The organism is Bradyrhizobium embrapense (assembly GCF_001189235.2).
Classification (GTDB): domain Bacteria; phylum Pseudomonadota; class Alphaproteobacteria; order Rhizobiales; family Xanthobacteraceae; genus Bradyrhizobium; species Bradyrhizobium embrapense.
On the sequence record NZ_LFIP02000001.1, the window covers coordinates 1,467,746 to 1,556,835 of the forward strand.

At 64.9% G+C, this 89,090-nt stretch carries 84 protein-coding genes (1 of these 84 cut by a window edge); 29 read left to right on the plus strand and 55 right to left on the minus strand.

The features are described 5' to 3' along the window. The 8 genes from AKN83_RS06995 to AKN83_RS07030 all read right to left on the minus strand — a co-directional run. Positions 1 to 613, minus strand: partial view of a 2OG-Fe(II) oxygenase gene (locus AKN83_RS06995; protein ID WP_050406745.1) — the 5' portion only. The gene continues 131 nt to the left of window position 1, outside the view; 613 of the gene's 744 nt are visible here — the first part of the coding sequence; its start codon is at positions 611 to 613; its stop codon lies beyond the left edge, outside the window. Between the two features lie 157 nt (positions 614 to 770). Next, positions 771 to 1,457, minus strand: coding sequence for a DUF2848 domain-containing protein (locus AKN83_RS07000; RefSeq protein ID WP_050406746.1), 687 nt, complete (start codon positions 1,455 to 1,457; stop codon positions 771 to 773). Beyond that, positions 1,450 to 2,799: an amidase gene (locus AKN83_RS07005; protein ID WP_050406747.1), complete on the minus strand. Its 1,350-nt coding sequence runs from the start codon at positions 2,797 to 2,799 to the stop codon at positions 1,450 to 1,452. The genes AKN83_RS07000 and AKN83_RS07005 overlap by 8 nt, the downstream gene beginning before the upstream one ends. Positions 2,800 to 2,961: 162 nt before the next feature. Next, positions 2,962 to 3,681, minus strand: a complete 720-nt coding sequence (locus AKN83_RS07010; RefSeq protein WP_050406748.1) for an ABC transporter ATP-binding protein — start codon at positions 3,679 to 3,681, stop codon at positions 2,962 to 2,964. Continuing rightward, positions 3,671 to 4,402 carry an ABC transporter ATP-binding protein gene (locus tag AKN83_RS07015; protein WP_050406749.1) on the minus strand — a complete coding sequence of 244 codons (732 nt, stop codon included), beginning with the start codon at positions 4,400 to 4,402 and terminating at the stop codon, positions 3,671 to 3,673. Before AKN83_RS07015 ends, AKN83_RS07010 begins: the two co-directional genes overlap by 11 nt. After that, positions 4,392 to 5,312 carry a branched-chain amino acid ABC transporter permease gene (locus tag AKN83_RS07020; protein WP_050406750.1) on the minus strand — a complete coding sequence of 307 codons (921 nt, stop codon included), beginning with the start codon at positions 5,310 to 5,312 and terminating at the stop codon, positions 4,392 to 4,394. Before AKN83_RS07020 ends, AKN83_RS07015 begins: the two co-directional genes overlap by 11 nt. Further along, positions 5,305 to 6,228, minus strand: a complete 924-nt coding sequence (locus AKN83_RS07025; RefSeq protein ID WP_050406751.1) for a branched-chain amino acid ABC transporter permease — start codon at positions 6,226 to 6,228, stop codon at positions 5,305 to 5,307. Before AKN83_RS07025 ends, AKN83_RS07020 begins: the two co-directional genes overlap by 8 nt. Before the next feature lie 45 nt (positions 6,229 to 6,273). Then, positions 6,274 to 7,521, minus strand: coding sequence for an amino acid ABC transporter substrate-binding protein (locus AKN83_RS07030; protein WP_050406752.1), 1,248 nt, complete (start codon positions 7,519 to 7,521; stop codon positions 6,274 to 6,276). 222 nt (positions 7,522 to 7,743) lie between these two features. Between AKN83_RS07030 and AKN83_RS07035 the strand changes: the two genes are divergently transcribed. The 4 genes from AKN83_RS07035 (at position 7,744) to AKN83_RS07050 (ending at position 11,591) form a co-directional block, all read left to right on the plus strand. Next, positions 7,744 to 8,157, plus strand: a complete 414-nt coding sequence (locus tag AKN83_RS07035; protein WP_021079894.1) for a Zn-ribbon domain-containing OB-fold protein — start codon at positions 7,744 to 7,746, stop codon at positions 8,155 to 8,157. Between the two features lie 4 nt (positions 8,158 to 8,161). Continuing rightward, positions 8,162 to 9,301 carry a thiolase C-terminal domain-containing protein gene (locus AKN83_RS07040; protein ID WP_050406753.1) on the plus strand — a complete coding sequence of 380 codons (1,140 nt, stop codon included), beginning with the start codon at positions 8,162 to 8,164 and terminating at the stop codon, positions 9,299 to 9,301. 107 nt (positions 9,302 to 9,408) lie between these two features. Next, entirely contained in the window at positions 9,409 to 10,323 is a 915-nt protein-coding gene (locus AKN83_RS07045) for an SDR family oxidoreductase (protein WP_050406754.1), read from the plus strand. A gap of 98 nt (positions 10,324 to 10,421) precedes the next feature. After that, complete coding sequence (locus AKN83_RS07050) at positions 10,422 to 11,591, plus strand: SMP-30/gluconolactonase/LRE family protein (RefSeq protein ID WP_430641497.1); 1,170 nt, start codon at positions 10,422 to 10,424, stop codon at positions 11,589 to 11,591. 44 nt (positions 11,592 to 11,635) lie between these two features. Here the strand turns inward: AKN83_RS07050 and ppc are convergent, their stop codons facing one another. From ppc to AKN83_RS07065, 3 genes are all read right to left on the minus strand, one after another. After that, on the minus strand, positions 11,636 to 14,428 hold the full coding sequence (gene ppc / locus AKN83_RS07055) for a phosphoenolpyruvate carboxylase (RefSeq protein ID WP_050406755.1): 2,793 nt from the start codon (positions 14,426 to 14,428) through the stop codon (positions 11,636 to 11,638). Between the two features lie 150 nt (positions 14,429 to 14,578). Beyond that, positions 14,579 to 16,126, minus strand: a complete 1,548-nt coding sequence (locus AKN83_RS07060) for an acyl-CoA synthetase (protein WP_050406756.1) — start codon at positions 16,124 to 16,126, stop codon at positions 14,579 to 14,581. Positions 16,127 to 16,236: 110 nt separating this feature from the next. Then, positions 16,237 to 17,049: a crotonase/enoyl-CoA hydratase family protein gene (locus AKN83_RS07065; protein WP_050406757.1), complete on the minus strand. Its 813-nt coding sequence runs from the start codon at positions 17,047 to 17,049 to the stop codon at positions 16,237 to 16,239. A 100-nt stretch (positions 17,050 to 17,149) separates the two neighbouring features. Between AKN83_RS07065 and AKN83_RS07070 the strand changes: the two genes are divergently transcribed. Together AKN83_RS07070 and AKN83_RS07075 are read left to right on the plus strand one after the other, a co-directional pair. After that, on the plus strand, positions 17,150 to 18,025 hold the full coding sequence (locus AKN83_RS07070) for an SDR family oxidoreductase (protein WP_050406795.1): 876 nt from the start codon (positions 17,150 to 17,152) through the stop codon (positions 18,023 to 18,025). A 146-nt stretch (positions 18,026 to 18,171) separates the two neighbouring features. Then, complete coding sequence (locus AKN83_RS07075) at positions 18,172 to 19,752, plus strand: fatty acid--CoA ligase (RefSeq protein ID WP_050406758.1); 1,581 nt, start codon at positions 18,172 to 18,174, stop codon at positions 19,750 to 19,752. 102 nt (positions 19,753 to 19,854) lie between these two features. Here AKN83_RS07075 and AKN83_RS07080 read toward each other — a convergent pair whose 3' ends face one another. Both AKN83_RS07080 and AKN83_RS07085 read right to left on the minus strand, forming a co-directional pair. Further along, the gene (locus AKN83_RS07080; protein ID WP_050406759.1) at positions 19,855 to 20,325 is read right to left on the minus strand and encodes a GFA family protein; all 471 of its coding nucleotides are present in this window, start codon (positions 20,323 to 20,325) and stop codon (positions 19,855 to 19,857) included. Between the two features lie 26 nt (positions 20,326 to 20,351). Further along, positions 20,352 to 21,626 (minus strand): acyl-CoA dehydrogenase family protein, encoded by a 1,275-nt coding sequence (locus tag AKN83_RS07085; RefSeq protein WP_063695243.1) that lies wholly within the window; start codon positions 21,624 to 21,626, stop codon positions 20,352 to 20,354. A gap of 220 nt (positions 21,627 to 21,846) precedes the next feature. Between AKN83_RS07085 and AKN83_RS07090 the strand changes: the two genes are divergently transcribed. Next, entirely contained in the window at positions 21,847 to 22,626 is a 780-nt protein-coding gene (locus tag AKN83_RS07090; protein ID WP_050406760.1) for an enoyl-CoA hydratase-related protein, read from the plus strand. A 100-nt stretch (positions 22,627 to 22,726) separates the two neighbouring features. Here AKN83_RS07090 and AKN83_RS07095 read toward each other — a convergent pair whose 3' ends face one another. From AKN83_RS07095 to AKN83_RS07105, 3 genes are read right to left on the minus strand one after another with little or no spacing between them, the layout of a single operon-like run. Next, on the minus strand, positions 22,727 to 23,101 hold the full coding sequence (locus tag AKN83_RS07095) for a DUF6285 domain-containing protein (RefSeq protein WP_050406761.1): 375 nt from the start codon (positions 23,099 to 23,101) through the stop codon (positions 22,727 to 22,729). Between the two features lies 1 nt (position 23,102). Continuing rightward, positions 23,103 to 24,089, minus strand: coding sequence for a phosphotransferase family protein (locus tag AKN83_RS07100; RefSeq protein ID WP_050406762.1), 987 nt, complete (start codon positions 24,087 to 24,089; stop codon positions 23,103 to 23,105). Continuing rightward, positions 24,086 to 24,880, minus strand: coding sequence for an enoyl-CoA hydratase/isomerase (locus AKN83_RS07105; protein ID WP_050406763.1), 795 nt, complete (start codon positions 24,878 to 24,880; stop codon positions 24,086 to 24,088). The genes AKN83_RS07100 and AKN83_RS07105 overlap by 4 nt, the downstream gene beginning before the upstream one ends. 163 nt (positions 24,881 to 25,043) lie before the next feature. On the opposite strand from AKN83_RS07105, the gene AKN83_RS07110 reads away from it, so the two are divergent. The 5 genes from AKN83_RS07110 to AKN83_RS07130 all read left to right on the plus strand — a co-directional run bounded on the left by AKN83_RS07110 (position 25,044) and on the right by AKN83_RS07130 (position 29,000). Next, positions 25,044 to 25,826 (plus strand): SDR family NAD(P)-dependent oxidoreductase, encoded by a 783-nt coding sequence (locus AKN83_RS07110; protein WP_050406764.1) that lies wholly within the window; start codon positions 25,044 to 25,046, stop codon positions 25,824 to 25,826. Positions 25,827 to 25,996: 170 nt separating this feature from the next. Beyond that, positions 25,997 to 26,374, plus strand: a complete 378-nt coding sequence (locus tag AKN83_RS07115; RefSeq protein WP_050406765.1) for a VOC family protein — start codon at positions 25,997 to 25,999, stop codon at positions 26,372 to 26,374. Between the two features lie 174 nt (positions 26,375 to 26,548). Further along, positions 26,549 to 27,823 (plus strand): acyl-CoA dehydrogenase family protein, encoded by a 1,275-nt coding sequence (locus AKN83_RS07120; protein WP_018270539.1) that lies wholly within the window; start codon positions 26,549 to 26,551, stop codon positions 27,821 to 27,823. A gap of 274 nt (positions 27,824 to 28,097) precedes the next feature. Continuing rightward, positions 28,098 to 28,715, plus strand: coding sequence for a flavin reductase family protein (locus tag AKN83_RS07125; RefSeq protein WP_050406767.1), 618 nt, complete (start codon positions 28,098 to 28,100; stop codon positions 28,713 to 28,715). Positions 28,716 to 28,724: 9 nt separating this feature from the next. Continuing rightward, on the plus strand, positions 28,725 to 29,000 hold the full coding sequence (locus AKN83_RS07130) for a GNAT family N-acetyltransferase (protein ID WP_050406768.1): 276 nt from the start codon (positions 28,725 to 28,727) through the stop codon (positions 28,998 to 29,000). 124 nt (positions 29,001 to 29,124) lie between these two features. On the opposite strand, the gene yghU is transcribed toward AKN83_RS07130, so the two are convergent. Beyond that, entirely contained in the window at positions 29,125 to 30,003 is an 879-nt protein-coding gene (gene yghU / locus AKN83_RS07135; protein ID WP_050406797.1) for a glutathione-dependent disulfide-bond oxidoreductase, read from the minus strand. A 278-nt stretch (positions 30,004 to 30,281) separates the two neighbouring features. On the opposite strand from yghU, the gene AKN83_RS07140 reads away from it, so the two are divergent. Both AKN83_RS07140 and AKN83_RS07145 read left to right on the plus strand, forming a co-directional pair. Further along, on the plus strand, positions 30,282 to 31,415 hold the full coding sequence (locus tag AKN83_RS07140; protein WP_050406769.1) for a nitronate monooxygenase: 1,134 nt from the start codon (positions 30,282 to 30,284) through the stop codon (positions 31,413 to 31,415). Between the two features lie 149 nt (positions 31,416 to 31,564). Further along, positions 31,565 to 33,076 carry an acetyl-CoA acetyltransferase gene (locus AKN83_RS07145; protein ID WP_172803498.1) on the plus strand — a complete coding sequence of 504 codons (1,512 nt, stop codon included), beginning with the start codon at positions 31,565 to 31,567 and terminating at the stop codon, positions 33,074 to 33,076. Positions 33,077 to 33,329: 253 nt separating this feature from the next. Here the strand turns inward: AKN83_RS07145 and AKN83_RS07150 are convergent, their stop codons facing one another. From AKN83_RS07150 to ltnD, 6 genes are all read right to left on the minus strand, one after another. Then, positions 33,330 to 34,532 (minus strand): efflux RND transporter periplasmic adaptor subunit, encoded by a 1,203-nt coding sequence (locus tag AKN83_RS07150; RefSeq protein ID WP_050406771.1) that lies wholly within the window; start codon positions 34,530 to 34,532, stop codon positions 33,330 to 33,332. Continuing rightward, positions 34,519 to 37,698, minus strand: a complete 3,180-nt coding sequence (locus tag AKN83_RS07155) for an efflux RND transporter permease subunit (protein ID WP_050406772.1) — start codon at positions 37,696 to 37,698, stop codon at positions 34,519 to 34,521. Before AKN83_RS07155 ends, AKN83_RS07150 begins: the two co-directional genes overlap by 14 nt. A 386-nt stretch (positions 37,699 to 38,084) precedes the next feature. After that, positions 38,085 to 39,776, minus strand: a complete 1,692-nt coding sequence (locus AKN83_RS07160) for a methyl-accepting chemotaxis protein (protein ID WP_050406773.1) — start codon at positions 39,774 to 39,776, stop codon at positions 38,085 to 38,087. 178 nt (positions 39,777 to 39,954) lie between these two features. Further along, positions 39,955 to 41,241, minus strand: a complete 1,287-nt coding sequence (gene otnK, locus AKN83_RS07165; protein ID WP_050406774.1) for a 3-oxo-tetronate kinase — start codon at positions 41,239 to 41,241, stop codon at positions 39,955 to 39,957. Next, positions 41,238 to 42,020: a 2-oxo-tetronate isomerase gene (gene otnI / locus AKN83_RS07170; protein WP_050406775.1), complete on the minus strand. Its 783-nt coding sequence runs from the start codon at positions 42,018 to 42,020 to the stop codon at positions 41,238 to 41,240. The genes otnK and otnI overlap by 4 nt, the downstream gene beginning before the upstream one ends. A gap of 12 nt (positions 42,021 to 42,032) precedes the next feature. Beyond that, the gene (gene ltnD / locus AKN83_RS07175; RefSeq protein ID WP_283807355.1) at positions 42,033 to 43,016 is read right to left on the minus strand and encodes an L-threonate dehydrogenase; all 984 of its coding nucleotides are present in this window, start codon (positions 43,014 to 43,016) and stop codon (positions 42,033 to 42,035) included. Between the two features lie 41 nt (positions 43,017 to 43,057). Here ltnD and otnC point away from each other — a divergent pair, with 41 nt between their 5' ends. Then, the gene (gene otnC, locus AKN83_RS07180) at positions 43,058 to 43,714 is read left to right on the plus strand and encodes a 3-oxo-tetronate 4-phosphate decarboxylase (RefSeq protein WP_050406777.1); all 657 of its coding nucleotides are present in this window, start codon (positions 43,058 to 43,060) and stop codon (positions 43,712 to 43,714) included. 192 nt (positions 43,715 to 43,906) lie between these two features. Here otnC and AKN83_RS07185 read toward each other — a convergent pair whose 3' ends face one another. The 6 genes from AKN83_RS07185 to AKN83_RS07210 all read right to left on the minus strand — a co-directional run bounded on the left by AKN83_RS07185 (position 43,907) and on the right by AKN83_RS07210 (position 49,372). Next, entirely contained in the window at positions 43,907 to 44,611 is a 705-nt protein-coding gene (locus AKN83_RS07185) for an ABC transporter ATP-binding protein (RefSeq protein ID WP_063695218.1), read from the minus strand. Next, positions 44,595 to 45,326 (minus strand): ABC transporter ATP-binding protein, encoded by a 732-nt coding sequence (locus AKN83_RS07190; protein WP_050406779.1) that lies wholly within the window; start codon positions 45,324 to 45,326, stop codon positions 44,595 to 44,597. Before AKN83_RS07190 ends, AKN83_RS07185 begins: the two co-directional genes overlap by 17 nt. After that, the gene (locus AKN83_RS07195) at positions 45,323 to 46,309 is read right to left on the minus strand and encodes a branched-chain amino acid ABC transporter permease (protein WP_063695219.1); all 987 of its coding nucleotides are present in this window, start codon (positions 46,307 to 46,309) and stop codon (positions 45,323 to 45,325) included. Before AKN83_RS07195 ends, AKN83_RS07190 begins: the two co-directional genes overlap by 4 nt. Next, the gene (locus AKN83_RS07200; RefSeq protein WP_050406780.1) at positions 46,309 to 47,187 is read right to left on the minus strand and encodes a branched-chain amino acid ABC transporter permease; all 879 of its coding nucleotides are present in this window, start codon (positions 47,185 to 47,187) and stop codon (positions 46,309 to 46,311) included. The genes AKN83_RS07195 and AKN83_RS07200 overlap by 1 nt, the downstream gene beginning before the upstream one ends. A 31-nt stretch (positions 47,188 to 47,218) precedes the next feature. Beyond that, the gene (locus AKN83_RS07205; protein ID WP_050406781.1) at positions 47,219 to 48,466 is read right to left on the minus strand and encodes an ABC transporter substrate-binding protein; all 1,248 of its coding nucleotides are present in this window, start codon (positions 48,464 to 48,466) and stop codon (positions 47,219 to 47,221) included. Positions 48,467 to 48,553: 87 nt separating this feature from the next. Then, the gene (locus AKN83_RS07210) at positions 48,554 to 49,372 is read right to left on the minus strand and encodes a putative hydro-lyase (protein WP_050406782.1); all 819 of its coding nucleotides are present in this window, start codon (positions 49,370 to 49,372) and stop codon (positions 48,554 to 48,556) included. A gap of 120 nt (positions 49,373 to 49,492) precedes the next feature. Between AKN83_RS07210 and AKN83_RS07215 the strand changes: the two genes are divergently transcribed. The 3 genes from AKN83_RS07215 to AKN83_RS07225 are packed head-to-tail and all read left to right on the plus strand — an operon-like array spanning position 49,493 to position 52,633. Continuing rightward, entirely contained in the window at positions 49,493 to 50,425 is a 933-nt protein-coding gene (locus AKN83_RS07215; protein ID WP_050406783.1) for a LysR family transcriptional regulator, read from the plus strand. Positions 50,426 to 50,439: 14 nt separating this feature from the next. Next, entirely contained in the window at positions 50,440 to 51,690 is a 1,251-nt protein-coding gene (locus AKN83_RS07220; protein ID WP_050406784.1) for a Zn-dependent hydrolase, read from the plus strand. A 31-nt stretch (positions 51,691 to 51,721) separates the two neighbouring features. Further along, positions 51,722 to 52,633, plus strand: a complete 912-nt coding sequence (locus tag AKN83_RS07225) for an NAD(P)-dependent oxidoreductase (protein ID WP_063695244.1) — start codon at positions 51,722 to 51,724, stop codon at positions 52,631 to 52,633. Between the two features lie 152 nt (positions 52,634 to 52,785). On the opposite strand, the gene AKN83_RS07230 is transcribed toward AKN83_RS07225, so the two are convergent. After that, positions 52,786 to 53,862: a tartrate dehydrogenase gene (locus AKN83_RS07230; protein ID WP_050406785.1), complete on the minus strand. Its 1,077-nt coding sequence runs from the start codon at positions 53,860 to 53,862 to the stop codon at positions 52,786 to 52,788. A gap of 168 nt (positions 53,863 to 54,030) precedes the next feature. Here AKN83_RS07230 and AKN83_RS07235 point away from each other — a divergent pair, with 168 nt between their 5' ends. Continuing rightward, positions 54,031 to 54,807, plus strand: a complete 777-nt coding sequence (locus AKN83_RS07235; RefSeq protein WP_050406786.1) for an SDR family oxidoreductase — start codon at positions 54,031 to 54,033, stop codon at positions 54,805 to 54,807. Positions 54,808 to 54,920: 113 nt separating this feature from the next. Here the strand turns inward: AKN83_RS07235 and AKN83_RS07240 are convergent, their stop codons facing one another. Continuing rightward, positions 54,921 to 55,772 carry an alpha/beta hydrolase gene (locus AKN83_RS07240; RefSeq protein ID WP_050406787.1) on the minus strand — a complete coding sequence of 284 codons (852 nt, stop codon included), beginning with the start codon at positions 55,770 to 55,772 and terminating at the stop codon, positions 54,921 to 54,923. 88 nt (positions 55,773 to 55,860) lie between these two features. Between AKN83_RS07240 and AKN83_RS07245 the strand changes: the two genes are divergently transcribed. Beyond that, entirely contained in the window at positions 55,861 to 57,285 is a 1,425-nt protein-coding gene (locus AKN83_RS07245) for an amidase (RefSeq protein ID WP_063695220.1), read from the plus strand. 61 nt (positions 57,286 to 57,346) lie between these two features. On the opposite strand, the gene AKN83_RS07250 is transcribed toward AKN83_RS07245, so the two are convergent. After that, positions 57,347 to 57,979 (minus strand): TetR/AcrR family transcriptional regulator, encoded by a 633-nt coding sequence (locus tag AKN83_RS07250; protein WP_050404008.1) that lies wholly within the window; start codon positions 57,977 to 57,979, stop codon positions 57,347 to 57,349. A 232-nt stretch (positions 57,980 to 58,211) separates the two neighbouring features. After that, positions 58,212 to 58,958, minus strand: a complete 747-nt coding sequence (locus AKN83_RS07255) for an SDR family NAD(P)-dependent oxidoreductase (protein ID WP_050404009.1) — start codon at positions 58,956 to 58,958, stop codon at positions 58,212 to 58,214. Between the two features lie 115 nt (positions 58,959 to 59,073). Here AKN83_RS07255 and AKN83_RS07260 point away from each other — a divergent pair, with 115 nt between their 5' ends. The 6 genes from AKN83_RS07260 to AKN83_RS07285 all read left to right on the plus strand — a co-directional run bounded on the left by AKN83_RS07260 (position 59,074) and on the right by AKN83_RS07285 (position 64,759). Next, positions 59,074 to 59,694 carry a TetR/AcrR family transcriptional regulator gene (locus tag AKN83_RS07260; RefSeq protein WP_050404010.1) on the plus strand — a complete coding sequence of 207 codons (621 nt, stop codon included), beginning with the start codon at positions 59,074 to 59,076 and terminating at the stop codon, positions 59,692 to 59,694. Between the two features lie 228 nt (positions 59,695 to 59,922). Further along, positions 59,923 to 60,129 carry a ferredoxin gene (locus AKN83_RS07265; protein WP_016842874.1) on the plus strand — a complete coding sequence of 69 codons (207 nt, stop codon included), beginning with the start codon at positions 59,923 to 59,925 and terminating at the stop codon, positions 60,127 to 60,129. A 74-nt stretch (positions 60,130 to 60,203) separates the two neighbouring features. Continuing rightward, a complete protein-coding gene (locus AKN83_RS07270) occupies positions 60,204 to 61,430 on the plus strand; it encodes a cytochrome P450 (RefSeq protein WP_050404011.1) in 1,227 nt (408 codons plus the stop codon). Positions 61,431 to 61,515: 85 nt separating this feature from the next. Beyond that, on the plus strand, positions 61,516 to 62,838 hold the full coding sequence (locus AKN83_RS07275; protein ID WP_050404012.1) for an MFS transporter: 1,323 nt from the start codon (positions 61,516 to 61,518) through the stop codon (positions 62,836 to 62,838). Between the two features lie 12 nt (positions 62,839 to 62,850). After that, entirely contained in the window at positions 62,851 to 63,513 is a 663-nt protein-coding gene (locus tag AKN83_RS07280) for a sulfite oxidase-like oxidoreductase (protein WP_050404013.1), read from the plus strand. A 25-nt stretch (positions 63,514 to 63,538) separates the two neighbouring features. Further along, on the plus strand, positions 63,539 to 64,759 hold the full coding sequence (locus AKN83_RS07285) for a bifunctional alpha/beta hydrolase/OsmC family protein (RefSeq protein WP_050404036.1): 1,221 nt from the start codon (positions 63,539 to 63,541) through the stop codon (positions 64,757 to 64,759). 352 nt (positions 64,760 to 65,111) lie between these two features. Here AKN83_RS07285 and pdxR read toward each other — a convergent pair whose 3' ends face one another. Continuing rightward, a complete protein-coding gene (pdxR, locus tag AKN83_RS07290) occupies positions 65,112 to 66,569 on the minus strand; it encodes a MocR-like pyridoxine biosynthesis transcription factor PdxR (protein WP_083991953.1) in 1,458 nt (485 codons plus the stop codon). An 89-nt stretch (positions 66,570 to 66,658) separates the two neighbouring features. On the opposite strand from pdxR, the gene AKN83_RS07295 reads away from it, so the two are divergent. Next, positions 66,659 to 67,558, plus strand: coding sequence for a DMT family transporter (locus AKN83_RS07295; RefSeq protein ID WP_050404014.1), 900 nt, complete (start codon positions 66,659 to 66,661; stop codon positions 67,556 to 67,558). A gap of 178 nt (positions 67,559 to 67,736) precedes the next feature. Here AKN83_RS07295 and AKN83_RS07300 read toward each other — a convergent pair whose 3' ends face one another. The 19 genes from AKN83_RS07300 to AKN83_RS07395 all read right to left on the minus strand — a co-directional run bounded on the left by AKN83_RS07300 (position 67,737) and on the right by AKN83_RS07395 (position 86,280). Next, positions 67,737 to 68,843, minus strand: a complete 1,107-nt coding sequence (locus AKN83_RS07300) for an HWE histidine kinase domain-containing protein (protein ID WP_083991979.1) — start codon at positions 68,841 to 68,843, stop codon at positions 67,737 to 67,739. 1,055 nt (positions 68,844 to 69,898) lie between these two features. After that, on the minus strand, positions 69,899 to 71,224 hold the full coding sequence (locus AKN83_RS07310; RefSeq protein ID WP_050404017.1) for an adenylate/guanylate cyclase domain-containing protein: 1,326 nt from the start codon (positions 71,222 to 71,224) through the stop codon (positions 69,899 to 69,901). Positions 71,225 to 71,421: 197 nt separating this feature from the next. Beyond that, on the minus strand, positions 71,422 to 72,477 hold the full coding sequence (locus tag AKN83_RS07315) for a YeeE/YedE family protein (RefSeq protein WP_050404018.1): 1,056 nt from the start codon (positions 72,475 to 72,477) through the stop codon (positions 71,422 to 71,424). Positions 72,478 to 72,619: 142 nt separating this feature from the next. After that, positions 72,620 to 73,630 (minus strand): quinone oxidoreductase family protein, encoded by a 1,011-nt coding sequence (locus tag AKN83_RS07320; RefSeq protein WP_050404019.1) that lies wholly within the window; start codon positions 73,628 to 73,630, stop codon positions 72,620 to 72,622. Between the two features lie 111 nt (positions 73,631 to 73,741). After that, positions 73,742 to 74,065: a GIY-YIG nuclease family protein gene (locus AKN83_RS07325; RefSeq protein ID WP_050404020.1), complete on the minus strand. Its 324-nt coding sequence runs from the start codon at positions 74,063 to 74,065 to the stop codon at positions 73,742 to 73,744. A gap of 132 nt (positions 74,066 to 74,197) precedes the next feature. After that, complete coding sequence (gene paaK / locus AKN83_RS07330; protein ID WP_050404021.1) at positions 74,198 to 75,526, minus strand: phenylacetate--CoA ligase PaaK; 1,329 nt, start codon at positions 75,524 to 75,526, stop codon at positions 74,198 to 74,200. Positions 75,527 to 75,545: 19 nt separating this feature from the next. Then, a complete protein-coding gene (gene paaI, locus AKN83_RS07335; RefSeq protein ID WP_050404022.1) occupies positions 75,546 to 76,001 on the minus strand; it encodes a hydroxyphenylacetyl-CoA thioesterase PaaI in 456 nt (151 codons plus the stop codon). Positions 76,002 to 76,096: 95 nt separating this feature from the next. Then, on the minus strand, positions 76,097 to 77,173 hold the full coding sequence (gene paaE / locus AKN83_RS07340; protein ID WP_050404023.1) for a 1,2-phenylacetyl-CoA epoxidase subunit PaaE: 1,077 nt from the start codon (positions 77,171 to 77,173) through the stop codon (positions 76,097 to 76,099). 2 nt (positions 77,174 to 77,175) lie between these two features. Next, entirely contained in the window at positions 77,176 to 77,679 is a 504-nt protein-coding gene (gene paaD, locus AKN83_RS07345; protein WP_050404024.1) for a 1,2-phenylacetyl-CoA epoxidase subunit PaaD, read from the minus strand. Beyond that, positions 77,673 to 78,449, minus strand: coding sequence for a 1,2-phenylacetyl-CoA epoxidase subunit PaaC (paaC, locus tag AKN83_RS07350; protein ID WP_050404025.1), 777 nt, complete (start codon positions 78,447 to 78,449; stop codon positions 77,673 to 77,675). Before paaC ends, paaD begins: the two co-directional genes overlap by 7 nt. A gap of 117 nt (positions 78,450 to 78,566) precedes the next feature. Further along, complete coding sequence (paaB, locus tag AKN83_RS07355) at positions 78,567 to 78,854, minus strand: 1,2-phenylacetyl-CoA epoxidase subunit PaaB (protein WP_050404026.1); 288 nt, start codon at positions 78,852 to 78,854, stop codon at positions 78,567 to 78,569. Positions 78,855 to 78,866: 12 nt separating this feature from the next. Beyond that, complete coding sequence (gene paaA / locus AKN83_RS07360) at positions 78,867 to 79,859, minus strand: 1,2-phenylacetyl-CoA epoxidase subunit PaaA (protein WP_050404027.1); 993 nt, start codon at positions 79,857 to 79,859, stop codon at positions 78,867 to 78,869. Positions 79,860 to 79,935: 76 nt separating this feature from the next. Further along, positions 79,936 to 80,805, minus strand: a complete 870-nt coding sequence (gene paaX / locus AKN83_RS07365) for a phenylacetic acid degradation operon negative regulatory protein PaaX (RefSeq protein ID WP_050404038.1) — start codon at positions 80,803 to 80,805, stop codon at positions 79,936 to 79,938. 92 nt (positions 80,806 to 80,897) lie between these two features. Beyond that, positions 80,898 to 81,668, minus strand: coding sequence for an esterase/lipase family protein (locus AKN83_RS07370; protein ID WP_050404028.1), 771 nt, complete (start codon positions 81,666 to 81,668; stop codon positions 80,898 to 80,900). A 197-nt stretch (positions 81,669 to 81,865) separates the two neighbouring features. Then, the gene (locus AKN83_RS07375; protein ID WP_050404029.1) at positions 81,866 to 83,149 is read right to left on the minus strand and encodes a DUF445 domain-containing protein; all 1,284 of its coding nucleotides are present in this window, start codon (positions 83,147 to 83,149) and stop codon (positions 81,866 to 81,868) included. 220 nt (positions 83,150 to 83,369) lie between these two features. Beyond that, positions 83,370 to 83,846: a phasin gene (locus AKN83_RS07380; protein ID WP_050404030.1), complete on the minus strand. Its 477-nt coding sequence runs from the start codon at positions 83,844 to 83,846 to the stop codon at positions 83,370 to 83,372. Positions 83,847 to 84,027: 181 nt separating this feature from the next. Further along, positions 84,028 to 84,624, minus strand: a complete 597-nt coding sequence (locus AKN83_RS07385; RefSeq protein WP_050404031.1) for a GNAT family N-acetyltransferase — start codon at positions 84,622 to 84,624, stop codon at positions 84,028 to 84,030. 187 nt (positions 84,625 to 84,811) lie between these two features. Continuing rightward, positions 84,812 to 85,900: a PHA/PHB synthase family protein gene (locus AKN83_RS07390; RefSeq protein WP_050404032.1), complete on the minus strand. Its 1,089-nt coding sequence runs from the start codon at positions 85,898 to 85,900 to the stop codon at positions 84,812 to 84,814. Next, positions 85,897 to 86,280: a hypothetical protein gene (locus AKN83_RS07395; RefSeq protein ID WP_050404033.1), complete on the minus strand. Its 384-nt coding sequence runs from the start codon at positions 86,278 to 86,280 to the stop codon at positions 85,897 to 85,899. Before AKN83_RS07395 ends, AKN83_RS07390 begins: the two co-directional genes overlap by 4 nt. A gap of 175 nt (positions 86,281 to 86,455) precedes the next feature. Between AKN83_RS07395 and AKN83_RS07400 the strand changes: the two genes are divergently transcribed. Continuing rightward, positions 86,456 to 87,382: an alpha/beta fold hydrolase gene (locus AKN83_RS07400; protein WP_157113237.1), complete on the plus strand. Its 927-nt coding sequence runs from the start codon at positions 86,456 to 86,458 to the stop codon at positions 87,380 to 87,382. A 189-nt stretch (positions 87,383 to 87,571) separates the two neighbouring features. Next, positions 87,572 to 87,967 carry a nuclear transport factor 2 family protein gene (locus AKN83_RS07405; RefSeq protein ID WP_430641505.1) on the plus strand — a complete coding sequence of 132 codons (396 nt, stop codon included), beginning with the start codon at positions 87,572 to 87,574 and terminating at the stop codon, positions 87,965 to 87,967. Positions 87,968 to 88,044: 77 nt separating this feature from the next. On the opposite strand, the gene AKN83_RS07410 is transcribed toward AKN83_RS07405, so the two are convergent. Together AKN83_RS07410 and AKN83_RS07415 are read right to left on the minus strand one after the other, a co-directional pair. Continuing rightward, positions 88,045 to 88,719, minus strand: a complete 675-nt coding sequence (locus AKN83_RS07410; protein ID WP_050404035.1) for a spermidine synthase — start codon at positions 88,717 to 88,719, stop codon at positions 88,045 to 88,047. A gap of 105 nt (positions 88,720 to 88,824) precedes the next feature. Continuing rightward, positions 88,825 to 89,090: integrase core domain-containing protein (locus tag AKN83_RS07415; protein ID WP_157113238.1), on the minus strand; the 266-nt coding region annotated here is incomplete at its 5' end.

Consider the following 89,090-nt stretch of genomic DNA (forward strand, 5'->3'; position numbering starts at 1 on the left):
CTACCGCATCGCCCTTGGTCAGCGGCACCACCTCGGGCCGCGACTGCATCCGCGGCCGCTGCTCGGTCAGCACGAATTCGCCGCCGGTGAAATCGCTGCCCGGCTGCGACAGAAGGATCGCGACCTGGATCGGGAACACGTGCTCGCCATAGAGATCCTGATGCAGGCAATTATAGTCGCCCTCGCCATATTGCAGCAGCAGCGGCGTCGGCCGTGTCTGCCCGGCGTCATGGCAGCGCTTCAGGAACGCCGCATGCGACGGCGGGTAGTTGATCTCGATCCCCATCGTCTGGTTCCAGCGATTGGCGGTGGCGGTCAGCCGCGCATAGAGCGCCGGCCGCAGCTCGCCGATCAGGTCCGGCAGCGGGTATGAGAAATACTTGTACTCGCCGCGGCCAAAACCGTGGCGGCCCATCACGACCTTGCTGCGGAACCGGCCGTCATCGGGATAGAGCGCGGCGATCGCATCGCATTCCTCCGGCGTCAGCAGGCCGCCCAGGACGGCGCATCCCTGCCCGTCGAGGTCGGTTGTGATCTGTTCCCAGGCGAGCCCGTCGACGCGGGCGGGAATGCTGGTGGCTGGGCGGGTGAGGGTTTTGGCTGCTGCTGTCATAGGGCAGAATCTGGCCCCTGATCGCGGTCGGCGCCACCCGATTTCCGGTGGGAAATGCCGGAGAACTGCGCCCCATCACCGCCGTCGCCCCGGCGAAAGCAGGAACGACGGGTGGAGAGAGTCTGGTCACCTCTGCGCGACGACGCGCGGAAAGAGCTCAACCCCTGACCGGCAGCGTGACCACGTCATATCCGTGGCTAATCTTGCGCTTCATCACCGGGTCTTCCAGCTCGAACTCGAAGCGGCTCGCGGGGCGGATGCCGCCCTTGGCCGCGAACGTGCCGCCGAACATGGCGCAGCCGTCGGGCAACGCGCCCTCGTCGAAGCCGCGCGCGATCAGGTCCTTGACCGGGAGCATGTGATCGAGCGTGCCCTCCTGGTAGAGCACGCGCTGTCCGCCGATCGTGGCCCAGGAGCGCAGGATAAGCTGGTCCCAGTGATCGATGACGTCCTCGAGCTCCCACAATTCAGACGCGACAGGCTTGTCGCACATCTGCTTCGACACCGTGACGCTGTAGCTCTCGACCTTGCGATCGGTATGGTCGGAGCCGCAGCCAACGAAGGTGCGCCCCTGCCAGCCGATCAGCACGAACTCGGCCTCGCCGCTGGAGTCCTCGCCGCAGACCTCGATCGTATCGGCGAAAGTGAGCCGGCGTGCCGAGCAACGATAATAGATCGGCGTGGTCGCGGGCCGCGCGATACCGAGCGCCTCGAGCTCGGCGATGTGCTTGTCGCGCGCCACCGGATCGCGGCCGGTCCAGCCGGCGATCACGGCCTGTTTGATTTCCAGCGTGAGCGGCGTCGCGACGCCCTTGTCGTCGATAGTGAAGGTGAGATCAAACACGGATGACGGTCTCCATTCCGGCCGCAAGCTCGAAGATGCGGCGATCCGAGCCGCCGGCGGCGGCGAGCATCAGGCCTACCGGTGCCTCGCCCTCGCGATGCGCGGGCAGCGAGATGGCGCAGCCGTCGAGCACGTTGATCAGCGAGGGATTGCGCAGCGCGCGTAGATTCTCGGTGGCGAATGCCTTGTCGTCGGCAAGGCTCGCAATGGTCGGCGGCAGATTCGCCGTGGTCGGCAGCACCATCGCATCATAGGGCGCGATGCGCGCCTCGGTGCGGGCGATGAACGACCGCCGCGCGTTGACGATGTCGATATAGTCGGCGGCCAGGAAGCCCTCGCCGCGCTGGATCCGCACCGCGACGCGCGGATCGTAGATGTCGCCCTTGCTCGCCAGCAGGAAGCGGTGCCAGGCATAGCTCTCGGCCGCGGAAAACCCGCCCTTGGCGTTCATCACGCCGACATCGAGCAGTTCCGGCATTTCGATCCGCTCGATCAGAGCGCCGGCACGCGACAGCGAGGCCAGCGCGCGCTCGAAGGTCTTTGCGACGCCATCGTCGAGATCGTCGAGCACGACCGTGGTCGGCACCGCGAGCCGCATGCCCTTGACCGGGCGCGGCGCGAGCGGCGTCACCGGCTCGTCGGCCAGCACCGCGTCGAGCGCGGCGCAGCAGGCGACTGAATTGGCCAGGGGGCCGTAGCTATCCAGCGTGAACGACAGCGGCACGCCGCCATCGAGCGGAATCCGGCGCTGGGTCGGCTTGTAGCCGACGATGCCGTTGAAGGCGGCCGGAATGCGGCACGAGCCGCCGGTGTCGGTGCCGAGCGCGCCGAACGCCATGCCGTCGGCGATCGAGACCGCCGCGCCCGAGGATGAGCCGCCGGGCACATGGCCGACGCTCCGATTCCAGGCGCTCTTCGGCGTCCCGTAATGCGGATTGATGCCGATACCCGAATAGGCGAACTCGGTCATGTTGGTGCGGCCGATCACGATGAAGCCGGCGCGCCTGAGCCGCGCCACCACGGGTGCATCGGCATCCGCCGGCGCGGAATCATCCAGCGCGCGGGAGCCGGCGCGCGTCACTTGCCCCTTGATGTCGAACAGGTCCTTGATCGAGACCGGAATGCCGGCAAAGGGCGACGGCGCGGCGTTGGCCTTGCGCAGGTGGTCCATGGCATCGGCGGCTTCCAGCGCCGCGTCGCGGTCGACCAGGGTGAAGGTGCGCTGGCCCTCGCCCGACGGATCGGCGATCCTGGCGATGCATTGCTCGACGAGCTTGCGGGCAGAGGTCGCGCCGCTGGCGAGGTCGGCGGCAAGGGAGGCGAGCGTCGGATTTTTCGGCATGGCTTTCACTTCACGGCTTGCTGGCTGGCAATTCAAACGGTCTTGCAGCTGATTGTGGCGCGAACCGGCGCTGATTGCCAGATCGGCGCTAGCGCTTCTTTTTTGACGCGTTTTCTTCACGCGAACCGGTGTCCACTTCGCTCGAAAACGCTTCCGCCAGCGTCACTTCAGCCCGAAATAGGCCCGGTGCAGCTCCTCATTGCCGCTCATCTCGGCAACCGTGCCGGAGAACCGGATCCGCCCGCCTTCCAGCACGAATACGCGGGTGGCAATCTCGAGAAAACCGATATTTTGCTCGGCGATCAGGAGCGCCAGTCCGCGGCCCTGCAGGCTCGACAGGGCGCGGAGCACCTCCTTGACGAACAGCGGCGACAGCCCGGCCGAGGGCTCATCCATCACAAGCAGCTTCGGCTCGGCCGACAGCGCCTTGGCGATGCCGAGCATCTTGCGCTGGCCGCCGGACAGGCTGGAGGCCGGGTCGCGGCGCTTGTCGCGCAGCACCGGGAACAGGCCGTATAGTTCGTCGACCCGCGCACCTGGATTGGTGTGGCCGAGCGCCTGTGCCCCGACGCGGATATTCTCCTCAATCGACAGATCGGGAAACACCGCAAGCTCCGACATGTAGGTCATGCCGCGCTTCATCCGATCCGAGGATCGCATCTTCGTGATGTCCTCGCCGCCGAGCTTGATGTGGCCGCTGCGGGCCTCGATCAGGCCGACCAGCGATTTCAGGAAGGTGGTCTTGCCCGCGCCATTGGCACCGAGCAAAAGGACGGTCTCGCCGGGGCGGACGTCGAGATCGACACCCCACAACACCTGCATGGTGCCGTAGCCGGCATCGACGCCCTTGGCGTCCAGAAGCGACACCGCATCAGTGGGCATGCTCGCCTCCCAGAAACACCTCGATCACCTGCGGCTCGCGCACCGCGGTGGCGAGCGTGCCTTCGAATATCTCCTTGCCCGCATTGAGCACGATGACACGGTCGGTGATCTGCTCGATGAAGCCCATCAGATGCTCGACCACGATGATCGCCATGCCGGTCGCGGCCAGCGCCTTGATGCGGCCGGCAATCCAGTCGAGCTCGGCCGGGTTGAGACCGGCGGCGAGCTCGTCGAGCAGCAATAGCCGCGGCCGTGTCGCCAGCGCACGGGTCAGATCGAGCATCTTCTGCTGCGCGCTGTTGAGATCGGCGGCAGGACGGTCCGCGACCTCCTTCAGTCGGTATTCCTCAAGCAACTCGGCAATCGACGGCGGCGTGCCAGTCGCGCCGCCATAGGCCAGCGCCACCTGGATGTTCTCGCGCACCGTGAGCGACAGGAACGGCTTCGGCACCTGGAAGGTGCGGTTGATGCCGCGGTGAACGAGCTTGTGCGAAGCGACGCCGCCGGAGGACGCGCCGTCGAACACGACCTCGCCGCCATCGGGCGCATAGAGACCCGAGATCACGTTGATCGCCGTGGTCTTGCCGGAGCCGTTCGGGCCGACGAGGCCAAGGATCTCGCCGGGCACGACGTGGAAGCTCAGGCCGTCGAGCGCATGGAAGCCGCCGAAGCGCTTGACCAGCTTGGAGACCTTGAGGATGGAGTTCTGCTCAGGGGACATGCCACCCCCTGCGCGTTGCCAGCGACACCAGGCCTGCCGGCAGGAACAGCACCAGTCCCATGATCAAGAGGCCATAGATCAGCTGGAAATATTGCGGCGTAGTGAAGCCGATCAGATTGTAGATGCCGTAGAGGATCAGCACGCCGACGATCGGTCCGGTAATGGTGGCAACCCCGCCGAACAGCGCGAACACGATCGCGAAGATCGAGAACTCGCCGGAGAACACGTTATCGGGATAGAACACCGAGACGTACCAGGCATAGATGCCTCCGGCGAGGCCCGCGACCAGCGCCGAGGCGAGCCAGGCGATCACCCGCATCTTCACGATATTGACGCCGGCCATCGAGGCCGACACCGCATCCTCGCGCACCGCCTGCAGTGCCAGCCCGAACGGCGAGTTCTTGAGATAGATCACCGCGCCAACCGTCAGCGCCATCACGATGACGGCAGCGTAATAGGCATGGGTCGGGTTGAACGTGCCGGTCAGCGACACGCCGTAGGGGCCCTTGGTGATCCCCTCCAGCGCCGGGTTGGCGACGAAATGCAGCACTGCGAGCGAGGCCGCAAGGTTGGCGATCGCGAAATACGCCCCCGACAACCGCAGCAGCGGCGTCAGCAACAGGCCGAGCGCCACCGCGACGAGGCCGCCGACCAGCACGGCCAGCGGCGCGGGCGTCTGCAGATGCATCACCATGATGGCGAAGCCATAGGCGCCGGCCCCGAAGAAGCCGACATAGCCGAACGGCAGATAGCCGGTGAAGCCATAGATGATGTTCACGCCTTGCGCGAGGATCAGGAAGATCACGAAGTTGAACAGCAACAGATGGTTTTGATAGACGCCGGGCAGCAGTGCGAACACCACCACCAGCGGCGCCAGGATAAACAGCAGATGCTTCGATGCATTATGCAACGCGCACCCGCCTTCCGAGCAGACCGCTCGGGCGCAACAACAGGATCACGATCAACAACACATAGGGCAACAGGTCGGCCCAGGAACTGAGATAGGTCTGCACAAGCATGTAGCAGAGGCCATAGACGACGCCGCCGAGCGCGGTGCCCAGCGGATTGCCGAGCGAGCCGAGCACGACGATCGCAAACGAGGTCACCGTCGCATCGGCGCCGAAGGCCGGCGTCACCGAGCCAAACATGAAGGGCGCGAACACGCCGGCGACCGCCGCGATGCCGAGCCCGATGCCGAACGCCGCCGCCGAGACGCGATCGACATCGATGCCGGTCGCCAAGGCCTCGTCACGGCGTGACATCACCGCGCGGGTCAGGGTGCCGAGCCGCGTGTGGTAGAGATAGAGATAGACAAATCCAATCGCGATCAGGCTGGTGATGGCCGCGATCACCCAGGGTGCAGGAAAGCCCTGGCCGAAGATCTGGATCGGCCCTGCCCCGCCGGCCTTGCCGCCGAACCACTTGACCTTGATGGTCGTGAACACGGTGCCGAGCAGCCGGCTCTGGATCGAGCGCTCGCTGGTGCCGGCGAAGATCGTGGTGACGGCTTCGATCACCTGCGACAGGCCGAAGAACAGGATGATCGACAGCATTTCCGGATTGGCCGAGCCCTGCAGCCGCGGCACCAGCACCCAGTACAGCAGCACGCCCGCCAGCACGAAGACCACGAACGCCAGCGGCACCGCGAACAGCGGGTCGATGCCGGCAATGCCGACCACGCCGAGCGCGATGAAGGCGCCCAGCATCAGGATGTCGCCATGCGCAAGATTGACGATGCGCATGACGCCGAACACGAGATTGAGACCGATGCCGACCAGGCTGAAATACAGCCCGAACAGCACGCCGGCAACGAGCGCATAGGTCATGCTATCGCTCGCCGCCGGAGATTGCGCCTGCCGCCCGAGACTGCATCACGGCGCCGGATAGATCGGCTTGCCGGTGGCGGTCTCGTGCGGATAGATCGAGACGAACTTGATGTGATCGTGCTCGTCGACCGTGAGCTGGCCGAGCGGCGTCAATTCGCCGATCTGCCCGCCCGTTTCATCCAGCGCGAAGGTGCCGTCCAGCGTCTTGAGCTGGCCTGAGAGCGAGAACACCGCGCGGCGCAGCTCCATCTGGTCGAGGCTGGTCGCAACCGACAGCGTCTTCTCGATCACCAGCGCCGTGGTGTAACCGGCCACCGCGTTGAAGCCGAACTCCATCTTGCCGTCATTGTACTTCTTCAGCCAGGCGGCGCGGAAATCCTTCATGGTCATCCCGAAATTGACGGGATAATCCAGCTCGGACGGCGGCACATAGGTCCAGATGTGCTCCAGCCCCTTGGCGCCGACGTTCTTCTCGAGCAGCTCGGTCTCGAGGCCGGCATAGATCGCGAACAGCATCTTGAACTTGGTGCCGACGTCCTGGACGTTGCGCAGGAAGGCGATGTCGTTGGGTGCGTAGCCGAAATGGATCACCGCGTCGGGATTGGCGTTGCTGATGTTGTTGATGATGACGTTGTAGTTGGTGGTCTCGGTCGGCACGCCCTGATCGTAGACGATCTCGATCGGCGCGCCGGACTCCTTGACGAACTTGCGGAACGCGTTGGCCTGGGTGCCGGTGAACTCGTTGGTCGCGTAGAGGATGGCGACCTTCTTGATGCCGAGGCCCGGACCATCATGGCTGATGAAATCAGCGACCGGCTTCGGCCAGACCGTCGACACCGGGTCGGCCATCAGCGCGATGTAGGGATTGTCCTTGGAGAAGAAGCTCGCGCCGGTGCCGGTCTGGTCGAACAGGAACATCTTGTGGTCGCGCGCGATCGCAACGGCCGGCGCGGTCAGCACCGACCCGGAATCGGCGACCAGGAGGTCGACCTTATCCTGGGTGACGAGCTGGTTATAAAGCGTCGAGGCCGTCGCGGTGTTGCTCTGGTCGTCGTAGGAGACGAGCTTGATCGGGATCTTCTTGTCGAACGCCTTCACGAAGACGCCACCCTCGGCGTTCTTCTGCTCGACCCACAATTTGAGCGAGCTGTAGACCGGCATCGAGATCGAGGCATAGCGCCCCGAGGACGCGTAGAGCGTGCCGATCTTGATCTCCGACGGTGCGTCGGCGGCGACCGCCTGCGTGGCAAATGCGAGGCTGGCAGCGAGTGCCGCGCCGATGATCCTCAGCATGATATGATTCCTCCCGGGTATCTTGGACGTCTCTTGGACCGCGGCCCTTCTACGCGCCGGACCGGAGCGACACAAGCATCGCGGCCTTAGCAATTGTGCGAGGGGCGGAATATGCGGCATGCGCGGGACACAGGCCGCTGCGCGGGGCGTGGATGGACCGTTGACGGCCCTCGGTCCGATGGCGCATCAAGACCGTAACGATTTCGGGAGGAAGTATCAGACATGGCCGAGCCCGCGCGCGCGAAACCAAAGCCGACACCTGAGACCCAGCATTTCTGGGACGGCACCAAGGCCGGCGAGTTGCGCCTGCAGCGCTGTGACGCCTGCGCCAATGTCTACTTCCCGCCGCGGCCGTTCTGCCCCTCCTGCGCCTCGCGCAAGGTCTCGGTCTTCAAGGCCAGCGGCAAGGGCAAGCTCTACAGCTACGTCATCAACCACCGTCCCGCCGCCCCCGGCTTCACGCCGCCTTACGCGATCGCCATCGTCGAGCTCGACGAAGGCCCGCGCATGATGAGCAACATCATCGATTGTCCGCAGACGCCGGAAGCGCTCGAGCTCGACATGCCGCTCGAGGTCGCCTTCGAGGCGCTCGATGACAAGATCACCCTTCCTTTGTTCCGCCCGGCAAAGGGGTAATGTGATGCGCAGGAACCAGGTTGCCGTCGTCGGTGCGGCCGAAACCACCGAACTCGGGGTCATCCCGAACATGTCGCAGATTCAGCTGCACGCGGACGCGGCGCTGAATGCGATCGCGGACGCCGGCCTGAAGCTGTCCGACATCGACGGCTTCGCCACCGCGGTCGAGACCCCGCAGCAGATGGCGCACTATCTCGGCATCACGCCGACCTGGGTCGACGGCACCTCGGTCGGCGGCTGCTCCTTCATGCTGCATGTCCGCCACGCCGCCGCCGCGATCGAGGCCGGCCTCTGCAACACCGTGCTGATCACCCATGCCGAGAGCGGCAAGTCGATGATCGGCAAGCAGCCCCGCTTCACCGCACCCGACAGCCTCAACGGCCAGTTTGAGTCGCCGTTCGGCGTCTACGGGCCGCCGAGCATGTTCCCGATTCCCGTGCTGCGTTTCATGAAGACGCACGGCATCACGCATGAGCAGCTGGCGATGGTCGCCGTCGTGCAGCGCGAATGGGCGGCGAAGAACCCGCGCGCGACCATGAAGGACCCGATCACGGTCGCCGACGTCCTGAACTCGCGGATGATCGCCTACCCGTTCCGGCTGTTGCAGTGCTGCCTCGTCACCGATGGCGGCGGCGCGCTGATCCTGACCTCGGCCGAGCGCGCCAAGGACTTCCCGCAAAAGCCGGTCTACATCCTCGGCACCGGCGAGAGCGTCGAAACGCCGATGGTCAGCCAGATGAAGACGTTCGACTCGTCGCGCGCCTTCAAGGTGGCAGGCCCGCTCGCCTTCAAGGAGGCCGGCATCACCCACAAGGACGTCGATCATCTGATGATCTACGACGCCTTCGCGCATCTGCCGCTCTACGGCCTCGGCGACCTCGGCTTCATGCCCCATGAGGAAACCGGCAAGTTCATCGCCGACGGCAACACCCGCCCCGGCGGCAAGCTGCCGCTCAACACCAATGGCGGCGGCCTGAGCTACATGCACTCGGGGATGTACGGCATGTATGCGCTGCAGGAGAGCGTGCGGCAGATGCGCGGCATCGCGCCGGCGCAGGTGCCGAATGCGAAGATCTCGGTCTGCCACGGCGTCGGCGGCATGTTCGCCGCGTCGGGCACGATCATCTTTACGAACGAGAAGTAACACCCGTCGTTCCGGGGCGTGCGAAGCGCGAACCCGGAACCTCGAGATTCCGGGTTCGATGCTGACGCATCGCCCCGGAATGACGGACAGCAACAAGGAGAATCGACATGGCAAAATCACTGCAGGACAAAGTCATTATCGTCACCGGCGCGGGCCGCGGCATCGGCCGCGAGATAGCGCTGCTCTGCGCGGCGGAAGGCGCCAAGGTCGTGGTCAACGATCCCGGTGGCGCGGCCGACGGTGGCGGCTCGAGCGCGGCGCCCGCCGAGGAGGTGGTCGAGGAGATCAAGAAGCGCGGCGGCACGGCGGTCGCCAATTTCGAGTCGGTGGCGGAAGCCATTCCCGCCAGCAAGATCGTGAAGACCGCGACCGATCATTTCGGCAGGCTCGACGGCGTCGTCAACAATGCCGGCATCCTGCGCGACATGATCTTCCACAAGATGAGCGTGGAAGCCTTCGAGGCCGTCATCAAGGTGCATCTGATGGGCTCGTTCTATGTCTCGCACGCCGCCGCGCGCATCTACCGCGAGCAGGAGTCGGGCTCGTTCGTGCACTTCACCTCGACCTCCGGCCTGATCGGCAATTACGGCCAGGCCAACTACGCCGCCGCCAAGCTTGGCATCGTCGGCCTGTCGAAGTCGATCGCGCTCGACATGGGCCGCTTCAATGTGCGCTCGAACTGCGTGTCGCCGTTCGCCTGGACCCGCATGATCGGCACCATTCCGACCGAGACCGATGCCGAGAAGGCGCGCGTCGAGAAGATCAAGCAGATGGGCCCGGAGAAGATCGCGCCGGTCTGCGCCTATCTGCTCTCGGATGCCGCCAAGGACGTCACCGGGCAGATCTTCGGCGTGCGCATGAACGAGATCTTCCTGTTCGGCCAGCATCGTCCGGTGCGCTCGGTGCATCGCGGCGAAGGCTGGACGCCGCAGACCATTGCCGAGCACGGCATGCCGGCGCTGAAGGGATCGTTCGCCAAGCTCGACCGCTCGGCCGATGTCTTCACCTGGGATCCGATCTGACAGTTTTATGAAAAAGTCGCCTCCGCGAAACCGCGGGGGCGACACACTCTTTGGTTGTTTTTCATTGCGCGCCCGCTTTGTGCCAGAATTGCGCGGGTATGATCGTCCTCCCCGATAACAAGAAACCTGGGAGGACTTTCGTGACAAATCCAAGCAACGCAGCTCCAAGCAACACAGCAAAACACGAGAACGACGGCGCAAAGGCGTTCGATCGTCGAGCCATCTTGCGCGGTGCAACCGCGCTTGTTGCAACTGCGATGGCTGCATCCGATGCCGCCGCGCGCGATTACGGCCGCAACGCGGAGCCGCAGCGTTATCCCGATCCGGACATCGTCGTGATCGACGACAAGCGCTTCAAGGCCAAGGTCGGCAACACCGCGATCAAGCGGCTGTACACCGGCTGCCTGTGGGCTGAAGGCCCGGCCTGGAACGCGCAGGGCCAGTATCTGGTGTGGAGCGACATCCCGGCCAACCGGCAGTTGCGCTATCTCGACGATGACGGCCACATCTCCGAGCAGTTCCACAAGCCGTCGAACGAGGCCAACGGCTCGACCTTCGATTTCGAGGGCCGCCAGATCACGGCCGAGCGCACGCGGCTGGTGCGGTACGAGCACGACGGAACCGTCACGTCGCTGGCCGAGCAGGCCAATGGCAAGCAGCTCAACGGACCGAACGACATGGTCGTCCATCCCAACGACAAGTCGATCTGGTTCACCGATCCCGGCTACGGCGCAGTCTCGATCTACGAGGGCCAGCGCGCCAACACCGGCTCGGTTCAGCCCTACCAGAAGGAAGCCGTCTACCGCATCGACGCTGCGACCGGCCAGATCACCAAGGTCGCCGACGAGCCATTCAAGCCGAACGGGATCGCCTTCAGCCACGACTACAAGAAGGTCTATGTCTGCGACACCGGCACCACGCACTATCCGAACGCCAAGAACATCGTGTGGCAGTACGACCTCAACGGCGACAAGCTCTCGAACCCTCGCACGCTGATCGACATGACGCTGGACGGCAAGTCGGGTTTCCCCGACGGCCTGCGCGTCGACATCGACGGCAACATCTGGGTCGGCGCCGGCTGGGTCGGACCGGGCTATGACGGCGTGCAGGTGTTCGCGCCCGACGGCGCGCGTATCGGCCAGATCCTGCTGCCGGAAACCTGCGCCAACCTCACCTTCGGCGGCAAGAAGCGCAACCGGCTGTTCATGACTGCGAGCCAGTCACTCTACGCGGTCTATGTGGAGACGAAGGGCGCGCACAACTGCTAAGCACTCGTCGTCCCGGCGCAGGTCGGCTTTCGCCGGGGCGACAATCAGCCGCTATTCCTTAACCCCGCCGAGATTCCGTTGATCGTGATCTGGATCCCGCGCAGCACCTGCTCGTCCGGGTTCTGCGCGCGATGCTCCTTCAGCAACTCCACCTGCACGTGGTTGAGCGGATCGAGATAGGGAAAGCGGTTGCGGATTCCGCGCTCCAGCAGCGGGTTGCCCTGCAGCAGGCGGTCGTGGCCCATGATGTCGAGCAGCGTCTCGATCGACAGATGCCACTCGCGGCGGATCTGACCGAAAATCTTCTCGCGTAACGCGACGTCAGGCACCAGCTCGGCGTAGCGCGAGGCGATCGCGATCGAGCTCTTCGCCAGCACCATGTCCATGTTGGAGAGCAGCGTGCGGAAGAACGGCCATTCCCTGTAGAACTCCTGCAGGAACGGCATGCCCTGCTCGGGGTGCTCGGCAATCCAGGATTCGACCGCGCTGCCGAAGCCATACCAGCCCGGCAGCATCAGCCGGCATTGCGCCCAGGAGAACACCCAGGGAATCGCGCGCAGGTCCTCGATCTCGCGGGTCTTCTTGCGCGAGGCCGGACGGCTGCCGATGTTCAAGGTCGCGATCTCGTTGATCACGGTCGAGCCCCAGAAATAGTCGGCGAAGCCTTCGGTTTCATAGACGAGACCGCGATAGGCCTTGAAGGCGAGCGCGGAAATTTCCTCCATCGCCTTGAGATATTCGGGGCGTGGCGCGCTCTGCCGCGGTTGCAGCAGGCTGGTTTCCAGCGTGGCGGCGGCGAGGATTTCGAGGTTGCTGCGGCCGACCTCGGCATTGGAATATTTCGACGAGATGATCTCGCCCTGCTCGGTGATGCGGATCTGGCCGTTCACCGCGCCGCCGGGCTGCGCGATGATCGCGTCATAGCTCGGACCGCCGCCGCGGCCGACCGAGCCGCCGCGGCCATGGAACAGGCGCAGCCGCACGCCGTGCCGCTCGAACACCTCGACGAGGCCGATCTCGGCCTTGTAGAGTTCCCAGCCCGAGGTGACGAAGCCGCCGTCCTTGTTGCTGTCGGAATAGCCGAGCATCACCTCCTGCACGCTGCCGAGGCTGTCGACCAGCTTGCGATAGTCGTGCAGCACCAGCATGCGGTCCATGATGCCACTGGAGGCCTGCAGGTCCTCGATGGTCTCGAACAGCGGCACGATGTTGATGGCGCTGCGGCCGGACGGATTGACCAGCCCAACTTCCTTCAGCAGCACCGCGACCTCGAGCATGTCGGACATCCCCTTGCACATCGAGATGATGCATTGAGGGATCACCTCGTGGCCGAACCTGGCGTGCGCCTCGGCCGCGGCCCGGAACACATCGAGCTCGCTCTGGGTCTCCTCGGAATATTTGACGAAGGGCGAAGCCAGTGGCCGCGCGTTGCGCAATTCGCCAAGCAGCAGGCTGACGCGCGCATCCTCGCCGAGCGCCAGATAGGACATGCCGGGATTTGCGGTATCGAGCAGCTCGGCGATTGTGCGCTCATGCACCGCCGAGTTCTGGCGGATGTCGAGCCGCGCCAAATGGAAGCCGAAGCAATCCACCGCCCGCCGCAACTGCCGCAGCCGGCCGCGCGCGATCACGCCGGAATTGTTCGCGATCAGCGAGCGATTGAGCACGTCGAGATCAGCCTGGAACTCGCTGACGCTCGCATAGGGCTCGGCCTTGCCGACCGGCGGACGCGTAGTCTCGACTTCGAGCCGCATCGCGGTCGCCGCGAGCCGCGCATAGATGCCGGATACCGCCAGACGATAAGGCTCGCCGCTGCGATGCGGCGAGGTGTCGGGCGAGCGCTCGGCAAGGATCCGCAATTCGTCCGAGACGTCGGCGAGATGCGCCGCCAGCGACAGCTCGGCGCCAAGCGCGTGCAGCTCCTCGAGGTAGAAGCTGAGCACCCGGCTCGACTGCAGCCGCAGCGTGCCGCGCATCACCTCCGCGGTAACGAACGGATTGCCGTCGCGGTCGCCACCGATCCAGCTTCCCATCCGGAGGAACGAGGCGAGTTCGCCAGCCTCGCCGCCCTCCTTGTTCAGGCGGTCCTCCAGCGCGCAGTGCACGCGCGGGACTTCCTGCAGGAAGGTGTAATCGTAGAACGACAGGCCGTTGGCGACCTCGTCGAGCACGGTCAGCTTGGTCCGGCGCAGCAGGTTGGTCTGCCATAGCGTCACCACCGCGCGGCGCAGCTGCTCGTCGCTGGCTTCGCTCTCCTCAGGCGTCATCTGCAGCCGCTCGCGGCGGTCGAGCAGCTCCGCGATCTCCATCTCGCGGTCCATCGTGCTCTTGCGGCGGACCTCGGTCGGATGCGCGGTCAGAACCGGGCTGACCAGCGCACTTTTGAAGAAGCTGCGCAGGTCGGCCGGGCTGATGCCGGCCTGGCGGGCATGCACCAGCGTCTGCTCCAGCGTGCTCGGCCGCGGCGCCCCGCTGGGGCCGCGGCTGCGCATCTGGCGGATGTTGTTCTGGTCCTCGGCAATGTTGGCGAGGTGGGAGAAATAGCTGAAGGCGCGGACGATCCGCAGCGTCTCGGCGATCGACATGCTGTCGAGGATGCCTTCCAGCTCCCGCCGCGCCAGCTTGTCCTCGTCGCGATGGAACCGGACCGAGGTCTGGCGGATGCGCTCGACCAGGTCGAACACGTCGGCCCCCTCCTGGTCGCGCACGGTGTCGCCCAGCACGCGCCCCAGCAGCCGGATATCGTTCCGGAGCCGTGCATCCTCCTCTTGCGCTGCCTTCTCTGCGGCACTCCTGGCACCGAGGTCGGTCTCGGAAAGCATGGTCTGGGGTGACATGGCGGGCTACTCCAGAGGCTGCCGGGTTCCTCCGGAGTGTGCGCTTTTTTTGCCGCAGCGCAAGATGAACTTGGAAGCGGTGCACACTCGGCCGTCGTCCCGGCCTGGCGCGCGATTGCGTGCAGGGGCCGGGACGTCAGTGGGTGCGGCCTAAATCCTCCGTCCCGCCCGCTCCCAATATGGATCGCGCAGCCGACGCTTGAAGATTTTCCCGGAATCCTCGCGCGGCAGGTTGGACTGGATCTCGATGTGCTTGGGCACCTTGTAGTCGGCCAGTGCGGTCTTGAGCTGGGCGCGGACTGAGGCGATGTCGAGCGTGACGCCGGGCTGCGGTTCGACTACCGCCATCAGCGCCTCACCGAACTCGGCGTCGGGAATGCCGAACACCGCACAATCGTGCACGCCGGGCACCGCATGCAGCACCGCCTCGATCTCGGCCGGATAGATGTTGACGCCGCCTGATATCACCATGTCGCGCTTGCGGTCGCAAATGAAGACGTAGCCGTCGGCGTCGATATAGCCGACGTCGCCCGAGGTGATGAATCCCTGCCGGTCGATCTCGGCGCGCTTCTCGGACTTGTTGTGATAGGTGAAATCGGGATTGCCCGCGATCCGCGAATAGATCTCGCCGATCTGGCCCGGCGCCACCTCCTTGCCGTCGTCGCCGATGAAGCGAAGCTCGGCGCCGGGCGCGATCTTGCCGACCGTGCCGGGCTTCTTCAGCGCGTCCTCGGAATTGGCGAACGTCACCGCACCTGACTCGGTCGAGCCGTAGAATTCGTAGATCACCGGCCCCCACCATTCGATCATGGCGCGCTTGACGTCGGGCGGACACGGCGCAGCGGCATGGATGATGTGGCGCAGCGACGACATGTCGTATTTCCGGCGAACCTCCTCCGGCAGCTTCATCAGGCGGATGAACATCGTCGGCACCATGAAGATGGTGTCGATCCTCTCCCGCTCGATCAGCGCCAGGAATTCCTCCGCGTCGAAGCGGGGCATCAGTACCAGCGCGCCGCCGAGCCTGCCCGAGCGCAGCCCGAAGGAATTCGGCGCCGAATGGTAGAGCGGCCCCGGCAGGATCGCGCGCGCCCCCGGCTTCAAGCCATAGATCATCTGGCGCATCGCTTCCGCATTGGCGGTCTGCTCCGGCGTCGGCGCGAAGCGGCGTACGCCCTTCGGATGGCCCGTGGTGCCTGAGGTGTAGATCATGTTCTGCGGCTGCGGCACCACAGGGCCGTCATAGCGCGGGAACTGCGCCAGCCAGGATTCGAAATCGATCGCGAAGTCGGGCGCCGCGAGATGATCAGGATTGATCTTGTAGTGGCTAAGGATTTCCGGCGGCGTCGGCACGCTGAGCACGGTGACATCATCAGGGATCGCGCCGCGCAGCGCATGCAGCATGTCGGCATGGCCGATCAGCACGCGCGTGCCGGAATCCGTCAGCACGTAGTTGATCTCCTCCGGCTTGAAGTGCCAGTTGATCGGCACGCCGTAGGCGCCGAGCCGCATCGCCGCGTAGGCCGCCTCGATGAACGCGATGTCGTTGCGCATCAGCATGCAGACGCTGTCGCCCGGCTTGACGCCGAGCTGGTTCAGGCCGCTGGCGATACGCTCGGTGCGCTCGGCGACCGCTGCGTGATCGCGGCGGCGATCGCCAGAGATGATGCCGAGGAACGGTTGGGTCGTTTCGCTCATTTTTTTCTTGTTCTTCGCTTGTCGGTTAGCAACGTTGATTGACTCCGTCATGACCGGAACATTCGCGCACGCGGTTCGCGCGCTTGCCCCGGCCATGACAGTGACGGCGGCTACCCCACGTCCGCAAACCTTGGCGCGCGCTTCTCCAGATTGGCGCGCACGGATTCGGTCTGGTTCGGGCTGCCGAGCAACTTCTGCTGCTCAACGGACTCCGCAAGCAGCGCAGGGCCCGGATCGACCGACAGATTGTTCAGCATGCGCTTGGCGGCACGGATCGCATCCGGGCTCTTGCCGGCGATCTCGCGCGCGAGTTCGAGCGCCGCCGCGCGCGGATCGTCACAGACGCGAGTGGCGAGGCCATAGCTTTGGGCCTCCTGCGCCGAGAAGATGCGGCCGGTATAGGTCAGCTCGCGCAGGATATCGTCGCGCACCAGGCTTGCCAGGATCGGCGTACCGGCCATGTCAGGGACCAGGCCCCATTTGATCTCCATGATCGACATCCGCGCGTCCGGCGACAGGAAGCGCATGTCGGCGCCGAGCGCGAGCTGGAAGCCGCCGCCGAACGCAACGCCATGGACCGCGGCGATCACGGGCACCGGAAGCTGCCGCCAGCCCCAGACCGCCTGTTGCGGGAAATTGGCCTTGCCATGGGTGCGGATCGTGAGATCGCGCTTCTCGCCGCCCGGCACCCCGTTACCGCCGTCCTTCATCGCGGCGAAACGGCCCATGTCGAGGCCGGCGCAGAAAGCACGGCCCTCGCCGGAGAGCACAACCACCCGCACACCTTTTTCCTTGGAAAGACGGTCGGTTGCGGCCACCAGCGCCTCGAACATCGCGGCATCGAGCGCGTTCATCTTGTCCGCCCGCACCAGGCGGACATCGGCGATACCGTCCGAAATCGATATCGAAACGCGATCTTCCATTGAAATCTCCTCCGCTTTTCCTCGTTGGCGCTTTACACAAAGGCCGTTGTCCGCTTTTAGTCAATCGACCAATTAACTGACAACCCCCGTGGAGGAAACGATGTTCACCAATCAGCTTCTCGCCGGGCGGCGCATTCTGGTCACCGGAGGCGGCACCGGCCTCGGCAAGTCGATGGCCGCGCGGTTCCTGCAGCTCGGCGCCGAGGTCCATATCTGCGGCCGCCGCAAGAGCGTCTGCGACGAGACCGCCACCGAGCTGATGGCCGAGCATGGCGGACGCGTCGTCAGCCACGGTGTCGATATCCGCAACGCGATGGCGGTCGACGAGATGATCGAGTCGATCTGGACCACCAGCGGTCCCCTCACCGATCTCATCAACAACGCCGCCGGCAACTTCATCTCGCGCTCCGAAGAGCTGTCGCCACGCGGCTTCGACGCGGTCGCCAACATCGTGATGCACGGCACCTTCTACGTGACGCATGCGGTGGGCCGGCGCTGGATCGCCGGCGGCCATCGCGGCAATGTGGTGTCGATCACCGTAACCTGGGTGCGCAACGGCTCGCCCTACGTGGTGCCGTCGGCGATGAGCAAGTCGGCGATCCATGCCATGACGATGTCGCTCGCGATCGAATGGGGCCGCCACGGCATCCGCCTCAACACCATCGCGCCGGGCGAGATCCCGACCGAGGGCATGAGCAAGCGCATCAAGCCCGGCGACGAGGCTGGCGCCCGGACCAAGGCGATGAACCCGATGGGCCGCGTCGGCACCATGGAGGAGTTGCAGAACCTCGCGGTGTTCCTGATCTCCGGCGGCTGTGACTGGATCAACGGCGAAACCATCGCCATGGACGGCGCCCAAGCGCTGGCGATGGGCGGCAATTTCTACCAGCTGCGCGACTGGAGCGACGACGACTGGACCAAGGCGCGCGAGTCGATCAAGGCGCAGAACGAGAAAGATCGCGCGGCGCGGGGCTGAGGAACGCGCGCCTGCCGCAATCACCGCCGTCGTCCTAAGCCAGGACGACGATATTGAAGTGATGTGCGCACTTCCCCCATATTGTTTTTCCCGCGCGATGCCGCCACACTCCGCGCAACCAAAACAAGACATCACGGGGGGAAGCAATGTCCGACACGCCGAAACTGAGCAACCTTGCCGACATGGTGCGCGACCGCGCCAAGGGCCGCGGCGCTGCGCTGGCCTATGAGTTCGAGGGCCGGCAGACCTCCTTCGCCGAATTCGACACCAACACCAACCGCGTCGCCAACGCGCTGATCGCGATGGGCATCAGGAAGGGCGAGCGCATCGCCTATCTCGGCAAGAACAGCGACTTCTATTTCGAATTGCTGATGGGCGCGATGAAGGCCGGCGTGGTGATGGCGCCAGTGAACTGGCGCCTCGCAGGCCCCGAGGTCGCCTTCATCGTCGACGACTGCAAGGCGCCCGTGCTGTTCGTGGGCCCCGAATTCATCACGCAGGCGCGCAACATCCGCGACAAGCTGCCCAGCGTTCGCACCATCATCACCACCGAGGGCGGCGTGCCGGAATGGCCGGACTATCTCGCCTGGCGCGACGCGCAGAGCGGCGACGACCCGCGCGTTGCGATCGAGCCGAAGGACATCGCGATCCAGCTCTACACCTCGGGCACCACCGGCAAGCCGAAGGGCGCGATGCTCTCGCACGCCAATTTCCTCAACTTGGTGCAGAGCGGCAACGAAGCCGAGAAACCGGAATGGAACCGGTGGACCACCGACGACGTCTCGCTGGTCGCGATGCCGATCTTCCACATCGGCGGCTCCGGCTGGGGCGTGATGGGGCTCTATCACGGCGCCCGCGGCGTCATCGCGCGCGAGTTCGATCCGACCAAGGTGCTCGACTTCTTCGAGCAGTCCGGCATCACAAAACTGTTCATGGTGCCGGCGGCGATGCAGTTCGTGGTGCGGCAGCCGCGCGCGCGGCAGGTCGACTTCTCCCGCCTGAAGTACATGCTGTACGGCGCCTCCCCGATCCCGGCCGCGCTGCTGAAGGAGTGCATCGAGGTCTTCAAATGCGGCTTCGTGCAGATGTACGGCATGACCGAGACCACCGGCACCATCGTCGCGCTGCCGCCGGAGGATCACATCGAGGGCCTCGACCGCATGCGCTCCGCCGGCAAGGCATTGCCCGGCATCGAGCTTGCGATCCTCGATCCGGACGGCAAGCCGCTGCCACCAGGCGAGGTCGGCGAGATCGCCACCCGCTCCGGCTCCAACATGGCCGGCTACTGGAACCTGCCCGAAGCCACCGCACGCACCATCGATAGCGACGGCTGGCTGCGCACCGGCGATGCCGGCTACATGGACCGCGACGGCTACCTCTACATCCACGACCGCATCAAGGACATGATCATCTCCGGCGGCGAGAACATCTACCCGGCCGAAGTCGAGAGCGCGCTGTGCGATCACCCCGACGTGGCGGAAGCCGCAGTGATCGGCATCCCCGACGACAAATGGGGTGAGGCTGTCAAGGCCGTGGTGGTGATGAAGCCGGGCAAGAGCGCGACCGCGACCGACATCATCAACTTCACCCGTGAGCGGATCGCCGGCTACAAGACGCCGAAATCGGTCGACTTCATTCCCGCACTGCCGCGCAATCCCTCGGGCAAGATTCTGCGGCGGACCTTGCGTGAGCCGTATTGGGCGGGCAAGGACCGGCAGGTGAACTAATCCGTCATTGCGAGGAGCGAAGCGACGAAGCAATCCATCACTCCGCAAGCGGCAGCAAGGATTGCTTCGCTTCGCTCGCAATGACGGAACGACAGTCCGCACCTATTGCTTCATCTTCTCCCGCAGCACTCGCCAGCGCGCCTGCGCCTCCTCCGGCCAGACCTCGTTCCGATCGTAATACTCGACGAACGCTTTTGCGCCCGGCGGCAACGTTACCCAGGGCTGCTTCGTCGACGTGAAGATGTGGACGTCGGGCGGACACCGGCCCGGATCATCCAGCGTGCCGACGCGGACGAAGCGCACCGCCGCGCCCGAACCCGGATAATTGCTCCAGACCGCGACCTTGCAGCGCGGGCAGCGGGCGATCTTCTGGCCCTTGCCGCTCGCCGAGGGCGTGTCAACAATCTCCGGCTCGGCCGCGATGTGCTCGACCCGCTCGGCCTCGTACATCGCGTTGAGCGCGTGCACGGTGCCGGTCTCGCGCTGGCACCAGGTGCAGTGGCAGGCATGCACGATCAGCGGCCCGCCGGTGAGGCGATAACGGACGTTTCTGCAAGTGCATCCACCTTCCATGTCGTACCGCCTCCTTCACTCACGCTTTAGTGCTTCCCCGCTCCCATGTAGCCGAACAGGAAGCCGGCTACCTTGCGCTTCTGGATCTCCTCGCTGCCTTCGGTGATGCGATAGCGGCGGTGGTGGCGGTAGATGTGCTCGAACGGCTTGTGGCGCGAATAGCCCATGCCGCCATGCACCTGCATCGCGCGGTCGGCGGCCTCGCAGCACAGCCGGTTTGCCCAGAAATTGCACATCGAGACCCGGTCCGACAGCGTGTGCTCGACCTGCGCCTGGGTCAGCTGATCCATCTCCCACGCAGTCTTGCGGATCAGCAGCCGCAGCATCTCGGCCTGGGTCGCGAGCTCGACCAGCGGCCACTGGATCGCCTGGTTCTCGGCCAGCGCCTTGCCGAACGGTTTTCGCTCGCGCGCGTATTTCACGCTCTCATTGATGCAATAGACCGCAGCGCCGAGCGAGCTCGCCGCCTGGCGGATGCGGTTCTCGTGGACAAAGCATTGCGCCAGCGACAGGCCGCGACCGACCTCGCCGAACTGCGCATCCTCGGGCACGAACACGTCGGTGAAGCTGACCCGCGGATGATCGGTCGGCATGTTGAAGGTCCACATGTATTCCTCGACCTTCACGCCCGCCGAGTTCGCCGGCACCAGGAAGCAGCTGATGCCCCGGGCGTCGCCGTCATTGCCTGACGTGCGGGCAAACAGCGCGCAGTGGGTTGCGACATGCATGCCTGTGGTCCACATCTTCTCGCCGTTGATGATCCAGCCCTTGACGTTGTCGCGCGTGGCTGGCACCGCCCTGGTTTCCATATGCGTGGCGTCGGAACCATGCTCGGGTTCGGTAAGGCCGAACGTGATGCGGTACTTGCCGGTGATCGAGCCGTCGATCATCGCCTTCTGCTCGTCGGTACCATAGCGGTCGAGCATGGTCACGATCGGCAAATTGCCGACGATCGAGTGCTCATTCTGCAGATCGTTGTGCAGGCCGAGACCCTTTGAGGCAAAATGTTCGCGGATCACGGCCATCCAGAGATTGGAGCCGTCCTTGCCGCCATAACGCTTTGGGATCGCGAAACGCAGATGGCCTGCGGCGTCGGCGAGGTTCTTGACCTTGCGCAGCAGGAGCTCCCACTCACGGCGCGGCAGGCCGCCTTTGTCGAAATCGGTGCGCGCCCATTCGCGGCGATGATCGAAGAAGCGGATGTTGTCGTCAGCCTCTTCAAGCGGCTTGATCTCGCGTTCGATGAATTGGTCGAGCTCGGCGAGATAGGCTGTCAGGTCAGCCGGCAGATTGAAATCCAAGGCGGTCACTCCCGAAGAACTTGTTGATTCTGGTTTTGCGTTTAGGCGCTATCGCGCAGCCGCGTTCGGATCGATTAAGGTGAGAAGCAGGCCGCCAAGTCAAGCAGGGCGGTGAGGCTTGCGCGCGCGGTGGCGTTGCGTAATTGGATGGCGCGGAACGAAGCGCTGGCGCTAGGATAGTGGCCATATTCTTCGCTGCAGAAAATCGACGGGAGCAAACATGGATCTGAAATTCTCCAAGGTGACGCGCAAGGGTCCCATCACCATCGTGACGCTGTCGCGGCCCGAGGTTTATAACGCGCTGCATATCGACGCGCATTTCGAGCTCAACAAGGTGTTCGACGACTTCTCGGCCGATCCCGAGCAGTGGGTCGCGATCGTCACCGGCGCCGGCGACAAGGCGTTCTGCGCCGGCAACGACCTGAAATGGCAGGCCGCGGGCGGCAAGCGCGGCTGGGACAAGGGCGGCTTCGCCGGGCTGACCACCCGCTTCGACTGCGACAAGCCGATCATCGCCGCCGTCAACGGCGTCGCGATGGGCGGCGGCTTCGAGGTCGCGCTGGCCTGCGACCTGATCATCGCCTCGGAGAATGCGACCTTCGCTTTGCCCGAACCGCGCGTCGGCCTCGCCGCGCTCGCCGGCGGCCTGCAGCGGCTGCCGCGCCAGATCGGGCTGAAACGCGCCATGGGCATGATCCTGACCGCGCGCCATGTCAGCGCCAAGGAAGGCCTCGAGCTCGGCTTCGTCAACGAGGTGGTGCCGCAGGGCGAGGCGCTGGCTGCCGCCGAGCGCTGGGCCGAAACCATCGCCAAGAACTCGCCGATGTCGATCCGCGCTTCGAAGCAGGCGATCCAGAAAGGCCTCGAAGTCTCGCTCGAGCAGGCGCTGGCCGAGCAGCGCGAGTATCCGGCGGTGAAGGCGATGGCCGCCTCGCAGGATTACATCGAGGGCCCGAAGGCATTTTCGGAGAAGCGCCCGCCGAAATGGCTGGGGCGGTAGCGCCTTCGCCATTGCGAGCGAAACGAAGCAATCCATCGCACAGCTTGCGGAGATATGGATTGCTTCGTCGCTTCGCTCCTCGCAACGACGACGGCACACCCTACTTCGTCCCCAACTCCCTCTTGTAGGACGCGTAGTTCGGCTGATCGACCGCGAGCTTGTCCATCGTGGTCTGCCAGAGATGCTCCGGCAGACCCGGCGTTGTCAGATCGACCTCGCCGCTCGCGATCTTTTCCGACAGCGCGCGGTTGAGCTCCATCAGCGTGCCATCGGCACCGAGCAGCGCCTTGAGCCGCGCGGCCTCGGTCGTGTCACCGGCTTGGGCAAGCGCGAGTTGCCGCGTCACCAGATCGAGCGCGTTGATGCCGACGCGCAGCTTGAAGCCGTTGTGCCCCTTGATCGCGGGTGCGATCTCGTTGCGCAGGAAATCGGCGACGGCCTTGATCAGTTCGGTGGGTGTCGGTTCGTCCTGCATCTTACTTGCCTCGCGGCGCTAACAATCTGAGCAGATCGATCTCGGTCTCCGAGGCGCGCCGCCCGATCATCGCGCGCTCCATCGAATGATCCGGCCCGAGGCGGAAGCGCTGCATCATCCCGCAGCACATCACGCCCCAGCGTAGCGTTCCCATCACTTCCCAGAACATCACGCGGTCGGGGTCGACCTTGCGGCCGGCCTCCGCGTAGCCCGCGAACAAATCCTCGCGCGTGCCGAAGCCACCGACCGGCTTGTCGATCTCGCCGAAGCGCCACGAATTGACGCAGATCCAGCCGATATCCTCCATCGGATCGCCGGTATGCGCGAGCTCCCAGTCGAGCACTGCGCGCACCCCGTCGGGACCGATAATCAGATTGCCGTGGCGGAAATCGCCATGCACCAGCGTCACCTCCGAGGACGGACCGGGATCGTGATCGCGCAGCCAGCGCAGCGCCAATTCGAACACCGGGCGCGGCCAGTTGAAGCTCTGATACTCGCGGGCAAGATCCTCGATCTCCTTGGTCGCCGTCAGGCTGCGCAGTTGCGGCAGTTTTGCCTGCGGCAGGCCATGAATGCCGGCGATGACGCGGCCGAGCTGGCGCGCCAGCATCGGCCGCGCCTTGGCAAATTCCTCGTCACGCAAAATTTTCCGCGCGATAGTCTCGCCTTCGACCCGCGCCATGATGAAGCCGCGGCCAAGGCCGTCTTCCGGCGTCAAGACATGCATCACCTTCGGCGACGGCAGGCCCGCGTCATGCGCGAGCTGCATCAACGTGGCCTCGGCATCGAGGCCGGCGGCGCGGCCTGGCGCCGCACCGTAGCCCGGCGGCGCCCGGCGCAGGATCGCACCGACATTGCCGCTCGGGTGCACGATGTCGAACGTCCAGGTCTCCTGGCTGGCGCCGCCGGAGAGCTTGGCGGCGCCGGTGACGCCGGTCGCGCCAGGATGAAACGAGGCGACGCAGCGGGTGAGTTCGGGCTCGATCATTTGCCCGTGAACTTCGCCGGCCGCTTCTCGAGGAACGCGGTGACGCCTTCCTTGAAATCCTCGGCACGGCCCGCGATCCGCTGCGACTCGAATTCCAGATTGAGCTGATCCTCGAGGGTGTTTTCCGGGCTGTCCCAATAGAGCTTGCGGATCAGCGACAGTGCCACCGTCGGGCCGTTGGCCAGATCATGCGCGAGCTTCATGGTTTCATCCATCAGCGCGCCGTCGTCATAAACGCGGTTGACGAGACCCCATTCCAGCGCCTTCTCGGCCGGCAGCCGCTCGCCGAGCAGCGATAGCTCGACCGAACGCGCCTTGCCGATCAGCCGCGGCAGCAGCCAGGTCGAGCCGCAATCCGGCACCAGGCCGATGCGGCGGAACGCCTGCAGGAAATACGACGAGCGCGCGCACAGGATGAGGTCGCCCATCAATGCGAAGCTCATGCCGGCGCCGGCGGCCGGACCGTTCACCGCCGTCACGATCGGACAGTGCAGCTTACGCAATCGGCGCAGGAACGGGTGGAATGCGGTCTCCAGTGCCGCACCGGCGTTGCTCTTGCCAGGCTTCTGCTGCTGGTTGCGACCCTGCAGATTGGCGCCGGTGCAGAAGGCGCGGCCCGCGCCCGTGATCACCAGGCAGCGCACCTCGTCGCGCTTGTCGTCGATCGCATCGAGCGCCTCGGCAAGGCCGCCCAGCATGTCGATCGAGACCGCGTTCATGACTTCCTGATGGTCGAGCTTGAGGATCGCGACCGATCCGTCGAAGTCGAGCGTGACGTGCTTGAACTGCATGATTTCCTCTTTGCGTTGCCTCGGCGGTTGGTACCGCGGTAGGTCGATGGGTCCACCCATGTTTGGACCCATATTTGATTTTTGTGCCTGGCTTGTCCATGGTCGGCGTCAAGCCCATCCGTGAACGCGTGATTAGCGCGCAGCAAACCAAATGGAAACCCCAATGAGTGGCATCTTCGATCTCACCGGCCGCGTCGCTGTCATCACCGGCGGCAATGGCGGCATCGGCCTCGGCATCGCGCAGGCGCTCAACGCCGCCGGCTGCAACGTCGCGATCTGGGGCCGCAACGCGGAAAAAAACGCCAACGCCGCGGCCTCGATGAAGGCCGGACCCGGCAAGGTCGCAACCCAATTCTGCGACGTCAGCGATCCCGGCTCGGTCAAAACCGCGATGAAGGCGACGCTCGACACCTTCGGCCGCGTCGACGGCTGCTTTGCCAATGCCGGCATCGGCGGTGGCGGACGCCGCTCCTTCATCGACCGCACCGAGGAGGAATGGCGCAAGATGTTCGCGACCAATCTCGACGGCGTGTTTCACGTATTCCAGGCTGCGGCACGCCACATGACCGAGCGCTCCGAAGCCGGCGACAAGTTCGGCCGGCTGGTCGCGACCTCGAGCCTCGCCTCGCTGTTCGGCACGGCGCGCAACGAGCACTATGCCGGCACCAAGGCCGCGCTGAATGCGCTGTGCCGCGCGCTCGGCGTCGAGCTCGCCCGCCACGGCGTCACCGCGAACGCGATCCTGCCCGGCTGGATCAAGAGCGACATGACAGCAGGCATCATGGCCAACGACAAGTTCGTCGCCAACGTGATGCCCCGCATCCCGGTGCGGCGCTTCGGCGAGCCGAGCGACTTCGGCGGCATCGCGGTGTATCTGATGAGCAAGGCGTCGTCCTATCATACGGCGGACTGCTTCGTGATCGACGGCGGGTACACAGCGTTCTGAGGCGCAGCGACCGCTACACTCCCTGCCGTCGTCCGGCGAGTGTGTTGCGTGGTCTGTGCGTCATACATCCACGCGACGCCGCGTCGCTTCCGTCGCGACAGAACTGCTGCTAGCGTTCGCGCTGTAAGGACGCACAAAGCGGCTTTCAACAAGCAGGGAGGATATTTCAGATGTTTTCACACGTGATGGTTGGCACCAACGATCTGGACAAGGCCAAGGCGTTCTATGACGCGCTGCTTGGCACGCTCGATGTCCGGCCGGCCCGGGTCGACGGTCACCGCATCATGTATTTGACCAAGGCCGGCATTTTCATGGTTTCCAAGCCGATCAACGGCGAGCCGGCAACGCACGCCAATGGCGGCACGATCGGCTTTGCCTGCTCGTCGCCGGAGCAGGTCGAGGCCTGGCACGCGGCCGGCGTCGCCAATGGCGGCAAGCCCTGCGAGGACCCGCCGGGCGTGCGCGAGGGAGGCGGCATCAAGCTCTACCTCGCCTATTTGCGCGACCTCGACGGCAACAAGATCTGCGCGATGCATCGGATGACATGACCGGTATCGGCCGGGACCTGTCACACTGTCGGCGGCGGCGTTCAAACAACGTTTGAAACGCCGTCGCCAAATTCCGCGATGCGGTAGAGATGTCGGGAAAATCGGTGCTCGCGCTTCGCGCCGCACGCGTCTATTGTCCGCCGCGAAACGCGCCTTCGCGAGGGAGAAAAGTCAATGAAGCATGCCTATGTGCCGCGCACCACGAACTACACGCTCAATCCGGGCGACGAGCTCAATGACCTCCGGATGTCGGACAAGGTCCGCCCGCTCTACGATCATGTGAAGCAGTTCATCCGCGACACCGTCGACCCGATGTCGGTCGAGTTCTATCGCGCCGGCGAAAAGAAGACCAACCGCTGGAGCTTCACGGACGAGCAGCTCGCGATCCTGCAGAAGGCCAAGGACAAGGCGAAGGAAGTCGGCCTCTGGAACTTCTTCCTGCCCGACGCCGAAACCGGCGAAGGCCTCAACAACCTCGACTACGCCTACATCGCCGCCGAGCTCGGCAAGAGCCCGCTGGCTTCCGAGACGATGAATTGCTCGGCGCCGGACACCGGCAACATGGAAGTGCTGGAGCGCGTCGGCACCAAGGCGCAGAAGGAAAAGTGGCTCAAGCCGCTGCTCAACGGCGAGATCCGCTCGGCCTATGCGATGACCGAGCCGAACGTCGCCTCCTCCGACGCCAAGAACATCTCGACCACGGCAAAGCTGGTCGGCGACGAGTGGGTGATCAACGGCGAGAAGTATTACATCTCCGGTGCCGGCGATCCGCGCTGCAAGATCATGATCGTGATGGTGAAGACCAATCCCGACGCGGCGCCGAGCAAGCAGCAGTCGCAGATCCTGGTGCCGATCGACACCCCCGGTGTCGAGATCCTCGGCCCGATGCACGTGTTCGGCCACGACCATGCGCCGCGCGGCCACATGCATCTGCGCTTCAACAATTGCAAGGTGCCGAAGGAGAACATGCTGCTCGGCGAAGGCCGCGGCTTCGAGATCTCGCAGGTCCGCCTCGGACCGGGCCGCATCCATCACTGCATGCGCACCATCGGCAAGGCCGAGAAGGCGCTCGACATGATGGTGCAGCGTGGCCTGACCCGCGAAGCGTTCGGCAAGAAGATCGCCCATCTCGGCGGCAACATGCAGATCATCGCCCAGGCGCGCTGTGAGATCGAGGCGATGCGGCTGATGGTGCTGAAGGCCGCCAAGGCGATGGACGTGCTCGGCAACAAGGAAGCCCGGGTCTGGGTCTCGATGGTCAAGGCCATGGTTCCCGAGCGCGCCTGCAAGGTGATCGACCAGGCGATCCAGATGCACGGCGCCACCGGCATCTCGCAGTGGTCCCCGCTTGGCGAAATGTACCAGGACGTCCGCCATCTGCGCTTCGCCGACGGTCCGGACGAGGTGCACTGGATGGTGGTCGGCCGCCACGAGCTGAGCATGCCGTAGTTTCAACTCCTCCCTCTCCCCGCTTTTTGCGGGGAGAGGGCTAAGGTGACGGGCGCACGGCCAAAATATCGAAAACAACCCCATGCACAGTAGCCGGCGGCGCGCCGGCATTCGACATGGCAGCTTGACTCGTCGGGCAAATCAGCGGCATAATTCTATTATTCGGAAGTTATCGTAAGGCGGGTTGGCGCAGGCGTAACCCGCCTTTTACTTTGCGGCCCGTTAGCTGCGGGTTACGCTTCGCTACCCACCCACCAGAATTCCGGACAACCGCATGGAATACGCACCAAGCGACCTCACCCAGCGCGAATGCTACAAGGTGCTGACCTCCTTCGTGCTGCCGCGGCCGATCGCCTGGGTGACGAGCCTCGGCGCGGATGGCGTGGTCAATGCGGCGCCGTTCTCGTTCTTCAACGTGTTCTGCGAGGACCCACCGCTCTGCATGTTCGCGGTCAACCGCAGGCCCGACGGCCGCGAGAAGGACACGCTGGTCAATATCCAGCGCTTGGGCGAGTTCGTTGTCAATCTGACCGACGAGCCATTGGCGCGCGCGATGCACGAGACCTCGGGCGACTTCCCGCCCGAGATCGGCGAGCCCGACTATCTCGGCCTCAAGCTCGCGCCCGCGCGCAAGATCGCGGTGCCCCGGCTCGCCGACGCGCCGTTCGCGATGGAATGCAAGACCTGGAAGCTGATCGACGTCAATGGCGACCGCCAGCTGGTCATGGGCGAAGGCATTCACTTCCACATCCGCGACGAATTGTGGGACCGTGATGCGATGCGCGTCCACATGGAGCGTTACCATCCGATCGGCCGCATGTTTGCGGATCGCTACTGCCGCACCGACGACCGCGTGGTGTTTCCCGCGGCCGAGGGCGCAAAGAGGAAATAGGACAAGACAATGAGCGAAGCATTCCGCGACAACCCGGCACAGAGCCGGTTCGAACTCTCGGTCGATGGCGCAACCGCCTTCGTGGTCTACCGCAAGACGCCGGATACCATCACGCTGGTTCACACCGAGGTGCCGCCGGAGCTCGGCGGGCGCGGCATCGGCTCCAAGCTCGCCCGCGCCACGCTGGATGCGGTGCGCGGGCAGAACATCAAGCTCGTCGTGAAGTGCGAGTTCATCCAGGGCTTCATGAAGAAGCATCCGGAGTACAACGATCTGCTGGGATAGGCGTGGGGCGGGTTAGCGAAGCGTAACCCGCCGATCTTTGTGAGGGCACACGCTGGCGGATTACGCCTTCCGCCTTCGCTCGTTGAGCTACGGCGGACGTGGTCGGCTAATCCGCCCTACGCAGCTACGACGCCGCCTGCTCGCCGATCTTGTCCTGCGTCCTGGTCTCGAAATCGCTGGCGTCATGGCGCTCGTGCAACTGGCTCGACGGCTCGCCCCAGGTGCGATTGACCATGCGGCCGCGCTTCACCGCGGGTCGTGCCGCGATCGCATCGGTCCAGCGCTGCACGTTCTTGTAGTCCTGCACCGAGAGGAATTCGCCGCCGCCGTAGAGCAGGCCCTTGGCGAGGCTGCCGTACCACGGCCACACCGCCATGTCGGCGATGGTGTAGACGTCGCCGGCGAGATATTCGTTGTCGGCGAGCCTGCGGTCGAGCACGTCGAGCTGGCGCTTGACCTCCATTGCGAAGCGATCGATGGCATATTCGATCTTGGTCGGCGCATAGGCATAGAAATGTCCGAAGCCGCCGCCGAGATAGGGCGCTGAGCCCATTTGCCAGAACAGCCAGGAGAAGGTTTCGGCGCGGGTCTTGACGTCGGTCGGCAGGAACGCGCCGAACTTTTCCGCGAGGTACACCAGGATCGAACCCGATTCGAACACCCGGATCGGCTCCTTCCCGCTGCGGTCCATCAGCGCCGGAATCTTGGAATTCGGATTGACCGCGACGAAGCCGCTGCCGAACTGGTTGCCGTCGATCTTGATCAGCCAGGCATCGTACTCCGCGCCCTTGTGGCCCGCCGCCAGCAGCTCTTCCAGCATCACGGTGACCTTGACGCCGTTCGGCGTCGCCAGCGAGTAGAGTTGCAGCGGATGACGGCCGACCGGCAGCTCCTTGTCATGGGTCGGACCGGCAATCGGCCGGTTGATGCTGGCGAAGCGCCCGCCGCTCTCCTTGTTCCAGGTCCAGACTTTCGGCGGCTCGTAGGCAGGGGTGTCAGTCACGTCGTTGGCTCCCGGTTCATGTTCTTCCAAGGTGGCGCGGCGGCCGCCGGGCCCATCCCCATGTCCGCACTAGATGGTGCGCACGCTCGGCTTTGCCCACCCCGCCGGATCGCATTTTCTACCTTGCGGAATGCACTGAGAGCGATGCAGCCAGGCAGCGCCTGCACGCAAGATCGCCGTTGCCGAAACCCGCTTGGCTTCGCTGACCGCGATGCGCTAGCGTTGCAGGGGCTGATGCCAACAAGCACAAGAAGCAGCCGCCGGGAGAAAACCAGTCCATGAAATCACCGATCTGCGACATGCTGGGAATTGAATTCCCCCTGCTCGCTTTCAGCCATTGCCGCGACGTGGTGGCGGCGGTCAGCCGCGCCGGCGGCTTCGGCGTATTCGGCGCGACCCGGTATCTGCCGGAGACGCTGGAGCAGGAACTGAAATGGATCGACGATCACGTCGACGGCAAGCCCTACGGCATCGACGTGCTGATCCCCGAGAACATCTCGACCGCGGGTGAAAAGAACGTCACCTGGAAGAGCCTGGAGAAGCGCGTCTCCCAGGAGCATCGCGATTTCACCCGCAATCTCCTGAAGAAATACAACATCGAGCTCACGACGCAGAGCGTCGCCGACAACCAGCCGCAGCCGTTCGATGCCGAGACCGCGCTGCAATTGCTCGAGGTCTCCTTCCGCCATCCGATCCGGCTGATCGCCAACGCGCTCGGCGTGCCGCCGAAGGCGATGATCGAGATGGGTCGCAAGCACGGCGTGCCGGTGGCGGCGCTGGTCGGCTCCAAGGAACACGCGTTGCGCCAGGTCGCGGCCGGTGTCGACATCCTCGTCGCGCAAGGCACCGAGGCCGGCGGCCATTGCGGCGAAGTCTCGACCATGGTGCTGGTGCCCGAGGTGATCAAGGCGGTCAAAAAGATCCGCGACGTACCGGTGCTCGCCGCCGGCGGCATCATGACCGGCAGCCAGATGGCAGCCTGCATGGCGATGGGCGCGGCCGGCGCCTGGACCGGCTCGGTGTGGCTTGCGACCGTGGAGTCGGAGACCTCGGAGATATTCCGCGAGAAGATGATCGCGGCCTCCTCGCGCGACGCGATCCGCTCGAAGGGCCGCACCGGCAAGCCGGCGCGGCAGCTCCGCTCGGTCTGGACCGACGCCTGGGACCGGTCGCCGGACAGCCCCGGCGCGCTGCCGATGCCGCTGCAAAGCATCATCAGCCGCGATGCCTTCAACGCCATCGACCGCGCCGCTGAGGCCGGCAACGAGAAGGCGCGCGACCTAGTCAGCTATTTCGTCGGCCAGGGTGTCGGCCTGGTCGACAGCGTCAAATCGGCAGGCGCCGTGGTGCAGGAATTCAAGGAAGATTTCGTCGAGGCCGTCGAGCACATGAACGCGCTGGTGGCGGAGTGATCGAATACGTGGACCTCCCCGTCCTTGCGAGGAGCAAAGCGACGAAGCAATCCGCCTATGCCCGTGTGGAGATGTGGATTGCTTCGCTTCGCTCGCAATGACGCCTAGAACAACCATCGAGTCCAATACCGCAGAGTGAAATAACAAGAATGTCGAACAGCATCCCCGAAGACCGCATTCCCGTCATCATCGGTGTCGGCGAGGTCGTCGATCGTCCGAAGGACATCGCCGCCGGCCTCGAGCCGCTCACCTTGCTGGAAGAGGCGCTGAAGCGCGCCGAGGCCGACAGCGGCGCAAAATTGCTCTCCGATGTGCAGTCGCTCGACGTCGTCAACTTCCTGAGCTGGCGCTACCGCGATCCGGAGAAGCAGCTCGCGCAGCGGCTCGGCATCGCGCCCGCGCATCTCTATTACGGCCCGGTCGGCGGCGAGAGCCCGATCCGCTATTTGCACGAGGCGGCGCAGCGCATCGCGCGCGGCGAATGCAGTGTTGCCGCGGTGTGCGGCGCGGAGGCGCAATCGACCGCGACCAAGGCTCAGCGCGCCGGCGTCGAGTTGCCGTGGACGCCGTTCGCCCATGACGTGGAGGAGCCGAAGCGCGGCGCCGCGTTCCAGAAGCCGCTTGCGGTTGCGCTCGGCGTGTTCCGGCCGATCACGGTCTACCCGCTCTATGAGTCCGCAACCTCGGCGCATTGGGGCCAGACGCCGCGCGAGGCGCTGAAAGAGTCGGGCGAGTTGTGGTCGACCTATGCACGCGTTGCCGCCGACAATCCGAACTCCTGGCTGAAGAAGCGCTTCACCGGCGACGAGATCACCACCGCGACCCCGGACAACCGGATGATCGCCTGGCCCTACACCAAGTTGATGGTGGCGAACCCGACGGTGAACATGGGCGGCGCGCTGATCCTGACGAGCCTTGCGAAAGCCCGCGCCGCCGGCGTGCCCGAGGACAAGCTGATCTATCCGCTCGGCGGCGCTTCGGCGGAAGAGCCGCGCGACTATCTGATCCGCGACCAGTTCGTCGAGAGCCACGCGCAGAATGCGGTGCTGAAGGCGGTGATGGACCTCGTCGGCGGCGACGGCAGGAAGTTCGACGCGATCGAGCTCTATAGCTGCTTCCCCTGCGTGCCGAAGATGGCGCGCCGGACGCTCGGCCTCGGCGCCGACGTGCAGCCGACCGTGACCGGCGGTCTGACGTTCTTCGGCGCGCCGCTCAACACCTACATGACGCATTCGGCCTGCGCGATGGTGCGCAAGCTGCGCGGCGGCGGCACGCTCGGCCTGCTCTACGGCCAGGGCGGCTTCGTCACCAAACACCATGGCCTCGTGCTGTCACGCGCGGCGCCGACCGCGGCACTCGAGCAGGACACGAGCGTGCAGGCGGAGGCCGATCGCAACCGCCGCAACGTGCCCGACTTTACCGCCGATGCAGCGGGAAAAGGCAAGGTCGAGGCCTTCACCGTGATCTATCGCGCCACTGGCGAGGTCGAGCACGGCGTCACCGTGCTGCGCGCCGAAGACGGCCGCCGCACGCTCGGCCGCATCCCCGCGAGCGACACGGCGACATTGGGATATCTGCAGGACCTCGACCGCACGCCGGTCGGCAGCACTGGCGACATCGTCACTGCGAGTGACGGCGTGCTGGAATGGCGGGTGGGTTAAAGCATGATCCGGAAAAGTGCGAAGCGGTTTTCCGAAAAGATCATGCTCAAACAAGGAGCTAAAGCGCGAAGGTGATTCGACCGAATCTCATCGCGCTTTAGCAGTTCTCCCTCGCCCCGCTCTTGCGCGGAGAGGGGCTGCTTCGGCGAGTTCTGAACATGGTTAGACCTGTACCACCTCACCCGGATCGCATCTGACGATGCGATCCGACCTCTCCCCGCAAGCGGGGCGAGGTAAGAGGGCGCCTTGCGCCCTACCCCTTCACGTCCTGCTTCTCGGACGCCGTCGTCGGCTTGCCCTTGGCGCCGGCGCCGGTGACGCGGACGTGGTCGCCGTCGGCGAGCCCGTCCGGCGGGGCGGTGATGATGCGGTCGTCGGGCGCGAGACCCGAGGCGACCTCGATCTCCTTGCCGAGGTCTCGACCGATCTTGACGGTCTTGAACAGCACTTTGTCATCAGGGCTGACGGTCGCGACCCGCAGGCCGTTGCTGTTGAAGATCAGAGCGCTGGCGGGAATGCTGAGCGGCGAGGACTCGCGCTGCAAATTGAGCTTCACGCTCGCATAGCTGCCCGGCATCAGCTCGCCGGACGAATTGTCGAGCCCGAGCTGCATCCGCGTGGTGCCGGAGGCAACATCGACGGCCTGCGAGGAGGCCTCCACCGTCGCCTGGAAGCTGCGGTTCGGGTAATCCGGCAATGCCAGCGTGGCCTTGGCGCCGATCTTGATCGCCGGCACGTAGTTCTGCGGCACGTTGACATAGACGCGCAGCTTGGTGATGTCGGAAATCGTGAACATCGCGGGGCCCGAGCCGCCGCCGGCGTTGATCAGCGCGCCGACGTCGGTGTCGCGCGAGGTCACCACGCCATCGAACGGCGCCGTGATCTTCTTGTATCCGGCAAGCGCTTCCAGCCGCTCGACATTGGCCTGGCCGGCCTTGACCGCACCGTTCTTGTTGGAGAGGTCGGCGGTGCGCTCGTCGATCTCCTGGGCGGAGACGAAGTTCGAGGCGACCAGCGTCTTGCGCCGGTTCAGCGTGGCCTCGGAGAGCTTGGCCGAGGCCTGAGCGCTGGCGAGATCGGCGCGCGCCTGCAGCAGTTGCTGGTCGAGGTCAGGCGCCTCGATCTCGGCGATCACCTGGCCGGCCTTGACGCGGGCGCCGATGTCGGCGTCCCAGTTCTTCAGATAGCCGGACACCCGGGCATAGATCGGCGCGCGGGAATAGGCCTCGAGCCGGCCCGGGAGATCGATCGTGGGGCTCAACGCCTTGGCGTTGGGTAGCGCCACCGCGACCGTCGGAATGGCTTGGTCATCGGTCCATTGCTTCAGCCGGTTGTCCTGCTCCTCACGGGCACGGATGCCGGTGCCGACGATCAGCCCCGCACCGACCAGTGCAACCACGCCGAAAATGCCCAATCTCCGGTGAGACACCGGTGGGCGCTGTTCAGTGGGCTGCATGCGGAATCTCCGATGAGGCGGCGGCTTTGACGCCTTGCTTCTTGTGTACCATACTGAATACCACGGGAACAAACATCAGCGTCGCGAAGGTTGCAAAGATCAGGCCGCCGATCACGGCGCGGCCCAGCGGAGCGTTCTGCTCGCCGCCCTCGCCGAGTCCCAGCGCCATCGGCGCCATGCCGATGATCATGGCGAGCGCGGTCATCAGCACCGGGCGGAACCGGACGAATCCGGCCTCCAGCGCCGCCGCGACGGGATCGCCGAGCTCCTCGTAGCGCTCGCGGGCGAAACTGATCACCAGCACGCTGTTGGCGGTCGCAACGCCCATGCACATGATGGCGCCGGTGAGCGCCGGAACCGACAGCGTGGTCTCGGTCGTGAAAAGCATCCAGACGATGCCGGCGAGTGCGGCGGGCAACGCCGTGATGATCACGAACGGATCCGACCACGACTGGAAGTTCACCACGATCAGGAAGTAGATCAAGACGACCGCGCCGAGCAGCCCGAACAGCAGGCCTGTGAAGGCCGAGTTCATGGTCTGCACCTGACCGAGCAGCACCACGGACGAGCCCTTCGGCACCTCCTTGGCGGTGTCCGCGATCAGCTGACGCACGTCGGTGGCGACGCCGCCGAGATCGCGGCCCTGCGTCGTGGCGTAGATCTGCACCAGCGACTGGATGTCGTATTGCGAGACGACCGCGCTCGAGGTCGCGCGCTTGATGTCGGCGATGCCGCCGAGGATCGGCGCCTGGGTGTTGCCGGACGCGGTGATCGGCAGCGTCTGCAGCGCGCTCAGCGAATCGATCTGGTACTGCGGCGTCTGCATCACGATCGAATAGGACACGCCGTTATCGGGATTGAGATAATAGGTCGGCGCGACCTGCGAGGAGCCGGCGAGGTTGACGACCAGCGCGTTGGTGACGTCGCGCTCGGTCAGACCGACATATTGCGCGCGGGTGCGGTCGACATCGATGTTGAAGGTCGGGTTGTTCGGTGACTGCTGGATCCGCGCGTCGGCGATGCCGGGAATCCGCTTGATCTTCGCCAGCAGCTTGTTGGCATAGGCGTAGTTGGCCTCGAGATTGGCGCCGCGGATCTGCAGGTCGATCGGCGCCGGCGCGCCGAAGTTCAGGATCTGGCTGACGATGTCGGCCGGCAGGAAGGAGAAACTGGTGCCCGGGAACAGCCGCGGCAACTGCTCACGCAGCGTGCGCACATGCTGCTCGGTCGGCCTGTGACCTTCTTTCAGCTTGATCTGGATGTCGGCATCCTGCGGGCCGATCACGCCGGTGTTGTTGTAGGTCAGGTTGATGCTGGAGATCGGCATGCCGATGTTGTCGGTCATGGTCTCGATCTCGCCCGGGATCAGCTTGCGGATCGCCTTCTGGACATCCGCCATCTGGTTGGCGGTCTCCTCGACGCGGGTGCCGACCTGGGTGCGCACATGCATCAGGATGTTGCCGGCGTCGACCGCCGGGAAGAAGTTGCGCCCCAGGAACGGCACCAGCAGGAACGACGCCGCGACGATCGCGAGGAAGCCGCCGACGAACACCTTGCGATGGCCGAGCGCCATATCAAGCAGCCCGCGGTAGCCGGCGCGAATGCGCTCGAACCGCGCCTCGAAGCCACGCTGGAACCAGACGAAGGGATTGCGCGACTTCGGCGGCGGCCCGTCGTGATGCACATGCGCCTGCAGCAGGTAGTTCGCCATGGTCGGCACCAGGGTGCGCGACAGGATGAACGACCAGATCATCGCAAACATCACGGCTTCGGCCATCGGCACGAACAGGAAGCGCGCGACGCCGGTCAGGAAGAACATCGGCACGAACACGATGCAGATGCAGAGCAGCGAGACGAAGGCCGGCGTCACGATCTGGTTGGCGCCGTCGAGGATCGATTGCTCGACCGGCTTGCCCTGCTCCAGATGGTAATTGATGTTCTCGATCGTCACCGTGGCGTCGTCGACCAGGATGCCGACCGCGAGCGCGAGGCCGCCGAGCGTCATGATGTTGAGCGTCTCGCCGATCGCCGACAGCATGATGATGGCACCGAGCACCGACAGCGGGATCGAGACCGCGATGATGACGGTGGAGCGCCAGCTGCCGAGGAACAGCAGGATCATGACGCTGGTCAGCAGCGCGGCGATCACGCCTTCGAAGGCGACGCCGGTGATCGCGCCGCGGACGAACACCGACTGGTCGCCGACGAAGCCGATCTTCAGCGCGTCGGGCAGCTGGTCCTTGACGTCGATCACCTTCTGCTTGATGCCGGCAATGATATCGAGCGTCGAAACCGCGCCGGCCTTCAGCACCATCATCAGCACCGAACGATTGCCGTCGACGTGAACGATGTTGGTCTGCGGCGGGTTGCCGTCGCGGACGGTGGCGACGTCGCGCACATAGACCATGGCACCGTTGACGGTCTTGATCGGCAGGTCGCCGAGCTCCTCGATGCGGAGCGGCGAGTTGTTCAGGTTGATGGTATATTCGAAACTGCCGATCTTCTGGGTGCCGACCGGCGTGATCAGGTTCTGCGCAGCGAGCGCATTGGCGACATCCTGGCCCGACAGGCCGCGCGCCTGCAGGGCGGTCGAATTGAGGTCGATCTGGATCTGGCGCTGCTTGCCGCCATAGGGATAGGGGATCGCGGCTCCGGGCACCGTGACCAGCGGCGTGCGCAACTGGTTGATGCCGATGTCGGCGAGGTTCTGCTCCGTGAGGCCGTCACCCGACAGCGCGACCTGAATGATCGGAACCGTCGAGGCGCTATAGTTGAGGATCAGCGGCGGGGTCGCGCCCGGCGGCAGCTGCTTGAGCAGGGTCTGGGCGATCGCGGTGACCTGCGCGTTGGCGGTGCGGATATCGACATTGGGCTGGAAGAAGATCTTGACGATGCCGATGCCGTTATAGGAGTTCGCAACGATGTGCTCGATGTCGTTGACCGTCGTGGTCAACGTACGCTCGAAGGGCGTGGTAATGCGTCCGGACATCTGGTCCGGCGGCAAGCCGGTGTACTGCCAGGCCACGCCGATCACGGGAATGCGGATCTCGGGAAAGATGTCGGTCGGCGTGCGCAGTGCTGCCAGCGGTCCGATGATCAAAAGCAGGATCGCGAGCACGACGAAAGTATATGGCCGGCTCAGCGCGATACGAACCAGTGCGATCATAAAACCAGCATTCCCGAAATGAAGCCCGCCCAGGCAGAGGAATCGGCACTGCAAAAGCCGTTCCGCAGCGGCCGATTTACCCGATGCCGGGCAAAACGCCAACCTGTGGAGCCGCGACGGCCTTCACTTCCTTGGCATAGTACGTGAAGTCGTGCGCTCCGATCGGGTACGCCGCGCACCGTGCCGCCGATCGCGCTCTGATCATCGTCAGAAAAGGGACGGCTCTGCTGCGAACAGGCGCTGGCCGAGCACGCCGTTGCGGCTGTCAGGAGGCTAACGCATCGCTGCCCTGCAAAAATGCAAAACGTGGTGAGCCGGTCGGCTCACCACGCCTGGATCGGTTGCCCCGACGACGATGTCTGTATGGCCCGACCGGCGACGCCGGATCAGGCCGCGCGGACGGCCTCAAGGAACCTGCCGACTTCGAGCTTGAGGCGGTTGCTGTCACCCGAGAGCGACTGTGCCGCCGACAGCACCTGGGTCGAAGCCGAGCCGGTTTCGTTGGCGCCGTGTTGCACGTCGGTGATGTTGGCCGAGACCTGCTGGGTGCCCTGCGCCGCCTGCTGCACGTTGCGGGAAATCTCCTGCGTCGCCGCGCCCTGCTCTTCGACCGCGGCGGCGATGGTGGACGAGATCTCCGACAGCCGCTCGATGGTCGACGAGATCTCCTTGATGGCGCCGACCGACTCCTGAGTTGCGGTCTGGATGCCGGCGATCTGCTGACCGATCTCGCCGGTCGCCTTCGCGGTCTGCTCAGCCAGCGCCTTGACCTCGGACGCCACGACCGCGAAGCCGCGGCCCGCCTCGCCGGCGCGCGCCGCCTCGATGGTGGCGTTCAGCGCCAGCAGGTTGGTCTGGCCGGCAATCGTGTTGATCAGTTCGACGACGTCGCCGATGCGCGCGGCAGCCTTCGACAATTCGCTGACGCGATCGTTGGTGGTTCGCGCCTGGCCGACGGCGTCGCCCGCCATCCGCGCCGACTCCTGCACTTGACGGCTGATCTCGGTCACCGACGACGACAGCTCTTCGGTCGCCGACGCGACCGACTGGACGTTGGTCGAGGCCTCCTCGGACGCCGCGGCAACCGAGGTGGTCAATTCCTGCGAACGCCTTGCGGTCGACGACAGCGTAGCGGCCGAGGCTTCGAGCTGGGTCGAGGCCGACGACACGGTCTGCACGATCTCACCGATCATCTGCTCGAAATTGCGGGTGATGCTATCGACGCGGCGACCGCGCTCGATCTTGGCCTCGGCGTCGGCCGCTGCGGCCTCATCGGCCGCCCTCTTGGCGATCAGCGCCTCCTTGAACACCTGCAGCGTGTCGGCCATGGCGCCGATCTCGGTCTTTTCACCCTGGTGCGGCACCTCGGCGGTCAGGTCGCCGCGGCCTAGCGCCTGCATCGGGCTCACGATCGAGGCGATGCCCGACGAGATGTCGCGGACGGTGTAGAAGCTGACGCCGACACTGATCAGGATGGCTACGCCGAGCAAGATGGCGACCATCATCAGTGCCGAGCTGTAATTGCTGGCGGCATCCTGCGCGGCCTTTTCGGCTCCGATGTTGTTGAGCTCGATGTCCTTGTTCAGGATCTCATCGGCCTCGAGACCGATCTTGTTCACAACCTTGGTGTTGAGCTCGTGCGCCTCATGCGGAAGTTTGCCGACTTCCTTGCGCGACAGGCTCATCACTTCCTCGGTGCCCTTGCGGTACTTGTCCCAGGTGTCGGACCACTGCCGGTAGAGCGCCCGCTCTTCGGGTGAGGTGATCATCGGCTCGTACCTGGCGCGCGCCTTTGTGTTCATCTCGACGACGCCGGCGAGCGTCTTTTCGGCGGCCAGCTTCTCTTCCAGCGTTTCCGAGAGCATGTGTTCGCGGATCACGTTGCGGTAGGTGATGACGCCGGCGCGCAGCTCGCCGAGCACGCGCACGCTCGGCAACCAGTTGGTCGTGATGTCGACGGTGCTGGCGTTGATCGCCCGCATATTCCAGACTGCAAGCAGGCCCATGCCCGTCAGCGCGACAAGCAGGAACGCAACCGCGGCAATGATCTTGGCGCGGACCGAGAATTTGGCGAACATCGTGGGGTCTCTTGGGTGCCGGGCTCGCGAGGCCCGTTCGTGCGGAAGGAAGGCTGGTGGCGCGGCGGTGCGCCGCAGATATCAAAGCCAGCCCCCCTCCTTAAGTAGGGTTAATTTGGTTCACCGTTGAACTACGGAGATATCAGTCATCAGCCCGACATGAGGCGCGACAGGCGCATCAAGGCATCAATGCGAGCGCGTCCGAGAAGAACTCCGGCCCGCCGAAATTGCCTGATTTCAGGGCAAGCACCATCTGGCCTTCTCCAGCGCCGACCGCCCGCAGAACCGGCACGCCCGCAGCGATTTCCGCCCCGACCAGGAATCCCGGGATACCCAGGCGATCGACCACGGCGCCTGAAGTTTCACCACCGGCGACCACCAGCCTGCGCACGCCCGACTGCACCAGCCCCTCCGCGAGGTCTGCCATCGCCTGCTCGATCGCATGTCCGGCTGCATCACGGCCATGACGGGATTGCAGAGCAGCCACCTCGTCCGGCGTCGAACTGCTGGCGATCAGGATTGGACCCGCCCCGAGGCGCTCCTTCGCCCAGGCGAGCGCGCGCTGCGCCTCGTCCCTGCCGGCGATGATCTGCTCGGGATCGAGGTGCAGCACCGGCATCACCTTCTCGGCGCTGGCGATCTGGCGCAGCGTCGCCTGCGAGCAACTGCCGGCGAGGCAGGCGGCCGGCCCGCCGATCGCGGCGCTGGTCACAGCATTCACGGCAGCCGATTTGGCTTTGCCAGCGGCCAGCGTCCGCGCCAATCCAAGCCCGATGCCGGAGGCGCCGACCGACAGACCGTGATCGAGCGCTACCTGCCCGATGGTCTCAAGATCGCGGTCGAATACCGCATCGACAACAGCAGCGCCGACGCCAGCGCGCACGAGCTCGGCGAGCTTCGCCCGAACCGCATCCGCACCACGGCTCAGCGTCGCCAGATCGACCAGGCCGACCTTGTTCTTACTCTGGCGCGCCAGCACGCGGACCAGATTGGAATCATGCATCGGGTTGAGCGGATGGTCCTTCAGCGGGCTCTCGTTCAGCGGCACCGAGCCGACGAACAGATTGCCCTGATAGACGGTGCGGCCGGTTTCCGGGAACGCCGGCGTCACCAGCACGATGGCGTCTTTCGAATCGGCGCGCAGCGCGTCCATCACCGGACCGATATTGCCGGCATCGGTGGAATCGAAGGTCGAGCAGATCTTGAACAGGATATGCCCGGCGCCCCGGTCGCGCAGCCAGGCTTCCGCCGCGCGCGAACGCGCCACCGCGAGGCCGGCCTCGATCGAACGGCTCTTCAGCGACACCACGACGGCGTCGACCTCCGGCAGCGCGAGATCGTCCGCAGGCACGCCGATGGTCTGCACCGTGCGCAGGCCGGCGCGGGTCAGCGTGTTGGCGAGGTCGGAGGCGCCCGTATAGTCGTCGGCGATGCAGCCGAGCGACAGCTTTCCGGCTTGCGTCACGGCTTCACTCCGGCATAGGGCTTGAACCAGGCGAGACCATCGGTGGTCTTGCCGCGCGGATTGTATTCGCAGCCGACGAAGCCGCGATAGCCGAGCCGGTCTAGCTCACCGAACAGGAACGGATAGTTGAGCTCCTCGCCGTCCGGCTCGTTGCGCGAGGGGATCGAGGCGATCTGGATGTGGCCGATGATCGGCATCATCTCACGCAGCCGCATCGTGACGTCGCCATGGATGATCTGGCAGTGATAGATGTCGAACTGCAGCTTGAGATTTGGAATCTTCAGCTCGTTGATCAGGTCGTACGCGAAGTTGAAATCATTGAGGAAGTAGCCGGGCACATTGCGCGGATTGATCGGCTCGATCACGACGTCGAGGTCGTGCGGCGCGAAGAACTCCGCGGCGGTCGCGACGGATTTGTAGAAGGCCTCCACTGCGCGTCGATCACTGCGGTCGGCAATACCTGCCATCAGATGCAGGCGCTTGACGCCGGTCGCCTGCGCATAAGGCAGCGCGGTCTTCAGGCTCGCTTGCAGATCGGCGAAGCGATCCGGCAGCGCCGCAAATCCCTTCTCGCCGGCGTTCCAGTCGCCCGGCGGCAGGTTGAACAGCGCCTGCGTCAGCCCGGCGGCCTTCAGCCGTTTGCCGACCTCCTCGGCCGGATGGTCGTACGGAAACAGGAACTCGACCGCGGTGAAGCCCGCTTTCGCCGCCGCGTCGAAGCGGTCGAGGAACGGGACCTCGTTGAACATCATGGTGAGGTTGGCGGCAAAGCGGGGCATTTTTCGATCCTCCTATTTCGCGCCGGGAAGCTTGGTGCCGGTGACCTGCGCATACATCCGCGCCACCGACGCATCGTCGTCGCGGCCCATGCCGGCCGCCGACGTCATCAGGAACATCTGCAACGCCGCGGCCGACACCGGCACCGGGAAGCGTGCATTGCGCGCCATGTCCTGGATGATGCCGAGGTCTTTCACGAAAATCTCCACCGCGCTGCGCGGCGCATAGTCGCCGTCGAGCACATGCGGCATCCGGTTCTCGAACATCCAGGAATTGCCGGCGGAGGCCGTGATCACCTCATAGACCTTTCGGATGTCGAGGCCTTGCTTGGCGGCAAAGGCGATCGCCTCCGAAGCAGCCGCGATGTGCACGCCGGCCAGCAATTGATTGATCATCTTGAATGCGGCGCCCTGCCCTGCCGCATCGCCGAGCTCGTAGAGCTTTGCGGCCATCGCATCCAGCGCCGGCCTCGCCTTCGCAAACGCCGCCGCACTGCCGGAGGCCAGAATCGTCAATTCGCCCTGCGCCGCGCGCTGCGCGCCGCCGGAGATCGGCGCATCGAGATAGTGCCGCGCAGTCGCCTCGAGCTGCTTGGCCAGCCGCCGCGCGATATCGGGATCCATGGTCGCCGAGGAGATAAAGACCGCGTCCTTGGCCAGGGTCTCGGCCGCGCCGTCCTTGCCGAACAGGATCGCCTCGGTCTGCGCCGCATTGACGACGACGCTGACGACGATGTCGGCATCCTTGGCCGCCTCGGCCGGCGTTTTCGCGCCCCTGCCGCCGTCGGCCACGAAGCGGGCGACGGCATCGGCCGAGACATCGCAGCCGATCACGATGAAACCGGCGCGCTTGAGCGAGGTCGCCATGCCGTATCCCATCGAGCCCAGCCCGATGACGGCGACGTGCGGTGTTGCGGAACTGGACATGCGGCGATCCCTCGAACGTTCTTGGCTGCTTTGACGCTTGCCTATCACGGCTTGGCCGTGCTGCCAAAGCATGAGACAACGCGGAAAATGGATGGCTCAAGGAGCGGCATCGGATGAGCGAGACAAAGCTTCGTGAAGACATCTGCCGGTTCGGCCGCTCGCTGTTCGAGCGCGGGCTGACGCCGGGCTCCTCGGGCAATATCAGCGTCCGGCTCGACAACGGCGGTTGGCTGGTGACGCCGACCAACGCTTCGCTCGGCTTCCTGGATCCCGCGAAAATGTCGCGGCTCGACGGCAATGGCCGCCTCGTCTCCGGCGATGCCCCGACCAAGGAGGTGCCGCTGCATACCGCGCTCTACCAGACGCGCGCCAGCGCCGGTGCGGTGGTGCATCTGCACTCGACCCATTCGGTCGCGCTCTCGATGCTGCCCGAGATCGACCCGCGCGCCGCGCTGCCGGCCATGACCGCCTATTACGTCATGAAATGCGGCGAGACCGCGCTGGTGCCCTATTATCGCCCCGGCGATCCCGCCGTCGCCGACGCGATCAGGGGGCTGGCCGGGAAATATTCATCGGTGCTGCTCGCCAATCACGGCCCGGTCGTCTCCGGCGACACGCTGGAAGCGGCGGTATTCGCGACCGAGGAGCTGGAGGAAACCGCCAAGCTCTATCTGCTGCTGCGCGGGCTGAACCCGCGGTATCTTTCGCCCGAACAGGTGGCGGATCTGACGAAAGTGTTTGGGCTGACGCTGCCGGAGCATGGGCACTAGCGCTTCCTCGGGTCGCGCTGACGCGCACATCGACGTCGTCCTGAGGTGCGCGCCCTCGCGCGCCTCGAAGGATGAGCCGCGAGCGCTGCTGTAACCCCATCCTTCGAGGCTCGCTCCGCTTGCACCTCAAGCGGCAAAGGCTTTGCCTTTGCGCGGGGGTGACGCCCGTGTTTACGGCGGCATCGTCAACGATCAGAGCCCGAGATACGCCTTGCGGACGTCGGGATTGCCGGTGATCTCGGCGGCGGTGCCCTGCATCAGCACGCGGCCGGTTTGCAGGATGTAGGCGCGGTCCGCAATCTCCAGGCACTCGGCCATGCGCTGCTCGACGATCAGGACCGTCATGCCGGCGTCGCGGATGCGCTTCACGGCCTGGAAGATCTCATCGACCAGCTTCGGCATGATGCCCTGCGACGGCTCGTCGAGCATCAGAAGCCGAGGCCGCGTCATCAGCGCGCGGCCGATCGCGAGCATCTGCTGCTCGCCGCCGGACAAGGTCTCGGCGCGCTGCTCGAGCCGCTCGCCGAGCCGCGGGAACAGATTGAACACCAGATCGAGCGGCGCATCGCGGTCGGATTGGCTGCGATAGAGATAGCTGCCGAGCCGCAGATTGTCGCTTACCGACAGCCGCGGAAACAGCCGGCGGTTCTCCGGCACGAAGGCAATGCCGCCGGCGGTGATGACGTGCTGCGGCTGGCCGTCGATGCGCTTGCCGTCGAAGGTGACGGTGCCGGCGCGCGGACGCTCGGCGCCGGCGATCGATTTCAGCAGCGTCGACTTGCCCGCGCCGTTGGCGCCGGCGACGCAGACGATCTCACCCTTGGTGACGTCGATCGACACCGAGGAGATCGCAACCAGGCCCTGATAGGCGGTGGTGACTTCACGCACCGACAGCATGACGATCCCCGAGATAGGCGGAAATGACTTCCGGATTGCGGACGACCTCGGTCGGCTTGCCTTCGACCAGCACCTTGCCGAGGTTGAGGACGATGGCGCGATCGACCAGCGGCATCACGATTTCCATCACGTGCTCGACCATCAGCACGGTGACGCCGGTGGCGCGCACCTTGCGCACCAGCTCGACGCCAGTCTGCGCCTCGACCGGCGTCAGCCCGGTCAGCACCTCGTCGAGCAGCAGCAGCTTCGGTTCGGTCGCCAGCGCACGGGCAACCTCGAGCCGGCGCTTCTCCGACGGGACGAGATCGGCGGCTAGCTTGTCGGCGCGCGCCGCAAGTCCGCAGAACTCCAGCACCTCATAGGCCTTCTGCCGCGCGATCCGCATCTTGGTGTTGCGGATCAGCGCCCCGACGATGACGTTGTCGATCACGGTCATGGTCTCGAAGCTCTTGACCACCTGGAAGGTGCGCCCGACGCCGCGCTGGCAGCGCTCGGCCGCCGGCAGCTTTGTCACGTCCTCGCCGTCGAAGAGGATCGAGCCCTGGGTGGGCGGCAGCACGCCCGCGATCAGGTTGAACAACGTCGACTTGCCGGCACCGTTCGGGCCGATCAGGCCGACGATCTCGCCGCGCCCGACCGAGATCGAGACGTCGCTGTTGGCGACGAGGCCGCCGAAGCGCTGCCAGACGCCGCGAGTCTCCAGCAGTGCCGTCATCGTGCGGCCTCCTTGCGCCCGGAGAGCATGCCGAACACGCTGACCAGCCCCTTCGGCAGAGCCAGCGAGATCGCAACGATCAGCGCGCCATAGACGATCAGGTCGACGCCGCGGCCGGAGCCGCCGACGAAGGATCGCGTCAGTTCGGTGAGCGGGATCAGGATCACCGCGCCGAGCACCGGCCCCCACAGCGTGCCGATACCGCCGAGCACCGCGGGCAGCGCCATCAACAGCGAAAACTGGAAGCCCATCACGCTCTCGGGATCGATATAGGAGACAAACTGGGCGTAGAAGCTGCCGCCGACGGCAACGAGGAACGCGGAGACCGCCGCCGCGCCCATCTTGGAATAGAACACGACCACGCCGAGGCTCTCGGCAGCGTCGGGATTGTCCTTCACCGCGCGCCACCAGTAGCCCCATTTGGAATCTTCCAGCCACCAGGTGACGAGCCAGGCGATGCAGGCCAGCGCCAGCGCAAAATAGAAGTAAGGCAGCTTCGAGCGAGCGAACTGGAATTTCAGCCAGCTGTCGCCGCGCACCGGGATATCTATGCCGAGCGCCGCGCCCGCCCAATCCCAATTCTGGATCAGGAGCAGCGCGATCTCGGCGATCACGATGGTCGCGATCACGAAGTAATGCCCGCGCAGGCGGAAGCAGGGATAGCCGAGCGCCATCGCGATCACGGCGGAGATCGCCCCGCCCGCCAGCATGCCGAACCACGGCAGCACGCCGAACTTGGTGAACAAGAGCGCGGTGGTGTAGGCCCCGAGCCCGAAATACAGTGCATGGCCGAGCGAGATCTGTCCGCAATAACCGGACAGGATGTTCCAGCTCTGCGACAGCGCGGCATACATCAGGGTCAGGACCATGATGTTCTGGACGTAGACGTCCTTGACGAACAGCGGCACCAGGGCTGCGACCGCCGCAAGGCAGGCCGCCACGATCAGGTCACGCCTGCGGCGTTGGGCGAAGTGGGTGTCCATCACAACGATCCGAACAGGCCGCGCGGGCGGACGAAGACGACGAGCAAATAAACGGCGTAGATGCCGACCGATTTCAGCGACGGCGGCAGGATCATCGCGGTGGTCGCCTCCACGAGGCCGACGATGATGCCGCCGGCAAAGGCGCCGAACACGCTGCCGAAGCCGCCGAGCGCCACGGTGACGTAGGCGATCAGTGCAAACGACGCGCCGACGTCGGGATAGATGTAGAAGAAGATCGCCATGATGGCGCCGGCGAGACCGACCAGCGCTGCGCCGAGCCCCCAGCCGAGCGCGAACACCCGGTTCTTGTCGATGCCGACGAGGGCCACCGCGCCGGCATCCTCGCGCGTCGCCTCCAGCGCACGGCCGAAATCGGTGCGATTGATGAAGAAGTAGAGCGCGACGAAGGCCGCGATCGACAGCATCGCGCCGATCAGCTGCGGCTCCGGCAGATAGATCCCGGCGATCGAGATCGTCTTGCCGCCGACCCAGGAATTGGTGACGCTGCGATAGTCGGGCGTGAAGAAGAACTGGGCGAGGCCGCGCATCACGATCGCAAGGCCGAAGGTCGAGAAGATCTGCACCATGCCGGCATTGGCCTTGGCGCGCATCGCGAAGCGGACCACCAGCAGGTAGACCACAGCGCCGAACACGAACAATGCCGCGGCGACCAACGGCGCCGCGAGCAAGGGATCGATCGCGAAGAACGCGAACAGGAAGAAGGTCGCGTACATCGCGATCATCAGGAACTCGCCATGCGCGAAGTTCACGACGTCCATCAATCCGAAGATCAATGCGAGGCCTGCGGCGATCAGTCCGTAGAGCAGCCCCATCAGGAGCCCGCTCGCCAAACTCTGGATAATGGTCTCGGCTGTCACCGTCGTCTGCCCCCCTCTAGCGTCCGACCGATCAGCTGTTCATCGGCCAGATCGCCTCGGAGACAGCGGCCTGTTCCGGGAAGATCGTCACGAAGTTCTTCGCGGTGTATTGCAGCAGCACCGGATCGGCGAAATTGTTCTGCCCCATCTCGTCGAACTTGACGCGACGCCACGGCATGATGGTCACGTCGCCCGGCATGTCGGTGGCGACCAGCGCCTCGCGGATCTTGTCGCCGTCGGTCGACTTGGCACGATTGACGGCATCAGCCATGATGATGAGGCCCATGAACTGGCGCGAGGTGTAGTCGTTGAAGTCCTTGCCGGACTTGGCGCGATACATTTCGTTGATCAGGCCGACCATCGGACGCTTCTGCGCGAGGTCGAGCGAGAAGCTGCCGCGCGAGATCACGCCCTCAAGCTTGTCGCCAACCGCGTCATAGGTCGCCTTCTCCGAGAAGCCGGCGTCCTGCGCCATGATGTTCTTCGGCTTGTAGCCGAGCTCGGCCATGGTCTTGACCAGCAGGATTGCGTCGGTGGTGTAGCTCGACGGCATCAGCACGTCGGCATTGGCCGCCTTGAGCTGCTGCACCTCGGCGGTCAGCGACGGCGAGTTGGCACGGTACTTGATGTCGGCCACGATCTTGTAGCCGCGCTCGGCGGCGAGCTTGGTCTGGGCGTTCGCCGAATCGGTGCCGAAGATGGTGTCCTCGTGGAACAGCGCCAGCGTTTCGATCTTCTGGCCCTTCTTCTTCAGCGCATCGAAGAAGTCGAACATCGCGGCCGAGAACATCTCGTCGTGCGGCGAGGCGCGGAAATAGTATTTCAGGCCGCGGCGATGCAGGCTCGGCGAGGAATTGTCGGCCGAGATGAACGGCACGCCGTAGCGCTCGCAGGTCTGGCTGACCGTGACGGCAACCGCGCTCTGATAGGTACCGACGACGGCGCAGACCTTCTCCTGGGTGATCAGCCGCTCGGTCTCGGCGCGGCCCTTCTGCGGATCGGCCTGATGGTCGGCGAACACGAGCTTGACCTTGGCGCCGCCGAGGCCGGACAGGCCCTCGCCCTTGGCGAGCGGCAGCGCGAAATCATGGTTCTTGTTGATGATGTCGGCGGCGGTGTTGAAGGCATGCTGCGCGTCGACGCCGATCGCGGCGCTGGAGCCGGACAGCGGATAGATCACGCCGATTGCCACTTCGCTCGTTTGCGCGCGCGCGGCCATCGGACCGAGCGCAGCGGCGGCGGTAGCACCCAGCAATACGTTACGGCGAGAGATCGTCATCGCAATTCCCCTTAGGTCAGCTTGTTATTATCGATGTGACGCTTGTAGCGCGCAGTAAAGCCTCAATGAATTGCACGAATTGCCTATTCAGAGCACAGCCAGCTGCTTGTTCCTGAGATCGGTCACCAGCATCAGGCCTGGCGAATGCGTGATCGCGAACGGCAGCTTCGCACTTGCGATCACCGATTGCGGCGTGACGCCACAGGCCCAGAACACCGGGATCTCGTCATCGGCCACCGGCACCGCATCGCCATAGTCGGGCCTGGCGATATCCTTGATGCCGATCGCATGCGGGTGACCGAGATGAACCGGGGCGCCGTGCACCGACGGGAAGCGCGAGGTGATCTGCACCGCGCGGATCGCATCCGCCGGCTTGAACGGGCGCATCGACACCACCATCGGTCCCGCGAACGGCCCCGACGGCTGGCAGGCGATGTTGGTCCGATACATCGGCACACGCAGGTTGCGTTCGATGTGACGGATCGGCAGCCCGTCCTCCAGCAGCGCTTCCTCGAACGAATAGGAGCAGCCGAGTACGAAGGTGACGAGATCGTCGCGCCAGTATTTGGTGATGTCGGTCGGCTCGTCGGCCACCTCGCCGTCGCGCCAGACCCGATAGCGCGGCACATCGGTGCGGATGTCGAGGTCGAGGCCGAGCGCCGGGATGCGGGGATCGCCGACGTCAGACATGCCGATGATCGGGCACGGTTTCGGATTGAGCTGGCAGAAGCGGTGGAAGGCGCCGGCGAGCTTCTCCGGCAGGATCGCCAGGTTGCCCTGGACGAAACCGTTGGCGAGACCGGCCGTTGTGGCCGAGGCCATGCCGTTGCGGCAGGCGCGCCGCGCTTCGACGCTCGCCAGCACCGGTTCCCCCTGAGATCGCTGCACTGCCGCAAAAACAGTCATGGGATTCTCCTGCCCATAATCTCGACAAGGACAAACCAACACCAAGCGTGATATAATGTCTAATCGTCCTTTCTAATCAAAATCGATAAATATAATTTATCGATCGGGGATACGCTTCCAATGACGGACTTCCGCTCGATCGAAACCTTCCTCTGGGTCGTCAAGCTCGGCAGCTTCCGCGGCGCCGCCCAGCGGCTCAACACCACCCAGCCGGCAATCTCGCAGCGCATCGCCCAGCTCGAGCGCGAGATGGGCGTCAAGCTGCTGAACCGGGATCACCGGGTGGCCTCGCCGACGCCGAGCGGAAGGCTGATGATGACCTACGCCGAGAAGCTGATCGGGCTGCGCTCGGAGATGATGGCGGAGGTCGGCGACCGTTCGGCGATGCGCGGCGCGCTGCGGCTCGGTGTCGCGGAGACCATCGTGCACACCTGGCTGCCGCGGCTGGTCAAGAGCGTCAACGAGATCTACCCGAACCTGTCGCTGGAGATCGAGGTCGACATCACGCCGAACCTGACCCCGCGGCTGCTGGCGCAGGAGATCGAGCTCGCCTTCGTGCTCGGGCCGGTCTCGGCGTCCGGCGCGCACAATCATGTGCTGTGCGATTATCCGATCGGCTTCCTGGCGAGCCCGTCGCTCGGTCTCGGCCCCGGCCCGGTGGCGCGGCGGGACCTGGCGCGGTTTCCGATCATCACATTTCCGCGCAAGACCCAGCCTTACGAGACCGTGCGCGCGCTGTTCAATGCCCCCGATCTGCCGCCGATCCGGCTGCACGCCTCGACCTCGCTCGCGACCGTGATTCACATGGCCAACGAAGGCCTTGGCATTGCGGTGATTCCGTCGGCGATCGTCGAGAACGAGCTTGCCGACGGCCGCCTGCAACTGCTCGATACCGACCTCAAGCTGCCGCCGCTCACCTTCACCGCGAACTGGCTCGCCTCCCCCGATGCGGTCGCCATCGAGCGTGTCGCCCATCTCGCCCGGCAGATCGCACAGACGAGCGTGGCGGTTGACGACGCGAGAGCGGCGCGTCATGAAAAAACGGTCGCGTAAAGGGAAGAGCCGCAATGAGCCGAGCCGCCACCAACCTGCAGATCGATTCCGCCCGCCTCTGGGGCACCATCCACGAAACCGCGCAGTTTGGTGCAACGCCAAAGGGCGGCGTGCGGCGGCTGACCCTCAGCGCCGAGGACAAGCAGGTCCGCGACTGGTTCCGCAAAGCGTGCGAGGACGCCGGCCTCGACGTGCAGGTCGATGCGCTCGGCTCGATGTTCGGCTTGCGGAAAGGACGGGACATGTCGAAGCCGCCGATCGGCGTCGGCTCGCATCTCGACACCCAGCCGACCGGCGGCAAGTATGACGGCATCCTCGGCACGCTGGCCGGGCTCGAACTGGTGCGCACGCTCAACGATGCAGGGATCGAGACCGAGCTGCCGATCTGCATCTGCAACTGGACCAACGAAGAAGGCTCGCGCTTCGCGCCGGCGATGATGGCGTCGGCCGCCTATGTCGGCGATTTCACCACCGACGACATTCTGTCGCGCAAGGACGCCGAAGGCGTCACGGTGGCGCAGGCGCTGGACTCGATCGGCTATCGCGGCGATGCCCCGGTCGGCCGGCAAAAGTTCACTAGCTTCGTCGAGTTGCATATCGAGCAGGGCCCGATCCTGGAAGCCGAGGGCAAGACCATCGGCGTGGTCGATTCCGGCCAGGGCGTGCTGTGGTACGACGGCAAGATCACCGGCTTCGAGAGCCATGCCGGCTCGACCCCGATGCCGCTGCGCCGCGACGCGCTGGCGACGCTGTCGGAGATCGTGCTGGCGATGGAGAGCATCGCCAAAAAGCATGGCCCGAAGGCGGTCGGCACCATCGGCGAGGCGGTGATCGCCTCGCCCTCACGCAACGTCATCCCCGGCGAGATCGCCTTCACGGTGGATTGCCGCAGCGCCGATGCCGCGATCATGGACGCGCTGGATCGCGACCTGCGCGCCGCGGTCGCCGAGATCGCAGCAAGGCGCAAGGTCGAGGTGCAGCTTGATCAGGTCTGGCGCAAGGCGCCGACGCATTTCGATCCGAAGCTGGTCGACGCCGTGGAGAACGCGGCAACGCAGCTCGGCTATTCGCACCGCCGCATCACCTCCGGCGCCGGCCACGACGCCTGCAACCTCAACACGGTGATGCCGGCGGCGATGGTGTTCGTGCCCTGCAAGGACGGCATCAGCCACAACGAGCTGGAAGACGCCACGCAGGCCGATTGCGCCGCCGGCGCCAACGTCCTGATGCATACGGTGCTGGCGCTCGCCGGCGTCGCATCCTGATCATCAACTCTCCCCTTCGATGGAGGCTTTCGTGCGCGCAGTGTTTGTCGACGCCAATGAATCGCTCGCTGTCATCACGGAGCGATTGGAAAAGCCCGGCGATCCCAAGATGCGGATCAACCGCAACCCGGACATCAAGTCCGAGGACTACCCGGCGGTGCTCGACGGCGCCGAGATCGCGGTGGTCGATCACACCGCGCTGCCCACCGACGTGGCAAAGAAGTGCGCCGGCCTCAAGCACGTCGTGTTCCTCGGCACCGGCGCGCGCAGCTACATGAACCCGGAAGAGCTCGCTGAGCTCGGCATCTCCGTGCATCTGATCAAGGGCTATGGTGACACCGCGGTCGCGGAGTCCGCGATCGCGCTGATGTGGTCGTCGGCTCGGGTGATCGCGCAGATGGACCGCGAGATGCGCGCCGGCAACTGGCTGCGCGAGGACGGCATGCAGCTGACCGGCAAGACGCTCGGCCTGGTCGGCTTCGGCGGCATCGCCGCCGAGGTCGCGCGCATCGCGCTCGGCAGCGGCATGAAGGTGATCGCCTGGAACCGGTCGCCCAAGAGCCATCCGGGCGTCGAATTCACCGAACTCGACACCGTGCTGGCGAACAGCGACGTGGTCTCGATCCATCTGCTCTTGAACGACGAGACCCGCGGCCTGATCACGCGCGACAAGATCGCGAAGATGAAGCAGGGCGTGGTGCTGATCAACACCGCGCGCGGCGCGATCGTCGACGAGCAGGCGATGATCGATGCGCTCAACTCGGGCCACATCCGCCACGCCGGGCTCGACGTCTACAACATCGAACCGCTGCCGAAGGATCATCCGCTGACGAGGATCCCGAACGTGACGCTGTCGGCGCATTCGGCGTTCCGCACGCCGGAAGCGAGCGAGAACCTGATCCACGCGGCATGGGAGCATTGCCGGCGGATCGTGAAGGGGTAGGATCGGCCTTCTTCCCTTCTCCCCTTGTGGGAGAAGGTGGCGCGGACGCAGTCCGCGACGGATGAGGGGTTTGTATCCGCGGAAAGATACCCCTCACCCCGCTTCGCTGCGCGAAGCGACCCTCTCCCACAAGGGGAGAGGGTGACATCAGCCTAATCCACCATCTCCGCGACGGCCTTGCCGCACGCCGTGGTATCGGCGTTGCCGCCGAGGTCGCGGGTGCGCAGCGTTCGTTCGCCGAGCGTGCGCTCGATCGCGCCGACGATGGCGCTAGCGGCCTGCTTCTCGCCGAGATGCTCCAGCATCATCGCGCCGGACCAGATCATGCCGATCGGATTGGCAATGCCCTGCCCGGCGATGTCGGGCGCCGAGCCGTGCACCGGCTCGAACACCGAGGGAAAATTGCCTTCCGGATTGATGTTGCCCGACGGCGCGATGCCGATGGTGCCCGTGCAGGCCGGGCCGAGGTCGGAGAGAATGTCCCCGAACAGGTTGGAGCCGACCACGACGTCGAACCAGTCCGGATGCAGCACGAAGTTCGCGGTGAGGATGTCGATGTGGTACTTGTCCCACTTCACGCCCGGATACTTCCTGGCCATCGCCTCGACGCGCTCGTCCCAATAGGGCATCGTGATGGAGATGCCGTTCGACTTGGTCGCCGACGTCAGATGTTTCTTCGGCCGCGACTGCGCCAGATCGAACGCGAATTTCAGGATGCGGTCGACGCCAATGCGGGTCATCACCGTCTGCTGGGTGACGAATTCGCGGTCGGTGTCCGGGAACATGCGGCCGCCGACCGAGGAGTATTCGCCCTCGGTGTTCTCGCGCACCACCCAGAAATCGATGTCGCCGGGCTTGCGGTTCGCCAGCGGCGACGGCACGCCGGGCATCAGCCGCACCGGACGCAAATTGACGTACTGGTCGAATTCGCGGCGGAACTTGATCAGCGAGCCCCACAGCGAGATGTGATCCGGGATCTTGGCCGGCCAGCCGACCGCGCCGAAATAGATCGCATCATGCTTGCCGATCTGGTCCTTCCAGTCGGCCGGCATCATCTCGCCGTGCTTCTCGTAATAGTCGTAGGAGGCGAAGTCGAAATGATCGAACTTGACGTCGACGCCATGCTTCTTCGCCGCCGCCTCGATGACGCGCAGGCCCTCCGGCATCACCTCCTTGCCGATGCCGTCACCGGGAATGACCGCAATCCGATACTGCTTCTTACTGCTCATCGAGAACACCCTTGTGATTTGCTCGGCCGGCAATGCCGCCTATGCTGATGGTCCTGCAATGGACCAAACTTCGCGCGAGCGCAACGCTGCAGTGCAGTGTTGACCGCGGCGCGACCCTGCCCCACCAATTTCGCCGACATTCGCTCCTCATACCGAACGAGACATCCCATGGATCTGCATCTGCGCGGCAAACGTGTCCTGATCACCGGCGCCTCCAAGGGCATTGGCGCGGCCGCCGCCGAAGCCTTTGCCGAGGAAGGCGCCAATCTGCTGCTCGCCGCTCGCAACGGCGAGCAATTGAAGGCGCTGGCCGAGCGGCTGCGCTCGGCACACCAGATCGATGCGGCGATCAGCGTCGTCGACCTGCGCAAATCGGAAGATCTGGCGCGATTGGCAAGAGAGGCTGCCGATATCGACATCCTCGTCAACAACGCCGGCGACATCCCGGGCGGCTCGATCGACAAGATCGACGAGGCGACCTGGCGGCATGCCTGGGAGCTCAAGGTGTTCGGCTATGTCAATCTGACGCGCGCGATCTATGCCCAGATGAAGGCGCGCGGCGGTGGCGTGATCGTCAACGACATCGGCGCGGCCGGCGAGAAGTTCGACGCCAATTACATCTGCGGCAGCGCCGGCAATGCGGCGCTGATGTCGTTCACCCGCGCGCTCGGCGGCAAGAGCCTCGCCGACAACATCCGCGTCGTCGGCATCAACCCCGGCCCTGTCGGCACCGACCGCCACGTCACGCTGCTCAAGACCCGCGCCAAGAACCAGTTCGGTGACGAGAGCCGCTACAAGGAATTCCAGAAGGGCCTGCCGCTCGGCCGCCCCGCGCATGCGCGCGAGATCGGCGACCTGATGGCGTTCCTGGCCTCCGATCGCGCGGGCTATACGTCGGGCGTGATCTACACGGTGGACGGCGGCCTGACGTCGGGGTGGGGTTAGGCGCGCTCTCCGTCATTGCGAGCGAAGCGAAGCAATCCATGCAGAAGCAATCCATGCATCGGCATATGCGGCGCGATAGATTGCTTCGTCGCTTCGCTCCTCGCAATGACGTGTTATCCCGCCGTCCGCTCGAACAGCTGCCGGATCAGCGTCGTGACACGCCCTTGCGGCGCCAGCATCTGGTTCATGATCGAGAAATGATCGGCCCCCGCGATCTCCTCATAGGTCACCGGCAGGCCGTAGCGGGCGCGTTGGCCGGCGAAATCGGCGGTCTGCTTGCGCAGCAGCGGCAGCTCGGCGCTGCCGACCACCAGCGACAGCGGCTTTGCCGTGCCGCCTTGCTGCATGACAGGCGAATTGCGCCGTGAGCCGGCCTCGTCGAGCCTGAGCTTCTCGTTGAGGTAGGAATGCCGGATCGGCTCGAGGTCATAGATGCCCGAGATCGCCATGCCGGCCCGGACGTGGGCGTTCGACAACGCCATCGACGTCAGATGTCCGCCGGCCGACCAGCCCGACACCACGATGCCACCGGCCGCGGCGCCGAGTGCGGGCAACTGCCCGGCCAGAAAATCGATGCCGGCGTGAATCTCGGCGACGATCTCGTCGAGCGTGGCATCCGGCGCCAGCGTGTAGCCGATCAGCGCGACATTGAGGCCATGCGCCATCGGTCCCTCGGCGAAGATCGTGAACACCTCCTTGGCGCGGGTCTGCCAGTAACCGCCATGAATAAACAACAACGTCGGCGCGCCGTCGCGGGCTTTGAGGAAATCGATCCGGTTGCGTTCACGCGGGCCGTATCGGAGGTCGAGATGGTCGGGATGCTGCTGCCGCAGCGCCGCGGAGCGCTGCTCCCAGCCGGCGGCGATCTCGGCGCTACCCTTGACCGCAACGCCATTGTTCAAGCCGAGGTCCCGCTCCTGCTGACTCATCGCGCGCCAGTCCAGCGCCGAAAACAAACCTGCCATCCCTGCCCCTTCGGTTCTCGTCGCATTGCCACGAGGCCAGAAAATGTTCTACAGCACCAGGAAACAGAAGACATAGGAGCAACGGTGCATGGCTGATCAGGGCCTGGTGAAGGAAACGGCGTGTGCCGTCGTAGAGAAACTGAAAGCCGGCGACGTCACGCCGCTCGACCTGCTCGATGTGCTGGAGAAGCGCATCGCCGAGGTCGACGGCAAGGTCAATGCGCTGCCGACGCTCTGCTTCGACCGTGCCCGCAGCCATGCCAAGGCCTTGATGCAGAAACCGGTCGGCGAGCGCGGCCTGCTCGCGGGCCTTCCGGTCCCGATCAAGGACCTCACCGCCGTCTCCGGCGTGCTGACCACACTGGGCTCGCCGATCTTCAAGGACAATGTCCCCACGAAATCCGACATCCTGGTCGAGCGTCTCGAACAAAACGGCGGCGTGATCTACGCCAAGTCGAACACGCCGGAATTCGGCGCCGGCGCCAACACCTTCAACGAGGTGTTCGGCCCGACCCGCAATCCCTGGGACACGTCGCGCTCGGCCGCCGGCTCCTCCGGCGGCGCCGCGGCGGCGCTCGCCAGCGGCACGGCGTGGCTCGCCCACGGCTCCGACATGGGCGGCAGCTTGCGCAACCCGGCGAGCTTCTGCGGCGTCGTCGGCCTCCGGCCGTCGATCGGCCGGGTCGCGCAAACGCCGAAATTCGGTGTCGACCGCACCCTCGGCCAGCAGGGACCGATGGCGCGCAATGTCGAGGACCTCGCGCTGCTGCTCGACGCGATGAGCGGCGAGCATGCGGCCGACCCGCTGTCGCTGCCGGTGCTGCCGACCTCGTTCCTGTCTGCTGCGCGTTCGGGCAGCAAGCCGAAACGCATCGCCTACTCACCCGATCTCGGCATCACGCCGGTTGATCCCGAGGTCAAAGCGGTGACCCGCAAGGCCGCGGAACGTTTCGCGGAGGCCGGCGCGATCGTCGAGGAGGCGCATCCCGATTTCCGCGAGGCCCATGAATGCTTCCATGTGCTGCGCGCATTCGACTTCGCGATCAGCAAGGCCGAATTGCTGCGCACCAAGCGCGATCTCTTGAAGCCCGAAGTGATCTGGAACATCGAGGAAGGGCTGAAGCTCAGCGTCGAAAAGCTGGAGCGCGCCGAGGCGCAGCGTGTGGCGATCACCGCGCGTGCGCTCGAGTTCTTCGAAAAATACGACCTGCTGCTGGCGCCCGCGACCATCGTGCCGCCGTTCCCGGTCGAGAACCGCTACGTCGCCGAATGCGACGGCAAGAAGTTCGACAATTACGTCGAATGGCTCGGCATCGTCTATGCGATCACGCTGGCCTGTTGCCCGGCGCTGTCGCTGCCTTGCGGCTTCACCGCATCGGGCCTTCCGGTCGGCCTGCAGATGATCGCCAAGCCGCGTGCCGAGGCGCAGCTTCTGGCCGGCGCGAAAGTGCTGGAGGACATTCTGGGCGTGCGCGGCACCACCCCGATCGATCCGCGCGCGCCGAAGGCATGATCCGGAAAAGTGCGGAGCGGGTTTCCGGAACGATCCTGCCCCAGCAATAGGTTAAGGCGTCTTACGCCTTTTCTTCCGTCGCGTGCAGCGCGGCTGACAGCGCGAGCTTGGTCTGCTCGACGATCTCGTCCATCAGCTCCTCGCGGCTGATCTGGCCGACCTCGCCGGTGAGCAGGCCCTGCTCGGCGAGCATCACGATGCCGTGCAGCCCGGCCCAGATCTTCAGCGCCTGCCGTTCGCGCAACAGCCCGACCGCGGGCGCCTCGAACGACTCGATCAGCAGCGCCAGCGTTTCCATCGCCGCGACGTGCAGCTCGCTGCCGACCGGCGCGCAGGCCATGGTTCGGGATGCGAACATCAACCGGTAGATGCCGTGGCGCTCGAGCCCGAAGGCCAGCGCAGCCTGGGCAAAGCGCGACAGTTTCGAGCCCTTGCCAGGCTCCGCGATTGCCTCGCGCATGATCACGTTGAACTGCCGGAATGCCTCCGCGGTCACCGCTTCCAGCAGCGCTTCGCGGTCGGCGAAATGCCGGTACGGCGCCGGCTGCGAGACGCCGAGCTGCTTGGCCAGCGCCTTGATGCTGATCGCTTCCGGGCCACCGAGCTCGACCTCGCGCAGCGCGGCCTGGATCAGCGCCTCCCGGAGGTCGCCATGATGATAGGTTTTGAACGACTTACGAACGATTTGTCCCATCCAGATGCTGATCACCCGTCGGCCAAGCTATAGCGGATACGCCACAATAGCGACATCGGGCGTTCAGGTCACTTCCATCCGCGGACGAGACGTCCATTGGCAATTAACCGTAAAACCGGCCAGCGCGTCCATTAGAAAGTCTATCAAGATCGCCGGTGGACTCTGACTTGCTTAACGGGTTCCCTGCCCGGGGCCGAGGGCGCGGGGCAGCGCGCTCGCTACGCCAACGTCGTCAAGCGTTGGCGCCGCCATCGACGGTGAGACCGGCGCCATTGATCGAGCCCGCTTCGGGACCGGCGACAAACGCGACCAGGGCAGCGACGTCATCGGCCTTGCCGTAGCGCTTGATCGCCATGCGCGCGCGTTGCGCCTCGGCCTGCTCGCCATCGGCAGGGTTCATGTCGGTGTTGGTGGAGCCGGGATGGACGATATTGACCGTGATGCCGCGGCCGCCGAGGTCGCGGGCCAAGCCCTGGGTCCAGGCAATCAACGCCGACTTGCTCATCGAATAGAGGCTCATGCCGGCGTCGGGCACCCGGCTGGCGAGGTTGCTGCCGATGTTGATGATGCGGCCACCCTCGCCCATATGGGCGACCGCGGCCTGCGAGGCGACCACCACCGCCCGCACGTTCACGGCCAGCGTGGCGTCGATTTCCTCCAACGTGACGGCATCGATCGGACCGCCGCCGCGGAAGATGCCGGCATTGTTGACCAGGATGTCGAGACCGCCGAACGCCTTGGCGGCCGCGTTCACCGCGCCGCGCACGGCGCTGGCGTCCGCGCTATCGGCCTGTAGCGCAAGCGCGCGGCGGCCCTGTTTCCTGATCTCGACTCCGATGGCTTCGGCGCGCTCGGCCGAGCGTTCATAAGTGATCGCGACGTCGGCGCCTTCGGCGGCGAGACGTTTGGCGATGGCTGCGCCGATGCCGCGGCTGCCGCCGGTGACGAGGGCGCGCTTTCCTTGCAGGGACAGGGTCATGTTGGGGCTCATTCGTTGGGGGTTACATATCTGTAACGACCGACACAGAATTAGAAAGCTTGCGCCGAGGCGTCAAGTGAATTATTTAGTGATCGACACAGAAATGGACCGACCGATGGCTGAGCGTGGCCGCCCGAGGAATTTCGACAAGGACGCCGCTTTGGCGCGCGCGATGGAGGTGTTCTGGCTGAGGGGTTATGAGGGCGCCTCAATGGCCGACCTCACCTCGGCGATGGGCATTGCCTCGCCCAGCCTGTATGCGGCCTTCGGCAGCAAGGAGGACCTGTTCCGCAAGGCGCTCGACTATTACGTGGCGAGCGAAGGTGGACTGATCTGGGGTGCCGTGACCAAGACGCACACTGCCTATCAGGCGGTGGAAACCTTCCTGATGCAGACCGCGCGCGTCTTCACCCGCCGCTCACGCCCGCCCGGTTGCCTTGTGGTCTTATCGGCGCTGCATCCGAACGAACATTCCGAGACCGTGCGGCGCGAACTCGTGCAGCGGCGCGCGCAGGCGGTGACGGAGCTGCGCGAACGTCTGCGCCAGGGCGTCGAGCGCGGCGAGGTCTCACCCGCGGCCGACCTTGACGCGATCGCCCAATATTACATCACGGTGCAGCAGGGCATGTCGATCCAGGCGCGCGACGGCGCCAGCCGCAAGCAGCTCGAGCAGATCGCAGCCGCCGCCCTCGCCGCCTGGGGCCCGCTCACTGCACCAACGGCGCGCACGCATTAGGGGCCGCCTCCCCGGGGCGTGCGGCCATCATGTCGCGCGGCCGTCGCAGAACACCCGTCCCGCACCCCGAATTTTCGCTTGACGCGCACACCAGTCGATAATGTAATATGCTATAACTTAGTGAGCTGGTTGTTGACCGGCCGCCCAAGCAAGCTGGAACTTGCATAAACCAAAATGAGGAACCCGGCGCGCCCCACCTGTGCGCCAGAGCCGAGGGAGAGTGCTTGCATGTCCAAGCTCAGAATCCGCGTCGACCAGGACAAATGCCAGGGTCACGCCCGCTGCAAATCGCTCGCCCCCGAACTGTTCGAGCTCGACGAATACGGCAACGCTCATGAAGTCGGCGACGGCACCGTTCCGGCCGGGCTCGAGGACAAGGCCTGGCTCGCGCAGACCAACTGCCCGGAAATCGCGATCGAAGTCACCGAGGAATAGCCGCCAGCGGGGATGGCCGCGTGGCCTCCCGTTGAGCCGGCCAGCATTTGATCGAACGAGAAGGAAACGAGCCGATGTCCGATTCCCCGTCCGCAAGCTATCTGCCCGAACATCCCCCGGTCACCGACTGGGTCCATGATTTCGACCATACCGATCCGGTCTGGACCGACGACCCGTTCCCGATCTGGGAGACGTTGCGCGCGGCCTCGCCTGTCGTGCACACCGAGCGCTTCCTCGGCTGCTACATGCCGACCACCTATCAGGCGGTGAAGGAGATCGCCTACGACACCGAGCATTTCTCCTCGCGCCGCGTCATCGTGCGCGACGTCCGGCCCGAGATCTCCGCCCGCGCGCCGCCGATCACCTCCGATCCGCCGGAGCACAAGCCCGCCAAACAGGTGCTGCTGCCGCCGTTCACGCCGGACGCGATGAAGCGGCTGGAGCCGCGGGTGCGCGCGATCTGCAACGAGCTGATCGACGAGTTCATCGCCGACGGACAGTGCGACGCCGCGGCCCGCTACACCAAGCACATCCCGGTGCGCGCCATCGCCCATATGCTAGGAATCCCCGAGAAGGACGGCGACCTCTTCATCAAGTGGATCCACCAGATCCTCGAGCTCGGCATCAAGGACGAGAACGAGATGATGAGCGGCGTGCGCGAGATGACCGGCTACTTCATGGCCCATCTCGAGCAGCGCAAGCTCGAGCCTGGCGACGATCTGATCTCGCAGCTGTTGCGGGCCAAGGGCCCCGGAGGCCAGCCGCTGACCGACGAGCACGTGCTCGGCTCGTTGCGGCTGCTCCTGATCGCCGGGATCGACACCACCTGGAGCGCGATCGGCTCCTCGCTCTGGCACCTCGCCAGGACGCCCGCCGACCGCGAGCGCCTGGTCGCGGAGCCGGCGCTGATCCCGACCGCGATCGAGGAATTCCTGCGCGCTTATTCCCCGGTGACGATGGCGCGCGAGGTGATGAAGGAAACCACGATCTCCGGCTGCCCGGTCAAGCCCGGCAACATGGTGCTGCTGTCGTTCCCCGCGGCCAATCGCGACCCTGCGATGTTCCCCGATGCGGACAAGGTGGTGATCGACCGCAAGGAGAACCGCCACGCCGCCTTCGGCCTCGGCATCCACCGCTGCGTCGGTTCCAACCTGGCGCGGATGGAGATGCAGGTGGCGATCGAGGAATGGCTGAAGCGGATTCCGGATTTCCGCCTCGACCCGGCCGGCAAGGTCACCTGGTCCGAAGGCACGGTGCGCGGCCCGCGTCAACTGCCCGTTCTGTTCGGCAAGAACGCCTGAAGGACCAGGACAGCAGTTACATCGCACCACGCAAATGAGCTAGGTTGCCCCGGAATCGCGCCAGAGAATCCGGGGAGGCCTGCCAATGTCCGAACAAACCGCTCAATCCGCGAGCGATCATCTCGACATCCATGACGTCGAGCGGCGGGTCAAGGCGATCTTCATCGGTTCGGTCGGCAATCTCGTCGAATGGTACGATTTCTACGCCTACACCGCTTTCGCACTGTATTTCGCGCCGGCGTTCTTCCCGCACAGCGATCCGGTGGTGCAGCAGCTCAATGCTGCCGTGCTGTTCGCCGCCACCTTCCTGATGCGACCGCTCGGCGGCTGGCTGTTCGGCTTCATCGCCGACCGCTACGGCCGGCGGCTGTCGCTGACGCTCTCGGTGGTCTGCATGTGCTTCGGCTCGCTGATCATCGCGGTGACGCCGACCTATGCCACCATCGGCATTGCCGCACCCGCGATCCTGGCGCTCGCCCGCATCATCGAGGGGCTCAGCCTCGGCGGCGAATACGGCGCCAGCGCCACCTATCTCAGCGAGGTCGCCGATCCCAAGCATCGTGGCTTCTATTCCAGCTTCCAATACGTCACCCTGATCGGCGGCCAGCTCACCGCGATCATCGTGCTGCTGTTGCTGCAGAAGGTGTTCCTGACCCCGGACGAGCTGAAGGCCTGGGGCTGGCGGATTCCGTTCGTGATCGGCGCCCTGCTCGCGATCTTCGCGGCGGTGATGCGGCGCGGCCTGCACGAGACCGAGGCGTTCGAGGAGGCCAAGAAGGTCTCCAAGCCGACCGGCTCGATCGTCGGCCTGTTGAACTATCCGCGCGAATTGCTGCTGGTGGTCGGCCTCACCGCCGGCGGCACCGCGGCGTTCTACACCTTCACCACCTACATGCAGACCTTCGTCAAGCTGTCGGTCGGCCTCACCGAGGACCAGACCACCTTCGTGATCTTCGGCTCGCTGATCTTCGCGACCATCCTGCAACCGATCTATGGCGGGCTCTCCGACAAGATCGGCCGCAAGCCGCTCTTGATCTTCTTCGGCGTCGCCGGCACGCTGGCGACGATCCCGATCCTGACCGCGCTGAAGGAGACCAAGTCGCCCTTCATCGCGTTCCTGCTGATCTGCTGCGCCTGGATCTTCGTCGCCGGCTACACCTCGATCAATGCGATCGTGAAGGCCGAGCTGTTCCCGACCAACGTCCGCGCGCTCGGCGTCGGCCTGCCCTACGCCATCACGGTATCGATCTTCGGCGGTACCGCGCCCGCAGTCGCACTCTATTTCAAGAGCATCGGGCATGAGGACTGGTTCTACTATTATCTCAGCGGCATGATCTTCCTGTCGCTCTTGATCTACTCGACCATGCGCGACACCAAGCACGACTCCGCGATGCATCGCCACGAATGACGGCATGACGCCATGACCGACGATCACGAACCGCCCGAAAGCAAGCTGACGCGCAGCAAGCAGCGCTGGGCGCGCGAGGGCAAATTCCTCACCGGCAAGGTCACAAGGCCGGAGGAGCAGCGCCTGCCGCCGGGCCAGCATCTGACGGCGGACTGGCCGGTGCTCGATCTCGGGCTGCTGCCGAACGTGACACGGGAGCGCTGGCGGCTCGACGTCTACGGCGCGGTCGAGCAGACGATCTACTGGGACTGGCCGCAATTCTTGGCGCAGCCGCAGACGCAGTTCGTCTCCGACATCCACTGCGTCACCACCTGGTCGCGCTACGACAATCAGTGGGAGGGGCTTGCGACGCGCGACCTGCTCGCCGCCTGCCAGCCGCGTGAGGACGCGCGCTTCGTCGTGCTGCATTCGTATGACGGCTACACGACAAACCTCGCGCTCGAGGATTTCGCCGCCGAGGACGCGCTGCTTGCCCATAGCTGGTCGGGCCAGCCGCTGGAGCGGGAGCATGGCGGCCCGGTGCGGCTGGTGGTGCCGCATCTGTATTTCTGGAAGAGCGCCAAATGGCTGCAGCGCATCGAATTCCTCACCGAAGATGCGCCGGGCTTCTGGGAGGTGCGCGGCTATCACAATCGCGGTGATCCCTGGGCCGAACAGCGCTATTCTGGCGACTGACAACACCCCACCGATGGAGCCTGCCGTGCCGCACGAACGCTTTCAATTCACCGGTGTCGGCGGCCATCAGCTTGCCGCCGCGCTCGATACGCCCGACGGGCCGGTCAAGGCCTATGCGCTGTTCGCGCACTGCTTCACCTGCGGCAAGGACGTGCTGGCGGCCAAGCGCATCGCGACAGCGCTCGCCGCCAAGGGCATCGCCACGCTGCGCTTCGACTTCACCGGCCTCGGCTCCAGCGAAGGCGATTTCGCCAATTCGACGTTCTCATCGAACGTTGCCGACCTCGTCCGCGCCGCCGACCATCTGCGCGAGACGCGCAAGGCGCCCGCGATCCTGATCGGCCACAGCCTCGGCGGCGCCGCAATCCTCGCGGCCGCCGGCCGGATTCCGGAGGCGAAGGTGGTCGCGACCATCGCCGCGCCGTCCGATCCCGTGCATGTCACGCATCTCTTCAAGGACCGCATCGAGGACATCCGCGCGCAGGGTGAAGGCGAAGTGTCGCTCGCCGGCCGTCCCTTCCGCATCAAGCGCGAATTCCTCGACGACGTCGCCGAGCAGAATTTGATGGCGCAAGTCAAGCAGCTGCACAAGGCGCTGCTGGTGATGCATTCGCCGACCGACGACACCGTCGGCATCGACAACGCCACCAACATCTTCATCGCGGCCAAGCACCCCAAGAGCTTCGTCTCGCTTGCGGGCGCGGACCATCTGCTGAGCGGCAAGCAGGATGCAGCCTATGTCGCCGGCGTGATCGGCGCCTGGGCCGAGCGCTACGTCGATCTCGCGCCGCAGCCCGTGGCCGACACCGGCAGCGCGCCGCGCAATGTCGTGGTGCAGGAGACCCGCAACGGCAAGTTCCAGCAGATCGTCACGACAGGTCCGCACCGGTTGATCGCCGACGAGCCGGTGGCCGTCGGCGGCGATGACACCGGCCCCGGGCCGTACGATTTCCTGCTCACCGGATTAGGCGCCTGCACCTCGATGACGATGCGGATGTATGCCGATCGCAAGTCGCTGCCGGTCGATCGCATCACCGTGACGCTGCAGCACAACAAGATCTATGCCAAGGATTGCGAGGAGTGCGAGACCCGCGAGGGCATGCTCGACCAGATCGACCGCGTCATCCGGATCGAGGGCGAGCTCGACGCCGACCAGCGCAAGCGGCTGATGGAGATCGCCGACAAATGCCCGGTGCACAAGACGCTGACGTCGGAGGTGCGGATCGTCACCAAGGCGGCGGAGTGAGGGGCGGACTGAAAAAATCGAAAACAACCCCATGCACAGTAGCCGGCGGCCGCCCGGCGTTCGACAAGACCGCTTGACACGTCGGGCAACTCAGCGATACATTTCCAATATTCCGAAATCGTGCAGCGGCACCTCGCTGCCTAAAGCGCGATGAGATTAGGTTAAGCTGGATCGGCATCGGAGGTTCACCTCTCCCTTGGGAGAGGTCGATTGCGCAGCAAATCGGGTGAGGGGTTACGGTCTATCGAGAGCAAGAGCCCTCACCCGGATTGCTTGGCAATCCGACCTCTCCCCAACGGGGAGAGGTGAACTGAGACCGCGGCAAGCCGATTCAACCAAAACTCATCCTGCTTTAGCCACGCCCGGCCCGCTTGCCGGCCAGGCAGTTCGCCATGATGCGCACCGCGGCGCCGATCTCGTTCTCGCGCCAGGCGGCGAAGCCGAGCAACAGGCCGTGGTCGTGTGGCCGCTCCAGCGCGAGGCTCGACAGCGCACGCACCTCGACGCCGGCGGCCACCAGCCGCGCCACTGTGCTGTGTTCCGCGGCGCCATCCCTGAAGCGCGCGATCAGTTGCATCCCACCGGGCGGGACCTCGGCCGCGAGCACCTCGCCGAGCTGGCTCGCCAGCGCCGCAGCGAGGTAATCGCGGCGCGCGCGATAGATCCGCCGCATCCGCCTGACATGCGCCAGGAAATGTCCGTCGGCCATGAAGCCGGCCAGCGCCTCCTGGACGTGCACGGAAGCGATCAGCCCGAGATGGCGCTGCGCGATCTCCATCGTCCGCGCCAGTTGTGGCGGCACCACCAGATAGCCGATGCGGATATCGGCGGTCATCGCTTTTGCAAACGTGCCGAGATAGAGCACGCGTCCCTCGCGATCGAGCCCCTGCAGCGCCGGCATCGGGCGGCTGTCATAGTGAAACTCGCCGTCGTAATCGTCCTCGACGATCCAGGTCTTGCCGGGCTCGGCCGCCGCCAACAGCTCGGTGCGGCGCGCCACCGGCATCACCCGCCCGGTCGGGTGCTGATGCGACGGCGTCGTGAAAATGAGCTTCGGCGCGCGCGCCGCACGCATCCGCATCATGCCCCATTGATCGAGCCTGATACCGACGACATCGGCGCCGGCCGCGCGAAACGCCGCCGCGGCGCCGGGATAGCCGGGATCCTCGGTCCACACCGCATCGCCGGCGACGACGGTGGTCGCGGCGATCAACGTCAGTGCCGCCTGCGCCGCCGGCAGGATCAGGATCTGATCGGCCTCGGCGCGCACGCCGCGGCTGATCTCGAGATAGTCGCGCAAGGCCTCGCGCAGGCTCGGCCGGTTGACCACGGTCTGGTCGTTGAAGCGACGCCGCAGCGCGCTGCGGCGCAGGCAGCGCGCCCAGATCTCGTGCTGAAACTCGCGCGCATCCGCTAGTCCAGGGCGCAGCGGCCGAAAATCGGCCTGATAGGACAGCGGCCAATCCATGTCGGAGAGCTGCAGAGCCCAGGGCGACAGCAACGGCTTGCGAGCGGCATCGCGCCGCGGCGCGGGCACAGGCTTGGCAAAGCGCGCCTCGATATCATCCGTGACCACCGGCCGCCGCCGCGCGGCGACGCGCAGATACCCCTCGGCCACGAGCTGCTCATAGGCATGCGTCACCGTGTTGCGCGACACGTCGAGCTCGGCCGCAAGGGTGCGGCTCGACGGCAGCACGGCTCCGCTCCTGATCCGGCCCGCCGCCATCAGCGCCCGCAATTGCTGCGTCAGCTGCGCGGTCAGCCCGGCATCATCCGCACGCTTCAGCGCGAGCAATTCGGCGAGGATCAATCTGGCTCCTTCGATCTGTCCAATCTGGCTCTTTCGAGAGAGCCAGCGCGATCCTATTCACAAGCGGTATCGCCTGCAAGGACCCGCCCGTGAACCAATCCCTATCCCCTGCCAAGGCCGCCGCCCTGTTCGTCGTCGTGGTGCTGGCCTGGGGCATCAACTGGTCGGTGACCAAATCGCTGGTCGAGGCGGTGCCGCCACTGTGGACCGCATCGATCCGCAGCTGGATTGCTCTCGTCGCCCTCTTGGTGATCCTGCGCGCCAGCGGCAATCTGATCATTCCGCGGATCGCCGACGTCCCCGTCGTGCTCAGCGTCGCACTGCTGCACATGACGTTCTTCTCGACCCTGGTCGCGGGCGGCCTGCGCTACCTGCCGGCCAGCAAGGGCATCGTGCTCGGCTACACCACGCCGCTCTGGGTCGCGCTCGCCGCCGGCGCAGCGCGGACCGAACGGCTCGGACCATTGAAGCTGGTCGGCGTCGCCTCCGGGCTTGCAGGACTCTGCGTGATCCTCAACCCGACGTCGCTGGACTGGAGCAATCTGCACGTCATCGTCGGCGCCGGCATGATCATCCTTGCGGCGATCTGCTGGGCCGCGAACATCATCTACATCCGCTCGCACCGCTGGATCGCGACGCCGCTGCAACTCCTGCTGTGGCAGGTGCTGGTCGCGACGGTGGTGCTCACGGCGACGGCGCTGGTCACCGAGGGCGTGCCCACGGTGACATGGTCGCCGCACCTCGTGCTGCTGTTTCTCTATTCCGGCTTCATCGGCACGGCGCTGGCCTATTGGGCGATGTCCATGGTCAACAAGAGCCTGCCGGCGCTGACGACCTCGCTCGGCACCACGGGGACCCCGATCGTCGGGATCGTGACCGCAGCATTGCTGCTCGGCGAGCCGATCGATCTGTCGCTGGCAATTGCCGCGGCCTTGATCGTCGGCGGCATCGCGCTCAGCGCGCTGGCGGATGCGCCGGCGCGGGCGTAACTAGGGCCTGTACTCATAGATTCGTCACCTCCGCTTCGGTCTCGGAAGCTGACGTCGAACCGACATTGCTGCATGTCGGCCTTGGGCCACAATCGGTCATTTGATGGTCCCGCTCGAGTTGCTACGAAACAGAACCTCAATGGACGCTTGCCGCAAAATGCTACGGCCGGGCACAGCCTCAGACTGCAAGACGATCCAGAGGAACCGTAACCCTCAGCCTGAGCCCGCTCGGCAGCCAACTGTGCTCAACCTTGCCGCCGAGCTGATCAGAAATGCTGCGCTCTGCAAGCACGCTCCCAAAACCTTTGGCTGATGGCGGAGCAACAATTGCGGGGCCGCCGGTTTCCTTCCAATCAAGGTGTAAGTTGCCGCCCTTGGTCGCCCATGTGACACTGATCGAACCGGTCGGCTCCGATAGCGCGCCATACTTGGCCGCATTCGTTGTGGTTTCGTGCAGCGCGAGAGCGAGACCGGTCACGGCCATAGCACCCACGGGCACAGTGGGTCCTGTTAAGATGACGCGTTCGCGAAACGTGTCATCTTCGTACGGTCGCAAGACCGTTCGCACGACGTCTCCTACGGTCGTTCGCTCGCTGTGGATCTCCGTACCCATAATCCCGGGACGGATCAGATCCTTGGCCTGCATGAGAGCGTTCAGACGGCCTCGTAAGGACTGAGCCATTTCCTGCGGCGTTCGAGCTGACCGAGCGCTGAGACTTATGATGCCTTGGAAAACGGCAAACATGTTCTTTACGCGATGGTTTGCCTCCCGAGCGAGCAGCCGTTGGCGCTCTTGCGCAGATACACGTTCGGTCGTCTCACTGACGATGCAAAGTACACCGCCAATTTCGCCCGCCTCGTTTTGAACAGGAGAATAGGAAATGTCGAAGTAGACCGTTTCTGGGTAGCCGTGGCGCTCGATGTAGAAGGGACGATCCTTGGCGAAGACAGTTTCGCCGGTATTGAGGACGCTTCTGAGTAGCGGTTCTAAATCATCCCACAACTCGGCCCAGTTCTCGCGCGCAGGCCGTCCAAGAGCCGTTGGGTGCTTCTGACCTATCGACGGTGCATAAGCGTCATTGTATAGCGCCACAAACTCCGGCCCCCAGAACAGCACTATCTGTGCTTTTGCCGGCAGCATAAGGCTGACTGCACTTTTGAGGTGTGCAGGCCATTCCGCGATGGGCCCCAGGCCGGTGGCAGACCAGTCAAGAGACCTGATGAGTGCGGCAGCTTCGCCCCCACCTTGGGGAAAATCGCCTTCGACGTTGCGAACGGTGCCCATGGTGTCCATCAAGCAGGTTTTACCATCGGGAACAAGGCTCGCGAAACAGCTCGTGTCAAGTCCGTTGCGAGTCAACCGCGCCGTTTTGACCAGCGCTGGGGAGCTTCCGCTCTACCCCGGACCCCGGACATCTCGCCGCAACACCCTAACGGAAGCGAAGGGCCAGAAGCAGACGTGACCCGAGCATATGTCACGTGGTGGTGCTCAGCCCGCCGTCTGCTTGTCATGCCCGCGCTTCCAGACGTAATCGTGCAGCATAGCGAAGCTATAAACACATCCGATTATTGTTGCGTACATCGAACCGAGGAGAAGGAGCCGTATCCAGCCCCAAAGGTCATGCGGGCTTCCAAGCGGCAACTGTATCGCCGCCTCGCTTGTGCCCATCTCTGTACGGCAAATTGAGCGTTCGAAAGCTTTGATGCTTCAGTGTTAACTGGGCCCAGCGTATAGGGATCAATCTTGCAGTGAACTAGGCCTTGAGGGCTTGGTCGATCGAAATCGAGAGTAGCCACAACGTATCTAGAGCCTTTTGTACCGGAAACCTCGCGGTAGTTTGAGAAAAATCCCATTACGCGAGGACGATCTTTGATTTTTAGCGCCTGGCTAGCCGCGTACGGTAGCACCCCGAGAAGGAATAATACCAGCCACGCCGCCAGTGCGAACTGGAAGGAAGTGCGCACGGTTTTTCATCGTGTCCTCTGGTAGTCTCATCTCATTAACTCTACCATAACTAGACGCTCAATAAAGCCTCTGCACGTGTGCAGGTCACGTCTTCGTCGGCTTTGGGTCAAAGGCTGCCCCCGGCAGCCAGCATGCCCTTGTTCGAGTCACCTCGCAGAAGCGGACATCGCCCCGCTCTGGGTTGAGGTCAGCCACGGGCCAAAAGCGGTCATTCGACACCTCGTCCGTGCTGAGCAGAATAGATGCCGGCAGTGTCAGATACAGCGTGCTCGCCGCGTTCCGCCGCTTGTCCGGTCTGCCGGCAAGAGCGGACGCGGGCCGCGCTCATAGAGATAGGCAGTAGGGGCTCAGGAGGCGAGTTTCCGATTCGATGGCTATCCGGTCGCCGCAAACAACTCCCACTTTCCCGGCAGTCCTTTGAGTTCGTAAGAACCGCGCTCGGCAAATTTTAGCCCGGCGCCAGCGACCAGGTCGGTTACGACACGCGACACCAGGACTTCATCGGACCCGCAATGCGACATTACGCGCGCGGCGGCATGAACCGCGATGCCACCGATGTCCGCGCCCCTGATCTCGATCTCGCCGGTATGCAGACCCGCGCGCAACGGCAGCCCGATTTGCTTCGCAGCGGAGCCGAACGCAAGGGCGCAACGCACCGCCCGGCCGGGCCCGTCGAAGGTTGCTAACACGCCGTCGCCGGTGCTTTTGACGAAATTGCCGCGATGCCGGCCGATCACTTGCTGCGCAAGTCGGTCGTGATCGTCCAGCATCCGGCGCCACCGCTGGTCGCCCACCGCAGCCGCGCTGCGGGTGGAGTCGACGATGTCGGTGAACAAGACGGTCGCCAGCACGCGCTCCAGCTCTGCGGACGCGCGATCGCGGTGGCCAGTGACGAACTCTTCGATGTCGCCGTGGATAGCCTCGGTGTCACCCAACCAAAAGTAATGATCGCCCTCCGGGTATTCGATCAGTTTCGCGCCCGGGATTCCAACGGCGAGCTTCCGGCCAAACTCGACCGGAACCTGGATATCGGCGCGACTGTGCAGCACAAGCGTCGGTACTTGCAATGTCGGCAGAACTGCCGTCACGTCGATCTTTCGATTGAGATGCATGATGGTACGCAACGCGCCGGGGCTGCTCCCCAGCCGCTCGAACTTGCCGTACTGCTCGACGGCCCCCGGCTTGTGCGCTTCGCTCGGAGCGACCGTCTTGATCGTATCGCCGCTGCCCCAATTCTTCACGAGCTCCTCGACGCGGGATCGCCATTCGTCATCGGACGATCGATCCGCGGCGCGGCCAAAGCCACCGATCAGGACGAGATGAGACACGCGATCCGGGTAGGTCGCCGCGAACAGCACGCTCATGCAGCTCCCCTCGGAGAAACCGATCAGGGCCGCACGTTTTGAACCGATCGCGTCCATGATGGCGCGCACGTCGTCCATGCGTTCCTCCATCGTGGCCGCCCCGGAAATTCGGTCCGACAGGCCCTGGCCACGCTTGTCGAAAGTCGTCACCCGCGCGTAGGACGCCAGTCGGCGCAGGAATGCCGTGAAACCGGTCATCTCGTGCTGGAATTCGATGTGAGAGAACAGGCCCGGGACCAGGATCATGTCGATCGGCCCGTTCCCCATCACCTGATAGGCGATGCTCACATCGCCGCTTTGCGCGTAATGTGTCTCGGGCAGCTGAAAATCACTCATCGGGCAAACCTCACCGCCGATCCCATTGTCTCCGCCCGGACAAGCGGGATCAACCCCGGATCATCGCCCGTTTTTGCCATTGCGTCCGGGCAGACCTCGGTTCAACGCATGTCCGCTTCGGGTCGAAAGCCGCCGCTACTACCGAACCGGGCAGCTTCCGCTTTATGGCTGGAAGCCGACGGTCATGAGTACACGCCCTAGACCGTCGCTAACGGCCTGACCCGCAAGCTCCCGCGCAGGCCGGCGCCGGTGCCGAGCATGATGCCGGCGACCGCGATGAAGGACGACAGCGACAGCGTCGACAAGCCGGTCAGCCCCTGCCCGATCGAGCAGCCGAAGGCCATCACGCCGCCGGCGCCCATCAGCGCGGCGCCGCCTGCCGAGCGCAGCATGTGCTGCGGCGATCGATAGCCTTCGAGCTGGAATCGCCCGGTGGTAACAGCCGTGACCAGACTGCCGGCGAACACGCCGAACACGGTGACGATGCCGAAATTGAGCGTCGAGCCGGTCGACAGCATGACATATTGCAGGGCATCGGCGATCGGCGCGATGAAGGTGAGCGACGTGACCGGCACCGGATTGAAATCATCGGCGCCGAGAGTGCCGGTCGCGTACCAGCCGCCCGCCACCAGCAGGCCGACGATCAGGCCGGCCGCGATCTGGCCCGGCGACTTGCGGAACGGCGCGTGGGCAAAGGCGAAGAGGATCAGAACGGCTGACAGCACCGAGGCTGCGATCATCCGCGCGGGTATCGCGCCAAGGCCGGCGCCTGCCAGCAGCGCCGGCACCGAATTGACCGAGACCGCAGCCTGCGACGCCTGCACCATCGCGATCCGCATGGGCGCGATCAGACCTTTCAGCGTCATCTCGGCAAAAATACCGAGCACGATCACGACCACAAAGGAACGCAGATTGCCGCGCCCGAGCAGCACCAGCGCGCGCGAGCCGCAGCCGTTCGACAGCACCATGCCGTAGCCGAACAAGAGACCGCCGAGAAACATCACCGGCGCCGAGAACGACGGCTGCAGGTAGATCGACTTGCCGAGATCGACGAGGCCGGCCGCCGCCAACAGCTGCGAGGCCGCGATCGCAATCCCCATCGCCAGCGCGTAGGTGCGCACCAGCCGGCCGTCGCCGTCGGCCCACCAGCCGCGCAGGCCGCTCATCATGCAGAAGCCGCTGACGAGCCCGACCGAGCCATAGATCAGGCCGATGATCAGGGCGGCGAGGATGACTGTTGTGGCGGGGTCCATGGGAAGGTCCTCAAGAGTTCGTCATTGCGAGGAGCTCGCGACAAAATTGCAAGGGCAATTTGCGCTGAAGCGACGAAGCAATCCATTGCTTCCGCGCACATGGAACGATGGATTGCTTCGCTTCGCTCGCAATGACGGTCGTTCATGGCCGCAAGATCACGCGGTCGCGCGACGAGCCTGCCACGGCAACAAACGCCGCCTTGGCCTGCTCCAGCGGATAGATCGCGCCCGGCTTGATCGGAAAAGGCTGCAGATGCCCGCCGGCGAAGCCCGGCGCGAGCTCGCGCAACACCTCGCCGGTCGCAACCGACGACAGCGCGAGCGTGTCGATACCGACATAGGTGTGCTGTCCGCGATAGAATTCGAGGATGTTGAACTGCACGATGCGGTCGACCGCGGCGATCAGGATCTGCCGGCCGCGCAGCGCCAACGACTTGTGCGCGGCCTGGAAATAGGGGTCCCCCACCGTGTTGTAGACGATGTCGGCGCCCTTGCCGCCAGTGAGTTCGCGCACTCGCGCGGCGACATCGGTGGCAGAGGCATCGATCACTTCGACCGGCGCATTGCTGTGGCCCTCATAAGGCTCGCGCTTGCGCACCACGCCGATCACGCGCGCGCCGTGCCAGCTTGCGATCTGCACCGCGGCCTGGCCGACCTTGCCGTTGACGCCCATGACAAGCATGGTCTCGCCCGCCTTCGGCAGACCGGCGCGGCGCAGGCCTTCCATCGCAGTGACGAAGGGCACGCCGATCCCCGCGGCTTCGTCCCAGGACATGCCGGCGGGCTTTTCCACCACGGCATCTTGCTCGACCACCAGATGCGTGGCGTGGGTGCCGTCGCGGCGGATGCCGAGGTCGCCGGACGAGCCGAACACCTCGCGCCCGATGAATTCAACGGGGCCGTCGATCACAACGCCGGCGTAGTCGCGGCCCGAGGTGCGTGGGAACACGGCGTAGGGCATCAGCCCGGTTGCGGCCTTGACGTCGGACGGGTTGACCGCCGCGGCCTTCACCTCGATGAGCAGATCGTCGGCGCCGCGCGACAGCGCGTGCCTTTCGATCACCGGCGCGACCGCTGCCGCGTTCTCCGCCTTGGCCAGCAGCCGGACACAGCGCGCTTCGACCGGGCGACCATGAGGTTCAGGGATAGGCATCAAGGGCTCCGGCTCGCACAACTGACGGCATCTGGGGGCCGCATGGATCGATACCATGACAGCTTTTCCCGTAACTACCGAATTAAGCAATTAGTTCAAGAGGGGCAGCGGCTAGCGCGTTGCGGAATGCTTGGTCGGATGTTTGGAGCGCCGAGCGGAGAGCTGGCGAAGAGCTGCGAAGTCGCCTTTCACAAAGGCTTCCTTCTTCGCGCGGCTCCATTTCTTGAGCTTGCGCTCATTTTCGATTGCATCCGTTGTGCGATCGAACCATTGAGAGAACACCAAAGTCACCGGGCGACGCGTCGCGGTGTAGCCCCCGAGTGAGCCAGCATTGTGCTGAGCCACCCTGATTTCAAGCGCCGTCCGGGTGGTGCCGATATAGAAACTCCCATCAGCGCATCGGAGGATGTAGAGAAGCGCGCCGCCCTCGGACATTTCCGCTCCTGATCACTCGCTCTCTCCCCTCATCCTGAGGAGCCGCGAAGCGGTGTCTCGAAGGATGAGGCCACGAACGGGCCTCATGGTTCGAGACGGCGCTGCGCGCCTCCTCACCATGAGGGGATAGAGCTAATCCTTCGGCCGCTTGTCGTAAACACGTTTCGCCTTGCCGAGCGAGCGTTCCAGCGTCTCGGGCGCGACGACGCGGACGCGGGTGGAGATGCCGATCGTGTTCTTGATGAAGGCGGAGACCTTCTCGGCGTGCGCGACGAGCCCTTCGCCGTCCCAGCTCTCCGGCCGGGCTTCGGCGAGCACCGTCATCTCGTCCATGCGGCCCTCGCGGGTCAGCTCGATGACGAAATGACCGCCGCACCAGTCGGTCGCCAGCAGCGCTTCCTCGATCTGGGTCGGGAACACGTTGACGCCGCGCAGGATGATCATGTCGTCGGAACGGCCGGTCACCTTCTCCATCCGCCGCATGCCGGGCCGCGCCGTGCCGGGCAGCAACCGCGTCAGGTCGCGGGTGCGGTAGCGGATGATCGGAAAGCCTTCCTTGGTCAGCGAGGTGAACACCAGTTCGCCCTTCTCGCCGTCGGGCAAGACCTTGCCGGTCAGCGGATCGATCACCTCCGGATAGAAGTGATCCTCCCAGATATGCAGGCCGTCCTTGGTCTCCACGCATTCCTGCGCGACGCCGGGGCCGATCACCTCGGACAGGCCGTAGATATCGGTGGCGTCCATGTCGAACGCCTGCTCGATCTCGACGCGCATCGCGTTGGTCCAGGGCTCGGCGCCAAAGATGCCGAACTTCAGCGACGATTTGCGCGGGTCGAACCCCTGCCGCTTGAACTCGTCGAGGATCGCCAGCATGTAGCTCGGCGTCACCGTGATGATGTCGGGCCGGAAGTCGTTGATCAGCTGCACCTGCCGCTCGGTCATGCCGCCGGAGATCGGGATCACCGTGCAGCCGAGCCGCTCGGCGCCGTAATGCGCACCTAAGCCGCCGGTGAACAGGCCGTAGCCATAGGCGTTGTGCATCAGCATGCCGGTGCGGCCGCCGGCGGCGCGGATCGAGCGCGCCATCACATCCGCCCAGGTGTCGATGTCGGCTTTGGTGTAGCCGACCACGATCGGCTTGCCTGTTGTCCCCGAGGAGGCATGGACCCGCACCAATTGCTCGCGCGGCACCGCGAACATGTTGAAGGGGTAATTGTCGCGCAGATCGGTCTTCACCGTGAACGGAAATTTTCCGAGATCGGAAAGCTGCTTGAAGTCCGTCGGATGCACGCCCGCCGCGTCGAAGGTCTTTTTGTAGTGCGCGACATTGTCATAGGCGTGCTTGAGCGACCAGGCGAGCCGTCTGGTCTGCAGCGCCATGATCTCGTCGCGCGAGGCGCGTTCGGCCGCATCGAGCTCGGCGTGATAGCCGCTATCCTTGACCGTCTTTGCCGTTGCCATCGACGTTTCCCCTGAAGCCTTATGCCTTGATGTCGGTGTCCGGCAGCCAGGTGCCGGGTATCACCCGCGAATGTCCGCGGAATTCGGCGATCACGCTGTCGCCGGCGGTGACGCGTACGTCGTAGATTCCCGACCGGCCGCTGCGCGAGATCTCGCGCGCGGTCGCCACCAGGCGATCGCCGAGCTTGCCGGGCCGGATGAAAGTGATGTTGCCCTGCGCCGCCACCGCACGGTCGTTGCGGCTGTTGCAGGCAAACGCGAAGGCGGAATCCGCCAGCGTGAAGATGTAGCCGCCATGGCAGATGCGCTGGCCGTTGACCATGTGCGGCTGCACCGTCATCGCCATCATGGCCTGCCCCGGCTTGATCTCGACCAGCTCCATGCCGAGGCCCTTGCTGGCGTCGTCTTCCTTCCACATCGCATCCGCGCAGGCGCGGGCGATATCTTCCGGCGATAGCGTTGCCTTGACGTTCACATCGAACTCCCTATGCGCGGGCCCGTTTGCTAAGGGCCTCTTGGCGTTAAGCTAGTGTTGGGCGCGACACCTTGAGTGTCAACGCGCAGAAACAATTAGACGTGGTCGTAATCGACCACGACCTTGCCGGAGCAGGGCTTGGCCTGGCAGGTGAGGATGAACCCGGCCTTCAGCTCCCACGGCTCCAGCGAATAGTTCAGGTCCATCGGCGCCTCGCCTTCGACCAGCTTGGCGCGGCAGGTCGAGCACATGCCGCCCTTGCAGGCGAACGGCAGGTCCATGCCGGCGCGCAGCGCGGCGTCGAGGATCGACTCGCCGTCGGCGACCGGGACCTCGCGGCGCTTGCCGTCGATGATCAGGGAGGCGATCGCCTTGGGCGGCGCTCCGGCCGGGACGACGACCTTCGCTCGCGGCTTGCCGCCGAACTCCGAGACGAAGCGCTCGACATGGATGCGCTCGTCGGCGATGCCGATTTCGCGGCAGGTCGCCTCGATGGTCTCGCTCATCGCGGCAGGGCCGCAGACGAAGACGTGATCGACCGTTGCGGCCGGCACCAGCGAGCGCAGCAGCACCCGCACCTTCTCGCCGTCGAGCCGGCCGTGCAGGATCGGGATGTCCTGCTCCTCGCCCGAGATGACGTGGAACACCGACAGCCGTTGCATGAAGCGGTCCTTCAGCTCCTCCAGCGCCTCGCGGAACATGACGCCTTCGGTGGTGCGGTTGCCGTAGAACAGGAAGAAGCGGCTGTCCGGCTCGCGCGCCAGCACGCCCTTGATGATCGAGAGGATTGGCGTGATGCCGCTGCCGGCGGCGAAGCCGACATAGGTCCGCGCTTCGCCGGGTGCGTGGGCGACGCCGAAGCGGCCGGTCGGCGTCATCACATCGAGCTCATCGCCGGCCTTCAGCTCGTCGGCGGCCCAGTTCGAGAATGCACCGCCGTCGACCTTCTTCACCGCGATGCGCAGTTCGCCGTCGTCGGGGCCCGAGCAGATCGAGTAGGAGCGGCGAACCTCCTCGCCGTCCATCGTGGTGCGCAAGGTCAGGTACTGGCCGGGCGTGAAACGATAATCGCCTTGCAGATCGTCGGGGATCGCAAAGGTCATCGAGATTGCGTCGGACGCCTCGCGGCGCAGATCGCTGACGGACAGTCGGTGGAATCTTGGTGTCGACATGGTCAATGACACTTGAAGTAGTCGAAGGGTTCACGGCAGCTCTTGCAACGCCAAAGCGCCTTGCAGGAGGTCGAGCCGAATTCGGACAGCAGTTCGGTATCAACAGAGCCGCATTGCGGGCATGCGACCTGCTGCTCGCCGAACAGCGCGCGGCGCGAGGAGCCGGGCTGCGGCGGCGCGATGCCGTACTCCTTCAGCTTACGGCGGCCGTCATCGCTCATCCAGTCGGTGGTCCAGGCCGGCGAGAGCACGGTGCGGACCTTCGGCGCATGAATGCCCTCGCGCTCCAGCGCGAGCTCGATCTCGAGCGCGATCATGTTCATGGCAGGACAGCCGGAATAGGTCGGCGTGATCGCGACCTCGACATGGCCGTCATGGACCGCGACATCGCGCAGCACGCCGAGATCGGCGATCGTCAATACAGGAATTTCGGGATCGACCACCTGCGCAGCCGCGTGCCAGGCGCGCCGGCGCAGATCGGCATCGCTGAGCGCAACGGTCACCATGTCGCCCCCGGGAACGTCCGCTGCAGCGACTGCAGTTCGCTGAGGAGATGGCCGAGATGCTCGCTGTGGCTGCCAGAGCGGCCGCCTTGCTGCATCCAGTCGCTGTTCGGCAGCGCCAGCGTCGCCTCGTTGACGATGCCGGTCACGGTCTTCAGCCAGCGCGGCTTCAGCGTTGCAGGATCGATCGCGATGCCGGCGTCGATCAGGCCGCGCTCGCCGTCATCGACCGCGAACATCTCGCCGGTATAGGCCCAGAGATCGTCGATCGCATTCTGCGCGCGGCGATGGCTCTCCGCGGTGCCGTCGCCGAGACGGACGATCCATTCCGACGAGTGCCTGACATGATAGGCGCTCTCCTTCTCCGATTTCGCCGCGATCGCAGCGAGCGTCGGATCGTTGGATGCCATCATCGCGCGCCAGTAGAGATCGGCGAACACCGCGTAGAAGAACTGCCGCACCATGGTGCGGGCGAAATCGCCGTTCGGCTGCTCGACCAGCAGCAGATTGCGGTACTGCCGGACGTCGCGCAGATAGGCGAACTTGTCCTCGTCGTTGCCACGGCCCTCGACCTTGGCCGCGTAGCTGTAGAGCTCGCGGGCCTGGCCGAGCAGGTCGAGCCCCATATTGGCGAGCGCCATGTCCTCCTCCAGCGCCGGCGCATGGCCGCACCATTCGGACAGCCGATGGCCGAGGATCAGCGCGTCGTCGGCGCGGCGCAGCGCGTAGAGCACCAGCGGCGTTTCGGAGACTTCGATGTTGGCGGTTGCCATCTTTTCAACTCGCTGTTCAGCCGTCATTGCGAGCGCAGCGAAGCATCCATGCTTGCTTGTTGCTTCGCGGCCCGATGGATTGCTTCGCTGCGCTCGCAATGACGAGCGGAGGCGCCGTCACATATGCCCGACTTCGTCGGGAACGTCGTAGAAGGTCGGGTGGCGGTAAATCTTGGATTCCGCCGGCTCGAACATCATGCCCTTCTCGGACGGATCGGACGCGGTGATCGCATTCGAGGGCACCACCCAGATCGACAGCCCCTCGCCGCGGCGGGTGTAGATGTCGCGCGCGGCTTGCAGCGCCAGCGTCGAGTCCGCCGCGTGCAGCGAGCCGACATGCTTGTGCGCAAGTCCGTTGCGGCTGCGGATGAAGACTTCCCAGAGCGGGGTGTTCGGCGTGGCCATCTCGAGCGCTCCTTATTCTGCGGCTTGCGCGAGCCGGCGGCTCTTGCGCTTCTCGGCATAGGCCGCAGCCGCCTCGCGAACCCAGGCGCCTTCGTCATGCGCCTTGCGGCGCGCGGCAAGGCGGTCGCGGTTGCAGGGGCCGTTGCCGGCCAGCACCTGCTTGAACTCGTCCCAGTCGATCGGGCTGTGCACCCAATTGCCGTTCTCGTTCTGCTTCATGCCGGGATCGGGGATCTTGAGCCCGAGGAACTCGGCCTGCGGCACGGTGGCGTCGATGAATTTCTGGCGCAGCTCGTCGTTGGAGAAGCGCTTGATCTTCCACTTGGTCGAGGTGTCGCTGTGCTGGCTGACCTGGTCCGGCGGGCCGAACATCATCAGCACCGGCCACCACCAGCGATCGAGCGCGTTCTGCGCCATCGCCTTCTGCTCCGCTGTGCCGCGGCACAGCGTCACCATGATCTCGAAACCCTGGCGCTGATGGAATGACTCTTCCTTGCAGACGCGGATCATCGCGCGCGCATAGGGGCCATAGGAGCAGCGGCACAGCGGGATCTGGTTCATGATCGCGGCGCCGTCGACCAACCAGCCGATGGTGCCGATGTCGGCCCAGGTCAGGGTCGGGTAATTGAAGATCGAGGAATATTTCGCCTTGCCCGCGAGCATCGCGTCGACGAGCTCTTCGCGCGAGGTGCCGAGCGTCTCGGCGGCGGCGTAGAGATAGAGGCCGTGGCCGCATTCGTCCTGCACCTTGGCGAGCAGCGCGGCCTTGCGGCGCAGCGACGGCGCGCGGGTAATCCAGTTGCCTTCGGGCAGCATGCCGACGATTTCGGAATGGGCGTGTTGGGAAATCTGCCGGGTCAGCGTCTTGCGGTAGGCCGCGGGCATCCAGTCGTTCGGCTCGATGCGCTCGTCGGCATCGATGCGGGCCTGGAACTGACTGGCATGGGCGACATCCTCGACGCCGCGATCGTCGCCGTCGGATGAGTTGAGCGCCTGCGTGTACATGGCCGACCTCCCAGTGCGTTGTTAGGTGGAAATATATAACACAAATTTCAGAATGCAAGATATTTCTGTAATATGTTCACCCATCCTCAAACCGCCGCGCCACGGCCCCGTTGGGCTTCGGCAGCGGCCCGTCCTCGTTGGTTGCGTGGTCGTCAAGCCATTGCTCCGACAGCGGAAGCAGCCCGCGATAGATCTCGCCGCAGAGCCTGCGCGCCGCCCTGCCCGGCCAATCCTTCGGCAGCAGCTGATAGGGCAGCAGCGGATCGCGCAGCACGACCCGGCGGTAATGGTGGATCAGCAGGATGCGCGCGGTGAAGGCGTCGGCATCGCTCAGATTCTCGCCTCTTGTGATCGAGCCGTGCAGCGGCTCGAACGTCTTCATGAACTTCAGATAGGCGTCCGCGGTGCGATCGAGCGGCCAGCTCTCGCTGAGCAGCCGACGCCCGCTGTCGTCTTCCGCGGAGACTTCGAGACGGATCGCGCGCGAGGCTTCATCGGGGATCGGCGCGCCCGACGGCGCGACCCACACGCCCGGCAGCGGGCTGCCGAAGCCGGCATTCTTCAACGCCTCGCGCGCGGCGTCGCGATCCTCGGCGTTGCCGATCAACAGCAGTTCGAAGCGCCCGGTCCAGTCCGATGGCGGCGGATCGTAGATGTGCCGCGTTGCGGTGTCGAAGGTCTGCCGGCCCTTGGCATTCAAGCGGTAGAAACTGTTGCGACCGACCTTGCTGCGCTCGAGCCAGCCGTCGGCCGCAAGCCGCGACATCGCGGTGCGCACCACGTTGCCGTCGATGTCGAGCGACTTGAAGAATTCCAGCAGCGTGCCGAGCCACACCGAGCCGCCGCGCGGCACGATGGCATCGCCGAACACGGTGATGATGATCGAGCCGGTGCGCGACGGCTCGCGCTTCAGCTGATCGACGATGCGGGCAAGCGGCTGTGGCATGCGCAACGCATAGCGCGTTTTGTCGAGGAACGACAATGCAGCCGCCTGAGCTAGCCTCTCCCCGCAAGCGGGGCGAGGCAAGGAAAGAAGACTCAGCGGTTCGGATCCGGATAGACCAGGCTGCGCCAGCCGCTGCGATCGAACGGCCCCCACTCGCCGTCCTTCTGTGCGAGGCGATCGGCGACCGCATAGACCACGGCCGGATGATGGCCCATGCCGCAATGGCTGCTCTCGACCTCGATGCTGTCGGTCATCGACGAGGCCTGCTCGCGGCAGCCCTGCCAGGCGCAGACGCCGTCGGTGCGGCTGAAGATCGCGGTGGTCGGCACCGGCGGTGCGCTGGCGAGCGAGCCGCCGAAACGCTGGTCCTCTTCGTCGGCACGGCGGCCGCTGGCCATCTCGTAGACGCGCCAGGCGTTGGTAGATCTCGGTCCCGCGGCAAACGGGCTGCCGAGGGTGATCACCTGGCGCACGCGCTCCGGCATCATCTTGGCGAGCTGGCGCGCATAGAGGCCGCCGAGGCTCCAGCCGACCACCGAGACCTTGCGGCCGCTGGTCTCATTCATCTCCTGCAGCAGATCGACCATCCCGTCCTGCACGCCGGCGCGAAGCCCGAGGTTGCGGCCCTGGCGCCAGCCGCTGACGGCGTAGCCCTTGCTCTTGAGGAAGTCGCGCAGCGGGCGCGTGGACATGTCGGAGGCAATCAGCCCGGGCAGCACCAGCACCGGATGCCCATCGCCGCGCGGCGCAAGGCTCAGCAGCGGCAATGCACCAAGAAAGGCACCGAGCTCGTGAATGGCGCGGCCTTCCAGGAACATCAGCGTCCTGGACGGCGGGCGTAGCGTCTGCGCAGCAAGGGACATTTCAACTCCTCTTCCGGCACGACGTCTCCGCGGCCGGCAATGGGATCAACAGGATGGGTCAATTGGATTGACGCAAACCCGGCGGAATCGTTCCGCAACGCAACAATCAACCTTGAAAAGCTAGGGAACCGATCACTTTCGTGCAAGCGGCCCAGGTCACACTTGCCACAACTAAAGTCACTTGCGTGCCCAATCGGTCACAGCAGCCGCAGCACGTATTCCAGCGTGTAAAGCGCCAAACCGGCAAGCCCGCCGATCAGCGAGCCGTTGAAGCGGATGTATTGCAAATCCTTGCCGACATTGACCTCGATCAGCGAGATCAATTGCTCCATGTCCCAGCTCTTCATCTGGTCGGCGATGAAGCTCGAGACGCCGCTCTTCTGCTCGGCAACGACGGTGCGCAGGATCGCGACCAGGCCCTGGTTGATTTCGGTGCGCAGCTCGGCGTCGCCGTCGAGCGCGTCGCCGGCCTCGACGAACATCCGCGCCAGCTGATGCTGCAGCACCTGCGACTCGCCTGAGGCGCTGCGCTCAATGAAATCCTTGACGTTGGCCCAGATCGTGCGTCCGAGCTTGGCAAGCTCCGGCCGCGCCATCAGGTCGCGCTTGAGGCCGTCGATGCGATCGGCGAACGACTTGTCGCTGCCGAGCCGATCGACGAACGACAGCAGCATGCGGTCGAACTCGCCGCGGAACGGATGCTGCGGATCGTTGCGCACCTCCTCGAAGAACTTGGTGGCCGAGGCGATGATCCGGTTCACCACGAACTTGTCGGCGCGATAGAGTCTCAGCAGCGTCGGCATTTCCGCGCGGACCTTGTCGCGGATCACCGTCATTGTCTCCTTCTGCGTCAGCGTCTGGTGCAGCACGCGCAAGAGGTCGTCGAGCAGGCCGCCATGCTTGCCCTCCTGCACGAAGCCGCGCAACGCGCCGGCCGCGAGCGGCGCAAGGTCGATCGAGAGCACCTGCGTCGTAACGCGGCGGCTGATGAACTGCATCAGGCCCGAGCTCTCGGTCGCCGCAAACGCTTCGGGCAGCATCCGCAGCACGAAGCGGGCGAGATCCTCCGAACGCTTGCGGTCGCGCAGCCAGTCGGCAATGAAGCTGCCGAAATCGATCTCGCGCAGCTTGGCCTCTACGGGGCCGGATTCCAGGAAATTGTTCTCGATGAATTCGCCAAGCTTCTCGGCGATGCGCGCCTGGTTGCTCTGGATGATCGCGGTGTGCGGGATCGGCAGCCCCAGCGGCCGCTTGAACAGGGCGACGACGGCATACCAGTCGGCGAGCCCGCCGATGGTCGCGGCCTCGGCGAAGGCGGCGATGAAGCCGAAGGCGGGATGCACCGGCAGCAGCGCCTTCGCTGCGATGAAGATGACGAGGGTTGCCGCCAGCACGCCGGTCGCCAGCCACTTGACGCGCCGCAGTTCGGCGGCGCGTTCGGCATCGACGGGCGTTGCGATGAGGGCGGCGGGAAGGGTCATGGGGATCGAAGGGTTCTCGCACTGGCAGGACACTAGCCGTCATTGCGAGCGGAGCGAAGCAATCCATTTCACCGCTTGCGGAGAAATGGATTGCTTCGTCGCTATTGCTCCTCGCAATGACGGCAGTCGCGGCATCAACGATGTATGAGAAGCACCGCAAAAAAGAAGGCCCGCAAAATGGCGGGCCTTCGAAAAGGGCGGTTGGTCAGCGCAGGCGCGATCAGGCGGTCTTGCTGTAGACCTTCGAGAAGTTGTCCTGCGCGGTCTTCGCACCGTCGGTGACGAGCTTGCCGAGATACTCGGTGGTGGCCTTCGCCCGCGAGACGAACAGTTCGCCGCGCGCACGGACCAGGTCCGACTGGATCTGGGCAGCTTCGCTCAACGACTTGGCGGAAGCGAGCTTGTCGATGCCGGCGAAGAACGCCTCGGCGTCCTGGTAGAGCGCCTGCTGGATGTTGCGGCTGATCTTGGCGGCTTCGGTCACCGAACCGGCAACAGCCGTCTCGATCACGTTGGTCACCTTCTCGGAGCCGGCATACGCGTCGGCGGCACGGGTCTTGGCGGCCTCGGCCTGCTTCTTCACGAACTCACGGGCGGCTTCCGGAACTTCCAGGTTCTGGAGCTTGGTGAACGCCTCGGTGACGGGCGCGAAGGCTTCCTTGACGCTGTTCAGCACGGAATTGGTTTCGGTGGTCATTGGGGTCTCTCCATCCTCAGGTTTGAGCTATGGGCTCACCCCGTCCGGTTTGGCCCGGGGCAAGGCTGTTGTGCCACAGTTCATGGTGCGTCGCAACATCAATGTTGCACCGCGATATCACGAGCCTGTGAACAGCGTGAATATCCGGCAGATTGCCTCTGGAACCGGCAGTTAGAGGTATTTAGACACCTCCAACCGCGCCGGGCACCCCATATGCCTCCATTTGCGCCCGGACCTGCGCCACATTGTGCCCGAGCACGACGATGTCGTGGGTCTTGCCCTCGACATCCCTGACATGGTCGCGCAGCAGGGCCTCCGCCTTGAAGCCGAGGCTCTCGAACAGCGCGATCGCCGCCCGCTGGTCGACGGTCATCTGCACCGAGAACTTCTCCAGCCCGGCGCCAAGGGCGATCGCGAACGTCTCCTGCGACAGCGCCCGGCCGACGCCCTGCCCGCGCACGTCTGTTGACACCACCATCCGGATCTCGCCGACATGTGGCGACCAGGAGTGCGGATCGCGCACCAGGGTGCCGCAGCCGACCACTCTGCCGTCCTCGATCGCAAGCAAGCTCGTGATGTCGCCGCGTTCGATCTCGTTGATCCAGGCCGACAGCACCTTCGGCTGGCTGATGTTGCGCGGCAGGAACAAGAGATCATGCGTCGGTAGCTTCTGCGCGAAGGCCAGCACCGCGGCCTCGTCGGCCCGCCTCATCAGGCGGAACTCGATGTCGCCGGCCTCGGTCTTGACGTGGCGCGGATAGGAACGTTGTTCGGTCATGTCGATCTCTCTCAAGTGTGCTGAATGCGAAGTTCGTGCGATTTCGCGGCAGGCGCTTTCACGAACTTCGCATTCATAAAGCACACTAGATTCACAAGTTTGCTAGTGTCCTTATCGAATCCGAAGTTCGCTCCGAAGGTGCGGCAAATGATGCGAACTTCGGATTCGGGACACTAGTCGACCCTTCTCAGGTCGATCTCTTGCCCAGCCAGGAGTCCAGTTTCGGCCACAGCCGCTTGATTGCGTTGGCGCCGGCGACCAGCGAGACGTGACCGCCTTTCAGCATCACCTCCTCCTTGTCCTCGGAGCCGATCTTGGTGATGAGGTGCTTTGCCGCATCATACGGCACGATGTGGTCGTGCTCGGCGACCGCGTGCAGGATCGGCACCTTGATGTCGGCAAGCTTGGCCGCGCGGCCGCCGACCGTCATGGTGTCGTTGAAGAGCTTGTTGTCCCACATCAGGTCCTTGGTGATGGCGCGGAAATATTCGCCCGCCAGCGGCAGCGTATCGGTCGCCCAGCGGTCGAACATCCGGTACGACTTCACGAACTCGTCGTTCCAGATGTTGTCCCAGAGCTGGATCTGGCCGACGACGCGCGCGGCCGGCCGCAACATGTCGAACGATTGCAGGATCAGTTCGGGCGGCATATTGCCGGTGCTGTCGATCAGGCGGTCGACGTCGAAGTAGCGGCGGTCGGCGAAGTTCGAGAACAGCTTCATCTCGCGGAAATCGATCGGCGTGGTGAAGCAGATCAAATTCTTCATCGGTCCGTCGTTGAAGATCGAGCCATAGAGCAGGGACAATACGCCGCCGAAGCAATAGCCGATCACAGAGACGTCCTTTTCACCGGAGTCCTGCTGCACGCGGCGGACCGATTCCGGGATGAAGTCGAGGACGTAGTCCTCCATGCGCAGCGATTTTTCCTCGGGCTTCGGCGCGGTCCAGTCCAGCATGTAGACGTCGAAGCCGCGCTTCAGCAGGAATTCGATGAAGCTCTGCCCTGGCACCAGATCGAGGATGTAGCCGCGGTTGGTGGTCGCCATCACGATCAGGACCGGCACGCGATAGACTTCGTCGGCCTGCGGCCGGTAGTGATAGAGGTTCATGGTGCCGCGCGAATACAGCACGTCCTTCGGCGTCGAGCCGAGCTCGGGGCCGGAGCTCGAGAAATACTCGACACCCTTGATGCTGCGCTGGATCGCGCGCTGCACCTCGGACTGTACCCGCTCGGAGATCGAGGCGAAATCAAAGGGGGTGGAGGTGGGAGCATTCATCTGCCGTCTCCCTCCGATGGCGGGCGCCTCGTGCGCGGCGGCCGTGGCGTTGCGCCGTGGCCGTCGTCCGGCGCCAGCGAATTGTGGTGCACCTGCTGCAGCAGCGTCTTGATCTCGTTGAGCTGGGTCTCCATCGACTGCAGACGCTCGGCCATGCCGACGAGCTGGGCCCGGCTCGGCAGGTTCATCGCCAGCAGATATTTCTCCATCAGTTCGCCGAGCTGCTTCTGCGCGCCGGCCGCAGCGCTGCCGGCCTGGTTCATCACCTTCGAGAATTCAGGCGAGCTCATCAACTGGTTGCCGAAGGAGTTGAACCCCTTCTCCATCTCGCCAATCATCGTCTGCCAGATCACGGCAGGGTCGTTGCCCTTGTCGGCCATGCGGCCCTCCTCCACACCAATTGCGAGCGCTTGCCGCGCTTCCGTTTGTTTGTGCCATACGACACTGTTGCCGCTGATCGGTCAACTGCGCCGTGCGCCCGGCGACGTCGAAGCTCTTCTGCGCTGCGTCAATCCATGGCAGCATGCAGCTTCCTGACCGCGAATCCAGGAGAGGATGCCCGTGACCACGCTCGCCCATCAGTTGCCGCAACTCACCCGCGCCAACGGCATAGACATTTGCTACGAGATATTTGGCGATGCGAATGCCGAGCCGCTGCTGCTGATCATGGGGCTCGGCGCCCAGATGATCCATTGGGACGACGAATTCTGTCGCCGGCTTGCTGCGCGCGGTTTTCGCGTGATCCGGTTCGACAACAGGGATATCGGCAAGTCCTCCCGCATGAGCGGCGGCAAGCGGCTGACCGCGCTCGAGCTGCTCAAGCTGCGCTTGTTGAAGATTCCGGTCGCAGCGCCCTACCGGCTGGCCGACATGGCGCGCGACACGATCGGATTGATGGATGCGCTCGGCATCCGCAAGGCGCATCTGGTCGGCGCCTCGATGGGCGGCATGATCGCGCAGGAGGTTGCGATCACCTTTCCCGAGCGCGTGCTCTCGCTGACCTCGATCATGTCGACCACGGGCAATCCGAAGATACCGGGTCCGACCCGCGAGGCCACCGCGGTGCTGATGGCGCCGCCGCCGAAGAGCAAGGAGGAGTATTTCGTGCGGTTCGGCCAGACCTGGAAGGTGCTGCGCAACGGCTCGTTCCCCGAAGATGAGGCGCTCGATCCCGAGCGCGCCCGGCGCACCTTTGAGCGTGGCCTCAATCCGGAGGGCGTCGGCCGCCAGCTCCGCGCCATCCTCGCCTCGGGTAGCCGCAAGGAGCGCTTGCGCAGCGTCAAGGCGCCGACGCTAGTGATCCACGGCACCGTCGATCCGCTGGTGCACCCCGAGGGCGGCAAGGACACCGCGGTCTCGATCCCGGGAGCGAAACTCCTGATGATCGAGGGCATGGGCCATGCGCTGCCGATCCCGATGTGGCCGCAGATCATCGACGCGATCGACAAGCACGCGCATGGGGCCGCGGCGAAGGCGGCCTAGGCAGGTATCTTCTGGTAACCATGTGAACCGGGGGTGCGTTCTTCCGGCGGCCGCGCGGAGGCTGTAGACAGCGCGATGCACCGCGCGGGTCGCGCGTCATCAGCCACCGGGAGCTACCAGATGAAGACCCTTCTCAGGCCACGGACAGCCGTTGCCGCTCTCCTCCTCGCGCTCGCGTCTTCCGCTGCGATGGCCGCGACCAGCGAGGCGCAGCAGGAAGCCAACCGCAAGGCGGTGCTGGCCTTCTACGAAAAGGGGTTGAACCAGAAGGACGCCGACGCCGCGCTCGCCTATGTTGGCAACCGCTACGTCCAGCACAATCCGGGCGCAGCGGACGGGCCCGAAGGCTTCCGCAAGTTCATCGGCTTCCTGCGCGAGAAGTTTCCGAACTCGCACAGCGAGATCAAGCGCTCGTTCGTCGATGGCGACTACGTGATCCTGCACGTCCACGCCGTGCGCGAGCCCGGCACCCGCGGCAATGCGATCATCGACATCTTCAAGCTCGAGGACGGCAAGATCGTCGAACATTGGGACGTGGTGCAGCCGGTGCCGGAGAATCCGGCGAACAACAACACGATGTTCTGAACGTATCCACGTGTCTGGCCGGCCCGGCGCACCGGACACATGATATGATCAGGATGATGAGCGCATCGAAATGCCCGCTAGTCCTTGGCCGCGATCCAGATCACGTGGCGGACGCCGCGGCCGCGGCCCGTGGCGCGGACGGCAATTTCGTTGACCGCAAATCCGGCCCGCGACAGCGATTTGGGGAATTTCGCATTCGGCCCTGACGACCAGACAGCAAGCAGGCCGCCGCGCCGCAAGGCGGTGTGCGCAGCCCTGAGTCCGGCGACATCGTACAGCCCGTCATTGGCCTTGCGGGTCAGGCCTTCGGGGCCGTTGTCGACATCGAGCAGGATGGCATCGAAGCTCGAGGGATGGCGCCTGATCACGTCGGCAACGTCCACCTCTTCGATGCTCACGCGCGGATCGCTCAGGCTGTCGCCGAAGATCTCCGCCATCGGGCCTCTTGCCCAGGCCACCACCGCCGGCACCAGTTCGGCCACCACAATTCTCGCTCCGGGTCCGAGCACTTTGAGCGCGGCCCGCAGCGTAAAGCCCATGCCGAGGCCGCCGATCAGGAAATGCGGCTTTGCGACCTGCTCGATCTTCTTCGCAGCAAGCGTCGCCAGCGCCTCCTCCGAGCCCGACAGACGGCTGTTCATCAGCTCGTTGGTGCCGAGCATGATCGAGAATTCGCGGCCTCGCCGCATCAGACGCAGTTCACCTTCGGTGCCGGGAATGCGCCCGGTGTCGATCTTTTCCCATGGAATCATGCGGCGGGTTGTAACATGGCGCGCACATCTGCCGTAGCCCGGATGGAGCGGAGCGCAATCCGGGACGGTGTCGTGAACTGCACCCCTGATGTGAGACACGGTAAATCAGGGACAGGTGCCGGCCGCTTGAAGCGGCACGGCGGGTTGACGGGTTAGGGCCGCATGGCGGGGCTGCTGCGCAGCAGCCCCGCCATGCGGTAAATTTGCCTCGAACTCGGCTGGCGGCCGGTAGGCCAAAGCCGAGTGCAACCGTTGACGATTGTATACCTCTTCGATGAAGGCGCCGATCGCATTTCTGGCCTGTTGCGCATCGCGGTAGGTCTGGCCGTCGACCTCCTCTTGCTTGAGGGTCTTCATGAAGCTTTCCGCCC

What these genes read in the sequence shown, in the direction of transcription:
- AKN83_RS07160 (WP_050406773.1), bottom strand. Translation starts at nt 39,776, where the DNA reads ATGTTCGCCAAATTCTCGGTCCGCGCCAAGATCATTGCCGCGGTTGCG.
- AKN83_RS07035 (WP_021079894.1), top strand. Translation starts at nt 7,744, where the DNA reads ATGGCCGAGCCCGCGCGCGCGAAACCAAAGCCGACACCTGAGACCCAG.
- AKN83_RS07260 (WP_050404010.1), top strand. Translation starts at nt 59,074, where the DNA reads ATGGCTGAGCGTGGCCGCCCGAGGAATTTCGACAAGGACGCCGCTTTG.
- AKN83_RS07235 (WP_050406786.1), top strand. Translation starts at nt 54,031, where the DNA reads ATGGATCTGCATCTGCGCGGCAAACGTGTCCTGATCACCGGCGCCTCC.
- AKN83_RS07370 (WP_050404028.1), bottom strand. Translation starts at nt 81,668, where the DNA reads ATGTCCCTTGCTGCGCAGACGCTACGCCCGCCGTCCAGGACGCTGATG.
- AKN83_RS07190 (WP_050406779.1), bottom strand. Translation starts at nt 45,326, where the DNA reads ATGACGGCACTGCTGGAGACTCGCGGCGTCTGGCAGCGCTTCGGCGGC.
- AKN83_RS07230 (WP_050406785.1), bottom strand. Translation starts at nt 53,862, where the DNA reads ATGAGCAGTAAGAAGCAGTATCGGATTGCGGTCATTCCCGGTGACGGC.
- AKN83_RS07100 (WP_050406762.1), bottom strand. Translation starts at nt 24,089, where the DNA reads ATGATCGAGCCCGAACTCACCCGCTGCGTCGCCTCGTTTCATCCTGGC.
- AKN83_RS07030 (WP_050406752.1), bottom strand. Translation starts at nt 7,521, where the DNA reads ATGCTGAGGATCATCGGCGCGGCACTCGCTGCCAGCCTCGCATTTGCC.
- AKN83_RS07380 (WP_050404030.1), bottom strand. Translation starts at nt 83,846, where the DNA reads ATGACCACCGAAACCAATTCCGTGCTGAACAGCGTCAAGGAAGCCTTC.
- paaE (WP_050404023.1), bottom strand. Translation starts at nt 77,173, where the DNA reads ATGTCGACACCAAGATTCCACCGACTGTCCGTCAGCGATCTGCGCCGC.
- AKN83_RS07220 (WP_050406784.1), top strand. Translation starts at nt 50,440, where the DNA reads ATGAGCCGAGCCGCCACCAACCTGCAGATCGATTCCGCCCGCCTCTGG.
- AKN83_RS07310 (WP_050404017.1), bottom strand. Translation starts at nt 71,224, where the DNA reads ATGAGTGATTTTCAGCTGCCCGAGACACATTACGCGCAAAGCGGCGAT.
- AKN83_RS07205 (WP_050406781.1), bottom strand. Translation starts at nt 48,466, where the DNA reads ATGACGATCTCTCGCCGTAACGTATTGCTGGGTGCTACCGCCGCCGCT.
- AKN83_RS07115 (WP_050406765.1), top strand. Translation starts at nt 25,997, where the DNA reads ATGTTTTCACACGTGATGGTTGGCACCAACGATCTGGACAAGGCCAAG.
- AKN83_RS07405 (WP_430641505.1), top strand. Translation starts at nt 87,572, where the DNA reads ATGGCCGCGACCAGCGAGGCGCAGCAGGAAGCCAACCGCAAGGCGGTG.
- ltnD (WP_283807355.1), bottom strand. Translation starts at nt 43,016, where the DNA reads ATGCTTTGGCAGCACGGCCAAGCCGTGATAGGCAAGCGTCAAAGCAGC.
- AKN83_RS07060 (WP_050406756.1), bottom strand. Translation starts at nt 16,126, where the DNA reads ATGAGCGAAACGACCCAACCGTTCCTCGGCATCATCTCTGGCGATCGC.
- ppc (WP_050406755.1), bottom strand. Translation starts at nt 14,428, where the DNA reads ATGTCACCCCAGACCATGCTTTCCGAGACCGACCTCGGTGCCAGGAGT.
- paaX (WP_050404038.1), bottom strand. Translation starts at nt 80,805, where the DNA reads ATGCCACAGCCGCTTGCCCGCATCGTCGATCAGCTGAAGCGCGAGCCG.
- AKN83_RS07255 (WP_050404009.1), bottom strand. Translation starts at nt 58,958, where the DNA reads ATGACCCTGTCCCTGCAAGGAAAGCGCGCCCTCGTCACCGGCGGCAGC.
- AKN83_RS07270 (WP_050404011.1), top strand. Translation starts at nt 60,204, where the DNA reads ATGTCCGATTCCCCGTCCGCAAGCTATCTGCCCGAACATCCCCCGGTC.
- AKN83_RS07375 (WP_050404029.1), bottom strand. Translation starts at nt 83,149, where the DNA reads ATGACCCTTCCCGCCGCCCTCATCGCAACGCCCGTCGATGCCGAACGC.
- AKN83_RS07070 (WP_050406795.1), top strand. Translation starts at nt 17,150, where the DNA reads ATGTTCACCAATCAGCTTCTCGCCGGGCGGCGCATTCTGGTCACCGGA.
- AKN83_RS07210 (WP_050406782.1), bottom strand. Translation starts at nt 49,372, where the DNA reads ATGACTGTTTTTGCGGCAGTGCAGCGATCTCAGGGGGAACCGGTGCTG.
- AKN83_RS07410 (WP_050404035.1), bottom strand. Translation starts at nt 88,719, where the DNA reads ATGATTCCATGGGAAAAGATCGACACCGGGCGCATTCCCGGCACCGAA.
- AKN83_RS07120 (WP_018270539.1), top strand. Translation starts at nt 26,549, where the DNA reads ATGAAGCATGCCTATGTGCCGCGCACCACGAACTACACGCTCAATCCG.
- AKN83_RS07015 (WP_050406749.1), bottom strand. Translation starts at nt 4,402, where the DNA reads ATGTCCCCTGAGCAGAACTCCATCCTCAAGGTCTCCAAGCTGGTCAAG.
- AKN83_RS07385 (WP_050404031.1), bottom strand. Translation starts at nt 84,624, where the DNA reads ATGACCGAACAACGTTCCTATCCGCGCCACGTCAAGACCGAGGCCGGC.
- paaD (WP_050404024.1), bottom strand. Translation starts at nt 77,679, where the DNA reads ATGGTGACCGTTGCGCTCAGCGATGCCGATCTGCGCCGGCGCGCCTGG.
- AKN83_RS07215 (WP_050406783.1), top strand. Translation starts at nt 49,493, where the DNA reads ATGACGGACTTCCGCTCGATCGAAACCTTCCTCTGGGTCGTCAAGCTC.
- paaA (WP_050404027.1), bottom strand. Translation starts at nt 79,859, where the DNA reads ATGTACACGCAGGCGCTCAACTCATCCGACGGCGACGATCGCGGCGTC.
- AKN83_RS07250 (WP_050404008.1), bottom strand. Translation starts at nt 57,979, where the DNA reads ATGGGACAAATCGTTCGTAAGTCGTTCAAAACCTATCATCATGGCGAC.
- AKN83_RS07145 (WP_172803498.1), top strand. Translation starts at nt 31,565, where the DNA reads ATGTCGAACAGCATCCCCGAAGACCGCATTCCCGTCATCATCGGTGTC.
- AKN83_RS07245 (WP_063695220.1), top strand. Translation starts at nt 55,861, where the DNA reads ATGGCTGATCAGGGCCTGGTGAAGGAAACGGCGTGTGCCGTCGTAGAG.
- AKN83_RS07400 (WP_157113237.1), top strand. Translation starts at nt 86,456, where the DNA reads ATGCCCGTGACCACGCTCGCCCATCAGTTGCCGCAACTCACCCGCGCC.
- AKN83_RS07195 (WP_063695219.1), bottom strand. Translation starts at nt 46,309, where the DNA reads ATGGACACCCACTTCGCCCAACGCCGCAGGCGTGACCTGATCGTGGCG.
- AKN83_RS07025 (WP_050406751.1), bottom strand. Translation starts at nt 6,228, where the DNA reads ATGACCTATGCGCTCGTTGCCGGCGTGCTGTTCGGGCTGTATTTCAGC.
- AKN83_RS07275 (WP_050404012.1), top strand. Translation starts at nt 61,516, where the DNA reads ATGTCCGAACAAACCGCTCAATCCGCGAGCGATCATCTCGACATCCAT.
- AKN83_RS07185 (WP_063695218.1), bottom strand. Translation starts at nt 44,611, where the DNA reads ATGCTGTCGGTGCGTGAAGTCACCACCGCCTATCAGGGCCTGGTTGCG.
- AKN83_RS07065 (WP_050406757.1), bottom strand. Translation starts at nt 17,049, where the DNA reads ATGGAAGATCGCGTTTCGATATCGATTTCGGACGGTATCGCCGATGTC.
- AKN83_RS07075 (WP_050406758.1), top strand. Translation starts at nt 18,172, where the DNA reads ATGTCCGACACGCCGAAACTGAGCAACCTTGCCGACATGGTGCGCGAC.
- AKN83_RS07320 (WP_050404019.1), bottom strand. Translation starts at nt 73,630, where the DNA reads ATGCCTATCCCTGAACCTCATGGTCGCCCGGTCGAAGCGCGCTGTGTC.
- paaC (WP_050404025.1), bottom strand. Translation starts at nt 78,449, where the DNA reads ATGGCAACCGCCAACATCGAAGTCTCCGAAACGCCGCTGGTGCTCTAC.
- AKN83_RS07150 (WP_050406771.1), bottom strand. Translation starts at nt 34,532, where the DNA reads ATGCAGCCCACTGAACAGCGCCCACCGGTGTCTCACCGGAGATTGGGC.
- paaK (WP_050404021.1), bottom strand. Translation starts at nt 75,526, where the DNA reads ATGGCAACGGCAAAGACGGTCAAGGATAGCGGCTATCACGCCGAGCTC.
- AKN83_RS07300 (WP_083991979.1), bottom strand. Translation starts at nt 68,843, where the DNA reads ATGGGCACCGTTCGCAACGTCGAAGGCGATTTTCCCCAAGGTGGGGGC.
- otnI (WP_050406775.1), bottom strand. Translation starts at nt 42,020, where the DNA reads ATGCCCCGCTTTGCCGCCAACCTCACCATGATGTTCAACGAGGTCCCG.
- AKN83_RS07010 (WP_050406748.1), bottom strand. Translation starts at nt 3,681, where the DNA reads ATGCCCACTGATGCGGTGTCGCTTCTGGACGCCAAGGGCGTCGATGCC.
- AKN83_RS07395 (WP_050404033.1), bottom strand. Translation starts at nt 86,280, where the DNA reads ATGGCCGACAAGGGCAACGACCCTGCCGTGATCTGGCAGACGATGATT.
- AKN83_RS07095 (WP_050406761.1), bottom strand. Translation starts at nt 23,101, where the DNA reads ATGCAGGACGAACCGACACCCACCGAACTGATCAAGGCCGTCGCCGAT.
- AKN83_RS07155 (WP_050406772.1), bottom strand. Translation starts at nt 37,698, where the DNA reads ATGATCGCACTGGTTCGTATCGCGCTGAGCCGGCCATATACTTTCGTC.
- AKN83_RS07130 (WP_050406768.1), top strand. Translation starts at nt 28,725, where the DNA reads ATGAGCGAAGCATTCCGCGACAACCCGGCACAGAGCCGGTTCGAACTC.
- AKN83_RS07325 (WP_050404020.1), bottom strand. Translation starts at nt 74,065, where the DNA reads ATGTCCGAGGGCGGCGCGCTTCTCTACATCCTCCGATGCGCTGATGGG.
- AKN83_RS07090 (WP_050406760.1), top strand. Translation starts at nt 21,847, where the DNA reads ATGGATCTGAAATTCTCCAAGGTGACGCGCAAGGGTCCCATCACCATC.
- AKN83_RS07110 (WP_050406764.1), top strand. Translation starts at nt 25,044, where the DNA reads ATGAGTGGCATCTTCGATCTCACCGGCCGCGTCGCTGTCATCACCGGC.
- AKN83_RS07105 (WP_050406763.1), bottom strand. Translation starts at nt 24,880, where the DNA reads ATGCAGTTCAAGCACGTCACGCTCGACTTCGACGGATCGGTCGCGATC.
- AKN83_RS07080 (WP_050406759.1), bottom strand. Translation starts at nt 20,325, where the DNA reads ATGGAAGGTGGATGCACTTGCAGAAACGTCCGTTATCGCCTCACCGGC.
- AKN83_RS07040 (WP_050406753.1), top strand. Translation starts at nt 8,162, where the DNA reads ATGCGCAGGAACCAGGTTGCCGTCGTCGGTGCGGCCGAAACCACCGAA.
- AKN83_RS07390 (WP_050404032.1), bottom strand. Translation starts at nt 85,900, where the DNA reads ATGAATGCTCCCACCTCCACCCCCTTTGATTTCGCCTCGATCTCCGAG.
- AKN83_RS07125 (WP_050406767.1), top strand. Translation starts at nt 28,098, where the DNA reads ATGGAATACGCACCAAGCGACCTCACCCAGCGCGAATGCTACAAGGTG.
- AKN83_RS07315 (WP_050404018.1), bottom strand. Translation starts at nt 72,477, where the DNA reads ATGGACCCCGCCACAACAGTCATCCTCGCCGCCCTGATCATCGGCCTG.
- AKN83_RS07265 (WP_016842874.1), top strand. Translation starts at nt 59,923, where the DNA reads ATGTCCAAGCTCAGAATCCGCGTCGACCAGGACAAATGCCAGGGTCAC.
- AKN83_RS07140 (WP_050406769.1), top strand. Translation starts at nt 30,282, where the DNA reads ATGAAATCACCGATCTGCGACATGCTGGGAATTGAATTCCCCCTGCTC.
- AKN83_RS07045 (WP_050406754.1), top strand. Translation starts at nt 9,409, where the DNA reads ATGGCAAAATCACTGCAGGACAAAGTCATTATCGTCACCGGCGCGGGC.
- paaB (WP_050404026.1), bottom strand. Translation starts at nt 78,854, where the DNA reads ATGGCCACGCCGAACACCCCGCTCTGGGAAGTCTTCATCCGCAGCCGC.
- AKN83_RS07280 (WP_050404013.1), top strand. Translation starts at nt 62,851, where the DNA reads ATGACCGACGATCACGAACCGCCCGAAAGCAAGCTGACGCGCAGCAAG.
- AKN83_RS07240 (WP_050406787.1), bottom strand. Translation starts at nt 55,772, where the DNA reads ATGGCAGGTTTGTTTTCGGCGCTGGACTGGCGCGCGATGAGTCAGCAG.
- otnC (WP_050406777.1), top strand. Translation starts at nt 43,058, where the DNA reads ATGAGCGAGACAAAGCTTCGTGAAGACATCTGCCGGTTCGGCCGCTCG.
- AKN83_RS07005 (WP_050406747.1), bottom strand. Translation starts at nt 2,799, where the DNA reads ATGCCGAAAAATCCGACGCTCGCCTCCCTTGCCGCCGACCTCGCCAGC.
- AKN83_RS07050 (WP_430641497.1), top strand. Translation starts at nt 10,422, where the DNA reads ATGATCGTCCTCCCCGATAACAAGAAACCTGGGAGGACTTTCGTGACA.